The organism is Paenibacillus sp. J22P90, assembly GCF_059692195.1.
The window spans coordinates 1-115,343 of the sequence record NZ_JCAUAY010000012.1; the positions used below are offsets into that span (position 1 = coordinate 1).

104 protein-coding genes and 3 riboswitches (1 of these 107 running past the window's edge) are annotated in these 115,343 nt (G+C 47.7%); of the genes, 77 read left to right on the forward strand and 27 right to left on the reverse strand.

What is annotated here, in order from left to right:
- Positions 1–673 precede the first annotated feature (673 nt).
- The 6 genes from AC58UX_RS28235 (at position 674) to AC58UX_RS28260 (ending at position 6,811) form a co-directional block, all read left to right on the forward strand.
- Positions 674–1,621: an acetylxylan esterase gene (locus AC58UX_RS28235; RefSeq protein ID WP_497258977.1), complete on the forward strand. Its 948-nt coding sequence runs from the start codon at positions 674–676 to the stop codon at positions 1,619–1,621.
- A 60-nt stretch (positions 1,622–1,681) separates the two neighbouring features.
- On the forward strand, positions 1,682–2,251 hold the full coding sequence (locus tag AC58UX_RS28240; protein WP_497258979.1) for a GNAT family N-acetyltransferase: 570 nt from the start codon (positions 1,682–1,684) through the stop codon (positions 2,249–2,251).
- Positions 2,252–2,259: 8 nt separating this feature from the next.
- Positions 2,260–2,422, forward strand: a riboswitch (cyclic di-AMP (ydaO/yuaA leader).
- A 2-nt stretch (positions 2,423–2,424) separates the two neighbouring features.
- Positions 2,425–3,309, forward strand: a complete 885-nt coding sequence (locus AC58UX_RS28245) for a C40 family peptidase (RefSeq protein ID WP_497258981.1) — start codon at positions 2,425–2,427, stop codon at positions 3,307–3,309.
- Between the two features lie 185 nt (positions 3,310–3,494).
- On the forward strand, positions 3,495–4,154 hold the full coding sequence (locus tag AC58UX_RS28250) for a hypothetical protein (RefSeq protein WP_497258983.1): 660 nt from the start codon (positions 3,495–3,497) through the stop codon (positions 4,152–4,154).
- A gap of 156 nt (positions 4,155–4,310) precedes the next feature.
- Positions 4,311–4,865, forward strand: coding sequence for a spore protease YyaC (yyaC, locus tag AC58UX_RS28255; protein WP_497258985.1), 555 nt, complete (start codon positions 4,311–4,313; stop codon positions 4,863–4,865).
- Between the two features lie 44 nt (positions 4,866–4,909).
- Positions 4,910–6,811: an ABC transporter ATP-binding protein gene (locus tag AC58UX_RS28260; protein WP_497258987.1), complete on the forward strand. Its 1,902-nt coding sequence runs from the start codon at positions 4,910–4,912 to the stop codon at positions 6,809–6,811.
- A 362-nt stretch (positions 6,812–7,173) separates the two neighbouring features.
- Here AC58UX_RS28260 and AC58UX_RS28265 read toward each other — a convergent pair whose 3' ends face one another.
- The gene (locus AC58UX_RS28265) at positions 7,174–7,800 is read right to left on the reverse strand and encodes a CcdC protein domain-containing protein (protein ID WP_497258989.1); all 627 of its coding nucleotides are present in this window, start codon (positions 7,798–7,800) and stop codon (positions 7,174–7,176) included.
- 139 nt (positions 7,801–7,939) lie between these two features.
- Between AC58UX_RS28265 and AC58UX_RS28270 the strand changes: the two genes are divergently transcribed.
- From AC58UX_RS28270 to AC58UX_RS28285, 4 genes are all read left to right on the forward strand, one after another.
- Complete coding sequence (locus tag AC58UX_RS28270; protein WP_497258991.1) at positions 7,940–8,236, forward strand: hypothetical protein; 297 nt, start codon at positions 7,940–7,942, stop codon at positions 8,234–8,236.
- On the forward strand, positions 8,230–8,865 hold the full coding sequence (locus AC58UX_RS28275) for an HAD-IA family hydrolase (RefSeq protein ID WP_497258993.1): 636 nt from the start codon (positions 8,230–8,232) through the stop codon (positions 8,863–8,865). The genes AC58UX_RS28270 and AC58UX_RS28275 overlap by 7 nt, the downstream gene beginning before the upstream one ends.
- Positions 8,866–9,006: 141 nt before the next feature.
- The gene (lspA, locus tag AC58UX_RS28280; protein ID WP_497258995.1) at positions 9,007–9,471 is read left to right on the forward strand and encodes a signal peptidase II; all 465 of its coding nucleotides are present in this window, start codon (positions 9,007–9,009) and stop codon (positions 9,469–9,471) included.
- Positions 9,472–9,564: 93 nt separating this feature from the next.
- Positions 9,565–9,915: a hypothetical protein gene (locus AC58UX_RS28285; RefSeq protein WP_497258997.1), complete on the forward strand. Its 351-nt coding sequence runs from the start codon at positions 9,565–9,567 to the stop codon at positions 9,913–9,915.
- 126 nt (positions 9,916–10,041) lie between these two features.
- Here AC58UX_RS28285 and AC58UX_RS28290 read toward each other — a convergent pair whose 3' ends face one another.
- On the reverse strand, positions 10,042–12,189 hold the full coding sequence (locus AC58UX_RS28290) for a DNA topoisomerase III (protein ID WP_497258999.1): 2,148 nt from the start codon (positions 12,187–12,189) through the stop codon (positions 10,042–10,044).
- A 177-nt stretch (positions 12,190–12,366) separates the two neighbouring features.
- Between AC58UX_RS28290 and AC58UX_RS28295 the strand changes: the two genes are divergently transcribed.
- The 3 genes from AC58UX_RS28295 to AC58UX_RS28305 are packed head-to-tail and all read left to right on the forward strand — an operon-like array spanning position 12,367 to position 15,051.
- Positions 12,367–13,992, forward strand: a complete 1,626-nt coding sequence (locus AC58UX_RS28295; protein WP_497259001.1) for a diguanylate cyclase — start codon at positions 12,367–12,369, stop codon at positions 13,990–13,992.
- A 21-nt stretch (positions 13,993–14,013) separates the two neighbouring features.
- On the forward strand, positions 14,014–14,697 hold the full coding sequence (locus tag AC58UX_RS28300; protein WP_497259003.1) for an NAD(P)H-binding protein: 684 nt from the start codon (positions 14,014–14,016) through the stop codon (positions 14,695–14,697).
- A 60-nt stretch (positions 14,698–14,757) separates the two neighbouring features.
- Positions 14,758–15,051, forward strand: a complete 294-nt coding sequence (locus AC58UX_RS28305; RefSeq protein ID WP_497259005.1) for a Dabb family protein — start codon at positions 14,758–14,760, stop codon at positions 15,049–15,051.
- 93 nt (positions 15,052–15,144) lie between these two features.
- On the opposite strand, the gene AC58UX_RS28310 is transcribed toward AC58UX_RS28305, so the two are convergent.
- Entirely contained in the window at positions 15,145–16,008 is an 864-nt protein-coding gene (locus AC58UX_RS28310; RefSeq protein ID WP_497259007.1) for a helix-turn-helix domain-containing protein, read from the reverse strand.
- Positions 16,009–16,155: 147 nt separating this feature from the next.
- Here AC58UX_RS28310 and AC58UX_RS28315 point away from each other — a divergent pair, with 147 nt between their 5' ends.
- Entirely contained in the window at positions 16,156–17,454 is a 1,299-nt protein-coding gene (locus tag AC58UX_RS28315) for an alpha-glucosidase/alpha-galactosidase (protein WP_497259009.1), read from the forward strand.
- A 140-nt stretch (positions 17,455–17,594) separates the two neighbouring features.
- Here AC58UX_RS28315 and AC58UX_RS28320 read toward each other — a convergent pair whose 3' ends face one another.
- From AC58UX_RS28320 to AC58UX_RS28345, 6 genes are all read right to left on the reverse strand, one after another.
- Complete coding sequence (locus tag AC58UX_RS28320) at positions 17,595–17,912, reverse strand: dehydrogenase (protein WP_497259011.1); 318 nt, start codon at positions 17,910–17,912, stop codon at positions 17,595–17,597.
- 67 nt (positions 17,913–17,979) lie between these two features.
- Positions 17,980–20,172 (reverse strand): MMPL family transporter, encoded by a 2,193-nt coding sequence (locus AC58UX_RS28325; RefSeq protein ID WP_497259013.1) that lies wholly within the window; start codon positions 20,170–20,172, stop codon positions 17,980–17,982.
- A 73-nt stretch (positions 20,173–20,245) separates the two neighbouring features.
- Positions 20,246–21,625 carry a sensor histidine kinase gene (locus AC58UX_RS28330; RefSeq protein WP_497259015.1) on the reverse strand — a complete coding sequence of 460 codons (1,380 nt, stop codon included), beginning with the start codon at positions 21,623–21,625 and terminating at the stop codon, positions 20,246–20,248.
- Positions 21,622–22,302, reverse strand: coding sequence for a response regulator transcription factor (locus tag AC58UX_RS28335; protein ID WP_497259017.1), 681 nt, complete (start codon positions 22,300–22,302; stop codon positions 21,622–21,624). Before AC58UX_RS28335 ends, AC58UX_RS28330 begins: the two co-directional genes overlap by 4 nt.
- 149 nt (positions 22,303–22,451) lie before the next feature.
- On the reverse strand, positions 22,452–22,898 hold the full coding sequence (locus tag AC58UX_RS28340) for a cupredoxin domain-containing protein (RefSeq protein WP_497259019.1): 447 nt from the start codon (positions 22,896–22,898) through the stop codon (positions 22,452–22,454).
- A gap of 122 nt (positions 22,899–23,020) precedes the next feature.
- Entirely contained in the window at positions 23,021–23,494 is a 474-nt protein-coding gene (locus AC58UX_RS28345) for an HPP family protein (protein WP_497259021.1), read from the reverse strand.
- Between the two features lie 96 nt (positions 23,495–23,590).
- On the opposite strand from AC58UX_RS28345, the gene AC58UX_RS28350 reads away from it, so the two are divergent.
- The 14 genes from AC58UX_RS28350 to AC58UX_RS28415 all read left to right on the forward strand — a co-directional run bounded on the left by AC58UX_RS28350 (position 23,591) and on the right by AC58UX_RS28415 (position 38,383).
- Positions 23,591–24,523, forward strand: coding sequence for a LysR family transcriptional regulator (locus tag AC58UX_RS28350; protein WP_497259023.1), 933 nt, complete (start codon positions 23,591–23,593; stop codon positions 24,521–24,523).
- Positions 24,524–24,624: 101 nt separating this feature from the next.
- Positions 24,625–25,224 carry an undecaprenyl phosphate transporter UptA gene (gene uptA, locus AC58UX_RS28355; RefSeq protein ID WP_497259025.1) on the forward strand — a complete coding sequence of 200 codons (600 nt, stop codon included), beginning with the start codon at positions 24,625–24,627 and terminating at the stop codon, positions 25,222–25,224.
- Positions 25,225–25,302: 78 nt separating this feature from the next.
- Positions 25,303–25,869: a thioredoxin family protein gene (locus AC58UX_RS28360; RefSeq protein WP_497259027.1), complete on the forward strand. Its 567-nt coding sequence runs from the start codon at positions 25,303–25,305 to the stop codon at positions 25,867–25,869.
- A gap of 18 nt (positions 25,870–25,887) precedes the next feature.
- Positions 25,888–26,511, forward strand: a complete 624-nt coding sequence (locus AC58UX_RS28365) for an MBL fold metallo-hydrolase (protein ID WP_497259029.1) — start codon at positions 25,888–25,890, stop codon at positions 26,509–26,511.
- 559 nt (positions 26,512–27,070) lie between these two features.
- Positions 27,071–27,352 (forward strand): hypothetical protein, encoded by a 282-nt coding sequence (locus AC58UX_RS28370; protein ID WP_497259031.1) that lies wholly within the window; start codon positions 27,071–27,073, stop codon positions 27,350–27,352.
- Between the two features lie 140 nt (positions 27,353–27,492).
- Positions 27,493–27,687, forward strand: a riboswitch (cobalamin riboswitch).
- Positions 27,688–27,837: 150 nt separating this feature from the next.
- Positions 27,838–31,014, forward strand: coding sequence for an S-layer homology domain-containing protein (locus AC58UX_RS28375; protein WP_497259033.1), 3,177 nt, complete (start codon positions 27,838–27,840; stop codon positions 31,012–31,014).
- A gap of 1 nt (position 31,015) precedes the next feature.
- Positions 31,016–32,026 carry a prenyltransferase/squalene oxidase repeat-containing protein gene (locus AC58UX_RS28380; RefSeq protein WP_497259035.1) on the forward strand — a complete coding sequence of 337 codons (1,011 nt, stop codon included), beginning with the start codon at positions 31,016–31,018 and terminating at the stop codon, positions 32,024–32,026.
- 62 nt (positions 32,027–32,088) lie between these two features.
- Positions 32,089–32,928 (forward strand): DUF4430 domain-containing protein, encoded by an 840-nt coding sequence (locus tag AC58UX_RS28385; protein WP_497259037.1) that lies wholly within the window; start codon positions 32,089–32,091, stop codon positions 32,926–32,928.
- Complete coding sequence (locus AC58UX_RS28390) at positions 32,925–33,818, forward strand: energy-coupling factor transporter transmembrane component T (protein WP_497259039.1); 894 nt, start codon at positions 32,925–32,927, stop codon at positions 33,816–33,818. The genes AC58UX_RS28385 and AC58UX_RS28390 overlap by 4 nt, the downstream gene beginning before the upstream one ends.
- Positions 33,791–35,479, forward strand: coding sequence for an ABC transporter ATP-binding protein (locus tag AC58UX_RS28395; protein ID WP_497259041.1), 1,689 nt, complete (start codon positions 33,791–33,793; stop codon positions 35,477–35,479). The genes AC58UX_RS28390 and AC58UX_RS28395 overlap by 28 nt, the downstream gene beginning before the upstream one ends.
- Positions 35,476–36,174 (forward strand): ECF transporter S component, encoded by a 699-nt coding sequence (locus AC58UX_RS28400; protein ID WP_497259043.1) that lies wholly within the window; start codon positions 35,476–35,478, stop codon positions 36,172–36,174. The genes AC58UX_RS28395 and AC58UX_RS28400 overlap by 4 nt, the downstream gene beginning before the upstream one ends.
- A gap of 64 nt (positions 36,175–36,238) precedes the next feature.
- Positions 36,239–36,829: a DUF1989 domain-containing protein gene (locus tag AC58UX_RS28405; protein ID WP_497259045.1), complete on the forward strand. Its 591-nt coding sequence runs from the start codon at positions 36,239–36,241 to the stop codon at positions 36,827–36,829.
- Positions 36,830–36,898: 69 nt separating this feature from the next.
- Entirely contained in the window at positions 36,899–37,525 is a 627-nt protein-coding gene (locus tag AC58UX_RS28410; RefSeq protein ID WP_497259047.1) for a LysE family translocator, read from the forward strand.
- A gap of 84 nt (positions 37,526–37,609) precedes the next feature.
- A complete protein-coding gene (locus tag AC58UX_RS28415; RefSeq protein ID WP_497259049.1) occupies positions 37,610–38,383 on the forward strand; it encodes a YqcI/YcgG family protein in 774 nt (257 codons plus the stop codon).
- Between the two features lie 7 nt (positions 38,384–38,390).
- Here AC58UX_RS28415 and AC58UX_RS28420 read toward each other — a convergent pair whose 3' ends face one another.
- Both AC58UX_RS28420 and AC58UX_RS28425 read right to left on the reverse strand, forming a co-directional pair.
- Positions 38,391–39,716: an amino acid permease gene (locus AC58UX_RS28420; RefSeq protein ID WP_497259051.1), complete on the reverse strand. Its 1,326-nt coding sequence runs from the start codon at positions 39,714–39,716 to the stop codon at positions 38,391–38,393.
- A 2-nt stretch (positions 39,717–39,718) separates the two neighbouring features.
- Positions 39,719–40,357: a spore coat protein gene (locus AC58UX_RS28425; RefSeq protein ID WP_497259053.1), complete on the reverse strand. Its 639-nt coding sequence runs from the start codon at positions 40,355–40,357 to the stop codon at positions 39,719–39,721.
- A gap of 159 nt (positions 40,358–40,516) precedes the next feature.
- Here AC58UX_RS28425 and AC58UX_RS28430 point away from each other — a divergent pair, with 159 nt between their 5' ends.
- Complete coding sequence (locus AC58UX_RS28430; RefSeq protein WP_497259055.1) at positions 40,517–41,881, forward strand: TrkH family potassium uptake protein; 1,365 nt, start codon at positions 40,517–40,519, stop codon at positions 41,879–41,881.
- 182 nt (positions 41,882–42,063) lie between these two features.
- Here the strand turns inward: AC58UX_RS28430 and AC58UX_RS28435 are convergent, their stop codons facing one another.
- Complete coding sequence (locus AC58UX_RS28435; RefSeq protein ID WP_497259057.1) at positions 42,064–42,381, reverse strand: hypothetical protein; 318 nt, start codon at positions 42,379–42,381, stop codon at positions 42,064–42,066.
- Between the two features lie 196 nt (positions 42,382–42,577).
- On the opposite strand from AC58UX_RS28435, the gene AC58UX_RS28440 reads away from it, so the two are divergent.
- Entirely contained in the window at positions 42,578–43,180 is a 603-nt protein-coding gene (locus AC58UX_RS28440; protein WP_497259059.1) for a TetR/AcrR family transcriptional regulator C-terminal domain-containing protein, read from the forward strand.
- 209 nt (positions 43,181–43,389) lie between these two features.
- Here AC58UX_RS28440 and AC58UX_RS28445 read toward each other — a convergent pair whose 3' ends face one another.
- From AC58UX_RS28445 to AC58UX_RS28465, 5 genes are read right to left on the reverse strand one after another with little or no spacing between them, the layout of a single operon-like run.
- Complete coding sequence (locus AC58UX_RS28445) at positions 43,390–44,157, reverse strand: ABC transporter permease (RefSeq protein WP_497259061.1); 768 nt, start codon at positions 44,155–44,157, stop codon at positions 43,390–43,392.
- Positions 44,158–44,919, reverse strand: coding sequence for an ABC transporter ATP-binding protein (locus AC58UX_RS28450; protein ID WP_497259063.1), 762 nt, complete (start codon positions 44,917–44,919; stop codon positions 44,158–44,160).
- A gap of 13 nt (positions 44,920–44,932) precedes the next feature.
- Positions 44,933–45,799, reverse strand: a complete 867-nt coding sequence (locus tag AC58UX_RS28455) for a pentapeptide repeat-containing protein (protein WP_497259065.1) — start codon at positions 45,797–45,799, stop codon at positions 44,933–44,935.
- Positions 45,800–45,813: 14 nt separating this feature from the next.
- A complete protein-coding gene (locus tag AC58UX_RS28460; protein ID WP_497259067.1) occupies positions 45,814–46,143 on the reverse strand; it encodes a PadR family transcriptional regulator in 330 nt (109 codons plus the stop codon).
- A 57-nt stretch (positions 46,144–46,200) separates the two neighbouring features.
- Complete coding sequence (locus AC58UX_RS28465; RefSeq protein ID WP_497259069.1) at positions 46,201–46,428, reverse strand: hypothetical protein; 228 nt, start codon at positions 46,426–46,428, stop codon at positions 46,201–46,203.
- Between the two features lie 221 nt (positions 46,429–46,649).
- On the opposite strand from AC58UX_RS28465, the gene AC58UX_RS28470 reads away from it, so the two are divergent.
- Positions 46,650–47,804: a Gfo/Idh/MocA family protein gene (locus AC58UX_RS28470; RefSeq protein WP_497259071.1), complete on the forward strand. Its 1,155-nt coding sequence runs from the start codon at positions 46,650–46,652 to the stop codon at positions 47,802–47,804.
- A 21-nt stretch (positions 47,805–47,825) separates the two neighbouring features.
- Positions 47,826–48,908 (forward strand): Gfo/Idh/MocA family protein, encoded by a 1,083-nt coding sequence (locus AC58UX_RS28475; protein WP_497259073.1) that lies wholly within the window; start codon positions 47,826–47,828, stop codon positions 48,906–48,908.
- Here AC58UX_RS28475 and AC58UX_RS28480 read toward each other — a convergent pair.
- Positions 48,889–49,794 (reverse strand): helix-turn-helix domain-containing protein, encoded by a 906-nt coding sequence (locus AC58UX_RS28480; RefSeq protein ID WP_497259075.1) that lies wholly within the window; start codon positions 49,792–49,794, stop codon positions 48,889–48,891. The two genes, AC58UX_RS28475 and AC58UX_RS28480, sit on opposite strands and share 20 nt — an antisense overlap.
- Before the next feature lie 252 nt (positions 49,795–50,046).
- Here AC58UX_RS28480 and AC58UX_RS28485 point away from each other — a divergent pair, with 252 nt between their 5' ends.
- The 9 genes from AC58UX_RS28485 to AC58UX_RS28525 all read left to right on the forward strand — a co-directional run bounded on the left by AC58UX_RS28485 (position 50,047) and on the right by AC58UX_RS28525 (position 62,235).
- Entirely contained in the window at positions 50,047–51,687 is a 1,641-nt protein-coding gene (locus tag AC58UX_RS28485) for a DUF8769 domain-containing protein (RefSeq protein WP_497259077.1), read from the forward strand.
- Positions 51,688–52,093: 406 nt separating this feature from the next.
- The gene (locus tag AC58UX_RS28490; RefSeq protein ID WP_497259079.1) at positions 52,094–52,963 is read left to right on the forward strand and encodes a carbohydrate ABC transporter permease; all 870 of its coding nucleotides are present in this window, start codon (positions 52,094–52,096) and stop codon (positions 52,961–52,963) included.
- Positions 52,964–52,994: 31 nt separating this feature from the next.
- The gene (locus AC58UX_RS28495) at positions 52,995–53,888 is read left to right on the forward strand and encodes a carbohydrate ABC transporter permease (protein ID WP_497259081.1); all 894 of its coding nucleotides are present in this window, start codon (positions 52,995–52,997) and stop codon (positions 53,886–53,888) included.
- 36 nt (positions 53,889–53,924) lie between these two features.
- A complete protein-coding gene (locus AC58UX_RS28500; protein ID WP_497259083.1) occupies positions 53,925–55,067 on the forward strand; it encodes an efflux RND transporter periplasmic adaptor subunit in 1,143 nt (380 codons plus the stop codon).
- Positions 55,068–55,084: 17 nt separating this feature from the next.
- Entirely contained in the window at positions 55,085–56,488 is a 1,404-nt protein-coding gene (locus AC58UX_RS28505) for an ABC transporter permease (RefSeq protein ID WP_497259085.1), read from the forward strand.
- A complete protein-coding gene (locus tag AC58UX_RS28510; RefSeq protein ID WP_497259087.1) occupies positions 56,469–57,911 on the forward strand; it encodes an extracellular solute-binding protein in 1,443 nt (480 codons plus the stop codon). The genes AC58UX_RS28505 and AC58UX_RS28510 overlap by 20 nt, the downstream gene beginning before the upstream one ends.
- Before the next feature lie 27 nt (positions 57,912–57,938).
- Positions 57,939–60,083, forward strand: coding sequence for a hypothetical protein (locus tag AC58UX_RS28515; protein ID WP_497259089.1), 2,145 nt, complete (start codon positions 57,939–57,941; stop codon positions 60,081–60,083).
- Between the two features lie 89 nt (positions 60,084–60,172).
- The gene (locus AC58UX_RS28520; RefSeq protein WP_497259091.1) at positions 60,173–60,877 is read left to right on the forward strand and encodes a response regulator transcription factor; all 705 of its coding nucleotides are present in this window, start codon (positions 60,173–60,175) and stop codon (positions 60,875–60,877) included.
- Positions 60,850–62,235: a sensor histidine kinase gene (locus tag AC58UX_RS28525; protein ID WP_497259093.1), complete on the forward strand. Its 1,386-nt coding sequence runs from the start codon at positions 60,850–60,852 to the stop codon at positions 62,233–62,235. Before AC58UX_RS28520 ends, AC58UX_RS28525 begins: the two co-directional genes overlap by 28 nt.
- Positions 62,236–62,515: 280 nt before the next feature.
- Here the strand turns inward: AC58UX_RS28525 and AC58UX_RS28530 are convergent, their stop codons facing one another.
- Positions 62,516–62,800, reverse strand: a complete 285-nt coding sequence (locus tag AC58UX_RS28530; protein WP_497259095.1) for a helix-turn-helix domain-containing protein — start codon at positions 62,798–62,800, stop codon at positions 62,516–62,518.
- A gap of 2 nt (positions 62,801–62,802) precedes the next feature.
- On the opposite strand from AC58UX_RS28530, the gene AC58UX_RS28535 reads away from it, so the two are divergent.
- The 8 genes from AC58UX_RS28535 (at position 62,803) to AC58UX_RS28570 (ending at position 71,997) form a co-directional block, all read left to right on the forward strand.
- Positions 62,803–65,022, forward strand: coding sequence for a stalk domain-containing protein (locus AC58UX_RS28535; protein WP_497259097.1), 2,220 nt, complete (start codon positions 62,803–62,805; stop codon positions 65,020–65,022).
- A gap of 259 nt (positions 65,023–65,281) precedes the next feature.
- Positions 65,282–66,268, forward strand: a complete 987-nt coding sequence (locus tag AC58UX_RS28540; RefSeq protein WP_497259099.1) for an SLAC1 anion channel family protein — start codon at positions 65,282–65,284, stop codon at positions 66,266–66,268.
- Between the two features lie 18 nt (positions 66,269–66,286).
- On the forward strand, positions 66,287–67,219 hold the full coding sequence (locus AC58UX_RS28545) for a LysR family transcriptional regulator (RefSeq protein ID WP_497259101.1): 933 nt from the start codon (positions 66,287–66,289) through the stop codon (positions 67,217–67,219).
- 63 nt (positions 67,220–67,282) lie between these two features.
- Positions 67,283–67,900: an HAD-IA family hydrolase gene (locus tag AC58UX_RS28550; RefSeq protein WP_497259103.1), complete on the forward strand. Its 618-nt coding sequence runs from the start codon at positions 67,283–67,285 to the stop codon at positions 67,898–67,900.
- 400 nt (positions 67,901–68,300) lie between these two features.
- Entirely contained in the window at positions 68,301–69,029 is a 729-nt protein-coding gene (locus AC58UX_RS28555; protein ID WP_497259297.1) for a (Fe-S)-binding protein, read from the forward strand.
- A complete protein-coding gene (locus AC58UX_RS28560) occupies positions 69,026–70,543 on the forward strand; it encodes a LutB/LldF family L-lactate oxidation iron-sulfur protein (protein ID WP_497259105.1) in 1,518 nt (505 codons plus the stop codon). Before AC58UX_RS28555 ends, AC58UX_RS28560 begins: the two co-directional genes overlap by 4 nt.
- A complete protein-coding gene (locus AC58UX_RS28565) occupies positions 70,536–71,276 on the forward strand; it encodes a LutC/YkgG family protein (protein ID WP_497259107.1) in 741 nt (246 codons plus the stop codon). Before AC58UX_RS28560 ends, AC58UX_RS28565 begins: the two co-directional genes overlap by 8 nt.
- Before the next feature lie 13 nt (positions 71,277–71,289).
- A complete protein-coding gene (locus tag AC58UX_RS28570; protein ID WP_497259109.1) occupies positions 71,290–71,997 on the forward strand; it encodes a FadR/GntR family transcriptional regulator in 708 nt (235 codons plus the stop codon).
- Between the two features lie 139 nt (positions 71,998–72,136).
- Here the strand turns inward: AC58UX_RS28570 and AC58UX_RS28575 are convergent, their stop codons facing one another.
- The 5 genes from AC58UX_RS28575 to AC58UX_RS28595 all read right to left on the reverse strand — a co-directional run bounded on the left by AC58UX_RS28575 (position 72,137) and on the right by AC58UX_RS28595 (position 78,442).
- Positions 72,137–73,216, reverse strand: coding sequence for a Ger(x)C family spore germination protein (locus AC58UX_RS28575; protein WP_497259111.1), 1,080 nt, complete (start codon positions 73,214–73,216; stop codon positions 72,137–72,139).
- Positions 73,213–74,322 carry a hypothetical protein gene (locus AC58UX_RS28580; protein ID WP_497259113.1) on the reverse strand — a complete coding sequence of 370 codons (1,110 nt, stop codon included), beginning with the start codon at positions 74,320–74,322 and terminating at the stop codon, positions 73,213–73,215. Before AC58UX_RS28580 ends, AC58UX_RS28575 begins: the two co-directional genes overlap by 4 nt.
- Positions 74,323–74,325: 3 nt before the next feature.
- Positions 74,326–75,669: a spore germination protein gene (locus AC58UX_RS28585; protein ID WP_497259115.1), complete on the reverse strand. Its 1,344-nt coding sequence runs from the start codon at positions 75,667–75,669 to the stop codon at positions 74,326–74,328.
- 78 nt (positions 75,670–75,747) lie between these two features.
- A complete protein-coding gene (locus AC58UX_RS28590) occupies positions 75,748–77,412 on the reverse strand; it encodes a sensor domain-containing diguanylate cyclase (RefSeq protein WP_497259117.1) in 1,665 nt (554 codons plus the stop codon).
- A 72-nt stretch (positions 77,413–77,484) separates the two neighbouring features.
- Positions 77,485–77,576, reverse strand: a riboswitch (cyclic di-GMP riboswitch).
- Between the two features lie 209 nt (positions 77,577–77,785).
- Positions 77,786–78,442: a phosphatase PAP2 family protein gene (locus AC58UX_RS28595; protein WP_497259119.1), complete on the reverse strand. Its 657-nt coding sequence runs from the start codon at positions 78,440–78,442 to the stop codon at positions 77,786–77,788.
- A gap of 352 nt (positions 78,443–78,794) precedes the next feature.
- On the opposite strand from AC58UX_RS28595, the gene AC58UX_RS28600 reads away from it, so the two are divergent.
- Complete coding sequence (locus AC58UX_RS28600; protein ID WP_497259121.1) at positions 78,795–80,300, forward strand: malate:quinone oxidoreductase; 1,506 nt, start codon at positions 78,795–78,797, stop codon at positions 80,298–80,300.
- A gap of 234 nt (positions 80,301–80,534) precedes the next feature.
- Complete coding sequence (helD, locus tag AC58UX_RS28605; RefSeq protein WP_497259123.1) at positions 80,535–82,964, forward strand: RNA polymerase recycling motor HelD; 2,430 nt, start codon at positions 80,535–80,537, stop codon at positions 82,962–82,964.
- 70 nt (positions 82,965–83,034) lie between these two features.
- Here helD and AC58UX_RS28610 read toward each other — a convergent pair whose 3' ends face one another.
- Together AC58UX_RS28610 and spoVB are read right to left on the reverse strand one after the other, a co-directional pair.
- A complete protein-coding gene (locus tag AC58UX_RS28610; protein WP_497259125.1) occupies positions 83,035–83,700 on the reverse strand; it encodes an SIMPL domain-containing protein in 666 nt (221 codons plus the stop codon).
- Between the two features lie 41 nt (positions 83,701–83,741).
- Entirely contained in the window at positions 83,742–85,292 is a 1,551-nt protein-coding gene (gene spoVB / locus AC58UX_RS28615; RefSeq protein WP_497259127.1) for a stage V sporulation protein B, read from the reverse strand.
- Positions 85,293–85,474: 182 nt separating this feature from the next.
- Here spoVB and AC58UX_RS28620 point away from each other — a divergent pair, with 182 nt between their 5' ends.
- From AC58UX_RS28620 to AC58UX_RS28630, 3 genes are read left to right on the forward strand one after another with little or no spacing between them, the layout of a single operon-like run.
- Positions 85,475–86,053 carry a TetR/AcrR family transcriptional regulator gene (locus AC58UX_RS28620; protein WP_497259129.1) on the forward strand — a complete coding sequence of 193 codons (579 nt, stop codon included), beginning with the start codon at positions 85,475–85,477 and terminating at the stop codon, positions 86,051–86,053.
- Between the two features lie 24 nt (positions 86,054–86,077).
- Positions 86,078–86,419 carry a DMT family transporter gene (locus AC58UX_RS28625; RefSeq protein ID WP_497259131.1) on the forward strand — a complete coding sequence of 114 codons (342 nt, stop codon included), beginning with the start codon at positions 86,078–86,080 and terminating at the stop codon, positions 86,417–86,419.
- Positions 86,419–86,733: a DMT family transporter gene (locus tag AC58UX_RS28630; RefSeq protein ID WP_497259133.1), complete on the forward strand. Its 315-nt coding sequence runs from the start codon at positions 86,419–86,421 to the stop codon at positions 86,731–86,733. The genes AC58UX_RS28625 and AC58UX_RS28630 overlap by 1 nt, the downstream gene beginning before the upstream one ends.
- 46 nt (positions 86,734–86,779) lie before the next feature.
- On the opposite strand, the gene AC58UX_RS28635 is transcribed toward AC58UX_RS28630, so the two are convergent.
- Entirely contained in the window at positions 86,780–87,682 is a 903-nt protein-coding gene (locus AC58UX_RS28635) for an AraC family transcriptional regulator (RefSeq protein ID WP_497259135.1), read from the reverse strand.
- 99 nt (positions 87,683–87,781) lie between these two features.
- Between AC58UX_RS28635 and AC58UX_RS28640 the strand changes: the two genes are divergently transcribed.
- From AC58UX_RS28640 to AC58UX_RS28750, 23 genes are all read left to right on the forward strand, one after another.
- Positions 87,782–89,983: a glycoside hydrolase family 88/105 protein gene (locus AC58UX_RS28640; RefSeq protein WP_497259137.1), complete on the forward strand. Its 2,202-nt coding sequence runs from the start codon at positions 87,782–87,784 to the stop codon at positions 89,981–89,983.
- Between the two features lie 8 nt (positions 89,984–89,991).
- Positions 89,992–90,813 carry a creatininase family protein gene (locus tag AC58UX_RS28645; protein ID WP_497259139.1) on the forward strand — a complete coding sequence of 274 codons (822 nt, stop codon included), beginning with the start codon at positions 89,992–89,994 and terminating at the stop codon, positions 90,811–90,813.
- 15 nt (positions 90,814–90,828) lie between these two features.
- On the forward strand, positions 90,829–92,178 hold the full coding sequence (locus AC58UX_RS28650; protein WP_497259141.1) for a hypothetical protein: 1,350 nt from the start codon (positions 90,829–90,831) through the stop codon (positions 92,176–92,178).
- A 185-nt stretch (positions 92,179–92,363) separates the two neighbouring features.
- Positions 92,364–98,039, forward strand: coding sequence for an InlB B-repeat-containing protein (locus AC58UX_RS28655; protein WP_497259143.1), 5,676 nt, complete (start codon positions 92,364–92,366; stop codon positions 98,037–98,039).
- 228 nt (positions 98,040–98,267) lie between these two features.
- Positions 98,268–99,593 (forward strand): ABC transporter substrate-binding protein, encoded by a 1,326-nt coding sequence (locus tag AC58UX_RS28660; RefSeq protein WP_497259145.1) that lies wholly within the window; start codon positions 98,268–98,270, stop codon positions 99,591–99,593.
- Positions 99,594–99,692: 99 nt separating this feature from the next.
- Positions 99,693–100,535, forward strand: coding sequence for a carbohydrate ABC transporter permease (locus tag AC58UX_RS28665; protein ID WP_497259147.1), 843 nt, complete (start codon positions 99,693–99,695; stop codon positions 100,533–100,535).
- Positions 100,528–101,370 (forward strand): carbohydrate ABC transporter permease, encoded by an 843-nt coding sequence (locus AC58UX_RS28670; RefSeq protein WP_497259149.1) that lies wholly within the window; start codon positions 100,528–100,530, stop codon positions 101,368–101,370. Before AC58UX_RS28665 ends, AC58UX_RS28670 begins: the two co-directional genes overlap by 8 nt.
- 52 nt (positions 101,371–101,422) lie before the next feature.
- Complete coding sequence (locus AC58UX_RS28675; RefSeq protein WP_497259151.1) at positions 101,423–102,169, forward strand: SDR family NAD(P)-dependent oxidoreductase; 747 nt, start codon at positions 101,423–101,425, stop codon at positions 102,167–102,169.
- A 28-nt stretch (positions 102,170–102,197) separates the two neighbouring features.
- On the forward strand, positions 102,198–103,301 hold the full coding sequence (locus tag AC58UX_RS28680) for a hypothetical protein (protein WP_497259153.1): 1,104 nt from the start codon (positions 102,198–102,200) through the stop codon (positions 103,299–103,301).
- 33 nt (positions 103,302–103,334) lie between these two features.
- Complete coding sequence (locus AC58UX_RS28685) at positions 103,335–103,706, forward strand: RidA family protein (protein ID WP_497259155.1); 372 nt, start codon at positions 103,335–103,337, stop codon at positions 103,704–103,706.
- A 15-nt stretch (positions 103,707–103,721) separates the two neighbouring features.
- Positions 103,722–104,324 (forward strand): carbohydrate-binding family 9-like protein, encoded by a 603-nt coding sequence (locus AC58UX_RS28690; RefSeq protein WP_497259157.1) that lies wholly within the window; start codon positions 103,722–103,724, stop codon positions 104,322–104,324.
- Between the two features lie 69 nt (positions 104,325–104,393).
- A complete protein-coding gene (locus AC58UX_RS28695) occupies positions 104,394–105,161 on the forward strand; it encodes an IclR family transcriptional regulator (RefSeq protein ID WP_497259159.1) in 768 nt (255 codons plus the stop codon).
- A 27-nt stretch (positions 105,162–105,188) separates the two neighbouring features.
- Positions 105,189–106,031: an SMP-30/gluconolactonase/LRE family protein gene (locus AC58UX_RS28700; protein WP_497259161.1), complete on the forward strand. Its 843-nt coding sequence runs from the start codon at positions 105,189–105,191 to the stop codon at positions 106,029–106,031.
- 23 nt (positions 106,032–106,054) lie between these two features.
- Complete coding sequence (locus AC58UX_RS28705) at positions 106,055–107,533, forward strand: M81 family metallopeptidase (protein ID WP_497259163.1); 1,479 nt, start codon at positions 106,055–106,057, stop codon at positions 107,531–107,533.
- Complete coding sequence (locus AC58UX_RS28710) at positions 107,530–108,837, forward strand: aspartate aminotransferase family protein (protein WP_497259165.1); 1,308 nt, start codon at positions 107,530–107,532, stop codon at positions 108,835–108,837. Before AC58UX_RS28705 ends, AC58UX_RS28710 begins: the two co-directional genes overlap by 4 nt.
- Before the next feature lie 77 nt (positions 108,838–108,914).
- Entirely contained in the window at positions 108,915–109,700 is a 786-nt protein-coding gene (locus AC58UX_RS28715) for a creatininase family protein (protein ID WP_497259167.1), read from the forward strand.
- On the forward strand, positions 109,697–110,674 hold the full coding sequence (locus tag AC58UX_RS28720) for a C-terminal binding protein (RefSeq protein WP_497259169.1): 978 nt from the start codon (positions 109,697–109,699) through the stop codon (positions 110,672–110,674). Before AC58UX_RS28715 ends, AC58UX_RS28720 begins: the two co-directional genes overlap by 4 nt.
- Positions 110,671–111,684, forward strand: coding sequence for a zinc-dependent alcohol dehydrogenase (locus AC58UX_RS28725; protein ID WP_497259171.1), 1,014 nt, complete (start codon positions 110,671–110,673; stop codon positions 111,682–111,684). The genes AC58UX_RS28720 and AC58UX_RS28725 overlap by 4 nt, the downstream gene beginning before the upstream one ends.
- A 17-nt stretch (positions 111,685–111,701) precedes the next feature.
- A complete protein-coding gene (locus AC58UX_RS28730; RefSeq protein ID WP_497259173.1) occupies positions 111,702–112,469 on the forward strand; it encodes an SDR family NAD(P)-dependent oxidoreductase in 768 nt (255 codons plus the stop codon).
- Positions 112,466–112,723 carry a YciI family protein gene (locus AC58UX_RS28735; RefSeq protein ID WP_497259175.1) on the forward strand — a complete coding sequence of 86 codons (258 nt, stop codon included), beginning with the start codon at positions 112,466–112,468 and terminating at the stop codon, positions 112,721–112,723. Before AC58UX_RS28730 ends, AC58UX_RS28735 begins: the two co-directional genes overlap by 4 nt.
- On the forward strand, positions 112,720–113,637 hold the full coding sequence (locus AC58UX_RS28740; protein WP_497259177.1) for an aldose epimerase family protein: 918 nt from the start codon (positions 112,720–112,722) through the stop codon (positions 113,635–113,637). The genes AC58UX_RS28735 and AC58UX_RS28740 overlap by 4 nt, the downstream gene beginning before the upstream one ends.
- A 19-nt stretch (positions 113,638–113,656) precedes the next feature.
- A complete protein-coding gene (locus tag AC58UX_RS28745) occupies positions 113,657–114,808 on the forward strand; it encodes an oligogalacturonate lyase family protein (protein WP_497259179.1) in 1,152 nt (383 codons plus the stop codon).
- Position 114,809: 1 nt separating this feature from the next.
- Positions 114,810–115,343 carry the beginning of a sulfatase family protein gene (locus AC58UX_RS28750; protein ID WP_497259180.1) on the forward strand. Its footprint extends 900 nt past the window's final position, so 534 of the gene's 1,434 nt are visible here — the first part of the coding sequence; its start codon is at positions 114,810–114,812; its stop codon lies beyond the right edge, outside the window.

Genomic DNA, 115,343 nt, shown 5'->3' on the forward strand with positions numbered 1-115,343 from the left:
TCCAAATATACCACTAGTTGCTTCCGTAGGAAGCTGTAAAAATAAGCATTTGGAGTATTCCCATCGCCCGCTTAAATAAAAAGGACCACCTTCGGGTGGTCTTTTTTTATTTAAGCAAGACTGGGAAGAGAACCCTAGAGGGTTCGACCTTCCGTGCACACATCTGTGAATAGGCCTAAGTAGGACGAGCGTCCAAATATACCACTAGTTGCTTCCGTAGGAAGCTGTAAAAATAAGCATTTGGAGTATTCCCATCGCCCGCTTAAATAAAAAGGACCACCTTCGGGTGGTCTTTTTTTATTGGCATTTTAACCTCCATGGCTGTCCTTAATGATCCACCACTCCCCTCATTACCACCCATTCCTCCATTAACATCCAACCTACGCTACTTTCTACTTCCGAGAAATGGAACGAGGTTCCTCTATTTAGTGAATCCAGAGTGAGTTTGGAAAGTTGCGGAACGAGAGGGCGCTAATTTGCCCCAAAAGGCTCAAATGTCCACGGTTAAGCCTGATTAGCGGAACCACGTTCCGCAACTTTCTCCATTTTTGCATTTATATGAATTCCGGTACGCAGAAAGTTAGAGGATGCATGTCTTTTCTTAAGGAATTCCAATAGACGCAACGAGAGACGTGGGCTAAAATGGAAAAAACAGGAGAAGGAGAACTGCCAAATGAACGCTATTGAAAATCGTATTCATGGGTTGCACCAGTTTCGGTCGGAGCTAACGGCGCCTGCTGATCTGGCTGCTTTTTGGACAAGGACATATGCCGAGGCGACTCAAAAGGTAAGTTATACGCGTGAGCGGGTTGATGCTCCTTTTACACAAGCAGTTGTCCATAGAATTGTGTTAGAAGGCGCAGAGGGGACGCCGATCCATGCTTGGCTAATTCTGCCTAACGCGGAAGTTAGCCACAAGAAGGCTCCATGTGTCGTCACGTTCCCTGGCTACTCTGGATCCAAGGGAAAACCAGAGGATCATGCCGCCTGGTTGCTTATGGGGTATGCGGTGCTTGCGGTTGATGTTCGGGGGCAAGGTGGAGATAGCGGAAATACACTGCCGCTGGAGCACGGTATGACGAAGGGATGGATTACACAGGGCATCATGGATGCAGAAAAAAGCTATTACCGCGCAGTAGCTATCGATTCCTTGCGTGCTGTGTGCTGCGCGCTGGAGCAGCCTGAAGTAGACACCGAGCGCGTATTCGTATTCGGTGGGAGTCAGGGCGGTGGGCTGACGCTGCTCGTTACAGCGCTCGAGAAGCGTATTCGAGCAGCAATTGCCCATGTGCCCAATCTATGTCATATGGATCTGGGCATCCTGCAATCCGCGAGTTCGCTTAGCGAGGCGGCAGAGTTTGTGACAAGATTCCCGGATCGTTTGGCAGACGTACTGAAGACGATGTCTTATTTTGATATCGTGAATCTAGGCGATCGTATTGGGCAACCCGTACACGTGACGGTAGGTTTGAAGGATATGACTTGCTTGCCGGAGACGATTTTTGCCGCTTATAATCGGATCTCATCTGTGAATAAATCGATTGAGGTTCACCCCTTCATGGGTCATGCGATGCCAGCAGGTTTTCACACGGCTGCACATGCGTTTTTTTCTAAGTGGTAAGATGTTGCATGTTAGGAAGGGATAGTTGGAAACCATAGATTGGACAGGAGGGGCAGACAGATGGAGAATGAGGCAGTGTTTGAAGAGGTATTCGATTTGATGGTATCCGCATTTCCCGTTACCGAGATAAGGACATATGAAGGGCAGCGAGCCCTGCTATCGCATCCAAGCTATAACATTGATGTGAAGAGAGATGCAGATGGCCAGTTGCTTGGTTTTCTCGCAAGCTGGGATTTTAAGCGGTTTCGTTTTGTAGAGCATATCGCGGTAAGTGCTGTCAGTAGAGGCGGTGGGATAGGAAAACAAATGCTTACGATTTTTATGAGCAGCGCTACTACACCTATTGTGCTTGAAGTAGAGCCACCGAGTACGTCAGATGCCGAACGGAGAATTGCATTTTATGAGCGCTGCGGCTTCCATTTGAACCGATTTCCTTATGCTCAGCCTCCCCTTCGAGAAGGGCAAAAGGACTTACCGCTCCACATCATGAGTTATCCGAGCCCATTGACAGAGGATACGTTTAGTCCCTACAAGAGTGTGCTATATACAGAGGTTTATAGGCAGCCTGTGGGGGGTGTGGAAACACTTACCACCGCGCAAAGGTTGTCAAGCCAAAACGAACTATGCTAGTCTAACATAGACAAAAAATGCCGAATCTCGGAGCAGCAAAAGCTCTGGTACGGGGGACTTCTTTATTTGGGGTGAATGGATGCTTAGTTAGTCGTAGACTAATGGAGCGCACTAGGGAAAACCTCTTCCCGAACCCGTCAACTAACCTCGGAGGCTTCAAGGAGGACAATGTTTTGAAACTTTTTACAAAAAGTGTTATTTGCTCATGCGTTCTTGCAGGCGCAGCCATCGCTATGTTCAACGCTCCAGCAGCTCAAGCTGCGACAGACACCTCTTCGGTGAAGGTTCAAGTGAATGACGAATTGGTGCAATTCCCTGAAGTACAGCCGTTTATCGACACGGAGGGTAAGCTTCAGGTGCCATTGCGCGTGCTGTCGGAGAAGCTAGGTTATGAAGTGGACTGGGCGAAGCAAGGTGATGAAGTTGTCGTAACGCTGAAGAACGACGAGCAGGCGATTCAACTAACGACAGATGATGATCAAGCGATCGTCAACAGTAAACCAGTTGAATTAGAAAGCAGTCCGACGTTGCTGGAGGGAAGCACCTATGTTCCTTTGCGTTTTATCACAGAGACGTTTGGATCTGCGATCGCGTGGAATGATGCGAATAAAATCGCCATCGTCGAAGAGGACGGGAAGTCCCACAAGCCAGCTTGGATTGCACCGCCACCAGTAGCTGCAGTAGCAAAGGCTGTTCAGCCAAATGTTTCGGCTCAAATTATTCAAGCTGCTTCGACTTTTAAAGGCGTGCCTTACCGTTGGGGTGGAACAACACCTAAGGGCTTCGATTGCTCTGGATTCGTTCGTTATGTGTACGAGGCCAAAGGCATCGAGCTGCCGCGCACCTCTGTGCAGATGTATGATCAAGCAGGGGCAAGAGTGACGGATTTAAAAGAAGGAGATCTTGTATTCTTTGCTTCAGGCATCGTCAATCATGTGGGCATCTATGTGGGAAATAAGCAATTCATTTCCGCAACGACGTCCAGAGGTGTAGTGGTCGATAGTCTCGCAAGCTCCTATTGGAGCTCCAGATATGTAGGCGCCAAACGCGTGCTGTAAACGAAGGACTAACTTAAGTAACAGTAAGTTGTGTAAGAGCATATGTTCGTTATGGCTTTCTTAAAAGAAAGCGTAGCGGGCAGATGCTTTTTTTTTGCGCGAATATGTGCGATTTTTATCGAATTTTTGAGAATTATAGCCTATAATGGGAAAGTGGTTGGAAGAAAGTAGGTGACGCGTGCGACATGCAAGTCAGTGTCTGGAAAAACTGGTTTCATAAAATTAAATTGTCGAGTCGAACAGATCGCACGTATAGCGTAGAAACGGGTCCCGCCATACCGGAAGAAATCCGGGAAGTGATTGGGCAATTTTTTCAAACCTATAACCATTTCAAAGGGGCACGGCAATTCCAAACGGATACGTTCATTAAAGAAGTATTCTATGCGACCAAGCAAGATCCCAAGGATCAGCGCTCGATAGACGAGATGGAAGCTTACATTCATAGCAAAAATACACATCGCTTGCGATTGAAATCGTACATCATCGATGAGTATTTACGCGTTGGTGAAAAGGTGTGCATGATCGGCGTGACAAGGGAGTTTAGCAATTCGCACCGAAATCGTGTGCTTTATTTTATCGTAAATGAGGATGGGGCTTGGCGGTTTCACCATATCGTGAGATCCCATCATGGCAAAATTATAGAGAAGTTTAAAGTGAAGGAACAGGTTGGATTTGTTGTTGGGGACGATAAAGTGGCGCTTCTCTTTTTAACACATGCAGATTCTGCAGACGCTTCTACCTATATGTTGGGTGATTATGTCCATACGGAAGGTTATTTGGAAGTGGAGCAAGAGGTAAGCGGTCAACTCTATTATCGTGTCGTACGGATGAACCGTGTTCATTAATTGGTGAGTTATCAGGACAATCAAGCAGCATGAATAGGCTTTGCTCAGTTGAGTAACGCTTATTTGGTGTACCCGAAGAATGTGCTTAAGTGGACACAGGCTGCCTCCGTATGAAAGAATAGAATTATTATTCAACAGGTGAAGAGAGATGTGTACATGCCTGAAAGGGAGGCAAAAGTGGAGAGAGAACCGATGGAGCTGCAGGAGAAGTTTTTGAAAAAGGTGACGGGTGAGCAGTTAGGCCAGTTTCTGCAAAAGATAGCTACGAGCAATGAGCTGGATCCGGTGAGGTTGGCTTTTGTATGTATAGGGACAGATCGTTCGACAGGGGACTCGCTGGGTCCGCTTGTTGGGAGTAAGCTTGTAGAGCTCGGATACCCGCATGTAATTGGCACGTTGGCGGCACCGTGTGATGCAAGTAATTTGGCCTTGCGTCTGCAAGAGATTCCGCCGAATGTCGTGGTGATTGCGATAGATGCTTGTTTAGGGCAAAAGTTGAGTGTGGGCTTGTACCAGCTGTCCAATCAGCCTTTGGCTCCGGGGAAATCAGTCGGAAAGGTGCTGCCACCGATTGGCGACTACACCATTGCAGCGATCGTGAATGTGGATGGGCCTAGACAGTACAATGTACTGCAAACAACCTCGTTATATCATGTGCTCAGGATGGCGGACGAAGTGACAAGTGCGATTACCTATGCTCTTCCATTGTAGTGGAGGGCAGCAAAGATAAGTAAGATCGGAGTGGTAAGTGAGTGATGGGACCAGGTGGACCAGGGGGAATGGGGCGGCTTTCCGATCGGAATCGGCCGAAGGCGAAGTTGAAGGATGTATCGATACGAAGGATTTTGTATTTGTTTAAAAGGTATTGGGGACAGCTCTTGGTGATTATCGGCTTGGCGCTGCTTGCGGCAGTGATCGGGTTAGTCCCTCCCTTAGTGATGAAGGAAATTATTGATACGGCAATTCCTCAGGGGCGAGTAGAGCTATTGGCTGTCATGGCGCTGCTGTTAATTCTGCTGCCTGTGTTGAGCGGCGTGCTCGGCGTATGGCAAAACCACTTGAATACCAAAGTAACCCAAGGGGTTATTCGGGATTTGGGGCAGTCGTTGTTTCATAATTTGCAGCGGCAATCGATGGCATTTTTCACGGATGCGCGGTCAGGGGAAATTGTTCAGCGGATTACAGGTGATGTGCAATCTGTACAGAGTGTCGTGACCTCCATCGTTGTATCCTCGATCACGCAGATCGTGATTGTGTTCACGACAATAGGCATTTTATTTGCGCTCGATTGGAAGCTGGCGATCATTTCGGTGCTTATCCTTCCACTCTTCGTGCTGCCTGTGAAAAAGGTATCCAAGGTGCGGAAGGCATTGCGGCTAGAAACGCAAAAGGTGCGCTCAGATATCACTTCGCAGCTGAATGAGAACTTTGGTATTTCAGGTGCGTTGTTGACGCGGATTTTTGGCAGAGAGAAGCAGCAAGAGCAGGAATTTACCACAATGAATCAAAAGGTGATGGATCTCGAGCTGCGGCTCAATCTGGTTGGCCGTTGGTTTGGTATGGCTACGAGCACGCTTGGACCGTTAGGAACGGCTATTATTTATATTTATGGCGGTTACTCCGTTATCCAAGGAGACATGACCTTAGGCTCTATCGTCGCGTTCACGGCGTATTTGGGGCGTTTGTATATGCCTGTAGGGACACTATTGAACCTACAAGTCGAGGTAGCGACGGCGCTGGGGGTGTTTCAGCGGATTTTTGAGTATCAGGACATGGTGCCTGATGTCATGGATGCTGAGGGAGCGCGCCAGCTAGGACCAGTGGCGGGGCGTGTGAGTTATAAGATGGTGTCTTTTGCTTATAAGACGGGGGATTCGGGGCGGAAGGGGAGCCTGGAGGATCGAGGCGAAGTAAGACGGAAGATGAGCCTAGAGGATAAAGGCGAAAAGCCAGTGCAGTATGCGCTGCGCGACGTCACCTTCGAGGCGCAGCCTGGTGAAATGGTCGCGCTCGTAGGACCTAGCGGCGCCGGGAAGTCGACGCTGATCGGGATGATCGCGCGGCTGTACGACCCGACGGCCGGCGTCGTTGAGGTCGACGGCGTCAACGTCCGCGACGTGGGGTTAGCGTCGCTGCGCGCGCAGATCGCGTATGTGACGCAGGAGTCTTTTCTGTTCCACGCGACGATTGGCGACAACCTGCGCTTTGCGCGGGAGGACGCTACGCGTGAGGAGATGGAGGCCGCGTGTCGGCAGGCCTACATCCACGATTTTATCGTGTCGCTCCCCGAAGGGTACGACACGATGGTTGGAGAGCGCGGCCACCGGCTCTCCGGTGGCGAGCGCCAGCGGATCGCGATTGCTCGCGCGATCCTGAAGCGCCCGCGCATCCTCATCCTCGATGAGGCGACGTCGCACTTGGACTCGGAATCCGAGTCCTATGTGCAGGCGGCGCTCGAGGAGCTGATGCAAGGGCGCACGACGCTCGTGATCGCGCACCGGCTCTCCACGGTGCTGGCCGCCGATCACATTCTGGTGATCGAGGCGGGCAGCGTCGTGGAGCGGGGCACGCATAGCGAGCTGCTTGCACTGGAAGGGCTGTACGCGCGGCTGTACAGCACGCAGTTCGCGAAGGCTGCCGAGGAGGCAGCGAAGTGAGGCAGAGGGCGGCGTAGCGGCAAGACGTAGCTATAGCCACTATCCCCTTCGCTCAGGCCAGCAAGAGTTGAGTTGATTCATATCCTGAGTCAATGGGATAGTGCCCATATAATTTGGCGTCGAAAGTGAGTATCGCCAATTGAATGGGCGAAAACACGAGTGTTAAGGTCCGAAAAGGGCTTTAAAGTATAGCGGGATACTCGCAATGTAGCCAATAGCGTCCCAAAAGGGCGTTAAAAACAAGAATCGCCCAATAAGGGACGTCACAGGCAGATCGCTTGCCTAGTGGTGATAGAAAGGGAGGTTCCCCCAGGTCAGTTGACCTAGGGGAACCTCCCTTTCTTGTCTTTGCTAAGAGTAGCTTACTCCACCCGAACGTTCGCCTGGGGACCAGGAGCTCCTGCGGAGGGAGCTACATGGCTCCCGATCTCGCCATCGTCGCTATCCGCCAACCCTGCCGGATCCAATTTGGTGCCTTCACGCAGTAAGTAGCCGAAAAACAAGACATAGTACGATACGATGATGAAGAAGACGCCGGCGGTGACGGGGTCTTTGGTGAACTGAGAGAAGTCAGCAGGTGAAATGTTGGTGGTTGTTCCCGTGGAGATGGCAATGGCAGCGTAGCGATACGCGATACGGCCCAGAAAGAGTACAAGCACGGTGACTTCAACCCAAAGATGTGTGCGGTAATACCAACCATCTGTTCGATGCTCGAAGCGGGTGTGGCGAATCGCCGTTCGTCCAAGCAAAGCGCCGCATGCAAGGCCGATGAGATAGCCGATAAAATGGATCGGATGCACGAAGCCGAGGAGGAAGATGATCACGCCGAGAAGGCCGAACAGCGACAGACGAAAGGTGAGTCTGCCTCGCGAAAGCTTTTGAAATCCAATGGTGCGTTTCGCCCTTCGATAAATAAAAAATCCAAAGATAAGAATAGGAATCACATAATGCAATGTGTCCTGCAGGGGAAACACCTCCAAACCTGTCATTGTATTTCCTAATTGTAGCAAATTTGGACGGCCCATCGTGAGAAATGTTATTCCGTTTACAAAATTGTGTCATACACTTAATAGTAGCTTGATAAACTTACTATTACACACTTAAAGTGCCGCAAGGAGTTGACGGTAAATGGCCCTGATCACTCATGTTAATGTATGTAACGCAGTTAATGAAATTTACTGTTGTCTTCGCAATAAAGTCGTGAAACTGGACGTGCAGCAAAGAGAGCAGTTTTGCAAAGGCTGTAAAATGTTTGCAGGTGGCGCAGTGGGCTATGACCGAGGCGTTTCCTGTGTGTGGGAAGATTTGCGACTCATCAGCAATCCGCATGTGGCCCTGGATCCAGCCCAGGAGTTCAAAGATAATCAAATCCGCCAAGTGCCGCCCGAGGGTCCGGCCTTATTTGTATATACACCCAGATGGTAAAACACGTACTATTTGATTTTGACGGGACACTTGTCGATTCTAGAGCGCTGCTGGTGAAGCTCTATAATGAAATGGCTAACCAATATCGATTTCGCCCTATCCGTGAGCAGGATTTGGCCCCTTTGCGTTCAATGTCAATTTCCGAGCGCGTAGATCGGTTAGGGGTGCCAGTACTCCAAATTCCTAAGCTCATGGTCGCTGGGCGACAGCTGTATCACGAAAACATTCGATCACTGCAAATTGTGCCTGGTATGAAGGATGTCATTGCGAGGCTTTCCGCACAAGGCGTCAAAAGCTCGATCCTCTCTTCCAATTCCGAAGCGAATATCCGTCTATTTCTTAAAAAAAACAAGCTAGAGAGCTCCTTTAAGGAGATCATTTCGGCAAAGCACATTTTTGGCAAGCATCATTCCATTCGCAAAGTGATGAAGCAGTGGGGAACTACGCCTACGCGCATGATTTATGTCGGTGATGAATTGCGGGATATTGAATCCTGTAAGAAATTAGGCGTGCCTATCGTGGCTGTCACATGGGGGTATGATTCTCCCCAGCTATTGCTCAGCGGGCATCCGGACCACATCGCACATACGCCTGGAGAGCTGTATCGGACGTTGATGAGCTTAAATTGATGTTGGTAAAAGGATACAGGAGCCGCCACAGCGAGAGAGTACTGGGGGGGCTTTTCGTGCTGCGCAGAATTAGCAGTTTCACTTTCTTTTCAAGTAAAATAGAGAGGTAAAGGCTGAAGCTAGAGAGGTGGAATGGGCAACATGCTATTTTATTCGATTATTTTTGTGATTACGGCTGTCGATCAGCTGTCTAAGATATGGATTCGTTCGGTGATGGAGGTTGGGGAATCCATGCCTTTTTATAAAGACGTGATTTCGTTTACGTATTATCAAAATAGCGGGGCGGCCGGCAGTTCGTTGCAAGGATGGGCTCCCGTATTGGGGATCCTGGCTGTGCTCATTGTTGCCGGGATCTGGTGGTACCGCAGGCAAGGAGGCCTGCCAGGCACGTTAAAACAAAGCGCAGCAGCGCTGCTGGTCGGCGGAGCGATAGGTAATGCGATAGAGCGGCTGTTATTCGGCAAGGTGACAGACTTTATCGTTATTCACTCAGGGAATGGTGTGATGAATTTAGCCGATATTGCGATTAATTTGGGTGTTGTTCTTTATTTGGTGGACATGCTGTTATTACAAAGAGGGAAACATAAAGAACTTCAAATTTCATAGGTATAATAGCCCTTGAATGTTCAGCTAATATAGAACTAAAGAACTATTTATGGTATGCTTTAAGTAGTAGGAAGAAAGTGGAGGGATGATCTCATGAAAGTCGATCGACAAATACTTGTTGATGAGTTTTTTGCGATGATTCGAAAGTTGAACCGCACGGGTTCCGACATTATGCATGTGAGGGAATTTTTCTGGCGGTCGTCTGAAATTCGCGGATTTGTTCCACCGAATGTTGAGTTTATGACAGTTCTCAAAGCGTATAATGCGGTGCTTTTTCACGAGTTTCGCAAATCACTTGTGCCACATACGAGTATGCACATTTTAGCTAACGTACATATGGAAGCTGGAGATGCGTTGGTTAATCTTGGTATCACAAGTTTGGAACAACTCGAGTTAGCGGTTAAAGGCAGAATATTAACGAAAACGCAACAAGTTGTCAGCTAAAAGCGATGAACCTGCCGATGCAGGTATTAGAACGAGGTCGCTCATCCTCGAGTTACTTCGATAGAAGCTTTACTCATAGTGTAAAAGCCCAAGCGAGATGCAGTCGCTTGGGCTTTATTCTTGGTATTAGTCTTCCTTCTGCTGCTGAAGGGCTGCAAGTAGCTTGTCAGCGAGCGAGTTCCCGACACTAGCTTGATCCGAGAACTTCTCGATCAACTGGCGGTTCGCTTTCGCAGTGGCCTTGCGACCTCCCCCCGTAGACTCGCCGTCGATTTTCTCAACAACATTGCAGGGACGACATTGAAAATATTTGCCGGCTTTGCCTGTGTGTATTTCCATCTTCTTATGGCATTGCGGACATCTATGGTTCGTTAATTGTCCATCTGCTTCCCGTTTATAGGCGCATTCACGACTGGAACATACCAGATAGCGTCCTCGTTTGCCTTTAACTTCCTGTAAAAACTCACCGCAATCGGGGCATTTGCTGCCGGTTAAATTATGCGGTTTATACGCGGCGGAGCTATGTTTTACCTCGTCAACCAGCTCCGCTGCTTTCTTGCGGATACCGCTAAGGAAGGCATCCATGCTGCCCTTGCCTTTGGAAATACGTTCGAGCTCCTGCTCCCAACGAGCGGTAAGCTCAGGAGAACGCAGCTCTTCAGAGGCCAGTTCGATAAGCTGGGTACCCTTGCCGGTAGGGATGAGCAAGGAGCCTTGGCGCTCAATCGTGTCTGCGGACACGAGCTTCTCGATGATATCTGCGCGAGTCGCAGGTGTGCCAAGACCAAACTTCTCCATCTGCGATAGCAAGGAAGCTTCGTTATGGCGAGAAGGCGGCTTCGTTTGGCGGCTAACTTGGCGAACGTTGCGAGCGGTTACTGCGTCTTTCTCAGACGCTTGGGGAAGCAGTTGGCCCGCATCGTCCTCGGCATCATTGTCTTCGCGATCCGGATCGGTGAAGTCGGTGGCGCCATAGACCTCTTTCCAGCCAGCCTCTTTCACGACTTTGCCGGAAGCATAAAGCTTTTCACCAGCGATGTCGATCGTTAGCTTCGTCTCATCGTAGCGGCAAGGACCGCTGAATAGAGCTAGGAATCGACGGACTATCAGATCATAGAGTCGGCGTTCGTCTGCACTTAACGTAGCGAGTGAGATGGCTTCTCCGGTCGGGATAATCGCATGATGGTCACTGACCTTCGTGTCATCGACGATTCGCTTTGTGATCGTAAGCGGCTTACGGATAAAAGGTGCAGCAAGCGCCGCATAAGGGCCAATGGCTGCTCCTTTCAAACGGCCGAGCAGGGTCGGCACCATATCGGTGGTCAAATAACGCGAATCCGTTCGCGGGTAGGTGACCAGCTTGTATTGTTCATATAGTCGCTGCAGGACATTCGACGTCTGTTTGGCAGAGAAGCCGAATTTGCGATTCGCATCGCGCTGCAGCTCGGTCAAATCATAAGCAAGCGGGTGCGGAATCTGCTTCTCGGTTTTATTTACCTGCACGATGCGGCCGCTCTGGCCTTGCAGTTTGGCTTTCAAGGCGTCGGCGCGCTCGCGATCAAAGATGCGCGAGTCGCCGGTCTTCGGGTCCCGCCACTGGGCGCGGAAGGACCCGAGCTCGGCTTCGATCAACCAGTAGTCGACGGACCGGAAATCCCGGATTTCCGCTTCACGGTTGATCATCATGGCCAGCGTGGGCGTCTGTACACGCCCAGCGGATAACGACGCGCCGAACTTGCTGGTCAGCGCGCGGGTTACATTGAGGCCGATCAGCCAATCAGCCTCGGAACGGCAGACGGCTGCTTGATACAGCCGGTTGTAGTCTGTGCCAGGCTTCAGCTGCGCGAAGCCTTCGCGAATCGCCTGATCCGTCTGCGACGAGATCCAAAGCCGTTTGAACGGCTTCTTCCAGCGGATCAGCTCCATAATCCAGCGCGCGACGAGCTCGCCTTCGCGCCCCGCATCGGTTGCGATGACCAGCTCGGAGAGGTCACCGCGACGGCTGAGATGCTCGATGGCACGAAACTGCTGCGACGTTTCTTTCATGACTTTGAGCTTCATTTTGCCAGGGATAATGGGCAGATCTTCAAGGTTCCAGGTCTTGTACTTCGGATCGTAATCATCGGGCTCCGCGAGCGTAACGAGATGGCCGAGTGCCCAAGTGACGACATATTTGGCACCTTCGAAGTGGTGCTTTTGCTTCTGATTACAGCCGAGTACGCGAGCAATTTCTTTGGCTACGCTTGGTTTTTCAGTCAATACGAGAATTTTCATCGGGTTCACTACCTCTTTTCTACTTAACAAATAGCATAAGCGATAGGGGATTACTTTTCAAACCGGCGAAAAACCGAAATAATCGTATGATTATGCCATAAATTAGCCAAATCAGTCTATTTTTATCTGAATATAAGGTATAATGAAGATATAGACATATAAGGGTGGAAAACCTCGATGGGGCATTTGTTGTTTTCTCTTTTTATCGATCATACCATTAAAACAAGGCTTCAACTCTGGATAAGCGCATTCATTTTGCTGCTGACGTTTTCGATCATTGTTCCTTTTTACTTCATAGAGAAGGGCAATCGGTTAGAGGAGGCTGGGGTTCAACTCAAGCAAGTGATCGCCTTGCAGAGCTTATATATCGAACGCTGGAATCAGGAAAAGCTGGATGCGATCAAACGGTTCGCACTTTCAGATAATGCCAAGTTTCATCGAATCGGTGATTTAAAAAGGGAGTTTCAAGATTTTGCGAAGGTGAACTCGGAGTTTTATTCGATTACCTTTGTGGAGCCGGATGGCTATATTCGCTCGGATACGAACACGATTTATGTGGGAGATCGGCAGTACTTCTCGAAAGGGAAGGAAAATAAAAGCTTCGTTTCGGGCGTCGTGTTGTCCAAAGAAAATGGCGAGCCCGTTATCACGTTCTCGGCTCCCGTTATTGGCGATCATCATGATTTCAAAGGGCTTGTGCTCGGTGTCGTCACCCTTGATATGCTGAATAAATTGATTGCTCAGCTTAGCTTTGGAGAGACGGGGGAAGTCTATGTGCTTGATGCACAGGGCAATATTGTAACAGCCTCCGACCATGCCAAGAATCGTTCGATGATACAGCCTCTTGCATCGGAGATTTATCAACGTGCGAAGATGAATAGCAAGGATCAGAGTGTCTATACTGGTTTCCGAGGGGAGCGTGTCTACGGTCAGTACAGATGGTCCCTCGAGAAAAATTGGTTAGTCGTTGGCGAGATCACGCAGAAGGAAATTTTCCAAAAGCTGAATGAATTAAGCATGACGATTATTATCATTTCCTTGATCGCGCTGCTTCTCAGTATTGCGGCTGCTGTGTTTACTGCTGCTAAGATCGAGAGGCCGATTCGCTATTTGCTGCGAGCCACGAAGATCATTCAGAAGGGGAACTACGATTACCAGATTGATGCGGATAAAATAAGAAAAGCTCCTGTGGAGCTGCGCCAATTGGTATCTACGTTTAATCTGATGTCGGATCGGCTAAAGTCGAATATTTCGCTGTTGGAGCAATCGGCATGGATGGATCAACTGACAGACATACATAATCGTCGATATATCATGCTAGAGGGTAACAAGCGATTGCAGACGTGTATTTTTACCGGTCGGACATGTTCCGTCATGATGATGGATATTGATCATTTTAAAAAAATTAATGACACGTATGGTCACTTGGTTGGTGATGGCGTACTTCATCATGTGGCTAGCCTCTTGAAGCGATATGCAGGGGACGATACCATTGTGGCAAGGTATGGCGGTGAAGAGTTTATTCTATTGCTTCTGTGTAAAGATGCGGAGGAGAGCGCCAGATTGGCCGAGGAATTGAGAGCGCTATTCATTGCGGAGCCATACCGCAGAGACGAGCTTACGGTCAAACTCACAGCGAGCATCGGCGTTGCGGAATATTCGCCTACATTGGAATACGGAACGATGGTGCTGGAAGATATGGTTTCTCGGGCTGACCATGCTCTATACCGGGCAAAGTCTGCTGGAAGGAACCGGGTTGAAGTGGATACCAAATGGTCCTATGATGAAAATAATCATGTATAAATATGATGGTGGAGGCGTGCTATGAAAGGGAGAACAGCGATTGTTGCGGGAGGAACTGGCTTAGTTGGACAAGAGCTGCTTAAACAGCTCGTGAATGATCCAGACTATGATAAAATTATTGCGCTAGTTCGAAAGAAGCTAGATGTAGAGCAGCTAGGCGGGCATGCGAAGCTGGAGCAGCGGGTGATCGATTTTGGGAAGCTTGGTGAGAGTTTGAAGGCTTCTGAGGTATCCCATGCGCACGTGTTCTGCACGCTAGGAACGACGATTAAAAAAGCAGGCTCCAAGCAGCAATTTCGCCGAGTGGATCGTGACTACCCCTTGCTGCTGGCGGAAGTGGCTAGTAAGTCGCAAGCAGATGTGTTCGCGATTGTGACTGCCATGGGTGCAGATCGCACGTCCTCCTTTTTCTATAACCAGGTAAAAGGTGAGGTCGAGGAGAAATTGCGAGGAACACGGCTTCGTGCGCTGTACCTCCTCAGACCTTCTCTAATTCTTGGCAACCGCGGAGAGTTCCGTTTGGGTGAAAAGCTGGGAAGCATCGTGGCGCGAGCTATATCTCCGTTAATGACGGGACGTCTACGGAAGTATCGCCCTATTCAGGCGAGCACTATTGCAACAGGCCTCATTCGAGTCGCCAAGTCGGGGAAAACAGGGGTTCAGGTGTTGAGCTCTGATCGGATTGCGTCGATAGCCGGTAGATGATAAGATTAGTGGCGTTTATTATTTATTATATTTATTGAATAAAGAAAGAAGGTTCACATCATGATTGATCATATTGTCCTTGTTAAATTTGGTGAGTCCACAACGCAGGAGCAGCTGCAAGAGGTTGTTGATCGTTTCAAAGCGCTGCGTCCCCATCTGACAGGTATCGTGGATATCCAAGCGGGTCTTAATTTTTCGGAGAAAAATCAAGGCTTCCAAGTGGTGCTTTCGGTGCGGTTTGAAGATCGCGCTGCGTTGGCTGCTTACGGTCCAAACCCTGAGCATCAAGAGGTTGCAGCCTATATTCGTGAAGTTGGCCGTGTGGATAGCTTGATTGTGGATATTGAAATTTAGTGATCTCGAGGAAACCTAGGTAATACAAAAGACAACCGCATGCGGTTGTCTTTTTTTTCATTGTAGCGGCTGCGTGCGCGCTGTTGATGTGCTTCAGAGCTGTGCGCTGCGCAGTTCTTTGCGATACACCGAGGGCGCAGAGCCACTCCATTTGTGAAACTGCTTGGAGAAGTATAGCGCATCGTTAAAGCCGACGGAGGAGGCGACCTGATCGATCGTCATGGCGGTTTCCAGCAGCTCCTTGGCGCGTTCCATGCGGATGTTGAATAAATACTGCATCGGTGATAAGCCGGTGGATTGTTTGAACATTTTACACAAATAGGTACGATGATAGCCTAGGCTGCGAGCGAGATGCTCGATCGAGACGGTTTGCGTGTACTGCAGCTCTAAGTAGCGAATGGCTTGACCAATTTGACGTTGGATATCGGTTTCAGCAGCGGGCTTCATCAAAATTTGGTCGGTATTCACACGACCAAGCTCACGAAGAAGCAGACGCAGCCAACCCTCAGCTTCCAGTTCCTCCAACTGCGGAAAAGCGGTTTGGCGAAAAGCGGAGCGGATATGGCGATAGTAGTGCCGAATCGTACGCGGCTTACTGCCAGAGACGACTGCTTGATCGGCGGACACGCCAATTTGGGCAAGCACTGTGCTTGCGGCTCTGCCGGTAAACGCAACCCACGTATAGTGCCAAGGCGTTACAGGATCAGCGGTGTAGGTGAACAGCTCGCCTGGATAGATGATGAATGTATCTCCGGCTGTGCAGGAGTAGGTACGACCACTCATTTCAAAAGTGCCCGTTCCGGCATGTACCGTATGGATTAAGTAGTAGTCATGTACAGCGGGTCCCATGCGATGAAGCGGGAGGGGCTTGCCTTCACCGCTAAAAAGTACAGACAAATCAAGATTACTGTGAAGGGGATTAATGCTGACTTTGAAGTAGGTGTGATCTGGAAACATAGGAGCCTCTTTAAGTTTTTTAATTTGAGCGTACGCTATTAAACTACAAATGTCCATATTGGAGTTGTTTCATTCCATATTTTTCATATCAGTCTTGCGCTATAGTTAGGATATGTTAATAGATGAACTATTGGAGGAGATTCTCACATGTCCAAAATTACTTTTTTAGGTGCAGGAAGCACAGTTTTTGCGAAAAATGTACTTGGTGATTGTTTGCTTACACCCGCGCTGCAAGGCTTTGAAATCGCTCTCTTTGATATTGATCATGAACGTTTGCAAGACTCAGCGAACATACTGAATAACATCAAGAAAACAAGCGGAAGTACATCGAATATTATAACGTATACGGACCGAAAAGAAGCGCTCAGAGGCGCTAAATATGTGGTGAACGCGATCCAAGTAGGTGGCTATGATCCATGTACAATTACGGATTTTGAAATTCCGAAAAAGTACGGTTTGCGCCAAACAATTGCCGATACGGTGGGGATTGGCGGTATTTTCAGAAACTTAAGAACAATCCCGGTGATGTTGGATTTTGCTGCGGATGTGCGTGAAGTATGTCCAGATGCGCTGTTCCTCAATTACACGAATCCGATGGCGGTGCTGACTAATGTCATGAACACGTATGGCGGTGTGCGTACGGTAGGGTTGTGTCACAGTGTACAGGCTTGCGTGCCAGAATTGTTTAAGCATTTGGGGATGGATCAAACAGGGGTTAAGTCGAAAATCGCAGGAATCAATCATATGGCTTGGCTGCTTGAAGTGTCCAAAGACGGCGTCGATCTGTACCCTGAGATTAAGCGTCGGGCGGCTGAGAAGCAAAAAGAAAAGCACAAAGACATGGTTCGCTATGAAATGATGCTGAAATTCGGCCACTATATTACGGAATCCTCGGAGCATAATGCAGAGTATCATCCGTACTTCATCAAACGGAATTACCCAGAGCTGGTGGATCGCTTTAACATTCCACTCGATGAGTATCCGCGCCGCTGTATCGATCAAATCAGCAGATGGAAGCAAATGCGTGAGGATCTCTTGAACGATGCGAATCTATCGCATGTGCGTTCACATGAGTATGCTTCGTACATTTTCGAGGCAATCGAGACGGATGTTCCGTTCAAAATCGGCGGTAACGTCATGAACACCGGCTTGATCACGAACTTACCGCGCGAAGCGTGTGTGGAAGTGACATGCTTGGTTGATCGCAACGGCGTTACACCGACGTATGTAGGGGATCTGCCTCCGCAGTTGGCGGCGCTGAACCGCACAAACATTAACACGCAGCTGTTGACGATTGAAGCGGCAATTACTGGTAAACGTGAGCATATTTATCACGCAGCGATGCTGGATCCGCACACTTCGGCGGAGTTGTCGATGGACGATATCATCGCGATGTGCGATGAGTTGATTGAGGCGCACGGCAAGTGGTTGCCTGAGTATCGCTAGGAAATTGGTGGGTCGCAAGGACGGAGGTCCTTGCGGCCTTTTTTTGTACTGCCCTTCGTGCGTCGACCGAGCGCTAGCGCACAAAAAAGAGCGGTAATAAACCGCTCTTTTCGCATTGTTTAAACCGCATCGCTCTACTATTACCCGCCAAATGCGTCACGAAACGCCTCATTCAAGCTTGCCAGCTCGACATTCCATATAGGAGCCACCTCGGGCGCAACATTTTCGCCGAACCAGTCAGCTAGCAATCGACGGTTGCTGCCGTTCTCGACGATGAAAGGGAGATTCAGCATCACTTTTTTCACATAGATCGTCTCGGCGGACTTGATTTGCTCAAGGGTAAGATAAATTTTTAGCCGCTTAATTGTTCGATATAACTCCTTGTTGCAGGCTCTCCGAATGGCACGAGCGTTGGGGAGTTGCTGCTTGTGACGTTCACTTTGTTTCTGATACACCATACAGGGATCGACGCTCCTCTCTCTGATATGTGTATGCACAGAGAGGGCGGAGAGCGACTCGGGACAACTACCTATTGCGCCCAAGTTCGTGAAGAAAGCTTCGCTGTATCCTCACGCGGTCCATATTGGTCATCAGTGCAGGAAGCAGCATACCTCGAACGAGGAAGGTATCGATGAGGATGCCTGCCGCCATCGCGAATCCAAACAGCAGCAGTTCTTGTAAAGGCTGTGTCATTAAGACACAGAAGGTCGCAGCCAGTACGATGCCAGCTGAAGAGATGACGCCGCCAGTTAACGCCGCGCCGCGTTGCACGGCTATTCGCCATGGATGGTGCTGTGCTTCCTCTTGCACCCGAGATACCAAGATGATGTTATAGTCCACGCCTAACGAGATGAGAAAAATAAAGGTGTACACTGGTAGACGGTAGCTGAAGGCATCGTGACCAAATCCGAAATGAAACACACTCCAGACGATTCCTATCGTAGCTGCGTAGGACAGCAGCATGGTGGCCATCATGGTGAGTGCCAGTCGAATGGAGCGGGACTGCCAGATGAGCATAACGGTAATCAAGACCGTAATGAGTGAGAAAATAACGATCGTATCACGTTTATTCATAGTACGAACATCAAGCTGCTCTGCAGTCTGGCCAGCATAATGCAGGGTGAACTGGCCAGGCTCGAAGCCACTCTGCTCAAGCATGGCATCACTATCCTTACGTAAGTTGGAGATCACCTCAAGTGCGGCTTGATCATAGGGATTCATTTTCAGGATCAGCTGAAACTTCATCGTATGCTTAGGTAAATCGACATTTTCAGAATCGACCGCCGCTTTCAGCGAATTAATCCCCTCACGCCCCCGGATAAGTTCGGTTAGAGTACTTATTTTGCTATTAAACGACGCATCCCTTTCGATTGCTTTCTCCGACTCCAAAAGGACAGTGACTGGCGCCAATTCCCCCTGTGGGAATCGTGCTTCCAGAATTTCAAAGCCTTGCCTGGAAGAAATATCGCTAGGGAAGGATTTCATGAGATTAAACGAGTAGCGCATGTCTAGTGAAGATAGAGCAGGTACCGCCAGAACGATAATGATTACAATAGCGGTTATCCGTGGCTTTGTGGTAACACGAGTGCTTATCCACGACCAGAAGCCGCGAGGCTCTTCATTCGCTTGAACTATATCCGCACGCGGAATGAACGGCCAAAAAGCTTTCCGCCCAATGAATGCAAACATGGCAGGAATTAACGTCAACCCACCGAGCAAAATGACCAACATCGCGATAGAGAAGACAGGGGCAAAGCTATGATAGGGTTTAAACACAGCAGTGAATAAAGTGATCATGGCGATTAGCACGGTGCCGCCACTGAAGAAAATCGGTTCAGCTACGTTGGAGAAGGCCTTCGCCATCGCATCGTACTTGGAATCCGTGGTCCGCAGGGCGGAACGGTAGCGTGCAATGATAAATAAGCAGTAATCCGTCAACACGGCAAAAAGCAAGATCATCATGATGGAGAGGGATTGCTTCTCGACGAATATCCAGCCCATTTTGCCAGCTAAGCCTATGAGTCTATCGACGACTGCATACACCATGCCTGCGATAACCAAGGGTAACAAGGCTAGAAGCGGGGAGCGATAGATGACGATTAAAATGATGAGAATGATCCCAAGTGTGGCGAGCATTAACACAATATCGGCTTTTTTGAAGAGCATGATGGTATCAAACGAGATACCCGCAGGACCTGTAATTTCAAGCTTCATGTTCCCCAATCCTTGCTGCTCCGACATATGACGAATCTGTTCTAGAGTATCGTAGACAGGACCAGATGCCAGCTCTTTCTGTAGGGAGAGTGTTAGCAAGAGCGTTGTTCGATCTGCGGAAAATAAGAGCTCTTGCTGCGCGGCAGGCATTTGATGAAAGGGGAGAGAACGCGTGACGTAGGGTGGTTTCTGATTAGAAGCCAGCCACGTACTGATGCTCGTAATAGCACCACGTTCAGAATCCGTAATGGGTTTGTCGGAATGGAACACGAGGATGGCCGTTAAGCCATCTTGGGAAGGGTAATTCTGTTTTAGTAGCTGTTCAGCTTCTTCAGACAGGGTATAGCCAGTTAGGCTGCCTTCACCACCGCTTTGGGCGACTTCCTTGGAAGATGGCGCAAATGCGCTTAATAATAGGATGGCAGCTAGCCAGCTGATGAGTACGATTTTGACACCTTTGGCACTACTAACGAACTTGGCAAGACGTGATAAAGTATGTTTCATGCAGGTTCATTCCCCTCTCCTAAATCTATTTCAAATAGTAGGAGAGGAATATGAACGGATGATGAATGGGAGATTACATTCGAGGCAGTCGAACGGTGAAAGTAGTCCCTTTGCCGAGCTCACTTTGCACATGAATACTGCCACCGTGCAGCTCGATGATTTTCTGAACAATGGATAAACCAAGGCCCGTGCCAGCACTGGCACGGTTTCGGGAACGATCCGCTTTGTAGAAGCGGGTGAAAATATGAGGCAGCTCCGCCTCCGACATACCAATCCCTGTGTCGCTTACCGTGACGGTGACCTCCGTCTCTGATGGCTGAATCGCGAGGTGTAAAGCGTCATGCGGGCGTGCGTATTTAATACCATTCGTAATGAGGTTAAGCCAAACCTGATGTATCAATTGGTGGTCAGCCGAGACGTCTGTTTCTGGCAGATCCAACTCAATTGCCAGGTCTTTATCCGACCATTGCCACTCCGTATGAATAAGAATTTGACGGATTTGTTCGTCCAGCCGGTACACGGTGCGCTTAACTAGGTGACTCTCTTTATCTAACGAGGCTAGTGTTAGGAGCTGTTTGCTGAGAGAGGACAACCTTCGGCTTTCGTCTAAAATGATATGAAGATAGCGCTCCTTCTCCTCCTCGGAGGTCGAATGATCCAGTATGGATTGGGCAAAGCCCTGAATCGAGGTTAACGGAGACTGGATTTCATGGGAGACGTTGCCCACGAATTCCTGCCGCATATCCTCAACCTGTTTGAGCGATTGTGCCATGTAGGTGAAATCTCGAGCAAGCTCCCCGATTTCATCTTGACGGGAAACGTCCATCGTTATGTCGTAGCTGCCGCCAACGATCCGCCTTGTGGCTTCTCGTAATTTTTTGATAGGCTTCACAATGAATTGGGAGAGAATAATGATAAGGACGATGCTGAACAGGAAGGTAAGCCCGAGCAGAAAAGCCATCAGGACGCGCACGCCGCCGATCTGCTGTTCCAGATTAGGCCGAACAAACAAGGCATACGTTTTCCCCTGCACCTGAACAGGAACACCGATACTGTTGCGCAGGCTATTTTCAAAATAGCCAATCACCATCAAGAGATGACGTTCCTGCAGCATCCCTCGGTACGTTTCTCCCGCTAAAACACGATGAATTTGCTCCGGATCAAACTGCGTATGTTTATACGGCGTTCCATAGAAGGTGCCTGCCATCTGTTCATTTACGACATAAAGCTGAAACCCCATATTGGCAATATGGGTGAAATAGGTATCGGGCTCAACACTCGGCATTTCCTCGTATAGCGCGCGAATTTCCGTTGTAATTCTCCAGATCTGCTCTTCATTCTGATCTCTTAATTTCGTTAGATAATACCAATTCGAAAGAAAGAGTGCGAGCACCGAGCTGACCATTGCGATGAGAATAAACGTAACAACGATGCGAAAATATAATGTTTTCACCCTTCTGTCACCTCAAGCTTGTAACCAAGTCCTCTCACCGTCGTAATCATAAAGTCACTTGTTTTCTCGTAAAAACGCTCCCGCAGTCGCTTTATATGAACATCGATGGTTCGGCTGTCACCCGCATAATCTGTGCCCCACAGCATGTGAATCAGTTGCTCACGCGTGAAAATGCGCCCAGGATGACTCGCCAATTGGGCGAGCAGCTGGAATTCTTTAAGCGGTAACAACAGGGTTTCACCTGCGATCGTGACTTCATAGCTTTTGCGATTGATGACCGTGTGGCCAAGTGTAATTATCTCTGAGGAAACCAACTGGTAGCGTCGCAATAAGGCGCGCGCTCGGAAGAGCAGTTCCTTCGGCTCGAACGGCTTTACCACGTAATCATCGGTGCCTGAGGCAAAGCCTCGCTCTTTATCTTCAATCTCTCCTTTGGCAGTCACAAGAAGAACGGGAATATCATAGTGTTTGCGGATTTCAGCGCACAGCTCTAAGCCATCACGCAGCGGCATCATCACATCAACAACCGCGAGATGGATTTGTTCCGTTTCCAGCAGTCTCGAAGCCTGCTCACCGTCACTTGCTTCAAAGACAGCATACCCTTCTTTGGAAAAAAGGAAGCGCATTAATTCGCGAATATGGGCATCGTCATCGGCGACGAGTATATGTGTTTTCACAGGGAAGCACCTTCTTCATTGAGAATCAATTGAGCTTGGCATCAGTGTAAACGAAAAAAAACCTTATTGCCACTTCTGGCATCGAGCCGCCTAATGATGACGATTCGAGGTGGTAGAAGGTGACTAAAGGTTTTAACTGGAGAGGCTTTTTAATGCACTTCAATATAGCCGATCATCGGCCCGCTATGCGCCATATCTGTATGGGTCATGCATATTAGGCGATAGGTACCTGCTTGATTAGCTGTAAAATGGACGATGGTTTCTTTGCCTTTTTTGATCTCGCCGCTGATATTGAGCCCCTCTATGAGAAAGGGATGACTTTCGCCATTGACGCCATAGATGCTGAGCTTAATATGCTCACCTTTACGCACATCGACAGAGCCGGGGTCCCAGCGATAGGCTTCGATGGTTTTGCCATCAGCTGTGGTTGATTTGAACTCCCCAACAACCATATGAATGGTGCGTTCTGCCGTGGGTTCGGCTAAGGTCGGCAGGATGGTTGCTCGGTTTACATACAGCCATCCGATGAGAAGAAGTAGAAGTGCGGCTGCTAGTTGAACGACGTGCTTGCGTTTGACAATCCATACTCGGGACATAGGGTCCGCCTCCTGTACAAGGGTCTTGTACATCTTATGCGGAGGCTTGTCAGCGCATGAATCGGGAATTGCGCGTTATTGGTGACGAGACAAGTAACGAATAACGAGTAACGAGTAGCGAGTTACCACCACTTCGTGGGGTAGTGATAGGTTCGGGTTGCCCGGTGATACCCGCAGGCAACGAGGACGATCACCGCTGCGCCAAGCAGCACCGGCGTGAGCAGGAAGCTCCAGCCTGCGCCGGTGAGCATCACGAGCAGCGGATCGGCGCCTGCGGGCGGATGCAGCGTGCGCGTCAGCTGCATGAGCGCGATGGCGGCGCCGACCGCAAGGGCGAGGCTCCACGCGTGCACGCCGAACGCGGTGAGGGCGCAGAGCCCGACGAGCGTGCTTAGCACGTGGCCGCCGATGAGGCTGCGGGGCTGCGCAAGCGGGCTCTGCGGGAGCGCGAAGGCGATGACGCAGGAGGCGCCGAAGGGCGCCATCAGCAGCGTGGTGCGCGCGAGGTCGCCGAGCCAGCTGCACAGCAGAATGGCGATGAAACCGCCGATGCCAGGAATCAGTTTGAGGGAGAGTGGCCGAAGTCGAGTGATCATGGGATATGCCTCTTTTCATATTGATATCCCTGATGGTATCATAAGCTCAGGTATTTGAATAACGAATGATTACGATAGTTGATATTTGATTATACGATGGGTGGTGCGTTGCCAATGCTGGAACAGCTGGATGGTCGAAGTATGAAAACCTTCATTACGGTCATGGAGGAAAAAAGCTTCAGTAAGGCCGCTCAAAAGCTCGGCTATGTGCAATCCACAGTGACGATGCATATTCTTCAGCTGGAGCAAACGTTGGGACAGTCGCTCTTTCAGCGGCTGCCGCGCGGGGTTGAATTAACCGCAGCAGGCCGAGAGGTTGCGCCTTATGCGTATCGTTTTCTACAGCTGGGCGAATCCCTGCAGGAGAAGCTTACAGGTCTGCAGGCGCCGAAAGGCGTGGTGCGCTTGCGGGCGCTGGAATCGTTCTGCGTGCCGCACCTGCCGAGGATGCTGCCTACGTTGTTCGAGCAATTTCCGCACATTCAGCTGCAGCTGGAAACGGGCTTTCAACGCGATATTATCCAGGAGGTATCGGCATACCGCGTGGATTTAGGCATCGTACCGCGAGATCCGAAGGCACGGAATCTTACTTTTATCCCACTTTTAGCAGATGAGTTGGTGTGGGTAGGAGCGCCCTCATTGGTGGAGCGAATTGAGCTGGAAGGCTGGGAAGCTGTTGCTAATACGCAGGTTATCGGCTTCGGCAGCCGCTGTATCTATCAGTCATTGGCTTCGCAGGTACTGATGACGGACAAGGGGATTGCTACTTTTACCGAAATGGCCTTCGATAGCACGGAAATGCTCAAACAGACGATGATGTGCGGCATGGGGCTCTCTTTGCTGCCTGTCACTTCCGTAGAGAATGAGCTTGCTTCGGGCAGACTGCTGCGAGTGAGTACGGAGAAACCGATCCCGTTAGAGCATGGATTGATTCACCGTGCAGGCAAAGAGCTCAGCGCACCTGTAGAGGCCTGTAAATCGCACATTGTGGCATATTTTAGAGGAGAGTTGTATACAAGTAGTGGATGAGAGCCTGTCTATGATAGAATGTGGATGAGATTATTTTACATGTAGCATTAAGCGATTTAGATGGATAAAAGATCGAAAGCAAAGCGAAGAGAGGGTTACGCATGCATGATTTGATTCAAAGTGTTTTGGTATATTTGGAAGGCTTGGGGTACTGGGGGATTTTCCTTGGGTTAATGCTGGAGGTCATTCCGAATGAATTGCTTTTAGCTTATGCAGGGTATCTTGTGTCCAAGGGACAAATTAACTTCGTGGGTGGTATGCTTTGTGCGGTCGTCGGGGGGACGTTGGCTCAAGTTGTTCTGTATTGGATTGGGCGCTACGGTGGTAGACCATTTCTGGAGAAGTATGGAAAATACTTACTGATCAGCAAGCATCATATTGATGTAGCGGAAAGCTGGTTTAACCGGTATGGGACGGGCATGATTTTTACAGCGAGATTTATTCCGATTGTACGTCATGCGATCTCATTGCCAGGTGGAATGGCGAAAATGCCACTAGGCAAATTCACCCTGTACACGGGGCTTGCGCTTATTCCTTACTCTTTTTTGTATATTTATTTGGGCATGAAATTGAAAGACAACTGGGAGACGATCGGCGAGTACGCGGGGCCTTATATTAAACCTTTAATTGTCGCAGCGGTCGTGTTGACGATTTTGTATGCGGGCTATCAATTTTATTTGAAAAGAAAAACGAAAGTCTAGGAATCTCGATTTGGCGGTTTCGTTTGCTTTTGTTACAATGAATGAGAGAATATGGACTTTCCTGGGAGGATGAAATCAATGAGTACGAATCTTGCTAGTATGCTGCGCACAGGCTTGAAGCCACAACAGTTTATCGATGGTATGACGAAAAATCAAGAACAATTCCTAGCGTATTACGATGGTTTCGCTTGGGACAATGAAGAGGATAAGGAATATTTCGAATCCCTCAATAATCGCGATGATCTTCGTTGCTTGATTGTTGCTGCTGACTGGTGCGGAGACGTTGTTCGCAATGTGCCTGTTGTTTTCAAAGCTTTGGAAAATAGCGGCGTGCCGACAGAAGTTCTCATCATCGAGCAAAATTATGATGTGATCGATCAGTTCCTAACAGGCGGCGGACGTGCGATTCCGATCGTTATTTTCACAGATACAGGCGGTTTTGTGCTTGGACACTGGGGTCCTCGTCCGAAGCATGTACAAGCGGTTATGACGCAATTCAAAAAAGAAAATCCAGATCGCGATGCAGCTGATTATAGCGAAAAAATTCAAGTAGCCAGAGCCGAAATGGGCCGTCAATATGGCGAAGGTAACGGATACCATGCCGTTATTGTGAAGGAACTTCGTTCATTGATCGAGTCGTTCTAAGGTGAAGGTGGCATTACGATGATTAACATTCAATCCTTTGTCCTGGGGCCGGTGCAGACGAATGCGTACTTGCTGTCGAATCCAGAGACAAATCAAGGCATTATTATCGATCCAGGCATGAATCCCAAGTCGCTGATCAAAAAGATCGCCGACATGGATATCGTGGCGATTCTGCTGACGCATGCGCATTTTGATCACATCGGTGGTGTGGATGAGATTCGCAAGCTCAAGAACTGCCCCGTGTATATTCACGACTTGGAAGCTGATTGGCTGACGAATCCGAAGAAAAACGGCTCCGCACGCTGGCCAGATCTTGGCGCTCTGATTGAGACCGATCCTGCGGAATTCTCGCTGGATGAGGGGCAGACGCTTGAGTTTCTGGGCATCCAGCTCAAAGTGTTCCACACCCCGGGCCACTCGCCGGGCAGTGTGAGCTTCTTGTACGAGAATCACCTGTTCAGCGGTGACGTGTTGTTTAAGCTGTCGGTCGGTCGTACCGACCTGCCCGGTGGCAACCACAATACGCTGCTCGATTCCATCCAGGACAAGCTGTTCCTGCTGGATGACGAGGTGATCGTCTACTCGGGGCACGGCGCGAAAACAACGATTGGTTTTGAGCGTGAGAATAACCCATACGTGTAAGGTCTTTAGGACTGCTCCCTCTGATAGGGGGCGGTTTTTTTTTGAGAGGGCGTTCAGCTGAAATTAGGAAACTAGGTTTGAAATGTCCGTGTAAGCGGTCAAAGATGCTAAAAGGCACTTATTTTCGAGGAAAACAGCGAAATGGAGAGAAATAATTGCGAGAGTGCAACCTTTTGGGCCGAAAAGGTGCTCAGAAGAGGCATGACGGCGGAAATTGATGCCTATTTGCATTTATTTTAGATCGAGCGGTTCAGCCGCTGAAAAAGGTTGCCTATTTGCATTTGTGCAGCCTTCCCAGCTGCATGCAAGGGAGGCCCCAGCTATATTCATTGCGGGAGGGTCCCTTTTTTTGTGCTGGATGGTCGGCATGTATGCTCGTTCGCCCATGACACCCACCCAATTTATGTGGTAACTGGGTGTTTACCGTGTGCAACGTAGGTGGTTCCCCATAGACTGATGTTGTAAGCTATTCACCCAACCTCAACAATAACAATCCTGTTTAAACTGTTTATTCACGTGAAAGTCCCTTAAGGGAAAATATGAAGGAGGTGCATTTCTCATGGAACATATAAAAGTTCCGAATTACCCAATGCAACCAATGCCTATGCCTACCCCGATGCCAATGCCAATGCCGACTCCACTTCCAGCTCCAGCGCCGATCATGCAGCAACCAGCACACAATATCCACCTGCACGCGTCCTACCAACAAACTGAATTTGTATTCCCAAAACCAGTTCACACGCAAGCAGTCGCTTGTCCTCCGAAAAACAATACGGCTGCTAGTATCCTAGTACTTTTCATTTTGCTAGTTATCATTACGCGTGGTATTTGTAAATATTAATTTGCAGATTGCACGGGTAAAAGAGGAAGGTAATCCCGCGGGGCCATGGGCCTTGGAGGGGTTGCCTTTTTTTGTTGAGAAAAAAAAGGATTGTTTATTGCGAGGAAGTCATGTACAATTCGTCATGATTACAGACAATTTCATAAACTAGCTTATAAGGTGCTTTCTGCTGAATCTAGCGGAAGCTTAATAGGGAAGTTCGGTTGAAGTCCGATGCGGTCCCGCCACTGTAACGCTGAGCATACAATCATATCCACTTTCGGTCACTCGATGGGAAGGAGATTGTACATGCGATGAAGCGAAGCCAGGAGACCTGCCTAATAAGTATTTTTATTTTTTTCTCACGAGGATGGGAGGAAGATGTTTCTTTGCATTTACCAAAAATAACGGTTAGTCGTTGGATTAACACGTTTTTTACAAGGACATCTTTCTTCTGTTACTCAGAGAAAGGTGTTTTTTTTGTTTGTCCAACTTTTTTAAGAAAGATGAAGGTGATTGGTTTGTTTCGTTTGATGAAAAAAGGGATTTCAGCCTTACTTAGTTTTGCACTTATCATTTTAATACTTGTTCCACAGGCTGCTAGAGCAGCTGAATCAGATCAAACTACGAAATTGAATACGATTATCTCGGATACTGTCCGTTACTATCAACAAAACGGCACGAATCTTGCTTCCTGGTGGCAAATGGTTGCGCTATGGGGTGCTGGGGAAAATTTGCATAATGGGAGATGGAACCTTCCTTCGTGGGAAAAAGTAGATCCGGGATTTTTGGCAAATGCAGGTGGAACGGATCATATTCAAAAAATATTCGGCTTATTGACGATGGATCGCAATCCGTCCATAGCTTGGGAAACCAAGAGGAATCTATACGCTGAGCTGGCCGCACAACAAAATGCTTCAACGGGTGCCATTGGCAGCATCAATAAACATATATTTGCCATGCTTGCCTTGGATACGGGAGAGAAATTAAAGCACAATGTAGGTACTTGGAATCAAGCAGCCAAAGATAAAGCGTTGAGCTTTTTGTTAAGCAAGCAATTAACAGATGGTGGATTTGCTTTATCAGGGACGCATTCGGATACGGATATAACAGGCATGGCCTTATTGGCGCTAGGCAATTATCAGTCGAATAGCGCTGCAGTCACAGCTATTGGTCGCGCTAAAGCGTTGTTGAAGCAACGGCAACTTGCTAACGGCGGGTTTGAATCAACAGGTCCGTGGGGATACGGCGATAATTCGAACAGTTTGGCTACTTCTGTATCAGGCTTGGTCGCTGTTGGAGAAGACATGCGGTCCGCAAGTTGGATCAATGAACACACGGTTGTTGATGCCGTTTATAGCTTCCAGCTGCCTACTGGATCATTTTCTTGGAAAGTAACGCCGCCAACCCAAAATCTAATGGCAACAGAGCAAATATTAATCGCGTTAACGGATATTCAGCATAACAAGTCTGTTTGGCAGCGTTTGGCGGATAAAGCCAATGTAACGACTGTTCAGTTAAGTGTTCAAGGCATAGATGCTCCTATTTATGCACAGCAAACGGTAACGGCTTCCGCATATGGACGTTTTGGGACGGCCATGGATGCCTTGAAACAAACGTTAGAGAAGGCAAATATCGACTACGTCATTCAAGATAGCAGCTATGGTGCCTATCTTTCCTCAGTAGCAGGTCAATCAGAAGGAAGTCTTGGCGGGTATGATGGCTGGATGTATGAGGTGAATGGGGTTTCACCATTCGTCAGCGCTGCGGATTACATTTTAAAAGACGACGATGTCGTTAAATTTTACTATGGTCGTTGGCCATCCATTTCGGTTGCTTTGAATACGAATATCGGTACGCTGAATCCTAGCTTACAAATCAAACTAGTTGGTGATACGTTTACGCTTGGGGCTGATGTGGCAACGAATTGGAGCTTTGATCCTGGCACCACAGGCTTGTCGATCGCCAATATAGCTCAAGCAAGCAATCATCAAGATCTTGTCGTTACGTTTGCGGGGCAAGGTCAAAAAGGAACCCTAACGCTCAAAGCACTGCCAGCCGCACTGGTCAGTAATTCGGAAAGTAATGCGCTGACCATCCATAACGTGAGCACGACGGGTGATCAAACTGTCAATGTGGGCGCTAATGAGTCCAATGTATCTTTCTCGACGGATGCTAATGATCAAGCGACGAACAAAATTACCCTTTCGTTTACGACGGTCGCATTGCCAGAGATCATTGCCAAACGAGGCACTACGGAGTTGGAGATACCTGCTTTTACACGGGTGACTTCAGCGTGGAACAATGAGATTGAGCTGCCGAGAGTACTTAGCACAACCGATAATTCCGTTGCCAATAAAGTGAATGGTGCTCTAACCGTTGGTGGTAGTAAGCTAGACAGCATCGATTCGCGCATTAAAGTCGGCGGTGATAGCCGCATTCAGTTTAATCAACACGTTACCCTGAAGTTGAAAGGGATGGGGGATAAAAACGCCGGTTTCATTGATGAAAGCGGGAATTATAGCGCCATTCCGAAATATAACAATAGCGATTATCGCAGCGATGATGTATATGCATATAGCGAAAATGGCGATTTGATTATTAAAACGAAGCATTTTACGGAGTTTCTAGCATTTACATCGTCCATTGTTAATACGCCGGGATCTGGCGGTGGTACTGGCCCAATTGGCGGTACACAGAAAGTTACTTTGTCTGTTGAAAAACGCTCATTGGGAGAAGGGGATATCATTGCTCCTATATCCGTTACGTTGCAGCCTGGCGATACGGCTTTCACACTTTTGCAGCGTGTACTGGGTTCCCAAAGTTTAGCTCTGTCTTACATCGGTACGGGTGCAAGCCTTTATGTGCAATCGATTGATAACTTGAAAGAAATGGATCGAGATTTGCCGCTAAGTGGCTGGATGTACTCCGTGAACGGCGTATTTCCCAAATACAGCGCAGGTATTTACACATTACAGAACAATGATATCCTTCGTTGGCAGTTTACCAAGGATCTGGGGAAAGACATCGGTGATGTGTATACTCCGCCAGGAGGTGGAGTTGTCCCAATTATCCCTGGTAAGCCTACGGAACCCACGGAACCTGAAGAGCCTGCAGAGCCTACAGAAGAAACCAAAAACACACTGGCAGCTGAATATGAAGATGCCATTACGATTTCGAACTGGGCACAGGATGCTGTCGCTAAAGCAACAACGCTAGGTTACATGGATGGAACAGGAACGAAGTTTGAACCGAAGCGGGAGTTAACAAGAGCAGAATTTGCGGCGCTCATTATCCGTTTTACGGGAGCTGAGTTTGTCAGCGGTGAGTCTGACTTTGAGGATGTAAGCACAGACGATTGGTTCTATAAATACGTGGCCACGGCAAAAGCAAAAGGGCTGATATCGGGCGTTGCTGAACATTCTTTTGCCCCGAATCAAACGATTTCCAGACAGGAGATGGCTGTGATTCTAGGTAGATTACAAGGATGGTCCGTTGCGGAGCAGAAAGACAAAGGCTTGAAAGACCAAGCGAGTGTCTCCGCATGGGCCCTGCCTTACGTCAACCAGGCGATTGAAGCTGGATTGTTGACGGATGATAGCGGGTTTTTCAATCCCTTGCTGCCAGTAACGCGTGAGATGGTGGCTGTCGTTATCATGAGGCTTCACGAGTTGAAAAAGTAGCATGGGACAAATTTTAACTATAATCATGTTGGTTCTTTCGCTTCTTTCTGCTCCTTCGGATAACATGAACAAGGCTGTGGTAGAGAAGCAAATTAGTCAGACTGCGGCATTCTTGCAGCAAACAATCACAGATCCAATCATAGCCTCAATCGGTGGAGATTGGACGGTATTCGGACTGGCGCGCTCAGGCGTGCCAGTTCCTAATACTTACTACGCGAAATATTACGCGAATGTAGAAAAGATTTTAAAGGAAAATTCAGGAAAGCTTCACGCCGTGAAATATACGGAGTATGATCGCGTTATCCTAGCGCTAACGTCCATCGGCCGTAATGTTGATGAGGTAGCAGGCTATAACTTGAGAGAGTGGCTAGCGGATTACAATACGCTGATCAAGCAAGGTATTAATGGCCCTATATTCGCCTTGATTGCCCTAGATAGCAAAGCCTATGACATCCCGATTGTTAATGGCGTTAAGAAACAGACAACTAGGGAGCTGTTGATCGATTTTATTTTGAAGAGAGAAATAGCAGGTGGTGGCTGGGCTTTAGGCGAGAACGCGGCAATGTCCGATCCGGACATTACGGCGATGGCGATCCAAGGTCTAGCTCCTTATTATAAAACGAATCCGCAAGTTCAGGCGGCAGTAGATCGCGCACTGACTTGGTTATCCAAAGCTCAAACGGCAGACGGCGGCTACGCGAGTTATGAGACTGCGAATCTAGAAAGCATTGCTCAGGTCGTAGTGGCGCTTACCAGCCTTGGAATAAACCCGCATACGGATGCGCGTTTTATCAAAAATAGCCGCTCAGTCATCGATGCCTTGCTAAGCTATGCCTCCGCCAATGGCGGCTTCTACCATGTGAAATCCGGCGGAGTCGATAATGGCGGCGGCAAACCAGGCGAAGTGGACCCGATGGCGACGGATCAGGCGCTGTATGCACTTGTGGCCTACGACCGACTCATCACAGGGAGAAATCGTTTATACGATATGACGGATGTAAACGTAGAATAAGCAGTGACGAGCAGGGGCATGAGAGTGCCCTTGCTTTATTCATTAAGGATGTGAATAATCGCATGTCGATGAAAAAATGGCTGATGGGAATAGGCATTGTTGCTGTGCTGGCTATCGCTTTTTTCTGGGGCGGGAATAGTCCGAAAACCACGACTGTATCCGTGTTAAGCAGCCCCACAGCGCAGGAAACGCCATCTGCGGCGCCAACGATTACCCCACAGGAGACAACGTCTGTTCCGATAGAGCCAAAACCATCAGAAGACGTAAAACCAGCGGTGGAAACGCCAACGCCAGCACCATCCGTACAACCAACGCTTCCAGCGCCAGCGCCAACTTCAACACCAACGCCGACACAGGCACCAACGGCGACGCCAACGCCAGCGCCAGAACCAACCAAGGATAAATTCCTTACCGAACCTGTGCCGGAAGGCAAACCGAAGCCTGTCGAGTGGCAGGATGCTACGATCGATAAGAAAAAATCGTTCACGGCTACATTATCCGTGACTTGCAAGACGATTTTGAACCATATGGGCTTGTTCAATAAGGATAAGCTGGAAGTGCTGCCGAAGGACGGCGTGATTTATAAGGCGCAGACGGTAACCTTTTATGAGGGAGAATCGGTGTTTGATGTCTTGCTCAGAGAGATGAAGAAGAACAAAATCCACATGGAATTCGCCATGACGCCCATGTATAACAGCAATTATATCGAGGGTATTCACAATTTATATGAGTTTGACTGCGGGGAGTTAAGTGGCTGGATGTATAAGGTGAACGGCTGGTTTCCTAATTATGGAGCGAGTCGGTTTCAGTTAAAAGAGGGCGATGTTATCGAGTGGGTATACACGTGTGATTTGGGGCGCGATGTAGGCGGAGGTCCAGCTGGGGCAGGTGGAAAAAAATGAAGCGAGACGCCTTCTCGACGTACCACCCGGTCTTAAATTTCTTATATTTTGTAGTGATTCTGATCTGCAGTATGGTGTTTATGCACCCGATCTTTCAAGCGATCGCGCTCGTAAGTAGCGTCATCTATTCTCTCATGCTTAAAGGGAAGAATGCCGCTAAATCTAATGCGGTATATCTGATTCCGCTGCTCGTGCTGACGGCTGTGATGAACCCTGTTTTTAATCACGCGGGTGTGACGATTCTGTTTTATCTACACAATGGCAATCCGTTTACGCTGGAATCGATGCTGTACGGAATTGCTGCCGCTTGCATGTACGTGACGGTGATTGTGTGGTTTTCCTGCTACAATGCGGTGATGACGTCGGATAAATTCATTTATTTGTTCGGTAAAATGATGCCAGCCCTGTCGCTGATTCTTTCGATGGTACTTCGTTTTGTTCCTAGATATTTAACGCAGTTAAAGATCATTTCGAATGCGCAGCGATGCATCGGCCGGGATGCTTCGCAGGGTCATATTTTAAAAAGAGCTCGCAATGGGATTCGGATCCTCTCGATCATGACGACCTGGGCGCTGGAAAATGCGATTGAAACGGCCGACTCTATGAAGTCGAGGGGATACGGCTTGCCGGGCCGCACGAGTTTCTCGATGTTTCGATGGGATCGTCGTGACCAAGCACTTAGCCTCATTATGAGTGGACTCATCCTCGTCGTAGGCGTAGGCGCGTGGAGGGGAGAGAATACGACTCGCTATTTTCCATCGATTCATGTTCCAGATGTGACACCGTTTAGTGTGGTGGTGTATATCGCCTATGGCTCATTGTGCTTACTACCTGTGTTTATTCAGATTGTGGAGGGGTTCAAATGGCGATTTATGACATCAAGGATTTAAGCTTTGCCTTTCCGCTGCAAGAGACCAATGCCCTGACTGCCATTAATCTGACGATTCGGAGCGGGGAGTTCATTGCGATCTGCGGGAAGTCAGGCTGTGGGAAAAGCACGCTGCTTAGACAGCTGAAGACGGTACTCTCGCCTCACGGAACGCGGAGCGGGGACGTTTATTTTCACGGGCGAGAGTTGAGTGAAGTCGACCAGCGCACGCAAGCAGCGGACATTGGATTCGTGCTGCAAAATCCAGATAATCAAATCGTGACGGATAAGGTGTGGCATGAGTTAGCTTTTGGACTAGAGAGCTTAGGCTATGATCAGTCTACGATTCGGCTGCGTGTTGCGGAGATGGCCAGCTTTTTCGGTATTCAGACGTGGTTTCATAAGAGCGTTAGCGAGCTTTCCGGCGGGCAAAAGCAGCTGCTCAATTTAGCCTCGATCATGGCGATGCATCCCTCGGTGCTCATCTTGGATGAGCCTACGTCTCAGCTGGACCCGATTGCTGCTGCAGATTTTCTGGAAACAATTAGAAAAATTAATCGGGAGCTAGGGACAACGATTGTAATGACAGAGCATCGGCTGGAGGAGGTTTTACCGATCTCGGATCGGCTCATCGTGTTGGATCGAGGACGAGTGATTGCCGATGATGCCCCACCGCAGGTGGGGGAGATTTTGCGTGAGCTGGGGCATCCGATGTTTGCGGCCATGCCTACGCCGATGCAAATTCATGCCAGTGTCGATGAGGGCCAAACAGGGCCAATTACGGTAAAAGAGGGCCGGGAATGGCTCAATGCGTATATAGCGGACAGGTCGGCTGCGCCCGAGTTGGCGCTACCTATCAGCACCTCTACCAGCACAAGTCCCCTTGCGATTCAATTCAAGGATGTATGGTTCAGACATGAACGAAATGGGGCAGATGTGATCAAGGACCTTTCGTTTGAAGTGCGGGAAGGGCAGTTTTACTGCCTAGTCGGGGGGAATGGGACGGGAAAAACGACTACCTTGTCGCTCATCAGCGGCATCCTGCAGCCGTATCGGGGGAGGGTGCTGATTGATGGACATAACCCGGCCAAAATGAAGGCTAAACAGCTCTTCGTCAACCGCTTAGGTGTTCTGCCACAGAATCCAGCGACACTATTCGTGAAGAAGACCGTGGAGCTGGATTTGTATGAAATGCTGGCGGACACCACGTACACGGCGGAGGAAAAAAGGCTCAAAGTGGAGGCTGTGGTCCAATTTGCAGAGTTAGAGCCATTGCTTAGGATGCACCCGTATGACCTCAGCGGAGGGGAACAGCAGCGTGCCGCGCTTGCCAAGGTGCTCCTGCTGGAGCCGAAAATCCTCCTGCTCGACGAGCCGACGAAAGGGTTGGATGGCTTTTTTAAAGAGAAGCTTGGCGTATTTCTGAAAAAGCTGCACAGCGAGGGCGTGACCATCGTCATGGTTTCGCATGATATTGAGTTTTGTGCCAAGTATGGCGAGGACTGTGCGTTGTTTTTTGATGGGAGCATCATAACGTCGAAGCCTGCTCATACGTTTTTCGCGGGGAACAGCTTCTATACGACAGCAGCGAATCGGATGGCGCGACATCTATGGCGTGAGGCCGTGACGGTAGAGGATGTGATTGATTTATGCAAAAGAAGCACACAGCTCGTGGGCGTTTGAGTCGGCGAACCGTCTTCGCGGCGCTGCTCATCTTCATCGTCATTCCGGCCACAATGATGCTGGGGATTTTCGTGCTCGATGATCGCAAATATTACTTCATCAGCTTGCTGATCATACTTTATACAATGATTCCATTCGCCATGGTTTTTGAAAATCGCAAGCCGCAGGCGAGGGAGCTTATCGTCATTGCTGTTCTGGCTGCGATTGCGGTGGCAGGGCGGGGGGCTTTCTTCATGCTACCGCAGTTCAAGCCTGTGGTGGCGGTCGTAATCATTGCTGGCGTGTGCTTCGGCGCAGAAGCGGGCTTTCTCGTTGGCGCGGCGGCGGGCTTCGTGTCCAACTTTTTCTTCGGGCAGGGGCCGTGGACACCGTGGCAAATGTTCTGTTTTGGCCTGATTGGCTTCGTGGCGGGGATCCTGTTTAAAAAAGGATTGCTGAGGAAGACGAAGTTATCCTTGTGTGTTTTTGGGGGTTTGGCGACGCTGCTCATCTATGGCGGAATCATTAATTTGGGCTCGCTACTGATGGTCACGCCTAGCTTTTCATGGGATGCGCTGCTGGCTACTTACATCTCAGGCTTCTGGTTCGATCTGGTGCATGCGAGTGCGACAGTATTCTTCCTCTTTTTGATCTCGGGGCAGATGATTGAGAAGCTGGAGCGGATTAAGGTGAAATATGGATTGCTTAATCCGTAATCATAAATCCATACCCGATAAGCCATACTGTAAGGGTACCTTACCAACATTTAGGAGGACATGAATGAGCAAACAGCATTGGCAAATCCCGGCTACAGAGGGTCTCGGACTTCGGCTCAAGAGGGGCCAAGTGATTCGGGTGACGGATGTAGAGGGAGAACAAGTTGCCGACTTTGTGGCCTATCGTGGGGATGATATCAGCGAGCGGCTTGATCCTAGTGTGACGATGGACGCTTTACATGCGATGAAAGTGAAGCCCGGCGATACCCTTTACTCCAATAAATACACACCAATGCTCACGATCATTAGCGATACGGTAGGGCAGCACGATTTTATTAACTCGGCATGTCGGCCTGAAATGTACGAGTTGCTGTACAATAAGCGTGACCACGCCAGCTGCTATATGAACTTAAATGAAGCACTGGCACCATTTGAGATCCCCGCGCCAGATCAGCATTATCCTTTTAATATTTTCATGAACACCATCATTCAGCCATCCGGACAAATCCTTGTAGAGAGGCCTTTATCCAAAGCTGGAGATTATATCGAGCTTCGTGCAGAAATGGATCTGATTGTTGCTATATCTGCTTGTCCCTGCGCAGAAAGTCTCTGCAATGGCTACAAATGTACACCTATTCGCGTTGACATCATCTGATCTTCTAAGGGACTAGCACCTGGCATACATTAACTTGTACAAGTTATTTGATGTTCAGGGGGCGAAGTTATGCATGATTTTCTCACTTATTTGTTTCTTGGCATTTCGTTATCGGCGCCCATCGGACCTATTAATGCTGCTCAACTAGACAAGGGAGCCAGATTTGGCTTTACGCAAGCGTGGTTGATCGGTTTAGGCGCGATGTGTGCCGATTTGCTGTATATGCTGCTTATTTATTTTGGATTAGCCCACTTCTTGACCACCCCGTTTATGAAAACATTTCTATGGTTGTTTGGCTGTTTTGTACTGATCTACACGGGCATTGATACGCTAAAAAACGTGAAGATATTTCAGGAAGCCAGCCCTCGCGGGGGACAATCCAGCGTAAATTCCTTTCGTTCCGGATTTTTCATGGCCCTTACCAATCCGCTCAATATCTTATTTTGGCTGGGCATTTATGGCTCTATTTTAGCTGAAAGTGTGCAGAATTATGGCCTTAATCAAGTGCTTTGGCATAGCTCAGGTATCTTTGCCGGCATCCTTCTATGGGATGTTGCTATGGCTACGCTCGCCAGCTCCTTTCACAAGTTCGGGAATCGTACTACGCTGCAAATCATTTCTGTAACAGCTGGCCTTAGTCTCATTGGCTTTGGAATGTACTTTGGCTATCAAGCTTATCAGCAGCTAATGAGTTAAGTAATACCTTCGAACCGGGACACTCACCCATCTATTCTCCTTCGCATAGTATGCATTCGTACTCACGAAGGAGGTTATTTCTATATGGCTGATCTCTATGCCAAAGACTGGCTTGATACACATATGAGCACCCTTGCCGCATGGCAGCAGGACGCTTTCCGTCAATTCGGCACTATGATTGCAGATTCAGAAAATACTTACCCTTGTATACCCGGCCGTCAAGGCTTCCTTACCAACAACCTGCGCTTTGGCTTTGCAGATGATCCAAGATCAGAGCAAGCTGCGCTTGACGTTGTCCAGCTCCTGCAGGCATATGGACGATGCTCACGGGAAACAGGGAAATTCGCCTCACTCGTTATTTTTTTCCATACGCCTGCAGACATGCTGAATAGCTACTCAGTAGAAGACTACGAGCAGCTATTTTGGTCGGTTCTAAGCGGGGCTAGCGCTAAAGATGAGGCACCTTGGCCTGAACATATTTCAAAGGATCCTTCGCACCATTCATGGGAATTTTGTTGTGATGGGGAGCCGTATTTCTCGTTCTGCGGCACACCAGCCCATGAAGTTAGAAAGAGCCGGATGTTTCCACATTTCCTCATTGCCTTCCAACCTCGCTGGGTGTTTGAAGAAATCAACGATTCGACCCCTTTTGGACGGAATATGAAAAGACGCATTCGCGAGAAATTAGTGGCGTACGATGGTATCCCCGCACATCCCTCTCTGAAATGGTACGGACAAGAGGATAATCAAGAGTGGAAGCAATATTTTTTGCGTGATGATGAAAGCATCCCTTCTAAATGTCCCTACACGTATATGAAAAATAAACTTAAAGCTGTTGGCGTACTATTTCATAAATAGGATATCGTTACGCAGGTTCTCTTCGTGTCGAGTTATGCTTCATCCACAGTGTGATTAGTACAATTACCATGACGATAAGCAGGCTAGTCCAAAACCCGGTTCTCCCGGTTTTCTCCAGGATTGGTCCTGTTGCTGCTGCCATGATAAGAAGAATAGCGGTCCAGGATTTAAGCTGTCCACTGATGCCTGGCCGTAGTTGTTTGAGATACGATGCAACGATAAGCAACCACGTATAGAGGAGAACCAATCCCCCAGCGGTGGTCAAATGTTCAAAGATTTGGCTCGGTATCACCAGCGCAAGGATGATCGAAACGCATAGCCCTATTGTATTCACTCCAAGTGCATATAGAGGCAACTGTTTCTTGCCTTTCCGATCGGCCAACCATGACGGGGCATCCCCGCCTTCCGCTAAAGCAACTAACATCGTAGATACACCGTATAGCGAGGCAACGAGGATAGAAAACCCGGCAATCACCAGAACCCCATTCATGATGTGCACTAGCACAGGAAACCCCATAATACCTAGAGAGAGAAGCAGCGGGCTTTTATCAGGTGTCATCTGCTCCTTGGTAATAAAAAGAAGCGCCAAGCTAATGGAAATCACATAGAGGACTGTGATTATTAGCAACATGAGTCTCCCAGCTTTAGGTGCGTCTTGGGGATGCCGTAAATGTATCGCCATGAAGCCCATGACCTCAATGCCGCTAAACGCATAAAACGCATACAAAAGCCCTTTCCATGCACCAGTCCAACCTGAACTAAACCAATGAACGCTACTACCTTGAATAGAGTTTATGCCATGGGTACCTTTGATAAACGCAATCCCTGCGATGATGATGAATAGGAGCACTGCCGCGATTTTGACGATAGCGCATATATTCTCGGTTTTGTTAATTCCTTGCGAGCCAAGGATAACAACAAGGAGGGCAAGGAGCGAGTAGATCGCAGTTAACAACCAAAGTGGCAGATTGGGAAACCAGAATTGCGTGAATATCCCAATTGCCGTTAAAGAACTACCTAAAATGAGCATCTCCGAGGACCAATACAGCCATCCCACGCCAAATCCTGCCCAGCGGCCATAGGCTTCCCTAACATAATTTCGAAATGACCCTTTCTCCGGGTTAGCGGCCGTCATCTGTGCTAAGGCTTCATATACAAATAAGGTGGCTAGCGCTGCTAATAAAAATATAAAAACAACCACAAACCCACTCTTTTGAATGGCGATGCCGGAACCAAGGAAGAAACCTGTTCCTATTGTGCAGCCAATGCCGAACAAAGCTAACTGCCACCAAGTTAGCTTGTTCGTGTTGTTGTCACTGTTCGTATGCCGCAATGCTAGTGTAGCGACGCTGCTGCTCTGTTATTAGGCGGCATTTGTGGCACCCCGGTTGCGGGGACGAATGCTGTCAGCATGCTTTGCATATCGGAAGCTTCTAATTGTGGGACTTGGTAGTAGGCAAGTCTATTTTGATAAAGGAAAATTTCATAAGCCATTTCGATGAAATTTTGTACCTGAGAGGCTAATACCCGCCGCACAACGGGATTTGTCACTTCTACGGCTGTCATGGTGAGCAACGATGCGTGCGTTTTGATCAGACCCAGCATATGCCCGCTTATTCCTGCATCCTTCACATCAGCGAGCGATTGGTTTGGCTTTTTGGGTTGGACTGGCTTTATGCCATAGATCGGCTGTGAAAGTTGCCTAATCATATACGTGGATGTTTCTTGGCTTGGCTTTTGTCCCGTTGTGAAACACTCCGCGGTTAAATTGTATTGCTCAAGTGTGAACTGGTATTGACGATCGAGAATGTCCAGCAGCTCGCTATCTTGTACAAACTGTCGAAACATCATGAATTGGTCCAGCACATTGATGGTACAAGCCAACACTTCATGTAAATCGAAAAGCTCATGACCGCCGTGGTTTGTACTAGGCGTAGCTTGCGTTTGAGAATTGGGCTGCATTTGTTGTTGCATGACGAAGTCTCCTTTGGCATTAAGGTTAAAGTAACTTCGTTAATGTTGGTTTTAGCTGTTTGGTTTATACATGGCTGGGAATATTCAATCAGTATCATGGGCAAACCAAAATATTGAAAATTCGCGATGTAATGAAAGCGTGAAAGGAACAGGTTGCCCATGTGGAATAAATTGCAGAATTGGATCGAGAAGCGATCGCCTGCTCAAGTGATTACCGGCTATTATTTATTGGCAGTTCTTTTATCCATCCTACTGTTTAGTATTCCTGCAGTGCATAAACCTGGCGTTACAATTACATTTTTTGATACTGTCTTTACGGCCGTCAGCGTCGTAAGTGACACGGGGCTAGGCGTATTTAATGTTGCTGAAAGCTACAGCGTATTCGGCTATTTCGTCATTATGCTCGTCTTGCAATTCGGGGGGATCGGCATCATGGCGATGAGTACGTTTTTCTGGCTTCTGGTGGGTAGAAAAATCGGATTACGCGAACGCCGCATGATTATGGTGGATAACAATCAGTTCGCATTATCGGGCCTCGTTCAATTGGTGAAAGAAATTTTGCGGTTCACACTTATAACAGAATTAATAGGGGCGCTTATCTTCGGAATTCGTTTTTTGGCCTATTATGATAGCTGGCAGGAGGCGTTTCTTCAGGGATTGTTTGCAGCAGTCAGTGCAACGACAAACGCTGGAATGGATATCACGGGACAATCCCTAACACCTTATGCGCACGATTATTTCGTGCAGCTGGTTACGATTGCGCTCATTATTTTTGGAGCGATTGGGTTTCCGGTGTTAATTGAGGTAAAAGCCTATTTCACACATCTTAGGAGGAAGTCAGATCCTCCTTTCCGATTCTCCTTATTCACAAAGTTAACGACATTAACATATGGCATTTTGCTTGTGATAGGCACATTGCTGATCCTATTGTTTGAAAATCACCATTATTTTAAGGGTTTGTCGTGGCATGAGAGTTTCTTCTATGCTTTGTTCCAATCGACAACAACAAGAAGCGCTGGGCTTACGACAATGAATATTAACGATTTTACAATGCCGACACTTCTGCTGATGAGTCTCTATATGTTTTTTGGTGGATCCCCGAATTCGGTAGGCGGAGGGATCCGAACGACAACACTTGCGTTGAATGTGCTTTTTATTTATCACTTTGCTCGAGGAAACCGTGCCATCAAAGTATTCAATCGGGAGCTTCATCCGGATGACGTTTTAAAAGCAATGGCTATTACGTTACTGGCGTTTGTGCTGTGCAGCCTATCGGTTATTGCAATCTGCTTTACCGACAAGCAGCATTCGCTTATCGCCATTGTGTTAGAGGTATGCTCCGCCTTCGGGACGGTAGGCCTGTCTACAGGAATAACACCGGATCTAAGTATATTTGCGCAATGTATACTTATGTTTCTGATGTTTCTGGGAAGAATCGGGTTAACAACCTGCTTGTATTTCATTGGCGGCGGTCTGAAGGATGCAAAGATTCACTATCCTGTGGAGAGAGTTATGACGGGGTGAGATCGGCCTTTGAGTAGAACATGCATTAAAAAGTCGCGTAGTTGCGGCTTTTTTTTATTGTCAAAAGTTGTAATATAGACTTATCTCAAAAAAATGGGGCGACGAGGGACGGGCAGATTATTTGAAGAAGAATAACAAAAAAACTGTTCTCAAAGGAACAGTTAATTTCAAAAAAAGTTAGGCTATTTTGCTGACTTGAACAAAGACTTACCTTTATTATAGACAAATCTTTCCCACCGAGCTAACAAGCCGTTTCCATTTTCACCAGCTTCTATTTTTGAGGCATGATTTTTATGGAACTCTGCGACCTTCTTATTATGCTGATTATTCCAATTGTTAGATTGATGCCAATTATTAGTGATTTTATGAAGTTTGGAAACACGTTCATGATGTTGTTTTTGCCACCCGGATTGATGATGACTCAAATCTTCTGAAAGTCCAAATTTATCAGCGATATTTTGAACAATTATTCGATGACAACGTTTAGTGAAATTTAACATGTTTTCTCAGCCTCCTTCTTAATCTCCTTCAATTACTGGTCTTTTGCCATAATAATTATCACGTTTCCATGCAGCTTCTATATCGGATAAAAACAACTCTAACATATATAGATGTTTATTTAAAATTTACTCTACATATGTTAGATTGTCAAGTTGTGTTAGAATATTAAGTAGAAAATGTTAAGGAGAAAAATAGATGGCACTTAATAAAAATATTGTAGTAGAAGAGGCTCTGAAGTTGCTAAATGAAGTTGGTATCGAAGGTGTCAGTTTAAGGGCGTTGGCAAATAAGCTAGGTGTGAAATCCCCTACGCTTTATTGGCATGTTAAGAATAAGGCTGATCTAGTCAATGAAATGACAGAACGTATAATTCATCCTGTATATAAAGAGCTATCTCAACGAGATTCAAGTCAGCCTTGGCAAGAATGGCTGTTTGATGTATTGAATCAGTTGAGAAGAGTATTGCTCTCATACACTGACGGAGCAAGGGTCGTCGCAGGAGCGCATTTCTCCCTTACCATGTCAGATGTGATGGAAAAGTCCATTAGAACACTGCTAACGGCTGGCGTCAGTTTACGAGAGTCTCGGTTGATTGTATTGACAGCAGTTCACTTCACTTTTGGGCATGTGATTGAAGAACAAACTTTACCTGACCCGGATTTGAATCAGAATTTTAACATTGAACTGTTCACCAAAGACCATCCAACTACAATGGCGGCAATTGAAGAGTATTTCAACTCAGGTCGTACCGCAGATGACCTTTTTAACGACGGTTTGAGACTCATTATTAAGGAATAACATTGGTGTCACCAATTTATTTATACGATTAGTATGTGGACAAATATTTCTTTACATTATCGCTTTAATGGTACGGTTAAACATTTGTTACACAAATGAAATCTGATTTTCATCTGGCATTAATCATTTCATACTATAATAAAAGTCGACCCCCTTTAAAATATAAACTTAGACCCACAGCCCGTTGCTGTGGGTCTCTTTTTTTGTTTTTACACCTTGTTTTTATAAACCCTCATCGCAAAGAAATATGCTACCAACAAAATCCCTACGCACCACGCTAGTGCAATCCATATATCATTGCGCACTGGCTGCTCCGCCAGTAGCGAACGCATAGCGTTCACGATCGAGGTCACCGGCTGGTTTTCGGCAAAGGCGCGAACGACCGACGGCATCGACTCGGTAGGCACAAACGCCGAACTGATAAACGGGAGGAAAATAAGCGGATAAGAAAACGCGCTTGCACCTTCTATCGTTTTTGCGGACAGTCCGGCAATCGCCGCGACCCAAGTTAAGGCCAGTGTAAACAATGCGAGTATACCTGCTACGGCAAGCCACGGCAGAATTCCAGCGGACGAACGAAAACCCATAATCAACGCTACTAGAATGATGACGATAATCGAAATGGCGTTGGACACCAAAGAGGTCAGCACATGCCCCCAAAGTAAGGCGGAACGTGAAATCGGCATGGTGTGAAACCGCTCAAATATGCCCCGTTGCTTATCCATAAACAGGCGGTAAGCGGTATAAGCTATTCCGCTAGCGATCGCCATAAGCAGTATGCCTGGCAACAGATAGTTCACATAGTTATCTGTTCCGGTTTGAATGGCACCGCCTAACACATAGACGAACAGCAGCATCATCGCAATTGGTGTGATACAGACCGTAATGATGGTGTCTATACTGCGGAAAATATGGCGCATAGAACGTCCAAGCATTACGCTTATATCAGTGAAAAAATGATTTTTTACCGTCTCCATTTATATGGCCTCCTTTTTGCTGACGATTGCGAGGAATATTTCCTCTAAGGATGGTTGTTTTTCAACATACTCCACTTTTGCGGAGGGGAAAAGCTTTTTAAGATCGGAAAGCGTGCCGTTGGCGATAATTCTACCCTCATGCAAAATGGCAATTCGGTCGGCAAGCTGCTCAGCCTCTTCCAAATACTGCGTGGTCAGGAGTACCGTCGTGCCACTGCCCGCGAGCTCTTTAACAACCTTCCAAACTTCGATGCGCGCCTCGGGATCAAGCCCAGTCGTCGGCTCGTCGAGGAAAATGATCTGCGGATTACCCACAAGGCTCAAGGCGATGTCGAGCCTGCGGCGCATACCACCCGAATAAGTAGACGCCCTGCGGTCGGCGGCTTCTGTCAAGCCGAAGCGTTTAAGCAAGTCGTCCGCAACCTGACGCGGATTTTTGAGGTATCGCAGCTTAGCGATCATGATGAGATTTTCCCGTCCCGTTAGAATCTCATCCACCGCGGCGAATTGCCCAGTTAGACTGATCGCTTGGCGAACATTCTCGGGTTTTGAAGCTACATCGAATCCATTTACGGTGGCAGTACCGCTGTCTTGTTTGAGCAGGGTGGTAAGGATTTTGACAACCGTAGTCTTACCAGCTCCATTAGAGCCAAGTAAGGCGAAAATACTGCCTTTTTCCACCTCGAAATCTACACCTTTTAGGACTTGAAGATCCTTGTAAGACTTCTGCAAACCTGACACTTTAATTGAAGTGTTGTGCATAAACTTCTCCTCCTTATCGAACAGTAACTTTAGACAAATCGGCTCCCATGCCTTTAAGCGATGCGTAGGTCAGTTTATCCATGACCGCACCGTCAAAGCATATGGTTTTAAAGGCGCGATAATACTTATTGGTCAATGAAAAGAACGCCTGGAAAGATACATTCATGAGCACAGCGCCCTTAAAAGAAACTTCGTTTACTGCTGATTTATCAAACTTAACGCCGATAAAGGTTTGCCCGTCAAAATTTACCCCGCTGAGGTCGGAATATTCGAAGTCCACGCCGTCAAAGATACAACCTTCGAAGCTTGTTTTTCTAAGGTCGATCTTGCTTAGCGTGACGTCAGTCAGTTTGGCACCTGTGATTTTGGCACCTTCCATCCCGGAAACATTGAAGTTGGTGCGTACAAGGATCGACTCGTTGAAGCTTGCATTGGTTAGGTCACTCGCGGAGAATAGGCAGTCTGTCAGATTAGCGCCATCAAAATTGGCTTCACGTGTGTCGCTGGCCTTAAACGAGCTGCCGGTCAAGTCTGCTCCCGCAAAGTCGGCACCGCGTAACGCGCTAGCATTAAATTGGCCTTTATGAGCCTTAACGCCTGCAAAGTCACCCATGGCCAAGTTGCTCGCACTAAAGTTTGTCACGACTTGGCGTTCCAGCGAGCGGGAGAGGTTGGAGACCTCCAGAATCGTTTGCTCGATGTCGCCGATGCTTTCAATTGTCATATTAAAAGCTGTTTCATCGTCTTTGCCTTCAGCTTTAAGCTCACGATATCTCTCTTGCAAATCGGAGTGCAGGTCTGCCTTTAATTCAGTAACACTCTTTACCCCATCGTATGGTGTGAAAACACCGTTCACATAGTTCGTTAATTTCTGATTCATCTCATCATCTCTCCTTATAATAAGTTTTCTAACACGCGCTTCGAATACTCCCAATTGTTCTTGTTGCGTACGTAAGCATTTCTGCCTTTTTCAGTAATCCTAAAATATTTGCGCCGTCCGCCTTGAGATTCGTCACCCCAATACCACTCGATATCGCCGTCTGTCTCAAGCCGCCGTACACTGGAGTACATCGTGGCTTCTTTTAATTCATATTCGCCACCCGAGCGTTCAGCAATCAATTTGACAATTTCGTACCCGTAGCGGTCAGCTTCGGATAAAAGTCTTAAAATCATTGTATCTGTATGTCCGCGGAGCAGGTCTGATGTTAGTTTGTTTTCGCTCATGTCTTCACCTCACATTTACATAATACGATACACTACTATGACTGTCAAGGTACTATTTTAAATAAAATACTTTGTTTGAAAAAATACGCCGATGCCCACGCTGACTTGTTGATCGGTGTGGGCATCGGTATGAGTGTGCTCATATGTAACCGCACCAGCAAACCACAAACACGCCTCAACAAACCTAACTGGATTTCCTCCATCTATTTTAAGCAAATATCTCGTATCTAACGGACTAACTGGATTTCCTACAGCTAATTTTCCGCCAGCAGCACAATTCTTCAAATTTCCTCTGAATTAACTGCAGCTTTTCCAGTCATCTCTTCAATAATGTGAAATCCGCCGAAATTAGCTGCAGTTTATACAGTTAGTGCTGCTCTTGAGCACCTTAAGACCTGCCAAAACCGCAAAGTAACGTCATTTTTGCACAAAATAGCGTCACATTTGTAACCGCATTCTTGGTATGCTTGGAGCAACAAGTAGCAAGAAACAAGGAGATGAAGTAGATGCTGAAGGTAGCTATTATTGGAGCAGGTGCGATCTCGAAGGCGCATATTGAAGCGTATTTACAATTCCCGGAGCGTTGTACGATCGTCGCGATTAGCGATATTTATGTGGATAAAGCGCAGGAGCGAATTGACCATTTTCAGCTGAAAAATGCCAGAGCTGTGAAGGACTACAAGGAACTGCTGCAAGAGGACATTGATCTTGTTTCCATCTGTACGCCGCCGTATACGCATGCTTCATTGTCGGTTGAGTTTCTGGAAGCAGGCGCGCATGTCATGGTGGAGAAGCCAATGGCGTCCTCGCTCGAGGAGTGCGACTTGATGAATGCGGCTGCGCAGCGGACAGGCAAGTTGTTGTCTGTAGTAGCGCAGAACCGCTTCAAGACGCCGATGATGAAAATGAAGTCCGTGCTGGAAAGCGGCCTGATGGGTAAAATCGTCCACGTCCAAGTCGATTCCTTCTGGTGGCGCGGCCATTGCTACTACGATCTGTGGTGGCGCGGCACGTGGGAGAAGGAGGGCGGCGGCCCGACGCTGAACCATGCGGTGCATCATATCGATGCGCTGCTCTGGATGATGGGCAGTCCAACGGAAGTCCAAGCGTTCATGAGCAATGTGTCGCACGATAACGCAGAGGTTGAGGATCTGTCGATAGGGATGCTGCGCTATGCCAACGGTTCCCTAGGCCAAATAACGAGCTCGGTCGTCCATCACGGCGAGGAGCAGCAGTTGATTTTCCAAGGTGCGAAAGCACGTGTATCTGCGCCATGGAAGGTGACCGCGTCGAATTCGACGTCGAATGGTTTCCCAGAGCCGAACAAGGAGCTAGAAGAAGAGCTACAAGCATTCTACGAAAGCTTGCCAGAAGTGAAGTACGTAGGACATGCAGGTCAAATCGATAATGTGCTAACGGCGATTGAGACCGGCGCTCCTGTGCTGATCGATGGAATTAGCGGCCGTCAAACGTTGGAGCTGATCACGGGGATTTACAAATCAGCGAGCACAGGCGAGCTTGTGATATTCCCGCTTGCCGCGGATGATGCATTCTACACGAGAAGCGGAGTGCAGGCGAATGCGACTCATTTTTATGAGAAAAACACATCCATCGAAAACTTTGCGCCACAAACAATTACAACGGGAAGTACATTTAAATAACATTTGAGGAGACTGACGATAATGCAAAAAAGTGATGGCATGAATTACGCTCCACAAGGGAGCTTTAATACAGTTTGTAAGCCAGGGGAGTTTATTTTCGCAGCGGCGGCGTTGGATCATGGGCATATTTATGGAATGTGCAATGGTTTGCGAGAAGCGGGCGGGGAATTGAAATGGGTGTATGACCCAGACCCTGCCAAAGTGGACAAATTCTTGAGCACATACCCTGGCGTACGTGCGGCAAGCTCGTTGGAAGAGATTTTACAGGATGCAGAAGTGAAGCTTGTTGCCGCGGCAGCGATTCCTTGTGATCGTGGTCCGCTGGGGCTCAAGGTGATGGATAGCGGGAAGGATTATTTCACAGACAAAGCCCCGTTCACAACGCTGGAGCAATTAGAAGAAGCGCGTGCGAAGGTAGCAGAGACTGGACAGAAATATGCGGTGTATTACAGCGAGCGTCTGCACGTGGAGAGCGCGATTTTCGCAGGTCAATTGATCGAACAAGGCGCGATCGGTCGCGTTCATCAAGTCATTGGATTAGGGCCGCATCGCATTAGTTTGTCGAGCAGACCGGATTGGTTTTTTGAGAAGGAGAAGTTCGGCGGCATTCTATGTGATATCGGAAGTCATCAGATCGAGCAGTTCCTGTATTTTACGGGGGCAAAAGACGCGAAGGTTGTTCACAGTAAAGTCGCGAACTACAATTACCCGCAGCATCCGAATTTTGAGGATTTCGGGGATGCTACGTTGGTTGGTGACAATGGCGCAACCGGCTATTTCCGCGTGGATTGGATGACGCCAGACGGCTTAAGCACATGGGGCGATGGCCGCATGACGATTCTAGGGAGCGATGGGTATATTGAGCTTCGCAAATACGTCGATATCGCCAGAGAACAGACGAGCAATCATGTGTACCTCGTGAATAAGGATGGGGAGCAGCATTTTGCCGTTAGTGGTCAAGTCGGTTACCCTTACTTTGGCCAGCTGATCCTGGATTGCTTGAATCGTACGGAAGTTGCGATGACGCAGGAGCATACGTTTAAAGCAGCAGAGCTATGCCTGATTGCACAGCTCGATGCGATGATTATAACGACTGCCGAGTAACGGCTGCGTTATTTCCCCGCTGATATTGCTTGCGAAATTGGTACGGCGTCACGCCGATCTGGGTTTTGAACATTTTACAAAAGTATGAGCAATTCGTTACACCAATGGCCTCGCCGATGCGAGCCACAGTCTGATCCGTCGACGTTAGCAGCTTGACTGCTTGCTGTAATCTTCTTGCTGTAACGTAATCGGAAATGCTGGTGCCGGTACACTCAGTGAACAAATGAGACAAGTGATAAGGAGATAGATGCAGCTCAGCGGACATCGTCTCTAATCGCAACGGCTCGGTGTAATGCTCCTCCAGCCAGTTGAGGATTCGTTCGGCTTGATGGGATTTGCGTGTGGTGCCTGAGTGTGTCTGACCTTCGTGTCGTTCCCACAGCGGCATGAGGCTGCGAAAGAAGGCGATGAGAAAAAGTGAAAACTCTTCCATCTCATCTTGTTTGTTCAAGGAAGGCAGTTTCCTCGCAAGGCTTTGTAAAAGCATAAGAAATTGATCCGTCACACTTGGTTCGTAAAGACAAGGGGCTTGCAGTGTATTTGTATGAATATGCTTGAAAAAAGCCAACAACCGCGGCCATTGCTCGAAGTAGGCTTCATATACGGATGGCTCAAAATGAACGATAGAGCGCACGAATGGCGTTTCGGGATCCATTTGAATGTGGTGAAGCTGATAGGGCTGAAAGACGCATAGCATACCGGAAGTCACTTCATAGCTTTTCTGATCAACAATGAGCGTGCCTTGGCCTTCGTGAACGATTAAAATTTCAATCCCTTGATGGGCGTGGAACGTACCCTGAAACTGTTCAGTTCCGATCGTTTTTCGCTGGCAGGCAAAATAAAGCGGCAAAATGTTCAAACCGATATTATTCTGAACATAGGACATCAGGGTCACTTCCTCTCGGGCGGTTGGTATGATAGTGCCTCGGTACAGCCAAAGTATACAGGAATAGGGCTTAAATCGGCAAGGCGACAACGATCATGATCGTGAAAATAGTAGGAAGTCCCTTAACGCTGGCAGGATGCTGGCGGTTGGGGGCTTTTTGCATTTGGCGTATTTTCGTACTCCAACAATGTGTACATACAAGGTATAATCGACAACAAAGGATAGTCGCATATAGAAGGAGTTGGAAGATAGATGGTACAGATCCAATTGAATGAGAAACAGACTTTTGCACTGCGGTATTATCTAAAAGGTTGTGACGCTCGCTATGACGGGGAAATGAAGTTGCTTCGCAATTTATCCCATAAATATGACACTCGCGCAAGTTCGCACTATGCGTTCGGACTTCTGCTTCGGGATCAACCAGGGGATGTGGAGCGGGCAAGCGACCTCATCAACAGCATCATTCGCCTGCAATTGGATGCGCCTGATGAAATTTATCATGGCACCTTCCGTCGCACAGATAAGGACTTGGATCCGCCGAAAGGGAATTATCCTTGGCAACAGGTGGACACGCCGGGCTTTGCATTTTACCTAGAAGAGACGTTGACGCGTATTGGCACGGAGCTTGAAAAGATAATGGGCCAGGATGGCGTACAAGAGCAATTTCGGAATGCGGTGGATCGCGTGCTCCCTCGGGTGTGGGCAAGCTATGATCCGAACTGGCGAGAGTTCATAGCTTGTTCGTTCGGAGCGATTCTGGGACTGTTCGAGGAGAAGCTGTCTCCTGAGCTTGTAGCACAGATGGATGAGGCGATGGGCAAAACGGTAAGTGCTTCGATCGATCGACGACTATCTGACGCGATTCCGATGAATACGAATATTGAGCTGATGCATATCTTCATCGTTGATTTCTTCGGGGATCGCTTTGGAAATGCAGCGTGGACCGAGCATGCGCAAAAGGAAATTCTCAAATTTCAGGCGCATTTTAGCGAGTTAAACTCCTTTGCGGAGTTTAATTCAGCGACCTATTATGCGGTGGATTTGACGGCGTTGGGCTTATGGCGTGCCTTCGGCAAATCGGCTGCTATTCATGAAGTTGGTAACCAAGTGCTGCAAGGGCTATGGGAAAATATTGCGTTATTTTATAATCCAAATCTCGAAAATCTATCCGGTCCCTATACACGCGCCTATGAAATGGAAATGCTGCATCACAGCTCGTTGGGTGCTCATCTGTATCTCGCGCTGGGAGCGGGTTATGAGCACATGATCGAACATGGCGACGATGAGGAGCTGGATCCGCTGCTCATTTATGTAGGTGGACGAGTGCCGGATAGCGTGAAACCGCTGCTTGTTCAGCACCGCGAACCGCGACAAGTGACGAAGCAATTCCGCGAGCTATGTGAGCGAAACAAGCCTGGAGAGAATACGCCACTTTGTACGGCTACGGCTTGGATTGCGGAGAACTACATGATGGGCGGCCTTTCGGGGAGTGAGAACACGAGTGGTCAGCTGCATCCGGCTACCATTCATTGGCAGAGTGGAAAGGGTGAGGTCTATTCGGTACGACTTGGGCGCCGTGAGGTAGGCGGTCATTGGAGCAAGCATATGCGAGGAATCAGGTACAATGCACAGGCAGATCAGGATGGACTGCGGATTGATGTGCATTTTACGACGGAGCAGCCGATTGAATTGGTATTCGAGTTTAGAGGGAGCGAGCTGGATGCCGCAGGCTTGACGCCAACTTTGTGGAAACAGCCAGGAATCGAGCTTGCGGTAGAAGCGGAAGCGCCGGGTCCGACAATCGCTGCACGTGAGGGGTATTTGGAGCTTGTTTATTTGTATGTGCCAGGCGGGGCGGATCGGATGCGATTTACGATTCGCCAGGGCGGGTAAAGTTAGACTGAGGAAGTGAAACGGAACTAGGCGTGGGGAATAACCGGTATGAAAAGTCCAAGACGATGTCTTGGGCTTTTTTTTGTCGAAGGCCTGTTTCCTAGCTATCAAAGATGCAAAAGAGCATCCTTTACATGAGTGTTTAATGTAACATTCCAAATAATTGCAAAAAGGCATCCTTTCGGGGCGAAAAGGTCTAAAAAAAGCTGAAAACAGACAAATTGATGCCTTTTCGCATCAATTTTAGCTGAAATCGCGAATTTGATAGAGCAAAGTTGCACTTTTGCAATTTTCATTCGACGGAGCGTATGCTGGTTGCCGAAAAGGACCTGATCTCTCTTTCCTTCTAATCCATTTCTAATTTACGAATGAGAGAATGTGTTCTGAGGGAAGGAGGAACGCTTTTGTGCTGAAGTGGTTACGCAACAATGAGGGTCTAACAGCACTTCTATTTCTATTGCCGAGCCTGGCAGGATTTGCAGTGTTTTTCTTAATCCCCTTTGGGATGGGGTTTTATTATTCGCTCATGGACAGCCCGATTAACGGCTCTTTTGTGGGGGGAGCGAATTATCGCGAGCTGCTGGGGAATCCCATTTTTCGGCGGGCAGCCGTGAATACAAGTCTTTTTATGGCGATCTGTGTGCCGCTGAACATGTTGATTGCACTAGGGCTGGCGATGCTGCTTAATCGCAAGCTTCCTCTGCGCCAAACGTTCCGGATCTCGTTCTTGAGTCCGCTTGTTGTACCGGTGGCATCCGTGGTGCTGGTGTGGAACGCGCTATTCGATCTGCATGGGACGATCAACGCGTGGCTTGCCGGCTGGGGGATACGTCCTCACGATTGGATGGAAAGCGAAGCCTCCTTGTATGTGCTGATCATTGTCTATCTGTGGAAAAACATCGGCTACAATATGATCCTGTTCCTTGCAGGCCTTCAAAATATTCCGAACGACTACTATGAGGCAGCATCGATGGATGGAGCAGGCAAGTTTCGGCAGTGGCGATCGATTACGCTTGTCTATTTAACGCCAACGGCTTTCTTTGTTTTCATCATGTCGATTATTAACTCCTTTAAAATGTTTCGTGAGACGTACTTAATTGCCGGCAATTACCCGGATGAAAGTATTTATATGCTGCAGCATTATATGAACAACATGTTCAAATCACTGGATTATCAGAAGCTAACGTCTGCTGCTTTTTTAATGGCTCTGGTTATCGTAGTACTCGTATTGACACTTTTTGTAGTGGAGAGGCGCATCAGCAAGTCCATCGGATAACGGTGGAATCGCGTTGGAAAGGAGATATCAAATGCAAGCAAGCCGCATAAAGCCGCTAACTGTCCGTATGGGGCGAAAGTCCGCGCGAATCGTGCTTATGACCGTACTAATCTTGCTGCTGGGGGGATTTTTGTTCCCGATGGTGCTGACGATAAGCAACTCTTTCATGGCGGAAGAGGAGATTACGAGCAACTACGCTGCACTTTCGGGCGATACAGACGATGGCGATTTCATAACCATGGCTTGGATACCTAATCGCGTAACCCTCTCGCAATATTATGCGGTTTTGGTGGGGAGGCCGCAGTTTCTATTCATGTTCTGGAACTCGGTGAAAATGACAGTGCCGATCATCGCGGGTCAACTGGTTGTAGCTTCGCTAGCCGCGTACGCCTTCGCCCATTTGCGCTTTCGATTTCGCGAGCCGCTCTTCTTCCTGTACATTGTCACAATGCTGATGCCCTTTCAGGTCACGCTGGTGCCCAATTTCATTGTCGCAGATAAGTTAGGGCTGATAGGTTCGTATGGCTCGATTATATACCCCGGTATTTTCAGTGCCTTCGGCGTATTCCTGCTGCGGCAGTTCATGATGGTCGTGCCTGCGAGCTATATCGAAGCTGCGCGTGTGGATGGGGCGAGTCACTTCTACATATGGACAAGAATTGTGCTGCCGATGTGCGGCACAGGTGTGGCGGCGCTATCAATCCTCGTTTTCATTGATAATTGGAATATGGTGGAACAACCGCTGATTTTTTTAAATGATGCGATCAAGCAGCCGTTATCTGTGTATTTAGCCGTCATTGGCGACGAGGAGCGAGGCATTGCCTTCGCCGCATCCGTGGTGTATATGCTGCCACCGCTGCTGGTTGCTTTGTATGCGGAGAAATATTTGGTCGAAGGCATCCAGTTGTCAGGGATAAAAGGGTAAAAAGGTGAGATGGATGACACATAGGAGGAACGTTGTATGGAAGCATTAATGGCCGCCGCCGACGGCGAACGCGCCAAGAAGAAAGGAATTAGAAAGGCAATCGTTACCTTTGTTATTGCGATGGTCGCCTTGACGTTCTTTTCCAATACCCTGCTAGGTATATCGCTGGCTGAGGTGACCACGGAAAAGGCGCTCGCCGGCACATTGTCACATGAGGTCACAGGCTCGGGAAGCGTGGAATCGGCTGAGACAGCAGATGTCTATGTGGAGACCAACTGGGGCGCAAGCGAGGTCGAAGTGAAAGTCGGCGATAAAGTGACGGCTGGACAAGAGCTGGTTGTTTTTAAAACAAGAGAGACGGAAGATTCGCTGAAAGATAATCAGGCGCGATATGCGCAGAAGCAGTTGAGCTTGGAGAAGCTCCAGGAAAGCTATCAGGAAACGTTCCGCAGCAGTGACGAGAAGCAAATGCGCAGCATCGCTCGCGATATCGAGAGTACGCAGCTGGATATGCAAATTTTGGAGCGGCAGATTGCCAATCAACAGCGTCAGCTTAGGGAGTTTTCGCGGATGGTCGCACCTGTCAGCGGGATTGTCACGGCCGTAAACGCAGTGAAAGGAGCTCCTGTTCCTAGCGGAAAAGCTGCCGTGAGCATTGCCGATTTGTCCAGGGGCCAGCAGATGAAGGCCACGATTGACGATGCGAAAGCGCCATATGTCGCTGTGGGTGATAAGACGGAGCTTATTTTTGCCACGTTAAACAATGCCAGAATTCCAGCGCAAATCACCGATATTCGGGATGCAGTAAGCTCTTCCGGCTCTGGTCAGTCCAATCAGTCGACTCAAAAAGGGAAAGAAATTACGTTCACCTTGAAGGATGATCGACTGAAAGGGGGAGAAACCGGCGAGTTCGATATTGTCAAAAAAACAGCCTCGTTCCGCTCGCTCCTGCCTAACGATGCTGTACGGGAGGATGATCAGGGGACGTACGTCCTGCTCCTCAAAGAAAAGAAAGGTCCGCTAGGCACGGAATATGTTGCGCAGCGGGCGAATGTACAGATCGGAGATGCGGATGATACGAAAACATCCATCGAAAACGGCATTACGCCGCTAGATAAAGTAATCGTCTCGAGTTCGAAATCGATTGCGGAAGGGGACCGTGTGCGTGCGAATGAATAACAGGGAGGAGGGAGGTTATGCAGCGTTCCCGATTGGCAGCATGGATGGTATTTGTCGGTGTGCTGTTGCTGCTGGCCAGCAGCGGATTAGTCGCTTCCGTTGTTAGCGAATGGGACCAGACGAACGGCTCCTATGGGATGCAGCAGATCACGGTAAACGTGGATCCATCGGCTGCGCGAGCAAGCCCAGCGGGCTTGTTCTTGAAAGATGCTGAGCTGCTGACCAAAAAGTGGGCACCACTGCCGATCGCTTATGCAGCGAGAGAGCAAACGCGAGCGATATATGGTGCAGTAAAGCTAAACACGGATGTGTTCGGTGTTAACAATTCTTATACAGATTTTAACCAAATTAAGCTGAAGGCCGGCGCTTCCTTCGCACAAAACTCAGTGGATGAGCACAGCCGAGTAGCCTTAGTTAGCGCTACGGTTGCTCAGCAGCTATTTCGTTCGAATCAGGTCGTAGGTAAAACGATTGAGCTGTTCGGTGTCGGTTTTACGGTCGTCGGGGTGTTCGAGGATGAAGGCTCTCTGCTTCGGCAGATGTCTGACGATGGCAGTCCAAATGTGCTGATTCCCGTCACGACGCTATTCGATATCCAGTCAGAGGCGAGGATTGAAACCATTCAAATGGCAGGCAAGCCTAGCGCAGTTGCTGGGGGAGAAAGCCAAGTGAACGAGGTGCTCAATTCGATCGGTCACAACCCTGGGCAATTCAAAATTGTCAACCACGAGCTTGCTCATAAACGAATGGCGCAGTGGCGATTGGTTCAACTGTTTGTATGCGGGATGATCGCGATCTACATCCTTGTGCGGTTGATCATACGACAATGCTTAACCATACAAGCTGTTTTAAAAAAGAGACTTACCAGAGATAACTGGATCGATGCCGTGATTCTTGAACAATCAGCACTGTTAATAGGCACACTCGCTGTACTCGGTATGAGCGCCTGCATTATTGCCCTCTGGAAAGGCATCCGGTTTCACCTCTACATCCCGCTGGAATGGGTGCCGGAGCAGATCATTGATCTGTCGTTTTACATGGAAAAGCTGCACAGCCTATGGCAGCAGGAAGCGGCACAGATGGGCTACGTTCCATCGCCGCAGGAGTTTTTGATCGATGCCGCCAATGGGCTAACAGGCCGGTTGTTCGTAGGAGGCATGCTGTTCGGCTTGCCGCTGCTCTTGCTTGGCATCCGGTTATGGGTGCTGGAACGAGTACCCGTGTATACCCAATTGCAACGCATATTCATGTATGTGCCCGTTGCAGCTGTCTTCATTTTCGCCATGGCCCAGTGGGCAGGATTGTCTTATCAGATTGAACCGCTGGATTATGCGGTAGTAGGTGCGCTATGCACCGTGGCTATTATTCATTTTAACCCATCTAAAGGAGTGGAATTTTCTTATGCGCAAAATTACAGTTAAACAATCGGTCATCGCTTGCTCGCTCGTTTCTATGTTATCTCTGACAGCTTGTTCGTCCAATACGACGACAACATCGGGTGGCACAGGAAGTACAGCAGCACCCGCTGCCGGGAACAAAACAGTCACACTATCTGTGATGACATCCGATCGTTTTCTCGAGCTAGCTAAACAGAAATACGAGGCTCTGCATCCAGACACCAAAATTAACATAAAAGAGTATGCAGCAGCACCTCAAACGGCGCCACAAGGCCAAGCACAAGGTCAGGGGCAGGGGCAGCAGATGATGATCATGCAGAAGCCAGATCCGAAAAACACGGAGAAATACGCCAGTTCAGTAGGAGCTGAGCTCATGAGCGGCAAAGCTTCGGATATCATCGTGACGAGCGGACTTCCTTATCAGAAATATGCAGACAAGAAGCTTCTGGAGAATATCAGCGACCTGATGAGTAAAGATGCTTCGTTCAAAAAGGATAACTATTACGCAGGTATTTTCGATGCTATGAAATATAACGGTTCCTTATATGCGGTCCCCATTAAAGTGGGATTGAATATGTGGCTGGGCAATCAAGCCTTATTGAGTAGTCAACAGATCGATGACAGCAAGTGGACTTGGGCAGATTTTAAGAAAAAGGCCAGTGCTATGGTCGCAGATAAAAATAATGACGGTAAGCCAGACACGTATCCCATGGGCAAAATAGAGCCTGCCGAGCTAATCACGTCGATGCTGGGCAGCAGCTTCTCGAAATTCGCTGATGTCGGCGCGAAGAAAGCCAAATTTGATACACCTGATTTCATTAACATGCTTAAGCTTGCGAAATCCATGTATGACGATAAGGTCATTCTTGCGGATAACTCCGATCCTAACAATGTCGTTTTCCAACCGAAGGGGAACGTTCTGATGTACATGGATATGTATACGATGCCGAAAATGAATTTTGAGGGCAAAGGCGGGTACTACAACTTGCCTTCGGAGAGCGAAGCCAGAGGAACTCAGTTTACCTCGTCGTTACCGCTTGCCATCAACAGCAAATCAGCTAACAAGAAGGAAGCATGGGAATTCGTGAAGTACTTGCTGTCCGATGAGATGCAATCGGCTAGAGAGTTGACGGGGATTGCCGTTAATAAGACCGGAGCTAAGGCGCAAATCGACTTCTTGAAAACGCTCGGAACAGGCGGTGAAGGCGGCGGCAAAAGCATGAAGCTTATGATTAATGGCAAAGCAGCGACGGTTCAACCTGCCACGGAGCAGGATGTAACGGCTATGGAGAAGATTTTGAACAATGTTAGCGTATATGCAGAAAGCGATTTGAAAATCACGAATATCGTTGCTGAAGAAACAGCATCGTTCTTCCAAGGTCAGAAGTCCGCTGAAGAAGTTGCGAAGGTCATTCAGAACAAGGTTAACACGTATTTGCAAGAGTAACCGTCAGTCAAGGAGGATGTATGCATCATGATGATTCGTCATCGTAAAATATTTCATTTGCTTCTGTTCCTCCTCCTCCTAAGCAGCACTGCTTCCCCCGTTTCGGCCTCGGCCGGAGCTGGGGTTGCTTCGTCTACATCTGCGGAGCTTGCCGAGGAGCAGGTCATAGGCTCAACATTGCTAGGAAAAGCCGCTATCGGCGAGGCTAGCTACATGGAAGTGCAAGATGTCATGCTGCTGCCTGGCGATCAGGACGGGATGGTCACCTTTACGGTCAATGTCCATAACGGCGGTGTGAGTGAACTGTCTTTTAAAAATTATTGGGTACGCCTGCAGTCCAAGGCTGGCAGTACGTTTACGGTTAATCAGTTCACGCAGAGCGGCGATACGAATCGGATTGCACCAGGTACAAGCCAAGCATACAACTTTTATGCAAAAGTGAACGCGACAACCGAGCTTCAAGATCTATTATTTAAGCTCGTTCAGTTGGATTTTTCGGTCGCTGGCTTTGAACGAGTTATCGGTCAATTGACGCCTGCGAGTGATTACACCGTGGTGACGCCAGTGGAAGCGACACGTTCGGTTGAGATTGATGGGACGCCATACTATGCGAACATCGCACGTACCTCCATAAGTAGAAATGACGATTTCTACTTGCCTTCGATTTATTTTGAAATGGAGAATAAAGGGACTAGCAGTGCTAAGCTGCCTGATCTGAGTTACTTCATTCGTACCGCTCAAGGACACATGTATCCGCTGCAAGCTGCAACCTTGGGGAAAGGGACAGAGCTGCAACCACTTGCTGAAAAAGAAGGGCTTCTCAGCGGCTCCATTCCTAGGGAAGCGGGAGCGGAGGGGTGGCAGCTTGTCATCACCGAAACGACGACGGCAAGTGATGGCAAGAGCAGCTTGAAGCTGCCGGTGGCTTTTTTCGAAGTGCCGGAAGCTGTAGAAGTGGAAGTTTCATTGGGGAACGACTATGCGTTTTCCAACAAGTCAGGCACGTACACGGTGAGAATGACGTCCTTGCAGCGATTGCCGTGGGAAGATCAAGACATTTTGGCGGCTAATATTACGTTGACGAATAAAGGGAGTCAGGCGCTGCCTATTCCGAATTTAAAAGGGTATTTTGAACTTGATGATGCCGTGACTGTCGAGGCTAGCCTCATTCGGACCGATCGTGTGATCAGTCTTCAGCCTGGCAAAGAGATCAATCTCCAGTTGGCGGGGAAAATCCCGTATACGAGTGATTTCAAGGACTTGAATCTTGTTTTACAAGAGAAGGCTGCGGATAACCAAGTGAGTGATTTGCTCACGTTTCATCATAATAAAGAGCTGATGGGGATGAAGGTGATCCCTGCTGCGGAGACGAGAACGCTGACCGATATTGGGCAAAGTGCTGCTTATTCGATTCGTTCCACCCAAACATTCCAAGGCGAAGGCGCCGATTTGTTCACGGTACAGTTGAGTGTCGAAAACCTGGAGAAGCGTTTTACGGATTTGCGGAAGCAGGTTGCGCAGTTTAGGGCGGAAGACGGTACGGTTTTTCCGGCTCACATGTCAGAGATCAACAATAAGGTCATTCCTGGCGGCAAGGCACTTATTTATGTGTATGCAACCCTTCCCAAAGGGTATAAGACAGCAGATTTGCAGCTGATTCTTGGCGACGCAGTCACTTTCTCTGGTGTAGCTCAAGAGGATGGCTATGTCAACGCCGCTGTTTTTCAATTGCCAGAAGAGATCGAAGAGCCGCTGGGTGGCTTCGCCGAACTGGACGTCTACCCGTATACGATTACGTTAAGTCATATCGGGACACAGATTAATTTTGCACAAGGGACCGTCATGCTGGATTTCGATTATGAATTAAAAAGAGATACTTTAGTTGAAACGAGCATGAAGGATCATTCTTTGATCGTGGAACTGAAAGATGATTTGGACCGGAGCGGCAAAGAAATTATCGTGAGTCAAACGTATGCGCTGGATGGGGCGGATCCGACGAAATCTCTCCAAGTGGGCTTCCACGACGCGACGATTACGTACACGAACAAAGATAAAATTTATCAAATCGGTGATATGAAAACGTATCAATTGAACGTCTACCATCAATTTCAAAATGGACAGAAAAAATTAATCGCAACGAAAGAGCTGGATTGGTTTGTATTTACAGACTAGCCTAAGCTTATTTTAAGCTGGCGTTCATCTCATCCCTTTATACTGAGACCAATAGAGTGGTTGCGGTGCAACACGTGGGAGGAAAGTTGATGAAAATACTCGTTGTGGAAGACGAGCTGCCTTTGCTGCAAACGATACGAACCTTGCTCGTAGAAGAAGGCTACCAAGTGGATGCGACAGCCTGCGGCGAAGAGGGCTGCTATTTGGCGGAGCAAGGCATTTATGATTTGTTGGTGCTCGATCGGATGCTGCCTGGGATGGATGGTGTCAAAATTGTGCATACCTTGCGGGCTAAGCAAGTGCTGACGCCGATCCTGTTCCTCACGGCAAGAGATAGTGTTGAGGATATGGTTAAGGGACTCGATTCGGGTGCTGACGATTATATGACGAAGCCATTTGGTGTACCGGAATTGCTCGCAAGAGTTCGTGCGCTGCTGCGCAGACGCGGAGGGATCGAAACTGAAGATCGGCTGGTATATGATCAACTCGTGCTGCAAGGAAGAACAAAGGAAGCTGCGATAGCTGGGAAGCCGTTGGAGCTTACTTTGAAGGAATTCGAGCTGCTTGAATATTTGCTGCGGAATCGGGGCCAAATTCTAACGCGTGAGCAAATTTGTCTACGGGTCTGGGGACTGGATTCGGATGTAGGGTCGAATGTTGTGGATGTCTACGTCTTCTATTTACGCAAAAAATTGAAGCCTTTCGATTACGATCACATGATCCATACGATTCGGAATGTCGGCTATATTTTAAAGGAGAATGCCGCATGTTCAAAAAGACCCGAATTCGTCTAACAACGTTGAACGCGGTTGTTTTCTTCGTCATCATTGTTTGTCTGGGCATCATTGTCTATACTGAATTGCGCCATCAATTGTATGCCAATGTCGATGCATCGTTACAGGAGCGAGTGCAGCAGGATGCGCAATTCTTCTATACAAAATCACAAATCCTGTCGCCGGATCCGGATGAGCCTAAGGAAGGCACGACTAAAAAGACATTAATTCAAGTTCAGGGCATCGATCCACGCGTGTTCGTGGTGCTGTGGGATGATCAAGGGAATGCCTACCCGATCTTAAGCGGTGCTGCGATGCGTAAAGAAGTTGATGCCTTCAAACCATATCGATCGGCTCAAACCCCTCAAACCGTTAACATGGATAATCATGCTTATCGAATTTATGCGATTCAGTATGATCAGCCCAAAATGATGAATCTTAAAGTGTTGACCGATCTTTCCCAGGCGAAAGGATTAGGATTAGAGACCATCACACCTACCTCGATTTTAAGCGAGGCGTCGACCAAAATTGTAGCGATTCAAGCCATTAGCCTCATCGACTCCGAGCAAAATATGTTGAAGCAGCTGTTCGAGCTTATCCTGATCGGGATCGTAGTAGGTGGCGCTGTAACGATATTGGCAGGTATGTACCTGGCCACTCAAGCGCTGCGGCCGATTAAGCAATCGTGGGATAAGCAGCAGCAATTCGTTGCCGATGCTTCGCATGAGCTGCGGATGCCGTTATCGATTATTCGAGCGAATGTGGAGTTGGCGTTTCGTCATCCAGAGCAATCGATTTTGAACATGAGTGAACCGCTCTCTGTGGTGCTTGAGGAATCGAAACGAATGGGTAGATTGACGGAACAGCTGCTGACGTTGGCCCGAGCGGATTCGAATCAAGAGGAAGTCATGCTGAAGCCTTTGCTGCTGACTGAGGTAATTCGTGAAGTCGTGCAGAAGTTCGAGCCGTTAGCTGAGCTGAAGCAGCAGAAGCTGGAATCACACGTCGAGAGCGGGATTGAGCTGATGGGGGATGTCGAACGAATCCACCAGCTACTGGTCATACTGCTCGACAACAGCATGAAGTTTACGCCTGCGGATGGCACGATTCGCATTGTGGCCCGCAAGAAGGGCCACGATGTTGAACTGGTGGTAGAAGACACGGGAGTTGGCATATCGGCAGAGGATCTGCCGCATATCTTCGACCGTTTCTACCACGGGGACAAGTCGCGGACGCGCAGCACAGGTGGCACCGGCCTAGGCCTCGCGATCGCGAAGTGGATCGTGGAGAAGCACGGCGGTGACATCACACCGGCTAGCGTGCTGGGGGAGGGAACGAAGATGATGCTTCGGTTCCCGGTGTGGCAGCGGAAGGGGTAGCGACTAAGAAGGATCAAACCTGCCTTGTTCCCACCCCTAACGGAACGTAGGTCCCTTATTTCTGCGAAAACACCACTTTTCGCAGAGTTACGGAAGTCAGAGCCCTTATTTCGGCTCTATTGAGCGAAATTCCTCGTTTTCCGGTAGAATAGCGGAACCACGTTCCGTTTCATCTGCTTTTTGTGCGATATCGCCAAAATAGCGTCCTGTAGTTCCCTATCTCTGTTAGCAGAATAGCTGATCCTAAAGTAGACGAATCTACTTAGGGATCAGCTATTTCTCATTTCTGCTTCCGATACCCGCTCGGCGTCATCCCTTTCGTCCGCAGAAATGAACGCGAAAACGTGGGATTAGAGGAAAAACCAGACTCATAGGCTACTTGTGAGATTGAGATCGGAAGATCCAACCATATGTATTGTGAAGATTCATCGCGATTTGTTTGCCTAAAACCATTGGTTTTAGGCTTTTTTATAGTCGTATTATTATAAAATAAATGGTTCTCAAGTTCCAAGTTCTTGTTATAATGGAAAAGTTGTTTAAAACAGGATAAGGGGAATACATACAAATATGATAGTAAGACTTAAGAATCATACTAAATTGTTAATATGGTTAAGTTGTTTGTTGGTTCTAGGAGTTTTAGCTATAAATGCAAGCAGTGCATATGCAGAAACTTCTTTATTTGAAGATCCGAATCTGGAGAAAGTTGTTCGAAGCTCAATCGGGAAGCGGAGCGGGGTTATCACTCCGGAAGATATGTTGAAGCTAAAGAGTATTTATGCTTACAAAGATGAAGGGATTTCAAGCCTGAAAGGACTCGAATACGCAAAAAACTTACAGAAGCTCATTGTATCCAAACAAAACATTACGAGCTTGGAGCCAATTGCTGGCCTTGCGAATTTAACGTTCATAGATGCATCTAATACGAAGATTACGGATCTCAAGCCACTAGGGCAGGTAGCTAAGCTGCAGCATTTGGCAATTGGAAACACGCATGTGGCGGATTTGAGTCCATTAGCCAAGCTTAAAAACCTAACCGAATTTTTTGCAGCTTCAACCAATATTTCCGATTTGGGTCCGTTGTCCGAGTTACGGTTAACATGGATCGAGGTTTCTGATAACAAATTAATGGATATTAAACCTCTTGGTAAGATGAACAACAGCTTGCGTCATGTTTTTATTAGCAGAACACGTATTCAGGATCTGTCTCCGATCATGAACAATTCCAACTTTGAGCACGTTTATGTAGAAGGAAATCCCCTTAATCGTAATAGTGTAGCTTATATGAAGACGTTGAGCGTTCAAGGAATTGATGTCAAATATGATGATGTAGTTACTTCTCAAATCACTGTACAAATCAATGGAAATCCGCTGCAATTTGAGGAGCAAGAACCGCAAATCTGGAATGGCAGCACATTGGTGCCAATGCGACGGATATTTGAAGCGCTAGGTGCGACTATTGAATGGGACCAAGCCAATCGAATTGTTAGAGGTACAAAAGATAAATCTTCCGTGTCGTTGCAAATCAATTCAAACGACGCCATGGTTAACGGCAAAAAGGTTGGTTTGGAGGTCGCACCACGTATCGTCAATAACACGACTATGGTGCCAGTACGCCTCATCAGCGAGGCGCTCGGAGCAGCAGTAACGTGGGATGCGGAGCAGAAAATCGTTCACATACAAACGACGAATGAAGCTAACGCGGGGCAAGGCAATCCTGCGGCTTCTCAACCGACGTCCTATGACTATCAATCACAACCTCGGGCGGTTTGGGCCTTCCAACCTAAAGTTGACACATCCAAAGTGTCGTCAAAAGGTAATAGCAGTTTTTATCCAGCAGTTGTGCAAGGTGATACGGTGTATTACGCAGATTTAACGGCAGTTTATGCCATTAATGAAGCCAATGGTAATTTAATTTGGTCTTATCCAGTAGAACATGTAACAGGCCTTACATTGGACGGCGGCATTATCTACTTTAGCGATACCAAACAGCATTATGCGCTAGATACGAAAACAGGGAGCGAGATTTGGACGGCCAAAGGGTATTTGAGCAGCGGTCCTTTCTTGATCGATGGAACAACTGCTTATTTTTCCGAAGGTGGCAATCTGGTTGCCCTTAATTCGTTAACAGGTGAGCGCTTATGGGCTTATACGGGACAGAGCAGTCTTACAAGTAATGGTAATGCAATTGTTGCTTACAAAGACAGTGTAATTATTGGAGAGTTGATGGGCAGGATCCAAGTGCTTAATGCCAATACTGGAAAAGAAGAATGGCATCTGGACTTCCCAACGTATTTAAACTATGGGAACACCTTCCCTTCATCTCCAAATCAGCTGTCCCTTAGTGGAAATACGCTTGTTGTAGGGACACAAAACAATTTTGTGAATGCAATCGATATGGATACGCATTCGATTCGGTGGCAAAAGGAGCTTACGTCCACCTCTTCATCGCTTATGATCCAAAACAACGCGGTAGTTGCCGTAAGTGGGACTTTTGAACTTATCTTTACCGAGTGGGATTTGGAAACGGGACAAGAGCGAATGAAAAAACAGTTCAATGAGTATATGGATGGCGGTTGGAATCGATTGAGTATGACGGATACCATGATCATTCTTCCAGTTAGCACCATGCGTAACGGATACTACCTGTTAGGGGTCGACCGTCGTAATGGTGATCAGAAGTGGGTCCAGATGACGGCGAACTTCGGTAACGCACCTGTACTGACCAACGAAAGTATCTACATGACTGATATTGCGGGGAATTTGTCCAAATGGTCGGGAAATAAATGAATGAAAGGCAGCCGAATGAGGCTGCCTTTTTGTTATTTACAGCGAAGGTAAATGAAGCCGTAACTAAGGATCCATAGAAATTACGCATGATTATGATAGAAAAATGAACATTGATGGGGGGAATGATGATTTATTATAATCACACTACAATGTGATGGTGAGGTTTTCGCACGTATTGTCCTTATGCCTGTTACAAATAATATGGCATGTTAACACTGCGTGTTTACGAAGACTATTTGATTTGAAAGTGGTGAGCACCTTGGAGTTAACAGCAACCAAGCAACAGAATATAGACAAAATAGGATCCATTCAATATTTACCGGTAAATTTATTCGCCGCGGTTATGGGGATTGCGGGCTTTTCCTCATCTTGGAGACTCTCCCACGAGCTCTTTCACACGTCGGCTGTATTAGCTGACCTCACAGGAGCCATTGCCATACTCGTATTCCTACTACTATCCATAGGTTTCTTGGTGAAGTGGATTCGTTATCCGCAGAAGGTAGCAGCAGAGTTCACACATCCGATTTTCGGGAATTTTTTCGGTACTGTACCCATTTCTATTTTGCTGCTATCATCGATATTGAGTCCATATCAGAAGGGGCTTAGTGAGTTTGTATGGATATTTGGTATGATTCTCACATTAGCGTTAAGTTATATAATTATTTCCCGTTTACTAAAAGGTAAATTGGATCCAGCCCATGCAGTTCCTGCCTGGCTCATACCCTGTGTAGGCGTACTTGATATTGCCGTAACTGGCGGAACCATGCCGTTTGCTTGGGCTCATGAAGTCAATTTATTGAGTCTTGCCATTGGTGGTTTTAACGCACTTCTATTTTTTACGCTGATTATTAATCGATTAATTCATCATGAGTCGCTAGCCGTAGCCTTGATGCCTTCGATGATGATCTTGATCGCACCATTTGCAGTCGGGTTCTTGGGCTATACCAACGCTTTACACAGGATCGATAATTTTGCAGCGATATTGTTTTATTTCGGGCTTTTCCTCTTTATTGTTCTTGCTGTTAAAATATTTAGGAAAGCCATTCACTTTGGAGCATCCTGGTGGGCTGTTAGCTTTCCGATAGCAGCACTTAGTAGTGCCGCGTTAAAATATGCGATCGATGTGAATACTTGGCCTTTAAAAGTGATTGCAGCTTTAATCCTTTTGATATTAACGATTGTCATCATCGTTTTATTTGTTCGAACGCTCATTCATTTGTTCAACGGAAAGCTATTGCAAGGATGAATTGGGAACCCGAGGTGAATGAGAATGGAATTAAGACAGTTAGAATATTTCATGACGACCTGCGAAGAACTCCATTTTACTCGGGCTGCTGAGAAGCTTGGTATTACACAACCTACATTAAGTCATCAAATTAAGGCCATTGAGAATGAGCTTGGTGTTCGGTTGTTTGATCGAATTGGGAAAAAGACGATGATAACCGAAGCGGGTATGATTTTGTACCAGCAATCCCATAAAGCAATACGATCTTTGACCAGTGCACGCGAGCAAATTCAAGAACTGCAGAACATAGAGCGCGGCACGTTATCCATTGGTGCTTTACCGGGAGAATTAAATGAACTCGTTTCATCAATGTTAGTCGACTTTCATCGCAAGTATCCGAATATACACATAAAGTTGATTGCTAATGAAGATGTTGTGGAACGGGTCATGGATAATGAACTGGACTTTGCGATTTCGATTTTACCTGTAGAACATGAGAAATTAGTGTTTAAGCCTTTATATAAAGAAGCCTTCTACTTCGTTACGACCGCTAACCATCCTTTGGCCAGCTACCCTCAGATTAATTTTGAGGAGTTAGTAACAACGCCCATTGTGATGTTTCCGGAAACACACCGATGCCGACAACTGATTGATACCACCTGTCAGAATGCAGGCCTAGAATTAAAACCTTTTATTGAAACAACAACGATCGATTCTTTATTAAATTTAGTAAGGTCCGGGATCGGGGCTACGATTCTTGCTAAAACATTAATCGAGATGAAGCCCTATGAAGATTTAATCATCATTCCAATCGTAAACCCCACGCTCTGTCGCGAAGTAGGAATCGTGTATCACAAAGATAAATATATCGGACAGGCGGCAAGTGGTTTTATTGATCTGATTATTGCTTACATTAAGTCCATTAAGAAAGACGAGCCTACAGCATATTGTGATCAAGCCTCGGGAGTGTGATAGCCTGAGGCTTTTTGTTGTGCGGCACTTCCATGTTAAAATAAGGAAATGGGAGGGACGGACATGTATAAACACATAATTTGGGATTTTGATGGTACACTTTTTGACTCCTATCCAGTGATGGGGAGAATTTTTCAAGAAGTGCTTGAAGAGGAAGGCATTTCAGAATCCATAGATGAAATCGTGAAGCATATGAAAGTATCGATGACTCATGCTTTTCAACACTACGAAAAGAAATATCAAGTCGATCATATTTTTAAAGAGAAATATCAGAAACAAAGAAATGAAACGGAAATCCATTTATCCCGACCATTTGAAGGCATTGAGGAAATTTGTAAATACATAGATTCTTCGAATAGAAAGAATTATTTATATACGCATAGAGGAGAATCAGCCATCCAGCTTTTGAAAATGTACGGTTTATATGATTACTTTTCTGATTTTATAACATCACAACAAGGTTTTGAAAGAAAACCAAGTCCTGAAGCTATTACCTATCTTATCGATAAACATCAGATCATCCCCTCCGAGGCGATCATGATTGGCGATCGTGATTTGGATATATTAGCAGCCAAAAACGCGGGGATCGATGCTTGTTTTTTTGCCGATCGTGATGATCAAAATAGTAAATCAGCTGATTTTACGATAACTAGTATTCAAAAGTTATATTCGATTATTTAGCAATTATGAGGAAGCGATCCAGGGGGCAGTTGCTCAAGTCCACTGCCCACCTCCGGCAAAGATGCGAAAGAGCACTTTTTTCGGGTAAAAAGACCCAAATTAACTAAATTAGTGCGAAAGTGCAACAATTTAACCCGACATGGTGCCGAAATGGGAAGTGAGGGCAGAAATTGTTGCACAATTGCACTAATCTCATACAGAGCGTTTAGTTAACTATAAAAGGGTGCTCTTTTGCATTTTTCACCAGCTTTGGGCAACGGTGAGGAACGTCTTATAAAGAAATATAGCAGAAGTTTATTTCACAGCTTCCGCAAAAACCTCTTCTCAAGACGAGGAGGGGTATGCTACACTTAACATGTCTGACAACCTGATAAGTTATCGAAAGAAAGTGGGGCTTCTCATGAAGGTTTCCTTATTTATTACGTGTCTAAGTGATGCATTATATCCCAAGGTTGGCGAAGCGATTGCGCGTCTACTCGGGCATTACGGTGTTCTGCTAGAATTGCCAACGGTGCAAACGTGCTGCGGCCAGCCTGCCTATAACAGCGGCTACTGGGATGAGGCAAGAGCAACAGCGAAAACGATTCTTACAGCATTTGAAGATAGTGATTTTGTGATTTCGCCTTCGGGCTCTTGCACGTATATGATTCATCACTACGCGAATTTGTTTAAGGATGAGCCGGAGTGGTTGGAGAAAGCGACACAGCTTCAGAACAAAACGTACGAATTTACACAGTTCCTGGTAAGCGTCCTGAATATCACGGATTTGGGTGCTGTTTTTCCACATAAAGTCACGTATCACCCTTCCTGTCACGGAAGCAGGCTGCTCGGCGTAAAGTCAGAGCCGCTTGCCCTTTTGCAGAGTGTAAAAGATTTAGAGTTAGTACCACTGCCTTTTGCCGAGGATTGCTGTGGATTTGGCGGAACGTTTTCGGTGAAAATGGCCGATATTTCCGGGGCAATGGTGCAGGAGAAAGTAGACCACGTGAAGGAAACCGAAGCAGAGGTGTTGGTTGGGCTGGATTTGGCCTGCCTGATGAATATTGCTGGGAATTTGCGTTATCGCAACGAGCCGGTGAGAGTAATGCATCTAGCTGAGCTGCTATATGAAGGGGTGAAGCACGCATGAGCCACGCGACGGGGAAGTCATCAACGGTTAAGGAACGGGCAGATATCGCGTTAAATGATGAGTTTCTGCGCAAAGCCGTCAAGTTTACGACGGAGCGGCTTCGCGGCGGGAAGCTAAAAGCGGCGGCCGATCACGGAAACTGGGACGATTGGCGTGAACGCGGTAGACAAATTCGTCTGCATACAATCGCGCATTTGGATTATTACTTAACGACGTTTGCGAACAATGCGCGAGCGAACGGGGTTCATGTGCATTTTGCCGATACAGATGTCGAGGCAGTTAAAATTTCCTTGGAAATCGCGGCAGCCAAACAAGCCAAATCGGTCGTAAAATCCAAGTCGATGGTGACCGAGGAGCTGCATTTGAACAAGGCGCTGGCCTCCATTGGGGTTGAAGCGATTGAGACGGATCTAGGCGAGTACATCATTCAGCTAGCGGATGAAACGCCATCCCATATTATCATTCCAGCTATTCATAAAAATAGATATCAAATCGCCGAGCTATTATCGAAGGATGCTGGGGAGACTTTGGCCCCGGATACGACGATTCTTGCTGGCTTTGTTCGAAAGAAATTAAGAGAGAAATTCCTAGAAGCCGATATTGGGATGACGGGCTGTAATTTTGCCATTGCGGAGAGCGGATCGATGGTCCTTTTTGAAAATGAAGGGAACGCCCGCATGGTCACAACGGTGCCTAAGACGCAAATCACACTCATGGGGATGGAGCGGATTATCCCTACGTGGGCGGACCTCGAGGTCATGGCGACATTGCTTCCTCGTTCCGCCACAGGGCAAAAACTGACCGTGTACATGTCCGGCATCACAGGTCCGAGAAGAGATGTGGATGCAGATGGTCCGGAAGAGATGCATATCATCATCGTCGACAACGGGCGCTCGCAGCAGCTCGGCGATCCGGAGTTCCAAGAGCTGCTCAACTGCATCCGCTGCGGTGCATGTCTGAACGCGTGCCCGGTGTACCGCCATATCGGCGGTCATGCCTACGGGGGCACGTATAGCGGGCCGATCGGCGCTGTGCTTACGCCAGCGCTTAAGAAAAACGTGGCGGATTGGGATGATATCGCCAACGCTTCAAGTCTTTGCGGGGCCTGCTATGAGGCCTGCCCGGTGAAGATTCCGCTGCACGACATGCTAGTATCGCTGCGCAGGCGCAAGGTCGAGGCCGGCCATGGCGACAAGGTCGAGGCCGCAGGGATGAAGGGCTTTGCCGCCGTGATGGGCAATGCGAAGCGTTTCAACGCCGTACTGAAGCTCGGCAGAATTGGCCAAAAGCTCGTCGTTCGCGACGGTGGCATCCGTCTGAAGGTCGGCCCTCTGAAAGGGTGGAACACGTACCGTGTAACGCCAAGTCTTCCGAAGGCCTCTTTCCGCGAAGGCTGGAAAACGCTCGAGCAAGAAATTCGCCATGGACTTACGGAGGCCGATCCTGCGATCCAAGCAAGGATGGCTGCCGCATTGGCAGCGCGGGGCACAAAGGGAGGACATCATCATGGCTAAACGTGACATCACGCCAGAATGGCAGGAGAAGTTAAAAGAACTGGATAAGCAATCCTTGGCTGAGCAGGAACGTTTTATTCAAGGTATCGCCAATAAGCTGGGACGTGCACGTGTAACGGAAAAACCGGCGCATCCTTTCCAAGGCGCTTCGGATAGCTGGAAAGCGTTCAACTGGTCCCCAGAAGAACGCATTGAGAACTTCACGGCTAACTTCCATGCCGCTGGCGGGCACGTCGTTAGGGTTCCTTCGATGGATGCGGCGAAAGCGACCATCGAAGAGCTCGTTAACACGTTAAGCATCAAACGTGTCATCCATCAGGATCAAGCGGAGCTTCATGCGCTTGAACTTGGCCAATCCCTTCCAGAGGTCGACTTCGCGGTATGGAATACCGACGAGGATACGAACTGGAAGGCCAGCGCAGCGAACGCCGATCTGGGCATCGTCATGGCCGACCATGCCGCGGCTTACACAGGATCGCTAACTGTGTTATCATCAAAAGAAAAGGGCAGATCGGTGAGCCTGCTCCCCACGGCGTTGATCGTCCTGCTGCCCATCGAACGATTGAAAACGAGACTAGGCGAAATACTCGCCCCACTCGATCAGATAGCAAGGAAAGACCTGCCTGCCGGCGTCCACTTCATCTCGGGTCCAAGCCGTTCGGCGGATATTGAGAACGATTTGACGATTGGTGTTCACGGTCCAGGGATTGTGCACGTGCTACTTATCGGATAGAAGAGGTACTCATATGGAAGTTACGAAGCTGCAGAAACAGAATCACTACGATGAGATCGCCCAGCAGATCAAAGAAATGATTGTGCAGGGACAATTGAAGATGGGGGATAAGCTCCCTTCTACCAAAGAGCTGTCCGAGCGCTTCGGCGTCGGGCGTTCCACGATGAGGGAAGCGCTCAGCGCTTTGAAGGCGATGGGCCTCATCGAGATTCGGCAAGGCGGCGCGTGTCGTGTCATCCGGCAAGCACCAACCGAGGTGACGCTGCCGGAGTGGACATCGCTTCGCATGAATCGGACGACGCTGCTGGAGCTCATGGAAGTGCGGCAATCGCTGGAGATCTCGATCGCTTCCATTGCAGCGCGCAAACGTACGCCCGAAGACTTAGCGCAGCTGCAGCGCATCATGCAAGATATGGAGAACGCTGTAGGCGATGATGCCGAGGGAGAAAGAACTGATCTTGCCTTCCACGAGCTGCTCGTACAAGCGACGCACAACGCTATCATGGTGCAGACGTGCGACTCCATCCGCAATGCCATGGAAATGATGATTCGCGATATCCGCCGCGCGGAGCTGTATGCGAATCAGGAAGTGGCGGTTCAGCTTTTGAAGGAACATAAAGTGATCTATGAAGCGATTCTCAGCGGTGATCCGGTGCTAGCCTCAGAGGCGATGCGTGAGCATTTGGAGCATGTGGAGAGTATTTTGATCAAATATATATAAATATGTAGAGGCCTCCCCCAGCACGAAATGTTGAGGGAAGGCCTTTTTTGCTGTCCAAAATGGTTCACAGGTGGAGATAGTCGACGAAACCGACTAAACTCGCTCGAATCGGGCTCCATCGGGATTGCCCCTGCTCATCTCAATGCACCAATCCCGTACTCTCAATTTTAACATGCGTTTCCACTTCGAACTTTACCTCTGGATAAACGGACTGCCAATATTCCCAATCCTGTTCTTTCCCAAAATACTGGCCCAAATAATGAAGCCCGAAGCCATACGGATCTACCTTGGCATCTCTGATTTTGTAGAGGAGCTCCTCTACCTCCTGGTTGACATGCTCTTCGAGCTTGGGCTGCACTTCGTGAATGTTCAATCCTAAGGTGCCTTGTTCAATCATGCCGGAGAGATTGAGCGTCAGCTTGACGATAGGCGTATCCGCTTTCGTAATCGAGATGTGCTTGGTGACTCTCGCCACATAGAAGGCCAGCGGCTTTCCGTTATAAGTAATCGCAATGCCTGACTTGCTGAACGCATTCGCGCTCATATTATAAAGCTGAGTCTCCTGCGGATTGAGGACGATACGCTGATTGGTTTTATTAAATAGCGACAGATGTTCAACGACGTATGAATCCCCATCAAAGCTAACGATCGGAAAATAGGGATCCATCCCTTTTTCCTTGAAACGCCGAAACGTATCGAACAAAATCTCGGTTACTGTGTAAGGAGAAATGGTTCCCTCTTTGCCGAAAGTAAGGAAGAACGAGTTTCCAGCGAGTCGCTCTGTGGTTGGATTCGCCTCAATCAGTTTACGCGCATTGGGTTCTGCGATGGCCATATAGGAGATTAATTGAATGTCTCGTCTGCGCGTAAGCCAATTTAAAGGCTCTTCTAGGGATATCTTCGCCAAGCTATCCCCGAATAAGAACATCCGGCAATGGCCGAAATCGAGCTCTTTGTCCACATGCGCTTTTAGATTTCTAACCGCTTCTGCGATGCTCTTGGCTTCCTGATGTTCAATCTGGCTCTCGGCTAAGCCTTCACCTACCTTAGAAGCGGGGATCGCAAGCCGCAGAGTAACGGAATAGGGCTTATCTTCCTTGCCTGTCCAATCGAAGCCCATTGCGACGACAAAGAAGCGCTTATCAATATCTTTAAAGCTGCAACCGCCTAGAAAAGCACAGAATAGGACAATAGTTAGACAAGTGAGAAATCGTTTCATAGCTGTATAGTTTCCTTTTTTTGCTTCCTAACGAAATACATCATCAAGCCTAGGAAATAGATCTCGAGGAAAAATCGCAAGATTAACCAGCCTTCGGAGATATGTTGGCTGCGCTCTAGATTGATGAATCGCATGAAAGCGAATGCTAATAAGCCGATGCCTAATGCAAGCCATACATTGATCCAGGGGGCAGGATCTTCTTCTACTTGGGTCGCGCCATGAAGGGAGTAGCGGATGAGCATGATCGTCGTGTGCCACGTATTCATGACGAATAAGAGCGACAGCCCTGTAAAAAGCAGCAGAAAAATGAACAAAACACGATTAATAAATCCGTATTCCGTCAGCATGGAATCTGCCGTCATACTCCACAGATACACGTAATCTGCAACCCCGACGGTACCATGAAAGCCAATCGGCACAAAAAAGGTAATCGTCAGGAATACGATGCCGAATAGCGGAACAACCCAGCGGAAACGAAATTTAAAGCCTACGGTATACAGGCGATTGAAAATAAGGAGGCTGAGATACCCTGAGAATAAAAAAGTAGAAGCAGCAATTGTACTGAAGGACGGAGGCTTATTGACATACCCAGCCACATAACGAATCGCATCCCAGTTAATATTTTCATTAAAAGCAGCTTTCATAATAAACAAAATGAGCAAGGGGGAGCTGAGGATAACCATAATTTCATGAATGAATTGAACAGAACGTGTGGATCTACTGCATGCCCAAACTGCCGCAGTTGTCATGAGTAACAAATTTAAATAGGGATTGATATCGGGATAGAAAAACATACGGACCGTCTCGGCGTAAGCATAAATGACGATAATACCAGCCGGCAGCCACAGGCACAGCGCAGCAAATAAGATGTTGGCTTGGGTAAACCAACGCGGGGTATAACGATCGCATATCTCTGGAAAGCCGAGTCCAGGAAACCGCTCAAAGCAAGCCATTGTGCCAAGCGAAAGGATCGAACCTATAACCATTGCAATGAGCATGCCAGAAACAGCGCCATTAAACCGATCGCGGATTAGCAACCCGGGGACAAACATCATGATATTAATCATGCCGACATAGAGCACATGATAGTAGGTATACCGCGACATGATTTACTTGGACCCCTTCCTAAGATTGGAATGGTGTGCTTTCGCCTCAAGTTTGGGGACATAGAAGGCCAGATAAGGCTGACCGAAGCTTCGAAGACTGCACCAATAGGAAATTAAGATGAAGCCAAGCACGACGACACCTAGTAACCCAAAGAATATGGAAGCTATCACAAAGATATATTTAACGAAGCGGACCGAGTAGCCAAAGCCATTATTAGGTATGACGAAATTAGAAATAGCCACAACCGAGGTCACAATAATCATAATGGAGCTGACTAATCCGGCCATTTGGATGGCTTGACCTAGGATGAGGCCCCCAACGGTTGTTGCGGTCGAACCCACATAGCGCGGCAGCCTGAGACTAGCTTCGTTTAAGGCTTCGATCATGAATAACATAATAAAAACCTCAATAAAAGACGGGTAGGGGACGACGACACGGCTTCCTGCGATTGAAAGTGTCAATTGAACGCGAAGCACCTCGGGATTATAGGAGACAATTGCAATATAAAGTGCAGGCAGTGTAATCGTTAAAAACATAGCAAAATAGCGAAGAAGGACGAGACACTTACTCATCCAATACGATTCATAGTCATCATCCATCGCATGCAGGAAATCAAAGAGCCGCACAGGAAGAAGAAGCCCAAAGCGGCTTCCATCCTGAAGAAGAGCGATTTTGCCGCGTTCAAGCGTGGCTGCGATGCGGTCTGGCCTCTCGGTTTGGAGGATGATGGGAAAAAAACGATGTCTCCATCCCGATAGCGACTGCATGAGCTGGCCCGCTGCTTGGAGCACTTTAATTTGTACGTTGGAAATCCGCTCGTTTAATAGTCCAAGTACTTCTTCATTGACAAGGTTTTTGTCATAAAGAACGGTAACACGCGTCTTCGATATTTGCCCAATCGTGTGCGTTTCTACGCAAAGGGAGGGCACATTATAACGCATCCGGACTAAGCTTATGTTTAAATCCAAATCTTCGGTGAGGGCACTTTGAGGCCCTTGAATGGCAATCTCTACCTGAACGGTATCAGGCTTCTCCTGAAACTTTCGCTGCACGTCATACCGGTAAATCCCATCTTCAATTTGAAAAAGGACAGTCCCTTTGAGAAGCAAGGATGTCCAATGTTCGGAAGAATTCACTGTTCCGAAGGCAGGGTTCGCGTTAAGCATACGTTCGAATTCTTCCGGGTTAAAGCAATATGAGTAAGGAACGGTCAATCCGTTTTTGATTAAAGCGAGATCACAGAGAGAGGGGAAGTAGATCACTTCCATTTGCATATAGCCATTGTCTAGGGTGTCATAGAAAAGATCAGCTGGGTCGTTCAACTCAGCACGGATTTGTTCAATCATATCAATTCCCCCAATTCCCTTACATTACCATGCGGCTTAGGGTGCCCTGAAAGGGGGGAGAATAATCATTGGAGGCGGTTAACCTTGCAAATATTGTTCAAAGACCATTTTGTGAGGAACTTTCATGCGCATATCATGCTGGAAAAATTGGTAAGTGTTTCGTCCCTGATCCTTGGCGGCATACATGGCCTGGTCTGCATGTTTGAGCAGCTCCTCCTGCGTATCTCCATCATACGGATACATGGAAATCCCGATATTCGTAGAGACGTAAATATCTCCAATGTCCAAATGAAAAGGAATCTCCAACAATGCGATGATGTTCTGGGCGTGCTCTCTGATCGAATGTGGATTCCCTTGGGGAAGCAGAATGACAAATTCATCGCCGCTTAGTCGAGAGACGGACCCACTCTCAGGTAAGCAACTCGAGAGTAAAGCAGCAAATTTTTGCAGGGTGTGATCGCCAACCAGATGACCGAAGGAATCATTAATCCATTTGAATCGATAAATATCTAGAAACATAACGCCGAAGGTCTCATGGTGTCGCTGTGCGTGAGATAAAGTATGCTGGAACAGTTCATTACATTGATTACGGTTAGGCAATCCAGTCAAATGATCAAAGTAAGCTAATTGATGAATGAGTTCTTCCGATTTTCTTTTTTCGGTTAAGTCCCGGAGGTAGGCCGTATAAATGGTTCTCCCCCCATAGACGATATTCGTTATGATAATTTCAGCCGGAAATGTGCTGCGGTCTGCTCGGTACGCAGTCATTTCAAAGCGTCTGCCAATGAAGGAATCGGCTTTTTGACTCATCAGCTGGTATAGCGATGCGGCATCTTGTCCATCTTGATCGAAAGGAAAAAGGAGATCGAATAGCGTACGTTTCAGCGCTTCTTTGCGCGTGTAGCCGAATACTGCTTCTGCTGCCGGATTGAACTCAATGATCCAGCCCTGTGACTTGAACATGAAGATACAATCGATGGCTGATTCTAAAATAGAAGCTTTAAGCGCAATCTGTTCAGCCAATCGCCGATCCACGGAGAGGGAGCTAATAAAACTGATTGCGAAGATGAGCAAGGTTCCGAAGGCCACATACATGGCGACTACAAAGAAGTCCATATTCACAGCCTTGGCACTATGCGGATGGGATACGGCAGGAAACGTCATGACAGCGGACGTCATCCCCGTGTAGTGCATGGCAGTAATCGCGATACTCATAATAAGGCTGCTAAGGGGTAGACGGTGATGGTTTCGTTTAAAAAAGAAGTAAAGCGCCGTTATGGACGCGAATATAGCGATCACAATAGATAAAGTAAGAGGTAATATCTTATATTGGATAGTTACATGTTGCAAGGCAGCCATCCCGATATAATGCATGCCGCTAATCGCTAAGCCCATGAAGGTACCGCCAATAAGGAACCTAGAGCGGATGGAGCTCGCTTGAAAGGCGACGAGAAGTCCGACCAATGCGCCGCCGACGGCCACAAGAATGGAGATACTGACAAGCGAAATATCATAGGTTACGTTACTGGGCAAATGAAAGGCTAACATCGCGATGAAATGCATGGACCATATGCCTATGCCCATCACGAGCGCACTGCATATAATCCAGCTCTTCTGATGCCATCCTTCGGAAGTAGATACTTTACGAGCTAGATTCAAAGCCGTATACGAGGCAAGCAGCGCAATTACAAACGAAAGCAGGACAAGCACGAAATTATAACTATCCGTTAGCGAATGGTGCATCAGAGAGCCCTCCTACTATTTTCCCGGCATCAAAAAAAGGATCATCCCGAAATAAAGGATCATCCCTTCATATCCGGCAACCTGTCAACCGTAGCATCCCAATTGGTATGCGTTAGGCCATGGCTTTGCGTCTCACCGTTTCCGATGATTTGCCTTTTCGATTTGATCTTCATTTGTGCTCAGTACCGAGTAAACCCACTACTATTTAACTATTATAAAGTAGGTAAAAAATACCTGTATATAGCGATAAAAGCGGGATTTTGTCGAATTTAATTAAGAAAGTTAAAGTCTGCCCATTTTTTTACTTTATAGGTAAAAAACACGGCTTAATCACTTAGGAAAGTGGCTATTCCGTGTTTGCTGAGGTTTATTGTTAACTCGACTTATTTTTGTTATATCGATTCTCCATATACCACTGAAAGATCCAAACGACTAACGTAAACCAACATCCACTAGCGAAATAAGCGCCTATTACATCACTTGGATAATGGACACCCAGATAGATCCGGCTAATCCCAATGAGAAGAATCATACTTATGCTGCTCAAAATGACCACGGTCCTGCCAAGCTTTGAGGGAACATGTCTCCAAAGTAGAAACGCTAGTGAAGCGTATAAGGCGAAGGCTGCCATGGAATGGCCGCTTGGAAAGCTGTAGCCCGTCTCTTCAATTAACCTGTGAAGGGTAGGGCGTTCTCTCTGATAGATGATTTTAAGCAGCTGATTCCAACCTACGGTGCCAACGAGCAGAATTAGAAACACAATGATTTCTTTGCGGTGATGCAGGAACTTAAATTGAATAAATAGGCTGCAAAGAAAAATGACAATAACAGCGGGTGTCGAACCTATATAAGTAAACACATGCATCACGGAAGTTAGCCATGGCATTTCCATCCCTTGAATCCATGAGATGATGGTGCTGTCAAAAGCTGCAATCCACTGCCCCTTTATCATGGAAGCCACTAGAGTAAAGCAAATGAAGAAAAGCATACTGAAAATTAGAAGAGTAGTGACTTTCCATTTAGATTTCATAATCAAGTTAACTCCTATCGCGAGTCAATTAGCTATTATTTTGAATGAATTTGGGCATACTTTTTATTGCTAATAATTGGAGTGTTTCTTTGCCTCTAGTCCATTGTACCCTAAAAGTCTCCTCATAATATGACAAGGACATGAACTCCTGCCCATGAGTGTAAGACTTCTTCGCTGCAGTTCTTGTCGTATCGCTAATAACTATCTATAATAGTAAGTAATATTTTAATCGAAAGTTTCATCATGGATCCAGAAAGGTGTATGACTAGGTCGCGCCCTGGCTTGCTGTAGCGCCTAAAACAGGTGGCGCCTACATCCTTTCTGCAAATTTTAGGGTATAAGGATGGTAAAAATGAGCAACAGAGAAACTAAAACAGACGTCATCTTAATTGGTGCGGGTATCATGAGTGCGACATTAGGGACAATTCTGAAAGAACTAGTACCTGATTGGAAAATTACCGTTTTTGAGAAGCTGGACAAGGCGGGTGAAGAAAGCTCCAACGAGTGGAACAATGCAGGAACAGGACATGCGGCACTGTGCGAGCTTAATTACACTGTCCAAAAACCAGATGGCTCTGTCGATATTAGCAAAGCTATTCAAATTAATGAACAATTCCAAGATTCCATGCAGTTCTGGTCTTATTTAGTTAACAACAAGCTAATTCGTAATCCGGAAGACTTTATCATGCGTTTGCCTCATATGAGTATGGTGCAAGGGGATAAAGATATTTCGTTCTTAAAGAAACGGTTTGAAGCGATGTCCAAGAACGCATTGTTTCAAGGAATGGAATTTTCCGAAGATCCTCGTAAATTGCAGGAATGGATTCCGCTTATTATGCAAGGCCGTCCATCGAACGAACCTATTGCCGCGACAAAAATTGACTCCGGCACGGACGTTAACTTTGGCGCTTTAACGCGCATCTTGTTCGATCATTTGAAGAGCCAGCAAGTCGATATCAAATATAAACATAGCGTTGATAATATGAGACGTACGCATGACGGTTCGTGGGAATTGAAAATCCGGAACGACAGAGGTACGGTCGAACGTCATACTGCGCAATTCGTCTTTATCGGTGGCGGTGGAGGCAGTCTGCATTTACTGCAAAAATCCGGCATTCCTGAAGGACGGAATATCGGCGGATTCCCGGTTAGCGGGATATTTATGGTGTGTAAAAATGAAGAAGTTATCGCAAAGCATCATGCTAAAGTTTACGGTAAAGCTAAGCTCGGAGCGCCGCCAATGTCAGTTCCGCATCTTGATACAAGATTTATCGATAATAAAAAATCGTTGCTATTTGGACCGTTTGCCGGGTTCTCACCAAAATTCCTTAAAACAGGTTCCATGTTTGACTTAGTAACTTCCGTAAAACCGAATAACCTCGTGACCATGTTGTCGGCAGGGGCCAAAAACATGTCATTGACCAAATATCTGATCGAGCAAGTTATGTTATCGAAAGAAAAACGCATGGAAGAGCTGCGGGAGTTTATCCCGAATGCCAAAAGTGAAGATTGGGATCTTGTCGTAGCTGGTCAACGTGTACAAGTTATCAAAGATACAGCTGCAGGCAAAGGAACACTTCAATTTGGTACGGAAGTAATCAGTGCCGCTGACGGTTCATTAGCCGCTTTGCTTGGCGCTTCGCCAGGTGCTTCTACCGCGGTATCTGTCATGCTGGAATTGCTTAAAAAATGTTTCCCGCAACATATCAAAGCATGGGAACCGAAAATTAAAGAAATGATTCCTTCATACGGTGTGTCACTGGTGAAAAATCCAGAGCTTATTGATGAGATTCATACGTCAACAGCTCGCTCGCTTGGTTTAAGTGAAAAGACGTTACAGGCTGCGCGTCAGAATTAATTGCATAGAAAAAAGAAGACATCATCCAAATGGACGATGTCTTCTTTTTTTTCTATAAATGAATTGTTCGCACAGAGATATTGTGATATGATGAGATAGCCATTTTTTTTATAAATTAAAAATGAGCATAGTTAGTTTATTTTATCTACACTTATATCATAGCATTATGGAAAGTACGTTGTCAAGGGTTATTTGCTTCTTTTAATAAAATGAATGAGGAGCGTGTTTGTTAGAATGAAACTCGATCAGGAATGGCAGCAGGAACAAGAGAGGCTGGAACTGGTTTCGGATAAATTGCGAGTGGCAATTGCTGAATTGGAACCAGAGGTAGTTGGGTTGCGCGGGCAGGTGGCGGACATTCGCAAGCGGTTCTGGGAAGAAGTGACGATCAATACGAGCAGCCATGAAGATTTTGAGGAAACTTTCTATAGCATTCGGCAACAAGAAGCGGTTTTGTCTGAACGGGAGCGCAGCTTCGGGAAACGGCAGCAGCGCTGGAAAAGCATGAAGCGGCTGCTGCAGTCGCCGTATTTCGGGCGCGTTGATTTTCAAGAGGATGGCCTCAGTGCAGCCGAGTCCGAGTCCATTTACATTGGCCTCTCATCCTTCGTAGACGAAGATGGCCTAAGCTTTCTGGTGTATGACTGGCGGACACCGATCGCAAGCATGTACTATGACTACTCACCCGGAGCGGCTGCCTATGACACGCCGGGGGGGAGAATCGAAGGGACGATGTCGCTAAAGCGCCAATACCAAGTCCGTGACGGACAGCTGCAGAACGTATTCGACACGAGCATCACGATTGGCGATGAATTGCTTCAGCAGGTGCTTGGCAAGGGCGCGGACACACAAATGAAGAGCATCGTGGCGACGATCCAGAAGGAGCAAAACGCCATCATCCGCGATGACCAAAGCCGTATGCTCATCGTGCAGGGCGCGGCTGGAAGTGGTAAGACGTCCGCGGCGCTGCAGCGGGTAGCCTACTTGTTGTATAAGCATCGGGATCGGCTTAAGGCGGATCAGATTGTGCTATTTTCGCCGAATCCGATGTTCAACAGCTACGTCTCAACCGTTCTCCCTGAGCTTGGCGAGGAGAACATGCAGCAGACGACGTTTCAGGAATACATCGAGTACTGGCTTGGCTCTACGTTCCGTCTCGAGGATCCGTTCGAGCAGATCGAATATATTTTGACATCGGAGGGGGCTCCCGGGTATGAAGCAAGACTGAGCGGAATTCACTATAAGACCTCGGAAGTGTTCTTGCGAGCTCTCCAGAGCTACGCACAGTGGTTGGGGCGGGAGGGAATGCTGTTCCGAAGCATCTCGTTCCAGGGCCGCGAGCTGATCACTGCGGATCAGATGCGCGAGCAGTTTTACAGCTACGACAGTTCCATCCGTCTGGCGAACCGCATTGAGCTATTGCAGGAATGGCTGCTGCAAGAGCTGACTGTGCTGGAGCGGAAGGAGCGGAAAGCGCACTGGGTGCAAGATGAGCTTGAACTGCTCGACAATGTGGAATATGCCGAGGTGTACAGCTCGCTCCTCAAGAAGCATGATCAAGAGGGGGCGGTGTTTGATTTTAACGAACAGTATACGGAGTTATATGGTGACCTGTACCAGAAGGAGGAAGAAAACTCGTTCGACTTTGCGACACAGGAAGAAGAGGGTTTACTGCGTCGGATGATCGTGAAGGAGCACTTCAAATCGTTAAAACGAGACGTGAAGAAGCTCATGTTTATGGATATGGTCGGGCTGTATGACCAATTGTTCATGGACGATGATGCTTATCGGCTGATGACGAATGAGACGGAGGTGCCGGAACGATGGCTGGAGATTTGTCAGCAAACGAAGGAGAAGCTGAGTCGGTTGGAGCTGTTTTATGAGGATGCGGCTCCCTTCCTATGCCTGAAAGAGCTCATCGAGGGCACTCGGACGAATACACAGGTGCGGCATCTTTTCATCGATGAAGGTCAGGATTACTCGCCGTTCCAGTTCTGGTTCCTGAAGCAGTTGTTCCCGCGCGCGCGGATGACGGTACTCGGCGATTTCGGCCAAGCGATTTTCCCGCAGGCAACGAATCTGCACGAGGCCGCCTCGCCGCTCGCACAGTTGTATGGTGAAAGCGAAACAAGCTTTTTCCGACTTGTACGAAGCTATCGTTCGACCCGAGAGATCGTAGAGTTTACGCAGGCAATGCTGCCAAATGGCGAAGAAATTGTGCCCTTCGATCGTAGAGGCAGGAAGCCTCAACTCTTGAGAACAGAAAGCGGGGAGACGAAAGCGAAGCAAATCATAGCGGACCTCGCTGCCCTAAAGGCTGAGGGCTTCACTTCCATCGCCATCATTACGAAGACCGCGGCGGAAAGCCGTGAGGCCTATGAGCTGCTCAAGACCCGGGGCGAGGCGCTGCGACTCATTGAGAAGCAGACGACCACCTTTGAAAGAGGGGCGATGGTTATTCCCGCGTATCTCGCCAAAGGCGTTGAGTTCGACGCGGTGCTCGTTTACGACGCTTCCTCACAAACGTATGGCTTGGAAAGCGAACGCAAGCTCTTCTATACAGCGTGTACCCGTGCGATGCATCGTCTTCATTTGTACGCAACTGGAGAGTGGACACCTTATATTCAGGAAGTGGACAGTGTTTTGTATGAGTTGGAGCAGTAGGGGATTGGAGCTTGTATGGAACCCATATTGCGAGCAAGCCTCTAGCGATGAATACGCTAGAGGCTTTTTGTTAAGAGAAGTAAAACCACGCTTGAACCTTCGCATGAAACACGATCTGCCCAGGTTGGATTGGAGTGACTGCATTGGCCACGAGTTTGGCAGACATATAGGGAGCTGGCTCAGAGGTTTGAAATAGTTCCTTGATTTGGTGTGGGGTAGAGGCAAGCGTTGCCCCTAATGTATGCGCAATCGTCAAAGCCTTCTGCTGTGCATTACGAATGGCTAGTGACAAGGCTTGTAACTCATAGGATTCCGATTGAATCATTGTAAATCGGATACTGGTAACCTCATTGGCGCCATTCGCAACGGCAGTATCAACAATAGTGCCTGTTTGCTCTATTTTGTCATTCATGATCTGCAACAAGTGAGTTACTTTATAGCCCCTGAAAATTTGTGTTCCATCCTTATAATCGTACTGGATATCGATTCGATAATCAGTCGTTTGTATCTTTTCCCGCGGTATAGCAAGTTGGAGTAGGGAATTGATGATATTCGTTGTCAGTTTAGCATTTTCGGTTTGGATTTTACTTAAATCGGGCCCTTCTGTTACGGCCCCAAGTACAATTACGGCGCGATCGGGAGCGGCAGTCACACTTCCTTCGCCTACGACTTCGATGGTGGAAGAGTGGTTCAACTGTGAAGAAGCGGACCTGTAAAATGGAGGATATGTATACATATAAGGGCTCCTTTCTTATAAAGGACAATATCTGACTGTACCTACCATGGAATCGAGAAGCGATTCCGCATGCTTTTCCCATTCAATGCACCGGTTAATACGAGCGCGGCGAAATAGAGTAACAAGGATGAGACGATGGAAAAGACGACACACCATACCTGGGGCATCCCTTGGTTGATAACATAGGCATAGATCCAGTGTCCACAAACCAGCATCAGCATCATACAGAGAGCAACTTTGACATAAGGCCGAATACTCCAATAAAATCCGATCGAGCTTGAGATGGAAAAGAAGTTCAACATCGTTTGCACCACAATGCCGATCCCGATGCCGAAGGCAACGCCGATAATACCAAATTGGCTGCCGAAGACGAAGATCGAAATCGCCCTGATTCCGGTGGCGATGATGTAATTCCATAGCGTAGCTTTCGCGCGGCCGAGTCCGAGCAGAATCGCATGAAGCGGCGCGTCGAAATAATGAAGAAAAAACATCGGCGCCAGTATTTTTAGAAGTAATCCTGCTTCTGGGGCATGATAGACAAGAGTCGTGAGTGGAGTTGCCCACTCATACAAAATAACGGTTGCTGGGGCGCCGATCAGAAGTCCCAAAATCATAGCTTGATTCATCCGCTCGTGGATGAGCAGACTGTTCTTGTTCGCGGCTGCTTCACCGATGGCAGGAATGAGCGCGGTAGATAAGGACTGCGTGATGAAGCTTGGCATGAACAGCAGCGGAAACGCGTAGCCAGCCAGCATACCAAATTGCTTCGTGGCTAACGCTGTCCCGATGCCGGCCATCGCCAGGCTAGTTGTAATAAGCAGCGGTTGGAAGGTGCTGTATACCGAATGAATAACGCCATGCCCTGTCGTCGGCAGGCCGATCTGCAGCAGCTCACCGAGTGTGCTTTTTCCTTGTTTTAGATGGCTGGCCCAAGTCTCACCCGGCATCTTCGATTCACCGTTAAGCTTGTAGCTTGTGACTAGGAATAGCAGGCTGATCACTTCGCTGACAACAGAGGCAGCCATGGCTCCGGCAGCCGCATAGGCGACGCCATAGGGCAGCAAGAGGTGGACCAGCGCAAGCACGCAGGCGATTTGAACGGTATGCTCCAGCACATCGGAAGCAGCAATGGTTTTCATCCGCTGCATGCCGCGGAAATATCCCTTTAGTACAGCGGAGACAGCGACGATCGGCGCGATCGGTGTAATCGCCAGCATCGCGTAATAAGCGCGTTGGTCGCTTAACAGAATGGAGGCAATCCACTCCGAGCCGAGTAACGATATCGTCGTAAGCGCTACGCTCAAGAAGCCTGTGACAGCGAGAGAGACATGCAGGATGCGCCGCACTTTCAGCCGTTCGCCGCGAGCGTTGGCCTCTGCGACCAACTTTGAAATAGCCACCGGCAATCCAAGCTCAGTAATCGTAATGACGAGCGGGACGAGCGGATGAGCCATCATTAAGATGCCGATTCCCTCGGCGCCCAGTACGCGAGCGATATACATGCCGCTGATAAAACCGAGAATACGGTTGATAAATGCAGCGACAGACAAGACGAACGTACCTCTCATGAACGATTGACCATGTTGTGACATGACTTGTGTCCTCCTGTTTATCGAATACTTAAATATGTATTCAATAATTGGAAAAGCATGCGAACAAGCCAGTTTTGATGTCATTTTAGATAAAGAACGAGGTGTGGGACGACTGTCGCAGGTTGCCCTTAAAAGGATCTCGTGATATGATATCCTGACGAACGTTCGGAAGGAATGATCATATGACTGCAACAAGGATCAAGGAAATAGCGCTCACTCATTTTGCTAAAAATGGCTATGAAGGTGCATCGCTCGCAGATATAGCTGCAGATGTCGGAATTAAGAAACAATCCATTTACACGCATTTTAAAGGGAAAGATGAACTATTTCTTGCTCTGTTTGATGAGGTACTGGCGAAAGAATTGAGTTTTGTTCATACGTATCTCGACAGCCATAACCATCTTTCCATCGATCAACTTCTTTATGGCTTTCTAATCCAATATCAAGATCGGTATGAACAGGATGATAACACCAAATTTTTCTTGCGCGTGGCCTTTTTCCCGCCATCCCATCTCTATGACGAGATTGTTAAGCAAGGTTACGGTTATCTAGACACACTTGAGAAGATGATAATGCCTCTATTCGATCAGGCTCTAAATAAAGGTAGTATTAGCCCGGAAGTCAGCAGCGAAAAAGCAACTGTTGCTTTTTCTGCGGTATTGGATGGCATGTTTGTGGAATTGCTATTTGGAGGTTCTGCGCGGTCGATGAAAAGGATTGAATCTTCTTGGTTCGTTTTCTGGCGTGGTATCAAAAAGTAAAGTAAGCAGCAGGAGGTTGTACACATGAATCGTTATTGGATCTATATTTTTGTTGGTGTCATTTTTGAAGTGATATGGGTGACAGGGTTAAAACATTCGGATACGACATGGACGTGGCTAGCTACGATCATTGCCATATATATTTCCTTTCATCTCGTCATTAGTGCGTCTACCAAACTGCCAGTGGGAACGGTATATGCCGTCTTTACAGGTATGGGGACAGCGGGGACGGTATGCGTGGAAATGCTGTTTTTTGGAGAGCCATTCCAGCTTCTTAAAGTATTCCTTATTCTGCTTCTATTATCCGGTGTTTTTGGTTTGAAATTTGTGACAAATGTTCAAGATGAGAAAGGAGCTGCAGCCTAATGGGTTGGTTTTTTCTCATATTTGCGGGGATGTTTGAAGTTGTTGGCGTCGTTGGTATGAATCAGATTAATAAAGCGAAGAATATTCGTGCCTTTATTATTTTTATCGTAGGTATTATTATGAGTTTTGCCTTTCTAAGCCAAGCGATGAAAAGCCTGCCAATGGGTACGTCTTACGCGGTTTGGACAGGAATTGGTACGGTTGGAGGTGCAGTTGTTGGGATGCTGTTCTATGGGGAATCTAAGGATTGGAAGAGGATTGTCTTCATCGCGATGGTGTTAAGTGCTGCAGTAGGATTGAAATTAATTTCTTAATGGTATTAAAAATAATCATGATTAACTAAAAACAGCGCACATTCCCTTATAAGGAATGTGCGCTGTTTTTGCGATATTGGTGCGGAGAGGATCCGATATGAGTTTTGAATAACTGACAGAAGTAAGACACATTGTTCAGTCCGACAGCCGTGGAGATGTCATGAATGGGCTCCGATGTGGTTCTGAGCAGCCAACAAGCTTCCCTTAACCGTTTGGCTGTTAAGTATTCCGTAATACTGCTGCCGGTAAATTTGCGAAAAAGATGAGATACATGAGTGCTATTTAAGTGTAAAGATTCTGCCAGATCTTCCAGCTTGAAGGGATGCTGATAGTTGTCATCAATCCATTTCATGATGTGTTCTACATGATGAGTAGGGCGTAGAACGGAGGAAGCGGGGTCCTGCTTATCTAGCCAGTGGACTCGCAGACCTTGGAGGAAGGCGATCAAGAAGATCGTGAACACTTCCATGTGTTCTTCTTTTGGAGTCACCTGCAAATCATATTCTAATTGCTTCATCTGAACGTTCCATTCCGGCGGCAATTCAGACAAGTATAGGACTTGGCAGGTAAGAGTGTCTTTCCACAAAGAACGGAAAAAGCTCTGCAATTTGGGCAACGTGCTCAGCATGTTGTCTACAATAGAAGGTTCAAATAAAAACTTCGAGCGTTCGTAGGATTTGTCTGTTGATGTAGTCAAATCTATTTTGACCCGATGCAATTGGTAAGGTTGGAAAAACATCAATGTGTTTGGTTTAATTTCGTACATAAAAGGATCAATGATGACGGAGCCTTCCCCTTCATGCACATAGATAAATTCCATGCCTTGGTGAGCATGATAAATGTCCCAAACAGCAGTCGTTTGGCGGCGATACGTCATTTGGACCGGATCCGTATTCAGTTGAAAATCCTTAATGAGATTCAGTAGGACGACCTCCCCTAAACAAATCACAATACAACAACATTTTAACACAATGCAGGGCAAAGACAATATGATACGATGTGGCTACAATGAAATCATAATCACGATTTCATTAAGGAGCAAACCCAAATGATGACAACTCGGCATTTTGACAAGCAGCAAAGTATAGAAGCACGATGCGGCTCGAATACCCCGCGTATCTTAGAAAATATTGCTAACCACTATATCGGGACACACCCTTCAAATTCATTCACTTGGCGGTTGTATAGCCGGCAAGGTTTTAAGCAGCTGGCAGATGCCAGATATGACCTTAACTTGGGAGAGAAGTTTCCCAATGCGACAAACGGACAATTCGGCTATGCCTTCACACAAATATGGAGCGATACGGATCGGGTGATCGAGTCGGCACTAAGCTGCTATGGACCAGCAACGGTGTATGTTAATGGCCAACAGCTCTATAAGACAGAAACGCTTGATGAGCTGAACCCCGCGAACAAACGTCATTTGAAAATACCGCTGAGTTCGGGTTGGACGACGATTTTAATTAAAATGCGTAAAACGCCAGCCGGGTTCGGCTGCATCCTAGGAACGATTCGCAGCAAATGGACTACGCCTCCTGCCTTATCTCCATTCAGCGAGCGAGAAGGTCAAGCAGGATGGATCTACTCACTTCCCGTAGATGAGGATGTGTTTAAAGCGCATGCGTTGCCTGTACTAGGTCAAAGTGAAATGGAGTCTGGCATTGAATGGCGACCATCGCTGAAATGGGAAGCAGAGCAGATGAAGCAACCTGTATTCACTAGAATGTTTGGGGATCAAGTTGAAGCGGGTCAATATGCGTATGGTTGGACGCGTCTCATTTGCCAATCTCCAGGGAAGCAGCGCTATTCCTTTAGGGGGAGCAACCAGAGTGCAGCACTCACCGTGTGGATCAACGGCACAGAAGTCTTCCAAGCGCAGGCCTTAGAACCTATCCATTTTGACATCGATCTAGCTTATGGGCAGCATCAACTCTTGGTACGGTCACTAAGCGGCGGGAAGAATTGGGGCTTTCAATTAGACATCTATCAAAATGGTCAGTTATGTGAGGTCGAGCTTCCGCATCCTATCCAAGGTACTGAAGAACGCTGGCTGTATGCAGGACCTTTTCAAAGTAAAAAGGTGTATACGCCTGCTGAACTGCAAACGATGTATACCGTTTGGGAACCAGAAAACGGAGGCCTCTACTGGCGTCTGGATCAACCGGATACGTGGGTTCGTCCCTATTTGGAGAATACGAATCATGCGCGTTGGAACTATCCGCTTGGCGTCACGCTGTATGGATTACTGCAGGCAGGCAAAATGCTGGGGCGTGATGACATCGTAGGTTACGTGACGAATCATATATCGGAATGTACGAAGCTTTACGATTATGCACGGTGGGATCGCAAACAGTACGGCTTTCCTTGGGTAAACCATCAGCTAGTTGAGTTGGATATGTTGGATGATTGTGGTTCGTTTGGATTTGCCATGCTAGAGGCTTATTCAGAAAGCCAGGAAAGCACCTATTTGGAAGTAGCTGAAGTGATCGCAGACTTCATATGTAACCGTCAGGAACGTAGAGAGGACGGGGCGTTTTATCGGGAAAGTCCTGGTTATTATATGGAAAAAACGCTCTGGGGCGATGATCTGTACATGAGCACTCCGTTCATGAAACGCTATTATTTACTCACGGGGAATGTAGCGGTTCTGGATGATGCGGCTGAGCAATTTGTAGCTTATAAAAAGTATTTATACATGCCTGAGCTGAAAGTTATGTCGCATGTGTATGATTTCAAATTTAATACAGCCACCTATGTGCCATGGGGCCGTGGGAACGGTTGGCCTCTATTTTCGCTGTCAGAGCTATTGGAAGTATTACCGTTGGCTCATGCTCGCAGAGGAGAGTTAGTTGCCTTTTTTCAAGAGATTTGTGAGGGATTGCTTTCACTTCAAGGGGAAAATGGGTTGTGGCATCAAGTCCTGACTCATCCTGATTCCTATGAAGAGACTTCCTGCACGGCCATGTTCATTTACGCTTTCTGTCGAGGTTTGCGTCTGGATATCTTGAAGGATAACCGTTCCGCATTTGAAGCGTCCATTAGGCGTGCTTGGAAAGGATTAACGAGCAGGGCGGTCGACCAGTACGGCAATGTGCATGGTGTGTGTACGGGGTCCAAATATGCGTTCACCGCTGATTATTATAGGGATGACTTGCCATGGAAGACCAACGATACACACGGTATCGGCATCGTGATGCTGGCGGGTATTGAAGTGGAGCGATTGAACAATTATTGGGCCAGTGGGGAGTGAGGTGGACCATGAACGAGGAAGTTAGATACCACATGCTTCGCCCTGAGCAAATTATTGCGAGAAGAACGGCGTGTCCGGTCGTTTACATCCCTATAGGCACGCTGGAATGGCATGGCTTGCATAATCCAGTCGGAGCCGACTCCTTGCAAGCAGAGGGCATTGCCATCCGATGTGCACAAAAGGGGGGCGGACTTGTATTTCCGCCATTGTACTACGGCGAAAGCCGGGTAGAAGGCTTAATGGAAGCAAATGCAGCGGACAGACAGCAAATTGCAGAAATGATGCAGCTGAATCCGGACAATTTTCTTCCGGAACGAATGCCTTTTTCCGCTATGGAACAAGTGATTAATTACGAGAAGCTCCTCCTGCATATCCTTGCCGAGGCGGAATCGCTCGGCTTTCGGGTAGGCGTGCTCGTTGCTGGGCATTATCCATTAATCGATCATGCTAGAGCGGCAGCGATGCTGTTCAACAAGCGGTTGTATAGTCGCAGCAGCACTGGCATGCAGGCTTGGGCGTTTGTTGATTACATGCTGGTGGAAGACCGGTACGATTGTGCTGGGGATCACGCTGCCGGGTGGGAGACTTCGCACATGATGGCGCTTCATCCGGAGACGGTTCGACTAGACTTGCTTCCTCCGAAAGGAGAGTCGCTTGTCGGTGTCGGAGGTGTAATGGATCCGAGGGATTCAACCGCAGCTTTCGGCAACGAGACGATCGACTTGGCTGTCGATATTGCTGTCAAAGAGACGTTGCATCGCTTGGAGAACAGAAGCATGTATTTCCGACATGGGCACTCGTTTCGAGAAGGATTATGGAAACAGGAATGAACAGGGGGTGCTGACATGAGAGATGAAAAAGATTTTGAAGGATTGCAGCAGCGTATGGAAACGGAGCAAAGCTTTCTGAAAAATCGTTTTTTGCGGCCTGTGGATACAAGCAACGAGCTGAAGCATTTACTCTGGCAGGAGCTGGCGCTGTCCAAGTTAATCGGAGGGTGGATACCGGCCATTCCGGTATACGAGCAGAAGATTCAACTTGGTCGATTATGCTATGTGCATAATCGGAATGTGAAATGCTTGTATGAACGAATCGAGGAGCTGCCTGGCGGTATGCATGACAAGGATTGGATGCCTGATATTACGAGGGAGGCATTCGAAAGAATGTTCGGCGCACCAGATGAACACACTTTTCTGGTCAGTTACTTATATATCCATCGACATCTCTATACCCAATATGATGCATTGGTGGCTAAACTGGATCCGGTGTTAGATGCGCCTACACTGGACCAGATCAAGATCATCTTCATCGAACGGGAAGCCACTCAGCGCTGGCTGCATGAGCAGTTGCAGTTTGTTCATTGTGGAAGTGAAGAAGGTTCGCGAGGGCTGGCGGAATGGGAACGATATATCCTTACGGTCTGGGCCGTTTTCCAAGCAAATGCGTTTGCAGATGATGCGAACGCTGTGACCTGGCCAGTTAACCTGGTGCAAGATCCAGCGGGTCCGCTTCCGGAGAAAGCAAAGCTGGAAAGCAAATATCCGCGATATACGAATCCGAAACCGCAAAAATCGTATACGGATACCAGTATGTCTGTGCTGCATGACAGTGTGAAACAAATGATATACATCTATGCGACTGAGATTTTTGCTGGAGAGACGTTGTCCTGTATTTATTATTATGTGGATCGGATGCCATTGCCTTTTTACTTTGATTTGGCTCGTCATATGTGGGATGAATTCCGTCACAGTCAGATGGGGATGCGCCGATTGCTGCAAATGGGTTATTCCGTCGACCAATTCCAGTGGCTGGGGGGTCCAGGCAAGCAGGATGTTAAAGAACACTTTACCGAGTTGTATTCCAATCTAACCATGCTAGGCGAAGCTTGCGGCTTCAAGAAGAAGAGGAAATCGGCAGAAGCGTTTTGGAAATTTGGTGATGTTTTATCTGCGATTACCTGTGAATTTGATTTGATTGACGAACGCCGCCATATTGATTTTTCTGTGAGATGGGGACCGGAGTTGTTCAAGAAGGCCGATATGATTATCACTTATCAGGAAATGGCGGAAATGACGAGAGTACGTCGCTTAACCGAGCTTGAAACGGTATCCGCTGAGGAGATAGCTAAGCTTGCGAAAAACTTCCCAATTTTCTGCAGCTTCCACACATCAGAACTGGCATATCATAATTATTGAAATTGACCAAATATTCATATTTATAAAAATACTTCATTGACATGAATAAAGTGACGATCTATAGTTGAGATAAGCTTGAAAACGTTTCCAGTATGTGAAAAAAAGTGAGAGCATATACAAGGGGGGATATAAGGATTCTTTACAACTTATCATTCGCAAATCCCAAAAAGGAGGATTTTCTTAACATGGCAAATAAAATGAAACCCATTATGAGATTTCTACTTATTGTTGCAGTGATCATGTCACTTGTTCTCCCTACTTCAGCATTTGCAGCCTATGCGCATCAACCCGTCGAGATTCAAGAGCCGGCCTCTCCTATCCAGATCACCGTGAACGGTAAAAACATGAAATCGGATGTATCGCCTAAGTTTATCGACGGCAAAATATGGGTATCAGCCGAGGCGATAGCTCATTATTTATATTCGGTATTTTATGAGTCTATCGATGGCAAAGATTTCATTTTAAAAAATGATTATTACGAAATGAAAGCTACATACGGAAGCAATGAAGTTACATTAAAAGATGGCTCAACGGTTACGACAGAGATGCCCTTTAAAGAAGGAATTCGAAGTTTTATCCCTTTAGATACACTTATGTATGCATTTGAAGCAACCTACACATGGGATGCAACGAGCAATACGGCAAAGGTTCTCTATGATGAGAACCGCCATATTACCGCTGATGCCGCTTTGCCGGTAGGTGTACCGGGTGTTGATATAACCGCCGTGGGAAAATCGAGAGACGGTTATTATAGTATTCCGAGCGACGATCCGAACGCCGAAGTAACCGTATGGCGGAAGTCAGCGGATCCGGCTAACTATGTAATTGCTCAACCGAGAAATACGGGGAACGCTTGGTTAGTGGCGCCGAAGCCTGGCTACAATGCGGCAACAGGAGCTTTTGAGGGGGGCCTTAGTTATTTGTCCGGCGGCGGCAGCAACGACATCATTAGAGTGAGAATTCACTACTCAGACGGCAGGCCGGATAAGGAATTCAAAACGACGATTTCCACAAGCGCAGCTCAAAGCGGTTCCGGCATACCTAATACAGGTAACGAATTGCTTTTGAGAACGACGTTTAATAATTTAAGTGTGTATCTGAATTATGCGGGTTATACAACTCCTGGAGATACGATTGCCTATAAGCTGCCGACATCACCTGTCACCACCATTCAGGTTGTCTCTGACCCTGCCAATGAGGTGAAATTCAGGAAAGTAGGCGCTGCGACATGGGAAGACGGCCTGTCACTGGCATGGGATTCGGTCAACAAGCAGTTCAGAGGCTCAATTGTCGGTCTTGAACCAGACACGGATTATGAAGTGCAAGTGAAAGTCCTTAAGGATGGTTCTACCTACACCGAGCAAATTAGAACATGGAAAGAAGAAGTTCCAATTGCTAGAGATATACCGATCGCTTCTATCTATGAGCCAGGAAAACCGCTGTCGGTTCAAGGGCTTAGAGGCACGGAAAACGGATATTTCCGAATCATAGGGGACGGAAGTACCGTTATCGAAGTAACGGACGAATTTTGGGAAGCGGTATCGATCGCACAGTCCGAGTATGTGATTTTGGAGAACTTAATTATCCGTGGCGGCAAGAGAAGCGCGATATCGGTTCTCAGTTCAAGTCACCACATCCGAATAGTGAATAGCGATATTTCCAATTTCGGAAGAGAAGCCACACAGTACTTGGCTAAACAAACGGTAGTTGCCAATGCAGATCCAAACCTGGCTGTTGACTTGCGTACAGGGCAAAGTTATTCTGCCAACGCAACGCCTGTTAACAATGACTCAGGTATTTTTATAAGCGATGCAAGTAATCTCGTTATCGAAAAAAATTACATTCATGATGCAAGAACGAAAACCAATGCATGGAACGGCGGCGGCGGTAGAGCGTGGTACCCTGAATGGGACGATAAGCATCCGCAAGGTGTCAGTGCCATGTATGCAAGAGGCGGGCAAGGTGTCATTATTCGATACAATGATATTGTTGGAAGTGATGATCATCGTTTTAACGATGCCATTGAAACTTGGGGGAATGGTGAAGTAGACGGCGGTGTTGGTAAAGATTCCGACGTGTACGGCAATTATTTTGCCTATACCCAAGATGACAGCGTCGAATTAGAAGGCTCGGATATGAACGTAAGGTTTTACAACAACAAAATAGAAGGGGTCGCAAATGGCGTAGGTCTTGATACGAACTATGTTGGTCCCATTTATTTGTATAGAAATGTCCTAACAAACTTGGGTGACGAATGGGGCTTGATTCAAGGCGCACTGAAGCACGGGGCTGCTACGAAGGAAGCGAATATGGGGTTGGGCGCTAACTATCTGTTCAACAATACAATTCTTAGCTCAGCTAGTCATATTACCCGCAAAGACAGTCAAATATACAGACCGTACTATCGCAATAATATTATTGAATCGATGGACAGTCCTTTGGCGAATGGCCAAGTCATCATAACAATTAAGCACATTTACAATTATCCTGGCGCTAGCTACGATTACGACTTGTTTAACGGTTCTGGGGTAACCACGAATGCTTTCAGTACGACCGGTGGACCTCCGCCGATTGTTGAGCCCAATGGGGTAACCGGTGAAAAAATCGGAACACCTGTAACGGCTATCAATCCGGATTCCAGCAAAAAGGCTACCTTCACAAACAGAGCCGAAGGTGACTTGAGCCAAACAAGCGGAAGCCTTGGTTTTGATAAGGGCACAACGATTAATAACTTTGTAACCGCAGCCGACTACGCTGGTGCAGCACCTGATATCGGAGCGATAGAAAGCGGCAAAGATGTCATTGTTCCGACGAGACCAACCGCTTTAAGATCAAGTGGCAGTAAATATCAACTTAACCTTACAGGGAACACGACGCAGCAAGTTGTTATTAAAACAGCCGGTATTCCGACTGGAACTAAGTATGATTTGCGCAAAAACAGTGATTATAATTGGTTTACGGTGACCAATGCAGAAGGAAATACGCAAGGTACGATCACGCAAGGTGTCGACTTGGTACTCACGGTAACAGGCTACCCTAAGAAAATCGGTAAAAACTTCTTGGGCGAACAGTTCGGAACAACCATTACGAAAGGTCTTGCTGACCTAGCAAATACAAAAGCGAATGTATTAACGGGTCAACCGGCAAAAGGAAAAGGAGCTTTCCTTGTTAAGTTAGACGGTGGTCATTCGTTACCAATTTCCGTTTATGTATCGGAAGGTGACTATGATACGAGTTATAGTCTTACCTATAAATACAATGACGGTATTACATCTGATGCAACGGTGACCGTTCATGCAAACGGCGAGTCGCTCGGTGAAACCGTTACGCCTCCGACGCCGACGAGAGCCAATTATACGTTTGTAGGTTGGTTCGACGAGACGTATGCGAACAAGTTCGATTTCAGTAAAGCCGTCGAAGCGGATACGGTACTTTACGCCAAATGGAAGCCGAACATTCAAAGTTTCACCGTCGCGTTTAACACGAATGGCGGATCGGCTGTTGCAGCAATTTTCGATCTTGCCAGCGGAGCAACGATTGCCAAACCGGCAGATCCGACTAGAAATGGGTATGCTTTTGACGGTTGGTATACGGATGGAGAATTCCAAAACACGTTTGATTTTTCGACTGGTGTTATTACACAAAACATAACACTTTACGCCAAATGGACTACGCTAGACACGGCAATTCCTAGCACATGGGATCAAGCTGGCGTCGATGCAGTTCTGAACAATCCGGTATTTGCCGGCATTCTAGACTTGTCTGGTTTTACAGCTTCACCAACGGGCAATGTGACCATTCACGTACCGATGAACAAGCCGCTTACAATCAAAGGCAATCCTAACGTTGAGTTTGTGGGCTTGGCGATTATTAATGAAGGTAACAATGCATTAACGATTAATAATCTAAAAATGAAATCAGCAGACGCACAAGCTAAATCAGCTCTGTACTTCGCGTCAGGCAGCAACTCGCTCGCGCTTGCGGGCACAAACGTGATCACGACGGTACACACGGCACTCACCGTCGGCAATGGAGCGGGAATAGGCGTGCCAGTTGGCAGCGCCTTGACCATCCAAGCAGCGGATGCAAGCCAAACGCTTGCCGTGACTGGCGCCATTGAGGGCGCGGGCATTGGCGGAGGGAAAGGCAGCGCAGCCGGTGCCATCACAATCGCCGGCGGCAAGATTACGGCGACAGCCGGCGGGCACGCCGCAGGCATCGGCGGCGGCAGAGGCGGCGCAGGTGGCGACATTACGATCACCGGCGGAACGATTTCGCTTGCCAAGGGCGGCAGCAGCTCCGCAGGCATCGGCGGTGGTAATGGCGGCGCAAGCGGCAACATTACCATCAGCGGTGGAACGGTGACGGCTACAGGTGCTAACGCAGCAGCGGGCATTGGTGATGGCGCGCTCGGCACGGGCGGCAATATCTCGATCTCCGGCGGTACAATTACGGCGAGTGGTGGTTCCTCCGGTGCAGGCATCGGCGGTGCAAGCGGTAATATCACCATCGGCGGTGGAACAATTACGGCCACAGGTGGTGGTTCCGCAGGCGCAGGTATTGGCGGCAGTACTGGCAATGCAGGCGGCAACATCACCATTACCGGCGGAACGGTTAATGCCGTAGGTGGCGGCAATTCAGCCAATGCAGCCGCAGGTATCGGCGGAGGTAAGAATGGCGCAGGCGGCAATATCCTCATCAGTGGCGGAACGATTACGGCCACAGGTGGCGGCGTGACCACTGCTATAGGGGCAGGCATTGGCGGCGGTGAAAACGGGGCTAGCGGAAACATTCTAATTTATGGCGAAACTACCCAAGTCACGGCTATTGCTAAAGCAGCTTCAGCTTCCAACATCGGTGCGGGCTCTGGCGCATCAATGGCGGGTAACGTCTTTGTGGCCTTGCCAAAAGGCAAGCTGAGAAACCTAAGCGCGGACCTAGGGAATACAATCGCATTCTCGTCAACGACGGGTGCGCAAGGCACAGTAACAGCGGAATTGCCTTCACCGCTTAATGCAGCTCCATTCCCGGCATCCGTAGGTGTGTTATCAAACCTAAGTCCAACACCGACGAACATGTCTGTGATCACAACGCTTGCGGATAAAGAGGTTTCTTTTGCCTATCCAAACGCCAAGCCAATCACGAAGACTGGTGCTGAACTCGTGGCAGCTGGTGCAGCCGTACCATTTGAGAAGCCTATATCAACCAGCCTTGAAGTCAACTTCCCAGGCGTTGAGAATGTCATGGTAGAGTACTACAAGACCTCATGGATTAACGCCGGTACCTATAGTAACAGTGCTGATATTCCTTTTGAAAAGGGCAGCCTGACGACAGGCAAGTATACGGTGCGCGTTCGCAAGGACGGCATGTCGTATACGTTCCCGGATGTGATCTTGTACGAAAATCAGGTGAATGTTTTCAATGTACCTGTTGAAACGATTACAGTTACAGGCATCAAGGGAGAAAGTAAACTCTCTATTGTACAATCAGACTGGGTATACCAGACGCTGGCCTATCACAATGGAGACACTGCGACCTTTAAAGTCTTCGCGAATCAACGCGCCTATGAATTGCAGATCATTCATACAGGGTTTCATAAAATTATCTTAGGTGGTGTTTCGGCAGGCAGCACGGTTGACATTAGCAGCTATTTCTATTCGGTTACCGTTCCTCAGGGCGTGTCTACCGTAAGATTGCAGTCTAACAACTGGATTATTAACCCGGCTAACGCAGGAGCTGTGATTCCGTTGCTTAAAACGAATCAGCTAGCGAAGATGAGTTACGTATACAACGGTCAGACAATCAATGTGGATTTTCTTCTTGATGGGACAGATCCGTTTGCCGCTATTTTAACTCAATAGGAAGTCGTAACTCTCAATTGCAAGAAGTCAGATCTTTACGCTGTAAACATGTGGCTTCTGACTTTGTCAGGAGTCATATTTCATTAGCTCCGATTTGTAATATTTCATAAATGTGAAAACATTTCATTGACGTGAATTAACAGTCGAGATATAATTGAGTTACATAAGAAAGCGATTCCAACTAGGTGTTCTACATGATTAAGTACACATATATGGGAGGGTTTTTAATTGAAAAAGACGAGTATCGTATTATTGAGCAGTATGATGGTAGCAACACTTACAGCTTGTGGTAACGGTCAAACAGAATCAACGGCAACGACCAGCAGTGCACCTGCTGCGGCTACGGCAGCTGCGCCACCCAAAGAAGTGACGCTGAAGTTAGGTTTGCCAGGAAGTTACGACGTTACCAAGAAAGAGATTATCGAAGGTTTTCAAAAGAAATTCCCTCATATTAAGTTGGAGATTCAAGACGCGCCATGGGCTGAATTTGCTACGAAAATTACAGCGCAAATTGCCGGCAACAATGCCCCAGATATCTGGTTCCAGGAAAATGCGATTGTCCTTGGTTACGGGAAGCGGGGGGTAGCGGAGGATCTTGCGCCCTACGTGAAACGCGATCTTAAAGAAAGCGACTATGTTAGCATGCTGAATGCAGGCAAAGGAACGGATGGCAAGATGTGGGGTATACCGCATGGCATTAATCCGGTCGCGTTAGCGTATAACAAGAAGATTTTCAAAGATGCAGGGGTTGCTGAGCCAAATGAAAACTGGACTTACCAGGATATGTTGGACACAGCTAAAAAGCTGACAAAAGACACCAATGGCGATGGTAAAACAGATATTTACGGCATGTCCGTCGAAAATAATATGACACAAGGCTTCTTCCTATGGTCGAAGATTTATGGAGGCGGCTGGTTGGATGAGACTAAAACAAAGTCGATGCTCTTGGATCCGAAAACCGTGCAAGGGATTACGGCATGGCAAAATGCAATGAAGAGCGGGATTGCACCAACGTTCGATGTTTTGGAAAAGAACGGAAAAATCGCTCAAATGTTCGGTGAGAACAAAATCGGTATGATGATTATGCAATATAGTGGACAGCTTACATACAAGAAAGATTATCCGAATCTAGACTACGATACAGTGATGGTTCCTAAAGGTATGGACGGTAAACGAGTGGTTCCGTTGGTTGCGAATTCGTGGGTCATCTTCTCGAAAGCGAAGAAGGAACAGAAGGATGCAGCTTGGGAATTCCTGAAATACTTCTTAGCTGATGAAGCGCAAGGCTATTTGGCTGCAAGCGGCGCTTCGCTACCACTTAAAATTTCGGCTAACAGCAAGCTGGATCTGAATACGGCTCCAAAAAACAAAAAAGCATTTACCGAGGGTGTTGCCCAAGCGGGTATGACCACGGATGAAACACCGTTCTGGAATGAAATGAAAACGACGGTCCAACCGGTCTTCGTCGAAATGTTCAAGGGAACTAAAACTGTGGATGTTGGCTTGAAGGAAGCGAATGATAAGTTGAATACGGTTATTAATAACAACAAGTAGCTAGATCGCAATGTTAGGGGGAGGTTAACGCCTCCTCCTATATTTATGAAGGAGTGTTGCGTCATACAAAGGTACAACTATTGGGGATATATACTAACGTTGCCATTTGTCATCGGTTTTCTCATTTTCCAAGCGTATCCTTTTATTTTCTCCTTGTATTTAACCTTCACGAAGTGGGATATGTTCAATGCTCCGCAGTGGGTAGGTCTCCAAAACTGGAAATCGATTTTCCATGAGAAGCAAATGTACTACTCGTTTCGCAATATTTTCTTTTTTGCTGTGATCTTTGTGCCATTGAAAACGGGTATAGCGTTCGTTGCGGCATATGTATTAAACCAGTCCATCCGCTTCAAAGGATTCTTTCGGGTCATTTTCTTTTTGCCTGTCATTACACCTTGGATCGCAGCAGGTATGGTCTGGTCATGGATCCTGAATTCTAATTTCGGTGTCGTCAATTTGCTGCTCAGTTACATAAACCTGGGTCCGTACAAATATCTCGATAATCCGAATTGGTGGGTAGTCATTGGAAGTGTAGCTATAGCGAACGTATGGAAAGGTATGGGGAGCTCGATGGTTCTCTTGCTGGCAGGTATGCAAAATATTTCAAAAGATCTGTATGAAGCTGCAGATTTAGATGGCGCCTCGAAATGGCAAGTGTTCAAAAGCATTATCGTTCCGCTCGTTTCGCCGATGGCTTACATGGTACTGATCCTTTCAACGATTTCCGCATTTCATGCCTTCGATTCCTTCCTTACGTTGGTCGGTGCGCCAGGTGGCGTCAGGGATCAATTGCTAACCGTGAACATTATGATTTACCGAGATGCGTTTATTTTATTCAAAATGGGACCTGCTTCCGCAATGGCATGGTTGCTGTTCATTGTAATCTTGATCATTACAATCTTCCAACGGAAGATGGAGAAGAGGTGGGTGCACTATGACTAAAGAATCCAAATTCAGCGCAACGTTGCTTTATTCGTTTCTAATCATAGGCGGACTCTGCATGTTCATTCCTTTCTATTGGATGGTCATGACCTCGATCAAAACTGGAGCGAAAGTGCTGCAGATGCCACCACAGTGGTTTCCGGATCCGATTACTTGGCAGCATTATACTGCCGCATGGAACAGTCAAAATGTGCATTTTGCCCGTTACACGTTTAATAGCTCATTTGTAACGATTCTCGATGTTGCCGGAACGATGATTTCTTGTGCCGTCATCGCATTTGGGCTTGCAATGTTTGAGTTTAAATTAAAAAAATGGATCTACCTGGCAATGGTTTCGACTTTGATCCTGCCTGGTCAGGTGACCATGGTTCCGCAATATTTCATTTGGAAAAATCTCAATGCCCTTGACACCTTCTATCCATTAATCGTGCCAGCCTTCCTCGGAGGAGCATTCGGAATTTTTCTCATGCATCAATTTTATAAAACATTGCCAAGAGAGCTGTTTGAAGCAGCGCTTATCGATGGCTACACCCCTTGGGGAGTACTCTGGCGCATTTATATCCCGTTGTCCAAACCTGCGCTTTCGGCGCTAGCGGTGTTCACCTTCATCGGTGCATGGAGTAATACGATGGGACCACTATTGTATTTAACGGACAACAAAATGTTCACCTTGCCGCTGGGCCTCTTGTTCCTTAAGGCGGTTAATGATCAACCGAATGAAATTCCAATCGTGATGGCTGCTGCATTCATTATTACCATCCCGGTTATCGTCTTGTTCCTGTTTGCCCAGAAGCAATTTATTCAAGGGATTGCATCGTCCGGCCTGAAGGGATAAGCGGGAAGGGGGCAAGAAGTGACCCTTATTGTGGAAAGCAGGAGGTTTTAGAATGAGTTTACAGCTTCAAGATAAGGTCATTGTGGTGACCGGCGCGCTTGGCAAAATTGGCTTCGCCTCGGTGCGGATGTTCCTGGCTAGAGGAGCTAAGGTCATCGCCAATGATTGGGTGGCGGCGGAGGAATCTCCCCGCATGATGGAGCTTCAAGCACAGTATGGTTCAGATCGCCTGCTCTTCGTGCAGGCCGACGCGAGTAAAGAAGATCAGGTCGCTGATATGTTCCAGCAAATCCGCGAGCAGTTTGGCCGCTTGGATGGGTCTTTTCATAATAGCTATACACAGAATCGCAAGCCGGTTGCGGTATACACGTTGGAGGATTGGAATCAAGTTATCCAAGGTACGCTCACTTCGACTTTTCTCATATGCAAGCATGCCATTCTGTTAATGCAGGATTCCGGAGGCGGGTCCATCGTCAATACATCCTCCGTCCTTGGCGTAAAACCGCGAGCAGGAGAAGGCGCGTACGGCTCGTCCAAAGCTGGGGTCAATTTCTTGACGCAGGTCATCGCTGCTGAGAATGCCGTTTATGGTATTCGAGCAAATGTGATCATACCGGGAGATGTGAAAGAACCGAAGCCGGTGTCGCCTGAGAAGGCGGAAGAGCTGCGAAAGAGTACCTGGTTAGGACGCAGCGGCACGCCGGATGAGATTTCCGAGTTAGCTTCGTTCCTGCTGTCTGATGCTTCTTCGTATATTACGGGATCACAGTACACGATAGACGGAGGAATTCGGATATGAGACCGATGAAGATGGAGGCGGCACAAGGATGAAGAAGAGAGTCGCAGCGATCATTACCCAGTATAAGCTCAATTCGCACGCCGATGTGATTGTCAGCAGGCTGCTCGGCGAGCTTGGCTATGAACCGCAAGTTGAGCTGGTTGCGATGTACGTTGAGCAAGTAACTGAGAGAGACTTGAGTCGTGAGTTGTCCGCTAAGCATGGCGTAGCGATCTGTGCCACGATTGAGGATACTATTGCCTGGGGCGCTCCTGAACAGAAAATCGACGGCATTGTCATCATCGGGGAACATGGAGATTACCCATGGAATGAGAAACAACAGCACTTGTATCCACGGCTGCGGTTTATGAAAGAAACGCTAACTGCCATGGATCTTCACGAAATTCGCGCACCGATATTCCTTGATAAGCATTTCTCCTACGATAATGAAGATGCGCGATGGATTTATGAGGAAGTTAAGCGTCGGGATATCCCTTTCATGGCCGGATCCTCCATTCCATATACCGATTATGTGCCTCACTTCGATCGTTCCTTTCTACAAAGAGGCCGTACTTTCTTTGTCGTCAGCCATGGCGGGCATGAATCCTACGGATTTCATGGCATGGAAGTGCTGCAAGTTCTAGCTGAGCATCGGCTTGGCGCCGAGTCAGGTGTTGCGTTCGTTCATGCCTTGGCTGGGGACGAGATGTGGAAATCGATGGATCGGGCGGAATGGCCGGAGGCGCTGATGATGCAAGCACTCGCACTCGAGCCGGAGCTAGCCGGAAGACATCCACGCAATGAATGCCCTGATCCCGCGCTATTCGTTGTTGCGTATAACGACGGCACGAGGGGGTATGTAGCGCAGCTTCCTAAATTCGCTACGAGATGGAGCTTTGCCGTTCAGGATCATGCAGAAGCTAGTATCGCTGCGTATTGCAATACAGGGCGTGAGCGGCCTTACAGCCATTTTACGAAATTGACCGAATTAATCGAACAAATGATACAGTATGGCACACCTCCTTGCCCGATTGAAAGGAACCTGTTAACTACGTACCTCATTAATACGGCAATGGAGTCCTTGTATCTGAAGCGTCCGTTGTCCTTAGATGCATGGGGCGTTGCTTATGACCCAGGTTTATATACGAGCTAGCTACTCTTACATTACAAAATATGGAGGTCTTCTATGCGAACTGAGATAATGGGTTCAAACAGCTCTAAACCAATCTCACCAGCCATCCAAACGGAATCATTGGTATTCGTTTCGGGGCAAGGTGGACTTGACCCTCAGACAGGCGCCATTGTTGGCAGTGATTTGGAATCGCAAACGATTCAGACGATGGAAAACATTAAACAAATTCTCGCCGCTGCTGGACTTACGTTGGACGATGTGGTGAAATGTAATATTTATTTGAGCGATAGGAAGCTGTATGAAGAATTCAATAATATTTACAGACGTTTCTTCACCAGCCCGTTTCCTAGCCGCACAGCAGTCTACTGTGACTTGAACTATGATCTGCTCGTTGAAATTGACGTCATCGCCCAGAGACGGAAATAAGGGAGAGAAAATGCTATGGTTGCGCACGTTTACAACTGCATCTATCAGAGTGGAAGCGAAGTGCGCTGGGAGGAAATAGGGAGCGTGCCGCTTGTTGATACCGTAACTGGAGAAGAGGCACGTTTAAACACAACCGTGAAAATTTGCCGCACGGATCGCTATATCCATGTGCGCTTCGAATGTGCCGACGATCATATCGTTGCTACCTATGAGAATCGGGACGACCCTATATATAAGGAAGATGTCGTAGAGATCTTTATCGATGAGAGCGGGCAGGGCAGGTTTTATAAAGAATTCGAGCTGAGTCCTCGGGGCGTTGTATTCGATGCCCTCATTGATAAAGAAGAAGGACAGAAACAGAAGGTTGATCCTAGCTGGAATTTAGACGGATTGCTGACTCAGGTAACGTGGCCAATAAAAGGAGTAGCTGTGTACGACATGGCGCTTCCTGTTGCTTCCTTCGACCCAGCTCCGGCTCCAGGTATGATTTGGAAAATCAATCTTTACCGAATCGATCAAGACCCCTCAGGTCAACGCCATTATTGGGCTTGGTCGCCGACTGGATCGCCAAGGAATTTCCATGTTCCGGAAAAATTCGGCATACTTGTATTTTCATAAGCGATCGGATAAGCTACAATCAATAAAGCGTTTTCATCAATATAAAACGACTTCAAGGGGGAATTGCGATTGGAAAAACAACAAGCGCATAAAGTCAAATCAGCGGATCGGGTACTGGACATCTTTGAGCTATTTACCGGAGGGACCGATTCCTACAATTTATCGGAAATTGCCAAAAATCTAAATATGCCTGCCAGCAGCACCTACCTCATTTTACAGAACATGTTGAGCCGTGGGTACCTGGAGACAGACAAGTCCGGAAAGCAATTCCGTATTGGATATAAATTGTTTACGATTCGCAATCGTTATATTCAGAATACGAGCTTGACTGGCGAGTTTTATCAAATTGCGGATAAAATCTCGGAGGATTTAAACGAAACGGTCAGTTTATCCGTGAGAAGCGGGAATCAGCTTTTGTATTTAGGGGAGAAAGTAAGCAGCCAAGCATTGCGGTTTACGCCTAATCAGAGTGATGTATTTCCCCTGCATGCAACGGCTTCTGGCAAAATTTTGCTTGCCGACTTCACGGAAGAAGAATTGCACGCGCTTTATCCGGTCGAAAAACTGGAGCAAGTGACAAGTAAAACGATTTCTTCTTTAAAGCAGCTGCACCTTGAATTAGAAAAAGTAAAAGCCCAAGGCATTGGTTACAACCTAGGTGAAACGGTGCTCGGCGTTCATTGTGTCGCAGGGGCTGTTGTTGATGCGGCTAACAGAACAGTAGCTTCTATCAGCATATCTGTTCCTGAGGTGCGCATTACAGAAGAGATCTGGGATAAAGTGCATGTATGGATCAAGCGTGCTTGCGAAGAACTAAGTCAAAAAGTATATCGGTAACCTTGGATGGAAAGGAAGCTCCCCTCGATGAGTGATTCCAATTATATCAGTCGGTCATTTACAGAACCCGAGGGTTTCACCAAGAGCATTGAAGGACCTGCTTGCGATCGAGAAGGGAATTTGTATGCTGTGAATTATGCCCGTAGACATACAATCGGGAAGGTAACGCCTGCAGCCGAATGCTCTATATTTCTTGAATTGGAAAATGGAAGCACTGGCTGCGGGATCCGTACAAACCGGCTAGGCGACATGTTCATTGCAGATCATACCGGCCATAACATTCTCAAAGTCGATATCGCGACGCGCCAAATTTCCGTCTATGTTCATGAACCGACGATGAATCAACCGAATGATCTAGCGATAACGTCAAGCGGGGTCATTTTTGCTAGCGACCCGAATTGGAAGGACTCCACGGGACAACTCTGGCGCGTGGATACAAGTGGCAAGGCCACACTACTGGAAGCCAACATGGGAACGACTAACGGAATTGAAGTCAGTCCGGATGAGAAGACTCTTTATGTCAATGAAACACGACAACGCCGAATTTGGGCCTACGATCTATCGGCGGACTATCAAATAAGCAATAAACGGCTCCTTATCGAATTCCCTGATTTCGGTTTGGATGGCATGCGTTGCGATATAGCTGGAAATTTATATGTAACCCGTCATGGAAAAGGCAGCATTGCCAAAATTTCACCTGACGGCGAGATACTGCTGGAGGTCCTATTGTCGGGCAATGACTGTACCAACCTGACTTTTGGCGGACCTGACGGGCGTACTTGTTTTGTGACAGTTGCCGATGTAGGCAATATCCAAGTATTTCGATCAGATTTTCCCGGTAGGTGTTGGCAGTTACTCCAAGAGGATTGAGCGAATGGAAGGAGATCATAGATATGAAGCTAGCGATTGTCGGCCTATTTCATGAAACGAACACGTTTGCCCCAGGTATAACCGAAATGGACGATTTTGCTCCGGAATGGATTCAAGGCAACGAGCAATTTCATCAAAGATATGAGCACACACGAACATCCATGGGTGGCGTTATCGATGGGGCTCGATTGGAGCTCGCGGACTTGGCATGCGGATTGTACACCGCGGCTCCTCCAAGCGGAATGGTCAGCCGTAGAACAGTGGAGGCCCTGTTCGATTCAGTGGTTTCCTCTATTGATTTATCAGCTGATGGAATCGTTGCCATTCTGCATGGCGCAATGGTAGCCGAAGGATATCCCGATATAGAGGGTGAACTCGTTCGCCGGATCCGAGAAAAGGCAGGTCCTTCGAAACCCCTTGCCGTAACACTGGATCTGCATGCCAATATCAGCGCGCAAATGGTCGAGCAAGTCGACATTCTTGTCGGTTATGACACCTATCCGCATATCGATGCCCATGAAAGAGCGGTGGAGGCAGTTCAGCTGCTTGCGCAGATGATCCGCGGAGAGATTAAGCCAGTGCGTGCATTCGACCAACCTCGTTTACTCCTAGTACCGCAGGTGATGCTGACGGACGTCGCAGGTCCGATGCAGGAATTGATGGGGCGCGCATTCGCTATAGAGCTTGATCCGAAGGTACTCAATGTTACTGTGGCTGGCGGCTTTCCGTACAGCGATGTCCCTGATGCTGGCGTTTCTTTTGTGGTAACGACGAATAACGATCAGGCACTTGCTGAGCATTATGCCGAAGAGCTTAGCCAGATGGCATGGGGACTGCGGGATAAGCTGAGAAGCAATGGATACCCGGCAGCTGAAGCTGTTGCAATGGCTTTTGCAGAAGAGAATGGTCCCGTCATCCTCGTAGAGGGTGCGGATAATGTAGGCGGAGGCGCTCCCGCAGATGCGACACATGTATTGAAGCATCTGATCGACGCACCGCGAAAATGTCTCATTGTGATTCGCGATGCGAAAGTTGTGCAAATGGCCCATCGCCAAGGTGTTGGCGCCATATTGGAAGCTGCAATTGGCGGTAAAAGCGACCAATTGAATGGCGAGCCAGTCCCCATTACAGGTGTCATCCGACTTTTGTTTGATGGGAAATATACGCATATCGGTCCTTATATGACTGGACAATGGGCGGATATGGGCAAAACGGCTGTCATCGAAGCCGGCAATTTAACTATTATTTTAACAGAAAAGCGTACTGCACCTTGGGATCTTGGTCATGTCACGTCAGTAGGTTTACGTGCTGAAGACTTTCATGTCATCGTTGTGAAATCCGCCATTGCGTGGAAGACTGCTTTTGGTCCCCTATGTAAAAAAATCATTCAAGTCGATACGCCAGGCTGTTGTGGCGAGAACCTTGTCCACTTTCAATATAAACATCTGACTCGTCCTATTTATCCTCTTGATCCTATTTCATACAAGGAGGCATCCCAATGAGAACTTATGACAAATCGATTGCCAAGCATCAAGCAGCCAAACAGCATCTTGCAGGCGGAGTAGCCAGTTCTTTGCGAGCATCCATGAAACCAACTCCCTTGTATGCAGAGTCAGCCAAGGGTGCACGCATCCGGGATGTGGATGGCCATACATATATCGACTACTTGCTTGCTTACGGCCCACTCATTTTGGGGCATGCGCATGACGGTCTAACCGAAAGTATCCATCAAGCCTTGCTCAATGGATCTACCTACGGGCTGCAGCATGATGGTGAAATTCAGCTTGCTGATTTGCTGGCAGAGGTCCTTCCTTGCGCAGAAAAAGTATCGCTTAGCGGCTCCGGAACCGAAGCTGTGATGCTGGCGCTCCGACTGTCTCGTGCATTCACGAACAAGACAAAGGTCGTGCGTTTCCATGGGCACTACCATGGTTGGTCGGATTCGATCTTCACCTCCTTTCCCAGCTCGGACATGAGTCAAAAAGCCTCCGATGGCCAAACTTCTACAATTCCGCCGGGCACATTCGGACAAAGTGAAAACAGTCTGGATGATATCATCCTACTTCCTTGGAATGATCCTGTTGCCTTAGAATCTACACTCCGCACACGCGGTCATGAAATCGCAGCTGTCATTACGGAGCCAGTCATGTGCAATTCCGGCTGCATCCAGCCTAAGCCAGGCTATCTAGAGCTGATCCGCAAGCTGACCGAAGAGCTTCATATCGTCATGATTATGGATGAAGTGATTACCGGGTTCCGACTTAGCTTGGGCGGTGCACACGGCAGATTCGGTATCCTTCCTGACTTAGTCATTATCGGCAAAGCGATGGGCGGCGGTATCGCCATCAGTGCGGTAGCAGGTAAAGCTGAAATTATGAAGCTCGTGGACGATGGCAAAGTGAGCCATCTGGGTACGCTGAACGGAAACTGCGTGTCTACCGCAGCGGCCATCTCGACAATTAGCCACCTCGCGCAGGACAACGGTGCTGCATATGCACAAATGGAGGCTTTATTTATAGAGCTTGCAACCGGAATACGCGTTTTGCTGGGCAGACATGGTATCTCTGGCGTAGTCAACCAAATTGGCCCTGTGCTTCACATGATGTTTATTGATGCCGTGGAAGTTAATGACTTCGATACGTTCAATAAACGCGACTCCACCAAATATAGCCGTTTTGCCGAATTGATGCTGGACGAAGGCGTATTACTCCGTCCGAATGGTCTTTGGTACATTTCCACGGCACACCATAGATTGGATATTAAAGAGACATTGCTGGCAATGGATCGCGTATTATCACAATTATAATATTGCATATAATGGTTTAATTGGGTCATTAAATACAATAAAAATTAGGCTAAATAGCATAAATGGAGGTGCACGCAATGGATACACTCCTATTTCACCATTTGACAAGGGAAGAAATTACGGAATGCGCAAGGGCTGGTTACGCCGCAGTTGTGCCGTTAGCGGCAACGGAGCAGCACGGAAAGCACCTTAGTGTCTATACCGATAGCCTGATTTGCGAGCATGTAAGCACAGAGGCTGTTCGTAAAGCGACCGCTGAAGGAAAAGCGAAGCTGCTCCTGACGCCGCAATTGTCGATAGGCTGCTCTAGTCATCATCTGGCCTTTGGCGGCACGCTCTCGTTTTCCTCGGAAACGTACTTACGGATACTCAAGGAAATCGGAGAAAGCTTGATCAAGGACGGATTCCGCAAAATCATTTTTATTAATTCACATGGCGGCAACGCCAACATCATGAATCAGGCGGCGCAGGATTTAGCTGTGGGGCATCCGGTGTGGGTCGCTTCCGCCTCCTACTGGAATGCGGCTGGGCAAGCGATTACGGCTGCTCGGGAAGAAAATCGCGGAATGGTGGCAGGGCATGCCGGCCGTTTTGAAACCTCGCTGATGCTAGCGCTTGATGAGCGACTTGTACGGAAGGATCTCATTCCGCAGGAGCATCCTGAGCTGGATTGGATATTTGGTGCGCGAGCTGGCACTTTTATCGGCTGCCATGGCAAGTTAACCGGTGCTGATGGCATTACGGACAGCAGTGAGGCTGCTTCCGCCGAGCAAGGACATGCGTATTTGGCCGCCATCGTAGATGGTGTGGCTCAGTGGTTCGTAGATTGCTATGCGACAATGGAAAAGGAGTGTAAGGGATGACAACATACACGGTAGTAGTGACGGATTATGGGTTTCCGGATTTAAAGCAAGAAGAGGATGTCTTGTTGCCAATGGGTGTCGAGCTCCTTTCGGGTCAATGCAAAACGCCAGAGGAAGTGCTGCAACTAGCGAAACAGGCGGATGCGATTATTACGGAAAGAGCGCCGATTACGAAGGCAGTCATCGACAGCCTGGAGCGCTGCAAAATTATTGTCAGGTACGGCGTCGGCGTAGATAATGTGGATATTGAAGCGGCCAAGGCAAGAAATATTCCTGTTGTCAACGTTCCGGACTATGGGACGGGGGAAGTCGCCGATCATGCGATGTCCTTGCTGCTTTCGAGCGTCCGCAAAATTCCGCAAATTGTTGCCCAAGTACGCCGTGGCGTATGGCAAATAACGCCGTGCCGACCTCTTATGGGACTTACAGGGAAGACGTTAGGCATTGCCGGCTTCGGCAACATCGGGAAAGATGTGGCCAAGCGAGCGCAAAGCTTCGGTATCAACACAATCGGCTACGATCCATATGTGCAGCAGCCTGTTTTTGAGCAAATGAACACACAGAAGGTTGATTGGCATCAATTGCTGGAACAAAGCGATATGATCTCCGTTCATCTTCCTTTAACGTCGGATACGAAGCATATTTTCAATCGTGATGCCTTTGAGCGTATGAAATCAACGGCTTATCTGATCAATACGTCCAGAGGAGCGGTCATTCACACCGAAAGTCTCATTGAAGCGCTAACGAGTAACCAAATAGCTGGTGCAGCATTGGATGTACTGGAGCAGCAACCGGTTGCGCTGGACAGTCCCCTGTTGAAAATAGAGCAGTGCTTGATTACAAGCCATTGCGCTTGGTATTCGGAAAGTTCTTTAAACCGACTACAGCGTCACGCAGCTTTGGAAGTACAACGCATATTTAACGGTGAGCGTCCGAAGCATATCGTCAACGGTGTGGAGGTATACTCAGCATGAAGACGCTGGTATATCACGGGCCGAGGCAATTAAGCTTGGAGGACAAAGACGATCCGCATGCGGGTCCGGGAGAGGCCGTCATCAAGGTCGAAGCCGCAGGGATTTGCGGCAGCGAGTTGGAGGGCTATTTAGGCCACAGCAGCGTCCGAATCCCGCCATTAATTATGGGGCATGAATTCTGTGGCACGATTAGTGAGATAGAACATGGAGCAGGTGCAACAACAGGCTTTGCCGTAGGAGACAAAGTCGTAGCCAATCCGCTAATCTCTTGCGGCTCTTGCGACCGCTGCGTAATCGGCAAGCGCAATCTATGCCGTCATCGTGAACTAATCGGCATTCATCGACCAGGCGCGTTCGCTGGGTATGTGACCGTACCTGTAAGCAGCCTGTACCAGGTGCCCAAAGAAATGGATGCCGCTGTCGCCTCATTGGCGGAACCGCTAGCCGTATGCATCCATGCGATCAAGCTGGGTCTTCCGTATTTGGATGATCTCATTATTTATGGAGCCGGAACGATCGGCTTGCTGACTCTGCAGGCGGCGTTGAATATGGGAGCTAATAAAGTGCTGGTCGTGGATCGCCAGGAAGTGCGGCTGAATCACGTCAAGCTTCTAGGTGCTGAGGTTGCGACGCCTGATCAAGTGGAAGACAAAGTGACGGAGCTGTTCGCTCAGCGTGGAATCGATACGATTATTGATTGCGTCGGTGCAACTGCTGTGAGACAGCAAGCGCTGCAATTGATCAATCCTGGCGGAAATATCGTGCTCGTTGGCTTGGGAAGCGATGAATCTCCTTTGAAAATGAATCATCTTGTCCGTCAAGAAGTGAACCTACTCGGTTCCTATTCCTATACGGATGCGGATTTTAAACATGCGGTTCAGATGCTGGTCAGCGGGAAAATCAGAACGGAAGGATGGCTGGCGAAGCGCAGCTTGTCTGATGGACCCGACACTTTCCGGGCTTTAGTGGAAGGTAAAACCGAATTCAGCAAAATTACTTTACATCCTTAACTAAAGAGGGCGATACCATGCGATTTGAGAAAAAGGTTTTCATTGTTACCGGCGGCGGAACTGGCATTGGCCGGGCTACTTCCCTGCGTTTGGCCCAAGAAGGGGCCAACGTCGTCATAGCCAACCGTTCTGAGAAGAACGCGATGGAAACGCTGGAGCAAATGGAAGGCTCGGCGGGAAAAGCTATTTTCGTCAAAACCGATGTGGGACAGTCTAACGATATACAGAGGGTGATCCAGACTGCGGTTGATACCTTTGGCAGGCTGGATGGCATTGTCCATAGCGCTGCAATTGAATCCTTACTTAGTGTTGTCGAATTGTCCGAGGAGGAGTGGCACAACACGATCAATGTGAATTTAACATCCGCTTTCTTGTTAGGAAAATACGGCATTCCACACATGATCAATAGTGGCGGAGGCGTCATAATTAACGTCGCTTCCGTTCACGCGCATGCAACGATTTCAAACTATGCAGCCTATGCGGCTTCAAAGGGCGGACTGATGGCTTTGACCAGAAGCATGGCGATCGATTATGCCAAAAAAGGAATTCGCGTCAACGCGGTTCTTCCGGGCGCGACCGATACGGGCATGTTGAATCGATATGCGGAATTGGGCGGTTTGCATGGTGCTGATCTAAATGAGGAATGGAAAGATGCCCAGCCGCTTGGTCGCATCGGAAAGCCTGAGGAAGTTGCCAACCTCATTTGCTTCATAGCAAGTGACGAGGCACGATTTATGATTGGCACGGGTGTAGTCATTGACGGAGGGATGTTGGCTGAGCTATGAAACAGTACATCGCGATTTTACCGATGCTGGATGAGGAAAAGAATCGACACCATCGACCAGCACACTTGGCGTATTTGGAGGATCTGGAAAAGAAGGGCTCGATCTATCTGAAAGCTCGTTTTGTAGACGGAGCCGGTGGCATGGTGATTTACAACGCGAATTCGTTGGAAGAAGCTGAAAAGCTTGCCTCCCAAGATCCGTTCGTTATCCATGGTGCGCGCTCATGCGAGTTCCACGAACTGCTCATCGTATGACGGAACAAATCCGCTTGGAGAATGAGCACCTGTTGATTGACATCCTTCCTGCACTCGGCACTAAAATTTGCTCGCTCATCAATAAAAAGACCGGAAAACAATGGATGGATCGACCCGAAGGAAGAGGAGAGTTTCGTGAGCCCCGCTATGGCAGCTTGTGGGAGGAATGGGATCGATGCGGTTGGGATGAATTATTTCCAAGCATTGACGCTTGTTCCTATCCGGTAGATCCATGGCAGCACGTCCAAATTCCCGATCACGGAGAAGTCTGGGCATTGCCGTGGGCGTGCAACAAAGTTTCCGACACAGAGATGCATGCTGTTGTTCAAGGACGCGGGCTGCCTTATCGACTGGAGAAACAGATTGTCTTGAAAGGTAGTCAGGTGCATTTCTCTTATCGTTTAACCAACTTGAGCGAGCATGATATGCCTTATTTGTGGGCTCCACATCCGATCATTGCTGCTACGGAATCGATGCGCATCTGTTTGCCGCCATCCGTAGGCCAAATCGTAACGACCGTTTCGTTAGATCAGCGTTTGGGAACATGGGGAGCGGTGAAGGAGTGGCCAGCTTTTGTCGGTGAGGACGGGGCCAAAGTAGAAATAGACAAGATGCCTGCCCGTCATTCCGGCGTGGCCGATAAGTTTTATGTAAAGTCACCTCTTCAAGAGGGCTGGTGTTCTGTAGTTGAGGAAGCGACAGGAGAGCGATTTACACTTATTTTTGATGTGAAAACGATACCTTATTTGGCCTTTTGGATGAATGGCGGCGGTTGGAATGATCATTATCACCTTGCGTTGGAGCCAGCGACAGGGTATTTGGATAATGTGAGCATCGCTCATGATTTGAACAGCTGCCGGGTAGTAGAGGGTGGCGGCGTCAATGAGTGGGAGTTAACTTTGGAAATCAGCTAGATCTAGGAGAGTGAACCCATTGATAGGTAAAGTATATCCATCGGAAAAGAAGTCGTACATCGATGAAAAAACGGGAAAACAAGTGTGGCAGCTGACCGAAGGCTCCTCCAACAATGTTCATCTTTATTTTACGGATAATTCCTTTTCGTTAGAGGACGAGGAAATTTACTTTCTCTCCGATCGTGGGAGTGAGCGAGGGCTGTACAATTTTTTTAAGATGGATCTGGCAACAGGACTTATGACACAAATGACAGATGAGCCCGCAGGCGTCGGCTATACCGGCTTCAGCACGAAGACAACAGACAGCGAGCTGTTAGTCTACATTACAGGCAACAAGATCAAGAAGGTGAATACCCGAACGGGAGAGATCACCGTTGTCTACGAAGAAACCGAGCGTATGACGTTATGGTCACCTTTTATAAGTCCCGATAAAAAGCTAGTTGGTTTTTGCCGCAACGAGGATGTCTCCATTACATATGGCAACAATTACGCTGGCTTCAAGGAGACGATGTACGCGATTAAACGGGGCTTTGTCACGATTGCCCATATGGATGGTTCCAAGGTCTATAATGCTTTTGAAGACACACACTGGCTGGGGCATTTTCAATTTTCCCCTCATAACAGCGATCTGGCCATGTTCTGTCATGAGGGTCCGTGGAACCAGGTTCATCAACGAATCTGGCTATTAGAAATTTCCTCAGGTAAAGTAACCCCTTGCTTCAGGCAGGAGGAGGATGACTCTGTAGGGCATGAGTTTTGGACGCGAGACGGCTTAATCTTCTTCGATAATCGCAGAAAAGGACATGATGGCACGATTACCTCGAAGCGAACGCAGGCTACGATCGTTGCGGAGGAAAGCGGGCAATCGCCTTATATCGGGTTAGCTGATGAGAACGGCGAGGTGCTCAAAACGATTCCGATGCCGCATTACTGCAACCATTATCATGCCAACAACGATAACAGCTTATTGGTCGGGGATGAAGTCGATGATATTGTCCTCATCACATTGAACAACGGTCAAACAGAGCTGAAAACGTTATGTACGCACCACACCTCATGGGGCTCCCAAATGTCGCATTGCCATCCGACGTTCAGCTGGAAGGCTGACCGCATTTTATTCGCCTCCGACCGAAGCGGAACGATACAGCTCTATTTGACGGAGGTAAAGTAAAATGAAAAAAAAGAATTTATTGTTTATTACAACGGATCAACAAAGACAGGATTCACTGCCATGCTATGGATTGGATTTTATGAAAACGCCTAATCTGGATTGGATTGCTGATAATGGCATGGTGTTTAACAACTGCTACGTGACAGCTCCGGTATGCGGGCCTAGCCGATCAGCCATGATGTGTGGGCAGTATCCTTCTGTCGTCGGGACGTTATCCAACGATACCAATCTTCCTGAGGGGACACCGGTATGGCCCGAGATTGTTGGCAGAGAAGGCTATCAAACGGCTGCGATTGGCAAAATGCATTTTACCCCGTGGGATCAACTAGGCGGTTTTAAAGAACGAATCATTTGTGAGGATAAACGGCATTTTTATTTACCTGATGACCACTATACCTTTCTGAAACACAACGGATTGGACCGTTCGAGTCCAGTTGAGTTTCCGGAATATCAGGAATCACTCGGAGCGCCTTATTTTATTCATGAAAAGAAGTTTCACCCCGATGTATTCGTTGCAGAAAGCGCAGCACAATGG

Bases quoted from the DNA above. Each gene is read 5' to 3' on its own strand.
- AC58UX_RS28260 (WP_497258987.1), top strand. From the start codon at position 4,910: ATGGGACCAGGTGGACCAGGGGGAATGGGGCGGCTTTCCGATCGGAAT.
- AC58UX_RS28305 (WP_497259005.1), top strand. From the start codon at position 14,758: ATGATTGATCATATTGTCCTTGTTAAATTTGGTGAGTCCACAACGCAG.
- AC58UX_RS28645 (WP_497259139.1), top strand. From the start codon at position 89,992: ATGAACGAGGAAGTTAGATACCACATGCTTCGCCCTGAGCAAATTATT.
- AC58UX_RS28675 (WP_497259151.1), top strand. From the start codon at position 101,423: ATGAGTTTACAGCTTCAAGATAAGGTCATTGTGGTGACCGGCGCGCTT.
- AC58UX_RS28575 (WP_497259111.1), bottom strand. From the start codon at position 73,216: ATGAAACGATTTCTCACTTGTCTAACTATTGTCCTATTCTGTGCTTTT.
- AC58UX_RS28500 (WP_497259083.1), top strand. From the start codon at position 53,925: ATGGAAGCATTAATGGCCGCCGCCGACGGCGAACGCGCCAAGAAGAAA.
- uptA (WP_497259025.1), top strand. From the start codon at position 24,625: ATGCATGATTTGATTCAAAGTGTTTTGGTATATTTGGAAGGCTTGGGG.
- AC58UX_RS28460 (WP_497259067.1), bottom strand. From the start codon at position 46,143: ATGAGCGAAAACAAACTAACATCAGACCTGCTCCGCGGACATACAGAT.
- AC58UX_RS28350 (WP_497259023.1), top strand. From the start codon at position 23,591: ATGGGTGGTGCGTTGCCAATGCTGGAACAGCTGGATGGTCGAAGTATG.
- AC58UX_RS28550 (WP_497259103.1), top strand. From the start codon at position 67,283: ATGTATAAACACATAATTTGGGATTTTGATGGTACACTTTTTGACTCC.
- AC58UX_RS28440 (WP_497259059.1), top strand. From the start codon at position 42,578: ATGGCACTTAATAAAAATATTGTAGTAGAAGAGGCTCTGAAGTTGCTA.
- AC58UX_RS28275 (WP_497258993.1), top strand. From the start codon at position 8,230: ATGGTAAAACACGTACTATTTGATTTTGACGGGACACTTGTCGATTCT.
- AC58UX_RS28470 (WP_497259071.1), top strand. From the start codon at position 46,650: ATGCTGAAGGTAGCTATTATTGGAGCAGGTGCGATCTCGAAGGCGCAT.
- AC58UX_RS28655 (WP_497259143.1), top strand. From the start codon at position 92,364: ATGGCAAATAAAATGAAACCCATTATGAGATTTCTACTTATTGTTGCA.
- spoVB (WP_497259127.1), bottom strand. From the start codon at position 85,292: ATGTCACAACATGGTCAATCGTTCATGAGAGGTACGTTCGTCTTGTCT.
- AC58UX_RS28610 (WP_497259125.1), bottom strand. From the start codon at position 83,700: ATGTATACATATCCTCCATTTTACAGGTCCGCTTCTTCACAGTTGAAC.
- AC58UX_RS28425 (WP_497259053.1), bottom strand. From the start codon at position 40,357: ATGCAACAACAAATGCAGCCCAATTCTCAAACGCAAGCTACGCCTAGT.
- AC58UX_RS28685 (WP_497259155.1), top strand. From the start codon at position 103,335: ATGCGAACTGAGATAATGGGTTCAAACAGCTCTAAACCAATCTCACCA.
- AC58UX_RS28570 (WP_497259109.1), top strand. From the start codon at position 71,290: ATGGAAGTTACGAAGCTGCAGAAACAGAATCACTACGATGAGATCGCC.
- AC58UX_RS28690 (WP_497259157.1), top strand. From the start codon at position 103,722: ATGGTTGCGCACGTTTACAACTGCATCTATCAGAGTGGAAGCGAAGTG.
- AC58UX_RS28300 (WP_497259003.1), top strand. From the start codon at position 14,014: ATGAAAGGGAGAACAGCGATTGTTGCGGGAGGAACTGGCTTAGTTGGA.
- AC58UX_RS28590 (WP_497259117.1), bottom strand. From the start codon at position 77,412: ATGCACCATTCGCTAACGGATAGTTATAATTTCGTGCTTGTCCTGCTT.
- AC58UX_RS28735 (WP_497259175.1), top strand. From the start codon at position 112,466: ATGAAACAGTACATCGCGATTTTACCGATGCTGGATGAGGAAAAGAAT.
- AC58UX_RS28700 (WP_497259161.1), top strand. From the start codon at position 105,189: ATGAGTGATTCCAATTATATCAGTCGGTCATTTACAGAACCCGAGGGT.
- AC58UX_RS28730 (WP_497259173.1), top strand. From the start codon at position 111,702: ATGCGATTTGAGAAAAAGGTTTTCATTGTTACCGGCGGCGGAACTGGC.
- AC58UX_RS28295 (WP_497259001.1), top strand. From the start codon at position 12,367: ATGGGGCATTTGTTGTTTTCTCTTTTTATCGATCATACCATTAAAACA.
- AC58UX_RS28705 (WP_497259163.1), top strand. From the start codon at position 106,055: ATGAAGCTAGCGATTGTCGGCCTATTTCATGAAACGAACACGTTTGCC.
- lspA (WP_497258995.1), top strand. From the start codon at position 9,007: ATGCTATTTTATTCGATTATTTTTGTGATTACGGCTGTCGATCAGCTG.
- AC58UX_RS28580 (WP_497259113.1), bottom strand. From the start codon at position 74,322: ATGTCGCGGTATACCTACTATCATGTGCTCTATGTCGGCATGATTAAT.
- AC58UX_RS28285 (WP_497258997.1), top strand. From the start codon at position 9,565: ATGAAAGTCGATCGACAAATACTTGTTGATGAGTTTTTTGCGATGATT.
- AC58UX_RS28515 (WP_497259089.1), top strand. From the start codon at position 57,939: ATGATGATTCGTCATCGTAAAATATTTCATTTGCTTCTGTTCCTCCTC.
- AC58UX_RS28495 (WP_497259081.1), top strand. From the start codon at position 52,995: ATGCAAGCAAGCCGCATAAAGCCGCTAACTGTCCGTATGGGGCGAAAG.
- AC58UX_RS28415 (WP_497259049.1), top strand. From the start codon at position 37,610: ATGGCTGATCTCTATGCCAAAGACTGGCTTGATACACATATGAGCACC.
- AC58UX_RS28630 (WP_497259133.1), top strand. From the start codon at position 86,419: ATGGGTTGGTTTTTTCTCATATTTGCGGGGATGTTTGAAGTTGTTGGC.
- AC58UX_RS28315 (WP_497259009.1), top strand. From the start codon at position 16,156: ATGTCCAAAATTACTTTTTTAGGTGCAGGAAGCACAGTTTTTGCGAAA.
- AC58UX_RS28360 (WP_497259027.1), top strand. From the start codon at position 25,303: ATGAGTACGAATCTTGCTAGTATGCTGCGCACAGGCTTGAAGCCACAA.
- AC58UX_RS28320 (WP_497259011.1), bottom strand. From the start codon at position 17,912: ATGGTGTATCAGAAACAAAGTGAACGTCACAAGCAGCAACTCCCCAAC.
- AC58UX_RS28345 (WP_497259021.1), bottom strand. From the start codon at position 23,494: ATGATCACTCGACTTCGGCCACTCTCCCTCAAACTGATTCCTGGCATC.
- AC58UX_RS28270 (WP_497258991.1), top strand. From the start codon at position 7,940: ATGGCCCTGATCACTCATGTTAATGTATGTAACGCAGTTAATGAAATT.
- AC58UX_RS28265 (WP_497258989.1), bottom strand. From the start codon at position 7,800: ATGACAGGTTTGGAGGTGTTTCCCCTGCAGGACACATTGCATTATGTG.
- AC58UX_RS28650 (WP_497259141.1), top strand. From the start codon at position 90,829: ATGAGAGATGAAAAAGATTTTGAAGGATTGCAGCAGCGTATGGAAACG.
- AC58UX_RS28480 (WP_497259075.1), bottom strand. From the start codon at position 49,794: ATGTCCTATGTTCAGAATAATATCGGTTTGAACATTTTGCCGCTTTAT.
- AC58UX_RS28505 (WP_497259085.1), top strand. From the start codon at position 55,085: ATGCAGCGTTCCCGATTGGCAGCATGGATGGTATTTGTCGGTGTGCTG.
- AC58UX_RS28340 (WP_497259019.1), bottom strand. From the start codon at position 22,898: ATGTCCCGAGTATGGATTGTCAAACGCAAGCACGTCGTTCAACTAGCA.
- AC58UX_RS28390 (WP_497259039.1), top strand. From the start codon at position 32,925: ATGAAGCGAGACGCCTTCTCGACGTACCACCCGGTCTTAAATTTCTTA.
- AC58UX_RS28240 (WP_497258979.1), top strand. From the start codon at position 1,682: ATGGAGAATGAGGCAGTGTTTGAAGAGGTATTCGATTTGATGGTATCC.
- AC58UX_RS28485 (WP_497259077.1), top strand. From the start codon at position 50,047: ATGGTACAGATCCAATTGAATGAGAAACAGACTTTTGCACTGCGGTAT.
- AC58UX_RS28565 (WP_497259107.1), top strand. From the start codon at position 70,536: ATGGCTAAACGTGACATCACGCCAGAATGGCAGGAGAAGTTAAAAGAA.
- AC58UX_RS28545 (WP_497259101.1), top strand. From the start codon at position 66,287: ATGAGAATGGAATTAAGACAGTTAGAATATTTCATGACGACCTGCGAA.
- AC58UX_RS28325 (WP_497259013.1), bottom strand. From the start codon at position 20,172: ATGAAACATACTTTATCACGTCTTGCCAAGTTCGTTAGTAGTGCCAAA.
- AC58UX_RS28720 (WP_497259169.1), top strand. From the start codon at position 109,697: ATGACAACATACACGGTAGTAGTGACGGATTATGGGTTTCCGGATTTA.
- AC58UX_RS28640 (WP_497259137.1), top strand. From the start codon at position 87,782: ATGATGACAACTCGGCATTTTGACAAGCAGCAAAGTATAGAAGCACGA.
- AC58UX_RS28445 (WP_497259061.1), bottom strand. From the start codon at position 44,157: ATGGAGACGGTAAAAAATCATTTTTTCACTGATATAAGCGTAATGCTT.
- yyaC (WP_497258985.1), top strand. From the start codon at position 4,311: ATGCCTGAAAGGGAGGCAAAAGTGGAGAGAGAACCGATGGAGCTGCAG.
- AC58UX_RS28395 (WP_497259041.1), top strand. From the start codon at position 33,791: ATGGCGATTTATGACATCAAGGATTTAAGCTTTGCCTTTCCGCTGCAA.
- AC58UX_RS28535 (WP_497259097.1), top strand. From the start codon at position 62,803: ATGATAGTAAGACTTAAGAATCATACTAAATTGTTAATATGGTTAAGT.
- AC58UX_RS28670 (WP_497259149.1), top strand. From the start codon at position 100,528: ATGACTAAAGAATCCAAATTCAGCGCAACGTTGCTTTATTCGTTTCTA.
- AC58UX_RS28435 (WP_497259057.1), bottom strand. From the start codon at position 42,381: ATGTTAAATTTCACTAAACGTTGTCATCGAATAATTGTTCAAAATATC.
- AC58UX_RS28310 (WP_497259007.1), bottom strand. From the start codon at position 16,008: ATGTTTCCAGATCACACCTACTTCAAAGTCAGCATTAATCCCCTTCAC.
- AC58UX_RS28725 (WP_497259171.1), top strand. From the start codon at position 110,671: ATGAAGACGCTGGTATATCACGGGCCGAGGCAATTAAGCTTGGAGGAC.
- AC58UX_RS28625 (WP_497259131.1), top strand. From the start codon at position 86,078: ATGAATCGTTATTGGATCTATATTTTTGTTGGTGTCATTTTTGAAGTG.
- AC58UX_RS28585 (WP_497259115.1), bottom strand. From the start codon at position 75,669: ATGATTGAACAAATCCGTGCTGAGTTGAACGACCCAGCTGATCTTTTC.
- AC58UX_RS28560 (WP_497259105.1), top strand. From the start codon at position 69,026: ATGAGCCACGCGACGGGGAAGTCATCAACGGTTAAGGAACGGGCAGAT.
- AC58UX_RS28740 (WP_497259177.1), top strand. From the start codon at position 112,720: ATGACGGAACAAATCCGCTTGGAGAATGAGCACCTGTTGATTGACATC.
- AC58UX_RS28370 (WP_497259031.1), top strand. From the start codon at position 27,071: ATGGAACATATAAAAGTTCCGAATTACCCAATGCAACCAATGCCTATG.
- AC58UX_RS28555 (WP_497259297.1), top strand. From the start codon at position 68,301: ATGAAGGTTTCCTTATTTATTACGTGTCTAAGTGATGCATTATATCCC.
- AC58UX_RS28475 (WP_497259073.1), top strand. From the start codon at position 47,826: ATGCAAAAAAGTGATGGCATGAATTACGCTCCACAAGGGAGCTTTAAT.
- AC58UX_RS28235 (WP_497258977.1), top strand. From the start codon at position 674: ATGAACGCTATTGAAAATCGTATTCATGGGTTGCACCAGTTTCGGTCG.
- AC58UX_RS28520 (WP_497259091.1), top strand. From the start codon at position 60,173: ATGAAAATACTCGTTGTGGAAGACGAGCTGCCTTTGCTGCAAACGATA.
- AC58UX_RS28600 (WP_497259121.1), top strand. From the start codon at position 78,795: ATGAGCAACAGAGAAACTAAAACAGACGTCATCTTAATTGGTGCGGGT.
- AC58UX_RS28455 (WP_497259065.1), bottom strand. From the start codon at position 45,799: ATGAATCAGAAATTAACGAACTATGTGAACGGTGTTTTCACACCATAC.
- AC58UX_RS28405 (WP_497259045.1), top strand. From the start codon at position 36,239: ATGAGCAAACAGCATTGGCAAATCCCGGCTACAGAGGGTCTCGGACTT.
- AC58UX_RS28710 (WP_497259165.1), top strand. From the start codon at position 107,530: ATGAGAACTTATGACAAATCGATTGCCAAGCATCAAGCAGCCAAACAG.
- AC58UX_RS28385 (WP_497259037.1), top strand. From the start codon at position 32,089: ATGTCGATGAAAAAATGGCTGATGGGAATAGGCATTGTTGCTGTGCTG.
- AC58UX_RS28380 (WP_497259035.1), top strand. From the start codon at position 31,016: ATGGGACAAATTTTAACTATAATCATGTTGGTTCTTTCGCTTCTTTCT.
- AC58UX_RS28450 (WP_497259063.1), bottom strand. From the start codon at position 44,919: ATGCACAACACTTCAATTAAAGTGTCAGGTTTGCAGAAGTCTTACAAG.
- AC58UX_RS28595 (WP_497259119.1), bottom strand. From the start codon at position 78,442: ATGAAATCTAAATGGAAAGTCACTACTCTTCTAATTTTCAGTATGCTT.
- AC58UX_RS28680 (WP_497259153.1), top strand. From the start codon at position 102,198: ATGAAGAAGAGAGTCGCAGCGATCATTACCCAGTATAAGCTCAATTCG.
- AC58UX_RS28365 (WP_497259029.1), top strand. From the start codon at position 25,888: ATGATTAACATTCAATCCTTTGTCCTGGGGCCGGTGCAGACGAATGCG.
- AC58UX_RS28250 (WP_497258983.1), top strand. From the start codon at position 3,495: ATGCAAGTCAGTGTCTGGAAAAACTGGTTTCATAAAATTAAATTGTCG.
- AC58UX_RS28525 (WP_497259093.1), top strand. From the start codon at position 60,850: ATGTTCAAAAAGACCCGAATTCGTCTAACAACGTTGAACGCGGTTGTT.
- AC58UX_RS28375 (WP_497259033.1), top strand. From the start codon at position 27,838: ATGAAGGTGATTGGTTTGTTTCGTTTGATGAAAAAAGGGATTTCAGCC.
- AC58UX_RS28430 (WP_497259055.1), top strand. From the start codon at position 40,517: ATGTGGAATAAATTGCAGAATTGGATCGAGAAGCGATCGCCTGCTCAA.
- AC58UX_RS28510 (WP_497259087.1), top strand. From the start codon at position 56,469: ATGCGCAAAATTACAGTTAAACAATCGGTCATCGCTTGCTCGCTCGTT.
- AC58UX_RS28290 (WP_497258999.1), bottom strand. From the start codon at position 12,189: ATGAAAATTCTCGTATTGACTGAAAAACCAAGCGTAGCCAAAGAAATT.
- AC58UX_RS28620 (WP_497259129.1), top strand. From the start codon at position 85,475: ATGACTGCAACAAGGATCAAGGAAATAGCGCTCACTCATTTTGCTAAA.
- AC58UX_RS28410 (WP_497259047.1), top strand. From the start codon at position 36,899: ATGCATGATTTTCTCACTTATTTGTTTCTTGGCATTTCGTTATCGGCG.
- helD (WP_497259123.1), top strand. From the start codon at position 80,535: ATGAAACTCGATCAGGAATGGCAGCAGGAACAAGAGAGGCTGGAACTG.
- AC58UX_RS28715 (WP_497259167.1), top strand. From the start codon at position 108,915: ATGGATACACTCCTATTTCACCATTTGACAAGGGAAGAAATTACGGAA.